This window comes from Pseudoxanthomonas spadix BD-a59 (genome assembly GCF_000233915.3).
GTDB classification, from domain to species: domain Bacteria; phylum Pseudomonadota; class Gammaproteobacteria; order Xanthomonadales; family Xanthomonadaceae; genus Pseudoxanthomonas_A; species Pseudoxanthomonas_A spadix.
Genome location: NC_016147.2, coordinates 3068520 through 3181017 on the forward strand (window position 1 = coordinate 3068520; position 112498 = coordinate 3181017).

Annotated in this window: 105 protein-coding genes, 1 pseudogene and 1 CRISPR repeat array (2 of these 107 only partly in view); of the genes and pseudogenes, 41 read left to right on the forward strand and 65 right to left on the reverse strand. The window is 67.7% G+C overall.

The features are described 5' to 3' along the window. A protein-coding gene (locus DSC_RS13830; protein WP_014161818.1) for an arylesterase crosses the window boundary here: on the forward strand, positions 1 to 48 show its final stretch. The gene continues 621 nt to the left of window position 1, outside the view; the window shows 48 of its 669 coding nt (coding positions 622-669); its start codon lies beyond the left edge, outside the window; the stop codon is at positions 46 to 48. A 141-nt stretch (positions 49 to 189) separates the two neighbouring features. Beyond that, complete coding sequence (locus tag DSC_RS13835; RefSeq protein WP_043291420.1) at positions 190 to 450, forward strand: hypothetical protein; 261 nt, start codon at positions 190 to 192, stop codon at positions 448 to 450. Between the two features lie 19 nt (positions 451 to 469). On the opposite strand, the gene DSC_RS13840 is transcribed toward DSC_RS13835, so the two are convergent. Then, positions 470 to 757, reverse strand: coding sequence for a DUF3247 family protein (locus DSC_RS13840; RefSeq protein ID WP_014161820.1), 288 nt, complete (start codon positions 755 to 757; stop codon positions 470 to 472). Positions 758 to 967: 210 nt separating this feature from the next. Between DSC_RS13840 and DSC_RS13845 the strand changes: the two genes are divergently transcribed. Then, positions 968 to 1180, forward strand: a complete 213-nt coding sequence (locus tag DSC_RS13845; RefSeq protein ID WP_014161821.1) for a hypothetical protein — start codon at positions 968 to 970, stop codon at positions 1178 to 1180. 14 nt (positions 1181 to 1194) lie between these two features. Here DSC_RS13845 and DSC_RS13850 read toward each other — a convergent pair whose 3' ends face one another. The 4 genes from DSC_RS13850 to DSC_RS13865 form a co-directional block, all read right to left on the reverse strand. Continuing rightward, positions 1195 to 1878: a DsbA family oxidoreductase gene (locus DSC_RS13850; protein ID WP_043291423.1), complete on the reverse strand. Its 684-nt coding sequence runs from the start codon at positions 1876 to 1878 to the stop codon at positions 1195 to 1197. Positions 1879 to 2016: 138 nt separating this feature from the next. Next, positions 2017 to 4509 carry a DNA ligase D gene (gene ligD, locus DSC_RS13855; protein ID WP_014161823.1) on the reverse strand — a complete coding sequence of 831 codons (2493 nt, stop codon included), beginning with the start codon at positions 4507 to 4509 and terminating at the stop codon, positions 2017 to 2019. A gap of 3 nt (positions 4510 to 4512) precedes the next feature. Then, a complete protein-coding gene (gene ku / locus DSC_RS13860) occupies positions 4513 to 5475 on the reverse strand; it encodes a non-homologous end joining protein Ku (RefSeq protein ID WP_014161824.1) in 963 nt (320 codons plus the stop codon). 109 nt (positions 5476 to 5584) lie between these two features. After that, complete coding sequence (locus tag DSC_RS13865; RefSeq protein WP_043291426.1) at positions 5585 to 5992, reverse strand: DUF3224 domain-containing protein; 408 nt, start codon at positions 5990 to 5992, stop codon at positions 5585 to 5587. A 257-nt stretch (positions 5993 to 6249) separates the two neighbouring features. On the opposite strand from DSC_RS13865, the gene DSC_RS13870 reads away from it, so the two are divergent. Then, the gene (locus DSC_RS13870) at positions 6250 to 6816 is read left to right on the forward strand and encodes a DUF3016 domain-containing protein (protein WP_014161826.1); all 567 of its coding nucleotides are present in this window, start codon (positions 6250 to 6252) and stop codon (positions 6814 to 6816) included. 91 nt (positions 6817 to 6907) lie between these two features. Next, the gene (gene msrB / locus DSC_RS13875; protein WP_014161827.1) at positions 6908 to 7381 is read left to right on the forward strand and encodes a peptide-methionine (R)-S-oxide reductase MsrB; all 474 of its coding nucleotides are present in this window, start codon (positions 6908 to 6910) and stop codon (positions 7379 to 7381) included. A 9-nt stretch (positions 7382 to 7390) separates the two neighbouring features. On the opposite strand, the gene DSC_RS13880 is transcribed toward msrB, so the two are convergent. Further along, positions 7391 to 7798, reverse strand: coding sequence for an EF-hand domain-containing protein (locus DSC_RS13880; RefSeq protein WP_014161828.1), 408 nt, complete (start codon positions 7796 to 7798; stop codon positions 7391 to 7393). 101 nt (positions 7799 to 7899) lie between these two features. Then, on the reverse strand, positions 7900 to 8313 hold the full coding sequence (locus DSC_RS15790) for an EF-hand domain-containing protein (RefSeq protein WP_014161829.1): 414 nt from the start codon (positions 8311 to 8313) through the stop codon (positions 7900 to 7902). Positions 8314 to 8469: 156 nt separating this feature from the next. Between DSC_RS15790 and DSC_RS13890 the strand changes: the two genes are divergently transcribed. Beyond that, on the forward strand, positions 8470 to 8754 hold the full coding sequence (locus DSC_RS13890; RefSeq protein WP_014161830.1) for a DUF4031 domain-containing protein: 285 nt from the start codon (positions 8470 to 8472) through the stop codon (positions 8752 to 8754). A gap of 13 nt (positions 8755 to 8767) precedes the next feature. Here the strand turns inward: DSC_RS13890 and DSC_RS13895 are convergent, their stop codons facing one another. Then, positions 8768 to 9298 carry a DUF6630 family protein gene (locus DSC_RS13895; protein WP_043291430.1) on the reverse strand — a complete coding sequence of 177 codons (531 nt, stop codon included), beginning with the start codon at positions 9296 to 9298 and terminating at the stop codon, positions 8768 to 8770. A gap of 179 nt (positions 9299 to 9477) precedes the next feature. On the opposite strand from DSC_RS13895, the gene DSC_RS13900 reads away from it, so the two are divergent. Then, positions 9478 to 9726: a DUF3297 family protein gene (locus DSC_RS13900; protein WP_014161832.1), complete on the forward strand. Its 249-nt coding sequence runs from the start codon at positions 9478 to 9480 to the stop codon at positions 9724 to 9726. Positions 9727 to 9779: 53 nt separating this feature from the next. Here the strand turns inward: DSC_RS13900 and DSC_RS13905 are convergent, their stop codons facing one another. Then, positions 9780 to 11420 carry a Na+/H+ antiporter gene (locus tag DSC_RS13905; RefSeq protein WP_014161833.1) on the reverse strand — a complete coding sequence of 547 codons (1641 nt, stop codon included), beginning with the start codon at positions 11418 to 11420 and terminating at the stop codon, positions 9780 to 9782. A gap of 146 nt (positions 11421 to 11566) precedes the next feature. On the opposite strand from DSC_RS13905, the gene DSC_RS13910 reads away from it, so the two are divergent. Then, positions 11567 to 11875 (forward strand): hypothetical protein, encoded by a 309-nt coding sequence (locus tag DSC_RS13910; RefSeq protein WP_014161834.1) that lies wholly within the window; start codon positions 11567 to 11569, stop codon positions 11873 to 11875. Positions 11876 to 12059: 184 nt separating this feature from the next. On the opposite strand, the gene DSC_RS13915 is transcribed toward DSC_RS13910, so the two are convergent. From DSC_RS13915 to DSC_RS13930, 4 genes are all read right to left on the reverse strand, one after another. Then, positions 12060 to 15050 carry a bifunctional diguanylate cyclase/phosphodiesterase gene (locus tag DSC_RS13915; protein WP_014161835.1) on the reverse strand — a complete coding sequence of 997 codons (2991 nt, stop codon included), beginning with the start codon at positions 15048 to 15050 and terminating at the stop codon, positions 12060 to 12062. A gap of 187 nt (positions 15051 to 15237) precedes the next feature. Next, the gene (locus DSC_RS13920; protein WP_014161836.1) at positions 15238 to 16176 is read right to left on the reverse strand and encodes an oxygenase MpaB family protein; all 939 of its coding nucleotides are present in this window, start codon (positions 16174 to 16176) and stop codon (positions 15238 to 15240) included. Positions 16177 to 16325: 149 nt separating this feature from the next. Then, on the reverse strand, positions 16326 to 16619 hold the full coding sequence (locus tag DSC_RS13925) for a hypothetical protein (protein WP_014161837.1): 294 nt from the start codon (positions 16617 to 16619) through the stop codon (positions 16326 to 16328). A gap of 208 nt (positions 16620 to 16827) precedes the next feature. After that, positions 16828 to 17166, reverse strand: a complete 339-nt coding sequence (locus DSC_RS13930) for a hypothetical protein (protein ID WP_014161838.1) — start codon at positions 17164 to 17166, stop codon at positions 16828 to 16830. A 376-nt stretch (positions 17167 to 17542) separates the two neighbouring features. On the opposite strand from DSC_RS13930, the gene DSC_RS13935 reads away from it, so the two are divergent. The 3 genes from DSC_RS13935 (at position 17543) to DSC_RS13945 (ending at position 20340) form a co-directional block, all read left to right on the forward strand. Further along, on the forward strand, positions 17543 to 18124 hold the full coding sequence (locus DSC_RS13935) for a hypothetical protein (protein WP_014161839.1): 582 nt from the start codon (positions 17543 to 17545) through the stop codon (positions 18122 to 18124). A gap of 140 nt (positions 18125 to 18264) precedes the next feature. Then, positions 18265 to 18990 (forward strand): glycosyltransferase, encoded by a 726-nt coding sequence (locus DSC_RS13940; protein ID WP_043291432.1) that lies wholly within the window; start codon positions 18265 to 18267, stop codon positions 18988 to 18990. A 153-nt stretch (positions 18991 to 19143) separates the two neighbouring features. Continuing rightward, the gene (locus DSC_RS13945; RefSeq protein WP_014161841.1) at positions 19144 to 20340 is read left to right on the forward strand and encodes an FAD-dependent oxidoreductase; all 1197 of its coding nucleotides are present in this window, start codon (positions 19144 to 19146) and stop codon (positions 20338 to 20340) included. 132 nt (positions 20341 to 20472) lie between these two features. Here DSC_RS13945 and DSC_RS13950 read toward each other — a convergent pair whose 3' ends face one another. The 6 genes from DSC_RS13950 to DSC_RS16780 form a co-directional block, all read right to left on the reverse strand. Next, on the reverse strand, positions 20473 to 21492 hold the full coding sequence (locus DSC_RS13950) for a hypothetical protein (protein ID WP_238527651.1): 1020 nt from the start codon (positions 21490 to 21492) through the stop codon (positions 20473 to 20475). 131 nt (positions 21493 to 21623) lie between these two features. Continuing rightward, a complete protein-coding gene (locus tag DSC_RS13955) occupies positions 21624 to 22832 on the reverse strand; it encodes an aldose epimerase family protein (protein WP_014161843.1) in 1209 nt (402 codons plus the stop codon). A gap of 78 nt (positions 22833 to 22910) precedes the next feature. Then, positions 22911 to 23780 carry a DNA ligase gene (locus DSC_RS13960; RefSeq protein ID WP_014161844.1) on the reverse strand — a complete coding sequence of 290 codons (870 nt, stop codon included), beginning with the start codon at positions 23778 to 23780 and terminating at the stop codon, positions 22911 to 22913. Positions 23781 to 23986: 206 nt separating this feature from the next. Continuing rightward, positions 23987 to 25633, reverse strand: coding sequence for an alpha,alpha-trehalase TreA (gene treA / locus DSC_RS13965; protein WP_043290733.1), 1647 nt, complete (start codon positions 25631 to 25633; stop codon positions 23987 to 23989). A 352-nt stretch (positions 25634 to 25985) separates the two neighbouring features. Beyond that, complete coding sequence (locus DSC_RS13970; protein WP_014161846.1) at positions 25986 to 26819, reverse strand: alpha/beta fold hydrolase; 834 nt, start codon at positions 26817 to 26819, stop codon at positions 25986 to 25988. 82 nt (positions 26820 to 26901) lie between these two features. Further along, entirely contained in the window at positions 26902 to 27099 is a 198-nt protein-coding gene (locus DSC_RS16780; protein ID WP_148268147.1) for a hypothetical protein, read from the reverse strand. Positions 27100 to 27268: 169 nt separating this feature from the next. Here DSC_RS16780 and DSC_RS13975 point away from each other — a divergent pair, with 169 nt between their 5' ends. Beyond that, complete coding sequence (locus DSC_RS13975; protein WP_083833615.1) at positions 27269 to 27439, forward strand: oxidoreductase-like domain-containing protein; 171 nt, start codon at positions 27269 to 27271, stop codon at positions 27437 to 27439. A 365-nt stretch (positions 27440 to 27804) separates the two neighbouring features. Then, positions 27805 to 28647, forward strand: coding sequence for a class I SAM-dependent methyltransferase (locus DSC_RS13980; RefSeq protein ID WP_043291437.1), 843 nt, complete (start codon positions 27805 to 27807; stop codon positions 28645 to 28647). Positions 28648 to 28838: 191 nt separating this feature from the next. On the opposite strand, the gene DSC_RS13985 is transcribed toward DSC_RS13980, so the two are convergent. Together DSC_RS13985 and DSC_RS15795 are read right to left on the reverse strand one after the other, a co-directional pair. Then, complete coding sequence (locus tag DSC_RS13985) at positions 28839 to 29663, reverse strand: lysophospholipid acyltransferase family protein (protein WP_014161849.1); 825 nt, start codon at positions 29661 to 29663, stop codon at positions 28839 to 28841. Positions 29664 to 30084: 421 nt separating this feature from the next. Continuing rightward, positions 30085 to 30897, reverse strand: a complete 813-nt coding sequence (locus DSC_RS15795; RefSeq protein WP_014161851.1) for a peptidoglycan-binding domain-containing protein — start codon at positions 30895 to 30897, stop codon at positions 30085 to 30087. A 558-nt stretch (positions 30898 to 31455) separates the two neighbouring features. On the opposite strand from DSC_RS15795, the gene DSC_RS14000 reads away from it, so the two are divergent. Both DSC_RS14000 and DSC_RS14005 read left to right on the forward strand, forming a co-directional pair. Then, a complete protein-coding gene (locus DSC_RS14000; RefSeq protein ID WP_014161852.1) occupies positions 31456 to 32082 on the forward strand; it encodes a YiiX/YebB-like N1pC/P60 family cysteine hydrolase in 627 nt (208 codons plus the stop codon). Positions 32083 to 32163: 81 nt separating this feature from the next. Beyond that, entirely contained in the window at positions 32164 to 32388 is a 225-nt protein-coding gene (locus DSC_RS14005; protein ID WP_148268148.1) for a hypothetical protein, read from the forward strand. 195 nt (positions 32389 to 32583) lie between these two features. On the opposite strand, the gene DSC_RS14010 is transcribed toward DSC_RS14005, so the two are convergent. The 4 genes and pseudogenes from DSC_RS14010 to DSC_RS15800 all read right to left on the reverse strand — a co-directional run. Continuing rightward, complete coding sequence (locus DSC_RS14010; RefSeq protein WP_014161854.1) at positions 32584 to 33303, reverse strand: methyltransferase family protein; 720 nt, start codon at positions 33301 to 33303, stop codon at positions 32584 to 32586. A gap of 74 nt (positions 33304 to 33377) precedes the next feature. Next, a complete protein-coding gene (locus tag DSC_RS14015) occupies positions 33378 to 34088 on the reverse strand; it encodes a methyltransferase domain-containing protein (RefSeq protein WP_014161855.1) in 711 nt (236 codons plus the stop codon). Positions 34089 to 34341: 253 nt separating this feature from the next. Next, complete coding sequence (locus DSC_RS14020) at positions 34342 to 36636, reverse strand: NADP-dependent malic enzyme (RefSeq protein WP_014161856.1); 2295 nt, start codon at positions 36634 to 36636, stop codon at positions 34342 to 34344. Between the two features lie 242 nt (positions 36637 to 36878). Beyond that, positions 36879 to 37630 (reverse strand): annotated as a pseudogene (locus DSC_RS15800) (cation:dicarboxylate symporter family transporter); the annotation flags it as partial. A gap of 138 nt (positions 37631 to 37768) precedes the next feature. Here DSC_RS15800 and DSC_RS14030 point away from each other — a divergent pair. Further along, positions 37769 to 39877, forward strand: coding sequence for a phosphoglycerol transferase I (locus tag DSC_RS14030; protein ID WP_014161859.1), 2109 nt, complete (start codon positions 37769 to 37771; stop codon positions 39875 to 39877). Positions 39878 to 40107: 230 nt separating this feature from the next. Here DSC_RS14030 and DSC_RS14035 read toward each other — a convergent pair whose 3' ends face one another. Together DSC_RS14035 and arfB are read right to left on the reverse strand one after the other, a co-directional pair. Continuing rightward, the gene (locus DSC_RS14035) at positions 40108 to 40668 is read right to left on the reverse strand and encodes a lysophospholipid acyltransferase family protein (protein WP_043290734.1); all 561 of its coding nucleotides are present in this window, start codon (positions 40666 to 40668) and stop codon (positions 40108 to 40110) included. 46 nt (positions 40669 to 40714) lie between these two features. Next, positions 40715 to 41146 (reverse strand): alternative ribosome rescue aminoacyl-tRNA hydrolase ArfB, encoded by a 432-nt coding sequence (gene arfB, locus DSC_RS14040; RefSeq protein ID WP_014161861.1) that lies wholly within the window; start codon positions 41144 to 41146, stop codon positions 40715 to 40717. 128 nt (positions 41147 to 41274) lie between these two features. Between arfB and DSC_RS14045 the strand changes: the two genes are divergently transcribed. Then, complete coding sequence (locus DSC_RS14045) at positions 41275 to 41922, forward strand: DUF2059 domain-containing protein (RefSeq protein WP_014161862.1); 648 nt, start codon at positions 41275 to 41277, stop codon at positions 41920 to 41922. A gap of 7 nt (positions 41923 to 41929) precedes the next feature. Here the strand turns inward: DSC_RS14045 and ung are convergent, their stop codons facing one another. Next, positions 41930 to 42640, reverse strand: a complete 711-nt coding sequence (gene ung, locus DSC_RS14050; RefSeq protein WP_014161863.1) for a uracil-DNA glycosylase — start codon at positions 42638 to 42640, stop codon at positions 41930 to 41932. 142 nt (positions 42641 to 42782) lie between these two features. On the opposite strand from ung, the gene DSC_RS14055 reads away from it, so the two are divergent. The 7 genes from DSC_RS14055 to cas2 all read left to right on the forward strand — a co-directional run bounded on the left by DSC_RS14055 (position 42783) and on the right by cas2 (position 50607). Continuing rightward, positions 42783 to 45017: a CRISPR-associated endonuclease Cas3'' gene (locus DSC_RS14055; RefSeq protein ID WP_014161864.1), complete on the forward strand. Its 2235-nt coding sequence runs from the start codon at positions 42783 to 42785 to the stop codon at positions 45015 to 45017. A 197-nt stretch (positions 45018 to 45214) separates the two neighbouring features. Then, entirely contained in the window at positions 45215 to 45889 is a 675-nt protein-coding gene (gene cas5c, locus DSC_RS14060) for a type I-C CRISPR-associated protein Cas5c (protein ID WP_014161865.1), read from the forward strand. Continuing rightward, positions 45886 to 47721: a type I-C CRISPR-associated protein Cas8c/Csd1 gene (gene cas8c, locus DSC_RS14065; RefSeq protein WP_014161866.1), complete on the forward strand. Its 1836-nt coding sequence runs from the start codon at positions 45886 to 45888 to the stop codon at positions 47719 to 47721. The genes cas5c and cas8c overlap by 4 nt, the downstream gene beginning before the upstream one ends. Then, positions 47718 to 48608 carry a type I-C CRISPR-associated protein Cas7/Csd2 gene (gene cas7c, locus DSC_RS14070; RefSeq protein WP_014161867.1) on the forward strand — a complete coding sequence of 297 codons (891 nt, stop codon included), beginning with the start codon at positions 47718 to 47720 and terminating at the stop codon, positions 48606 to 48608. The genes cas8c and cas7c overlap by 4 nt, the downstream gene beginning before the upstream one ends. Before the next feature lie 22 nt (positions 48609 to 48630). Continuing rightward, the gene (gene cas4 / locus DSC_RS14075) at positions 48631 to 49263 is read left to right on the forward strand and encodes a CRISPR-associated protein Cas4 (RefSeq protein WP_014161868.1); all 633 of its coding nucleotides are present in this window, start codon (positions 48631 to 48633) and stop codon (positions 49261 to 49263) included. 2 nt (positions 49264 to 49265) lie between these two features. Continuing rightward, positions 49266 to 50300, forward strand: a complete 1035-nt coding sequence (gene cas1c / locus DSC_RS14080) for a type I-C CRISPR-associated endonuclease Cas1c (protein WP_014161869.1) — start codon at positions 49266 to 49268, stop codon at positions 50298 to 50300. Between the two features lie 16 nt (positions 50301 to 50316). Beyond that, positions 50317 to 50607 carry a CRISPR-associated endonuclease Cas2 gene (gene cas2, locus DSC_RS14085; protein ID WP_014161870.1) on the forward strand — a complete coding sequence of 97 codons (291 nt, stop codon included), beginning with the start codon at positions 50317 to 50319 and terminating at the stop codon, positions 50605 to 50607. Between the two features lie 175 nt (positions 50608 to 50782). Further along, positions 50783 to 54162: a CRISPR direct-repeat array (repeat unit 31 nt; unit sequence GTCGCGCTCTCACGAGCGCGTGGATTGAAAC). 47 nt (positions 54163 to 54209) lie between these two features. Here cas2 and tsaD read toward each other — a convergent pair. Next, on the reverse strand, positions 54210 to 55247 hold the full coding sequence (gene tsaD / locus DSC_RS14090) for a tRNA (adenosine(37)-N6)-threonylcarbamoyltransferase complex transferase subunit TsaD (RefSeq protein WP_014161871.1): 1038 nt from the start codon (positions 55245 to 55247) through the stop codon (positions 54210 to 54212). Positions 55248 to 55397: 150 nt separating this feature from the next. Here tsaD and rpsU point away from each other — a divergent pair, with 150 nt between their 5' ends. From rpsU to DSC_RS14115, 5 genes are all read left to right on the forward strand, one after another. After that, complete coding sequence (rpsU, locus tag DSC_RS14095; protein ID WP_002808376.1) at positions 55398 to 55613, forward strand: 30S ribosomal protein S21; 216 nt, start codon at positions 55398 to 55400, stop codon at positions 55611 to 55613. Positions 55614 to 55792: 179 nt separating this feature from the next. After that, positions 55793 to 56239, forward strand: coding sequence for a GatB/YqeY domain-containing protein (locus tag DSC_RS14100; RefSeq protein ID WP_014161872.1), 447 nt, complete (start codon positions 55793 to 55795; stop codon positions 56237 to 56239). A gap of 180 nt (positions 56240 to 56419) precedes the next feature. Continuing rightward, the gene (locus tag DSC_RS14105; RefSeq protein WP_238527652.1) at positions 56420 to 57409 is read left to right on the forward strand and encodes a YihY/virulence factor BrkB family protein; all 990 of its coding nucleotides are present in this window, start codon (positions 56420 to 56422) and stop codon (positions 57407 to 57409) included. A 52-nt stretch (positions 57410 to 57461) separates the two neighbouring features. Then, entirely contained in the window at positions 57462 to 59186 is a 1725-nt protein-coding gene (gene dnaG / locus DSC_RS14110; protein ID WP_014161874.1) for a DNA primase, read from the forward strand. 269 nt (positions 59187 to 59455) lie between these two features. Beyond that, positions 59456 to 60418: a bile acid:sodium symporter family protein gene (locus tag DSC_RS14115; protein ID WP_014161875.1), complete on the forward strand. Its 963-nt coding sequence runs from the start codon at positions 59456 to 59458 to the stop codon at positions 60416 to 60418. A gap of 146 nt (positions 60419 to 60564) precedes the next feature. On the opposite strand, the gene DSC_RS14120 is transcribed toward DSC_RS14115, so the two are convergent. The 5 genes from DSC_RS14120 to DSC_RS14140 form a co-directional block, all read right to left on the reverse strand. Then, on the reverse strand, positions 60565 to 61614 hold the full coding sequence (locus tag DSC_RS14120; protein WP_014161876.1) for a LacI family DNA-binding transcriptional regulator: 1050 nt from the start codon (positions 61612 to 61614) through the stop codon (positions 60565 to 60567). Positions 61615 to 61746: 132 nt separating this feature from the next. Beyond that, complete coding sequence (cyoE, locus tag DSC_RS14125; RefSeq protein WP_014161877.1) at positions 61747 to 62676, reverse strand: heme o synthase; 930 nt, start codon at positions 62674 to 62676, stop codon at positions 61747 to 61749. After that, positions 62673 to 63854, reverse strand: a complete 1182-nt coding sequence (locus tag DSC_RS14130; RefSeq protein ID WP_014161878.1) for a COX15/CtaA family protein — start codon at positions 63852 to 63854, stop codon at positions 62673 to 62675. Before DSC_RS14130 ends, cyoE begins: the two co-directional genes overlap by 4 nt. Before the next feature lie 18 nt (positions 63855 to 63872). Next, positions 63873 to 64442, reverse strand: coding sequence for a thioredoxin domain-containing protein (locus tag DSC_RS14135; protein WP_014161879.1), 570 nt, complete (start codon positions 64440 to 64442; stop codon positions 63873 to 63875). Then, the gene (locus DSC_RS14140; RefSeq protein ID WP_238527653.1) at positions 64439 to 65179 is read right to left on the reverse strand and encodes an SURF1 family protein; all 741 of its coding nucleotides are present in this window, start codon (positions 65177 to 65179) and stop codon (positions 64439 to 64441) included. The genes DSC_RS14135 and DSC_RS14140 overlap by 4 nt, the downstream gene beginning before the upstream one ends. A gap of 62 nt (positions 65180 to 65241) precedes the next feature. Here DSC_RS14140 and DSC_RS14145 point away from each other — a divergent pair, with 62 nt between their 5' ends. Next, positions 65242 to 65460 carry a twin transmembrane helix small protein gene (locus DSC_RS14145; protein WP_014161881.1) on the forward strand — a complete coding sequence of 73 codons (219 nt, stop codon included), beginning with the start codon at positions 65242 to 65244 and terminating at the stop codon, positions 65458 to 65460. A 21-nt stretch (positions 65461 to 65481) separates the two neighbouring features. Here DSC_RS14145 and DSC_RS14150 read toward each other — a convergent pair whose 3' ends face one another. Genes DSC_RS14150 through DSC_RS17315 form a run of 6 tightly spaced genes read right to left on the reverse strand, consistent with a single transcriptional unit; the run spans position 65482 to position 70239 of the window. Further along, a complete protein-coding gene (locus tag DSC_RS14150) occupies positions 65482 to 66360 on the reverse strand; it encodes a cytochrome c oxidase subunit 3 (protein WP_014161882.1) in 879 nt (292 codons plus the stop codon). 19 nt (positions 66361 to 66379) lie between these two features. Continuing rightward, positions 66380 to 66982, reverse strand: coding sequence for a cytochrome c oxidase assembly protein (locus DSC_RS14155; RefSeq protein ID WP_014161883.1), 603 nt, complete (start codon positions 66980 to 66982; stop codon positions 66380 to 66382). Further along, positions 66979 to 67134: a hypothetical protein gene (locus tag DSC_RS17020; protein WP_014161884.1), complete on the reverse strand. Its 156-nt coding sequence runs from the start codon at positions 67132 to 67134 to the stop codon at positions 66979 to 66981. The genes DSC_RS14155 and DSC_RS17020 overlap by 4 nt, the downstream gene beginning before the upstream one ends. Continuing rightward, positions 67134 to 68750 carry a cytochrome c oxidase subunit I gene (gene ctaD / locus DSC_RS14165; protein ID WP_014161885.1) on the reverse strand — a complete coding sequence of 539 codons (1617 nt, stop codon included), beginning with the start codon at positions 68748 to 68750 and terminating at the stop codon, positions 67134 to 67136. The genes DSC_RS17020 and ctaD overlap by 1 nt, the downstream gene beginning before the upstream one ends. A gap of 40 nt (positions 68751 to 68790) precedes the next feature. Further along, complete coding sequence (gene coxB, locus DSC_RS14170; RefSeq protein ID WP_043290740.1) at positions 68791 to 69738, reverse strand: cytochrome c oxidase subunit II; 948 nt, start codon at positions 69736 to 69738, stop codon at positions 68791 to 68793. A 27-nt stretch (positions 69739 to 69765) separates the two neighbouring features. Beyond that, positions 69766 to 70239, reverse strand: coding sequence for a DUF2244 domain-containing protein (locus DSC_RS17315; protein WP_043290742.1), 474 nt, complete (start codon positions 70237 to 70239; stop codon positions 69766 to 69768). 502 nt (positions 70240 to 70741) lie between these two features. Here DSC_RS17315 and DSC_RS15810 point away from each other — a divergent pair. The 3 genes from DSC_RS15810 to DSC_RS14190 all read left to right on the forward strand — a co-directional run bounded on the left by DSC_RS15810 (position 70742) and on the right by DSC_RS14190 (position 73305). Beyond that, the gene (locus tag DSC_RS15810) at positions 70742 to 71899 is read left to right on the forward strand and encodes a GGDEF domain-containing protein (RefSeq protein WP_158308248.1); all 1158 of its coding nucleotides are present in this window, start codon (positions 70742 to 70744) and stop codon (positions 71897 to 71899) included. A gap of 315 nt (positions 71900 to 72214) precedes the next feature. Further along, on the forward strand, positions 72215 to 72907 hold the full coding sequence (locus tag DSC_RS14185; protein ID WP_014161889.1) for a rhomboid family intramembrane serine protease: 693 nt from the start codon (positions 72215 to 72217) through the stop codon (positions 72905 to 72907). 74 nt (positions 72908 to 72981) lie between these two features. Next, a complete protein-coding gene (locus DSC_RS14190; RefSeq protein ID WP_014161890.1) occupies positions 72982 to 73305 on the forward strand; it encodes a DUF1820 family protein in 324 nt (107 codons plus the stop codon). Positions 73306 to 73357: 52 nt separating this feature from the next. On the opposite strand, the gene DSC_RS14195 is transcribed toward DSC_RS14190, so the two are convergent. From DSC_RS14195 to gpmI, 3 genes are all read right to left on the reverse strand, one after another. Then, complete coding sequence (locus DSC_RS14195; protein WP_014161891.1) at positions 73358 to 74911, reverse strand: S41 family peptidase; 1554 nt, start codon at positions 74909 to 74911, stop codon at positions 73358 to 73360. Positions 74912 to 75000: 89 nt separating this feature from the next. Continuing rightward, positions 75001 to 76308, reverse strand: a complete 1308-nt coding sequence (locus DSC_RS14200; protein WP_014161892.1) for a murein hydrolase activator EnvC family protein — start codon at positions 76306 to 76308, stop codon at positions 75001 to 75003. Next, the gene (gene gpmI / locus DSC_RS14205) at positions 76305 to 77864 is read right to left on the reverse strand and encodes a 2,3-bisphosphoglycerate-independent phosphoglycerate mutase (RefSeq protein ID WP_014161893.1); all 1560 of its coding nucleotides are present in this window, start codon (positions 77862 to 77864) and stop codon (positions 76305 to 76307) included. The genes DSC_RS14200 and gpmI overlap by 4 nt, the downstream gene beginning before the upstream one ends. 326 nt (positions 77865 to 78190) lie before the next feature. On the opposite strand from gpmI, the gene DSC_RS14210 reads away from it, so the two are divergent. Both DSC_RS14210 and DSC_RS14215 read left to right on the forward strand, forming a co-directional pair. Continuing rightward, complete coding sequence (locus DSC_RS14210) at positions 78191 to 79909, forward strand: M28 family metallopeptidase (protein WP_014161894.1); 1719 nt, start codon at positions 78191 to 78193, stop codon at positions 79907 to 79909. 112 nt (positions 79910 to 80021) lie between these two features. Then, positions 80022 to 80420, forward strand: a complete 399-nt coding sequence (locus tag DSC_RS14215; RefSeq protein WP_014161895.1) for an MAPEG family protein — start codon at positions 80022 to 80024, stop codon at positions 80418 to 80420. Positions 80421 to 80430: 10 nt separating this feature from the next. On the opposite strand, the gene DSC_RS14220 is transcribed toward DSC_RS14215, so the two are convergent. From DSC_RS14220 to oleC, 7 genes are all read right to left on the reverse strand, one after another. Then, a complete protein-coding gene (locus DSC_RS14220) occupies positions 80431 to 81141 on the reverse strand; it encodes a pseudouridine synthase (RefSeq protein WP_014161896.1) in 711 nt (236 codons plus the stop codon). A gap of 137 nt (positions 81142 to 81278) precedes the next feature. Continuing rightward, entirely contained in the window at positions 81279 to 82652 is a 1374-nt protein-coding gene (locus DSC_RS14225; protein WP_202944894.1) for an outer membrane protein transport protein, read from the reverse strand. A gap of 427 nt (positions 82653 to 83079) precedes the next feature. Further along, positions 83080 to 84738 (reverse strand): ubiquinone biosynthesis regulatory protein kinase UbiB, encoded by a 1659-nt coding sequence (gene ubiB, locus DSC_RS14230; RefSeq protein ID WP_043291444.1) that lies wholly within the window; start codon positions 84736 to 84738, stop codon positions 83080 to 83082. 20 nt (positions 84739 to 84758) lie between these two features. Continuing rightward, on the reverse strand, positions 84759 to 85406 hold the full coding sequence (locus tag DSC_RS14235) for a ubiquinone biosynthesis accessory factor UbiJ (protein WP_014161899.1): 648 nt from the start codon (positions 85404 to 85406) through the stop codon (positions 84759 to 84761). 189 nt (positions 85407 to 85595) lie between these two features. After that, the gene (locus DSC_RS16330) at positions 85596 to 85751 is read right to left on the reverse strand and encodes a DUF1328 domain-containing protein (RefSeq protein ID WP_014161900.1); all 156 of its coding nucleotides are present in this window, start codon (positions 85749 to 85751) and stop codon (positions 85596 to 85598) included. Positions 85752 to 85827: 76 nt separating this feature from the next. Beyond that, the gene (oleD, locus tag DSC_RS14245) at positions 85828 to 86826 is read right to left on the reverse strand and encodes a 2-alkyl-3-oxoalkanoate reductase (RefSeq protein WP_014161901.1); all 999 of its coding nucleotides are present in this window, start codon (positions 86824 to 86826) and stop codon (positions 85828 to 85830) included. Next, positions 86823 to 88469: an olefin beta-lactone synthetase gene (oleC, locus tag DSC_RS14250; RefSeq protein WP_014161902.1), complete on the reverse strand. Its 1647-nt coding sequence runs from the start codon at positions 88467 to 88469 to the stop codon at positions 86823 to 86825. Before oleC ends, oleD begins: the two co-directional genes overlap by 4 nt. 120 nt (positions 88470 to 88589) lie before the next feature. Here oleC and DSC_RS14255 point away from each other — a divergent pair, with 120 nt between their 5' ends. After that, positions 88590 to 88943: a YkgJ family cysteine cluster protein gene (locus tag DSC_RS14255; protein WP_014161903.1), complete on the forward strand. Its 354-nt coding sequence runs from the start codon at positions 88590 to 88592 to the stop codon at positions 88941 to 88943. Here DSC_RS14255 and DSC_RS14260 read toward each other — a convergent pair. The 8 genes from DSC_RS14260 to DSC_RS14295 all read right to left on the reverse strand — a co-directional run bounded on the left by DSC_RS14260 (position 88940) and on the right by DSC_RS14295 (position 100896). After that, the gene (locus DSC_RS14260; protein ID WP_014161904.1) at positions 88940 to 89530 is read right to left on the reverse strand and encodes a hypothetical protein; all 591 of its coding nucleotides are present in this window, start codon (positions 89528 to 89530) and stop codon (positions 88940 to 88942) included. The two genes, DSC_RS14255 and DSC_RS14260, sit on opposite strands and share 4 nt — an antisense overlap. Then, positions 89530 to 90684, reverse strand: coding sequence for an AAA family ATPase (locus DSC_RS14265; RefSeq protein ID WP_014161905.1), 1155 nt, complete (start codon positions 90682 to 90684; stop codon positions 89530 to 89532). Before DSC_RS14265 ends, DSC_RS14260 begins: the two co-directional genes overlap by 1 nt. A gap of 69 nt (positions 90685 to 90753) precedes the next feature. Further along, complete coding sequence (locus DSC_RS14270; protein ID WP_014161906.1) at positions 90754 to 91683, reverse strand: alpha/beta fold hydrolase; 930 nt, start codon at positions 91681 to 91683, stop codon at positions 90754 to 90756. Further along, positions 91680 to 95075 (reverse strand): DNA methyltransferase, encoded by a 3396-nt coding sequence (locus DSC_RS17320; RefSeq protein WP_014161907.1) that lies wholly within the window; start codon positions 95073 to 95075, stop codon positions 91680 to 91682. Before DSC_RS17320 ends, DSC_RS14270 begins: the two co-directional genes overlap by 4 nt. Positions 95076 to 95088: 13 nt before the next feature. Further along, a complete protein-coding gene (locus tag DSC_RS14280; RefSeq protein ID WP_014161908.1) occupies positions 95089 to 96258 on the reverse strand; it encodes a Fic family protein in 1170 nt (389 codons plus the stop codon). 115 nt (positions 96259 to 96373) lie between these two features. Beyond that, positions 96374 to 97390 carry a 3-oxoacyl-ACP synthase III gene (locus DSC_RS14285; RefSeq protein WP_014161909.1) on the reverse strand — a complete coding sequence of 339 codons (1017 nt, stop codon included), beginning with the start codon at positions 97388 to 97390 and terminating at the stop codon, positions 96374 to 96376. Positions 97391 to 97538: 148 nt separating this feature from the next. Further along, on the reverse strand, positions 97539 to 97847 hold the full coding sequence (locus DSC_RS14290; protein ID WP_014161910.1) for a DUF4156 domain-containing protein: 309 nt from the start codon (positions 97845 to 97847) through the stop codon (positions 97539 to 97541). A gap of 151 nt (positions 97848 to 97998) precedes the next feature. Beyond that, positions 97999 to 100896: a M16 family metallopeptidase gene (locus DSC_RS14295; RefSeq protein ID WP_014161911.1), complete on the reverse strand. Its 2898-nt coding sequence runs from the start codon at positions 100894 to 100896 to the stop codon at positions 97999 to 98001. A 398-nt stretch (positions 100897 to 101294) separates the two neighbouring features. Between DSC_RS14295 and DSC_RS14300 the strand changes: the two genes are divergently transcribed. The 4 genes from DSC_RS14300 to DSC_RS14315 all read left to right on the forward strand — a co-directional run bounded on the left by DSC_RS14300 (position 101295) and on the right by DSC_RS14315 (position 103568). Next, on the forward strand, positions 101295 to 101732 hold the full coding sequence (locus DSC_RS14300; RefSeq protein ID WP_014161912.1) for a hypothetical protein: 438 nt from the start codon (positions 101295 to 101297) through the stop codon (positions 101730 to 101732). A gap of 336 nt (positions 101733 to 102068) precedes the next feature. Continuing rightward, positions 102069 to 102548, forward strand: a complete 480-nt coding sequence (locus DSC_RS14305; RefSeq protein ID WP_014161913.1) for a tRNA (cytidine(34)-2'-O)-methyltransferase — start codon at positions 102069 to 102071, stop codon at positions 102546 to 102548. A 55-nt stretch (positions 102549 to 102603) separates the two neighbouring features. Further along, entirely contained in the window at positions 102604 to 103059 is a 456-nt protein-coding gene (locus tag DSC_RS14310) for a MarR family winged helix-turn-helix transcriptional regulator (protein WP_014161914.1), read from the forward strand. Between the two features lie 83 nt (positions 103060 to 103142). After that, on the forward strand, positions 103143 to 103568 hold the full coding sequence (locus tag DSC_RS14315; RefSeq protein WP_014161915.1) for an organic hydroperoxide resistance protein: 426 nt from the start codon (positions 103143 to 103145) through the stop codon (positions 103566 to 103568). A gap of 223 nt (positions 103569 to 103791) precedes the next feature. Here the strand turns inward: DSC_RS14315 and DSC_RS14320 are convergent, their stop codons facing one another. Next, positions 103792 to 104271, reverse strand: coding sequence for an Lrp/AsnC ligand binding domain-containing protein (locus tag DSC_RS14320; RefSeq protein ID WP_014161916.1), 480 nt, complete (start codon positions 104269 to 104271; stop codon positions 103792 to 103794). Positions 104272 to 104364: 93 nt separating this feature from the next. Here DSC_RS14320 and DSC_RS14325 point away from each other — a divergent pair, with 93 nt between their 5' ends. Next, positions 104365 to 107313 carry an L-glutamate gamma-semialdehyde dehydrogenase gene (locus tag DSC_RS14325; protein WP_014161917.1) on the forward strand — a complete coding sequence of 983 codons (2949 nt, stop codon included), beginning with the start codon at positions 104365 to 104367 and terminating at the stop codon, positions 107311 to 107313. 266 nt (positions 107314 to 107579) lie between these two features. Here the strand turns inward: DSC_RS14325 and DSC_RS16335 are convergent, their stop codons facing one another. The 6 genes from DSC_RS16335 to yegS form a co-directional block, all read right to left on the reverse strand. Then, on the reverse strand, positions 107580 to 107774 hold the full coding sequence (locus DSC_RS16335) for a tautomerase family protein (protein WP_014161918.1): 195 nt from the start codon (positions 107772 to 107774) through the stop codon (positions 107580 to 107582). A 63-nt stretch (positions 107775 to 107837) separates the two neighbouring features. After that, positions 107838 to 108866, reverse strand: coding sequence for an anthranilate phosphoribosyltransferase (gene trpD / locus DSC_RS14330; RefSeq protein ID WP_014161919.1), 1029 nt, complete (start codon positions 108864 to 108866; stop codon positions 107838 to 107840). An 89-nt stretch (positions 108867 to 108955) separates the two neighbouring features. Then, the gene (locus DSC_RS14335; RefSeq protein WP_014161920.1) at positions 108956 to 109534 is read right to left on the reverse strand and encodes an anthranilate synthase component II; all 579 of its coding nucleotides are present in this window, start codon (positions 109532 to 109534) and stop codon (positions 108956 to 108958) included. A gap of 2 nt (positions 109535 to 109536) precedes the next feature. Beyond that, entirely contained in the window at positions 109537 to 110619 is a 1083-nt protein-coding gene (locus tag DSC_RS14340) for a threonine aldolase family protein (RefSeq protein ID WP_014161921.1), read from the reverse strand. Further along, positions 110619 to 112094 (reverse strand): anthranilate synthase component I, encoded by a 1476-nt coding sequence (gene trpE / locus DSC_RS14345; RefSeq protein ID WP_014161922.1) that lies wholly within the window; start codon positions 112092 to 112094, stop codon positions 110619 to 110621. The genes DSC_RS14340 and trpE overlap by 1 nt, the downstream gene beginning before the upstream one ends. 367 nt (positions 112095 to 112461) lie before the next feature. Further along, on the reverse strand, positions 112462 to 112498 hold the end of the coding sequence (gene yegS / locus DSC_RS14350) for a lipid kinase YegS (RefSeq protein WP_014161923.1). It continues 890 nt past the right edge of the window; 37 of the gene's 927 nt are visible here — the last part of the coding sequence; its start codon lies off the right edge, out of view — the gene reads right to left on this strand; the stop codon is at positions 112462 to 112464.

A 112498-nucleotide genomic window follows, 5' to 3' on the forward strand; every position in this document is an offset into this window, starting at 1 on the left:
CAGATCCGCGACTTCGTCTGGCCTGCGCTGGCGCCGTTGCTGAAATAACGCGCTCGATCTGCCAACTGCATCAACGAAAGCCCGCGCCTGTCCACGCGGTCTTTCTGTTTGGGCAAGGCCGGCTTCATGCGTGGAGAACAGGGCGGTCACCATGATCAGGCAGGCCTTCCCACACCGGAGATCGACATGTTGCGTGCCCTGTTCGTTGGCGGCGTCGTGGACAACAGCGAGATGGACCTGGATGGCGCGCAGCCGCCGGTCCACTACCCCGAGAACGGCCATACCGGCCGCCCGCGCTACAAGCTGCATCTGGTGGGCCGTCACGACGGCGAGGTGGTCTATGCGGTCTACGGAGCGCCGGACCTGGCCGATGCGGAAGTGGCGCGGGTCGCCGAGGAGCGCGGCTATGCGCGTCGGTTCCAGGCCGAGGCTGTCAGCGCCGAGCCATAGTGGCATCGAGCATCAGGCATCAGAACGAGCCCAGCGGCGTCACCTTGCGAACCTGGTCCAGCCACAGATGATGCTGGTGGCTGGGATCTGCAAGATCGTCCAGGCGCAGGAGCGCATTGACCCCTTCCTGCTCCTGGGCATCGCGGAAGATCTGAACGGTCGGCTGCACCGGCACGGTGCCGCGCAGCTGCCGGCCATCTTCCAGCAGCAGCGCGACCCTGGCCTCGGAGGGAAGCTGGGTGACCAGCGCTTCGAGCTCGGCGATCTTGTTGCGGTCGGTGTGGACGCGCTCGGCGTATTTGCTCATGGGCTCTGCTCTCGGGCGGAAAGTCGGATGGCGCCATGCTCGCGCCCGGCCATGTAACGCCGCGTCGAGGACGGTGCCCGGACAAGGCGGGCCGCCCCGGAACCGGACTTTTCCTACGGCCCGCCGCGGTGTCGCCCGAGCGCTTTGGCTCGCGCACGCAGGCACGCTTGCCTTCGGGGGGGAGGCCCACATCCACGGGGAAACGCGAGCATGCAACGGGTCCTGTTTACCGTGACCGCACACGAGCGCGGCTGGCAACTCTACGAAGGCGAGCATGGCCGGTTCTGGTTCGACGACCGCGCCGAAGCGCTGCACACCGCCGCGGTGATCGCGGCCAACCTGCATATCCAGCATGGCATCCGCAGCGCGGTGATCATGGACATGGCCGGCCGCGAAGCCGTGCTGGTCTCCCGCCACGGCTGAACGCCCCGCTTCGCTCAGGCGGCCAGTCCCGAGAGCTGGCGCAGCGCCTGCTCGAAGGTCTCCACCGGCTGGCCGCCCTGAACCAGGTGTTGCTGGTTGAACACCACCGATGGCACCGCGCTGATCCCGGCCTGGCGCCAGCGCGCCTGATCGCGCCGCACCGCCTCGGCATGGCGGTCGCTGTCCAGCACGGCCCGGGCTTGGGCGCCATCCAGGCCGGCCTGGGCGGCGACCTGCGCCAGGATGGCGTGATCGGACACATCCAGGCCGTGGGTGAAATACGCCTCCAGCAGCGCCAGCTTGAGCCGCAGCTGGCTGCCGGCATCCTGTTCCTCGGCCCAGTGCAGCAGGCGATGGGCGTCGAAGGTATTGAAGCTGCGCGTGCGCTTGTCCAGGTCGAAGGTGAAACCCAGCGCGGCGCCGCGTTCGCGGATGGCCTGGCCGCTGGCCTCGTACTGGGCCGCGCTCATGCCGTACTTGCGCATCAGCCGCTGGCGCAGGTCCTCGCCGCCCGGCGCCAGCTCCGGGTCCAGTTCGAACGGCTGGACATGCAGCTCCAGCTGCAGGCCATCGATGCGCTGGGCCGCCGCCAGCAGCGACTTCAGGCCGATCGCGCACCAGGGGCACACCACGTCGGAAACGAAATCCACCCGCACCGGCTGGCCGGCGCCGTGCACGGCGGGTTCTGGCTGGGGCATGGCGATGTCCTGGAAGAGGTGGGAATGGCCATTGCAGCGCGCACCTCCCATCGACTCAAGCATGCCGCTGGGATGCACCGTGCCGGCGGCGCCTGCCGGTGATCGGCGCCGGGTTGCGGTGCAAGCTGTCTGCCGCGCTCAGGCGTGCGGCAGCGCCTGGCTGAGCGTGGCGATGTCCTTCCACGGGTCGCCCTTGAGGCGCGCGGCGCGCTGCAGGGCCTTGTCCAGGGTGAACTGGTCGGGTGAGTCGACCTTGCCCAGCTCTTCCCAGCGCAGCGGCATGGCCACGGTGGCGTGTTCGCGTGCACGCAGCGACCAGCTGCACACGCTGGTGCTGCCGCGGCCGTTGCGCAGCCAGTCGATGAAGATCTTCTGCTCGCGCTTGGCCTTGCTCATCGTGGCGATATAGCGCTCGGGCTGCTGCTGGGCCATAGCATTGGCGAAGGCCTCGCAGAACTCCTTGACCGTGTCCCAGCTGGGGCCCGGGTCGATCGGCACCACCACGTGCAGGCCCTTGCCGCCGGACAGGCGCACAAAGCTCTCCAGCCCGGTCTTGCGCAGGTTGGCGCGGACCTGCCGCGCGGCATCCTTGACCTGCGGCCAGGACACGCCCGGGCCTGGATCCAGGTCGAACACCAGCCGGTCCGGCTTTTCCGGCGCAGCCACGGTCGAACCCCACGGGTGCAGCTCCAGGGTATTCATCTGCACCAGCGCCAGCACCCCGTCGATGTCCTCGACGTACAGGTAGTCCTCGGTGCCACTTTTTTGCTTCAGCGGCACCGCGTGCACGGCCTTGCCCAGCGACGGCGCGTAGTGCTTCTGGAAGAAGCATTCACCACCGGCGCCGTTCGGGCAGCGCAGCAGCGACAGCGGCCGACCGGCCAGCTCCGGCAGCAGCAGCGGCGCGACACGGCGGTAGTAGTCGGCCACCTGGCCCTTGGTGATCCCGTCCCCGGGGTACACCACCCGCTCGGGATGGGTGATGGTCACCGTGCCGGCGCCATCGCCGGCATCGGCCTGGAGTGCAGCCATGTCCTTGTCCTCACGCAAGCGCTTGAATGCGGCCTGGCGCAGCAGGCCCTCCTTGCCCCAGCCGCGGAAGGCCACTTCGGCCACCAGCTGCGGCTTGACCCAATGCACGCTGCGCGGCTTGAACGGCACATGCGCGGGCAGCTCCACCGGGGCGCGGTCGCTGTGCAGCGGTTGCAGCCGCGCCAGCAGCGACTTGAGCATGGCATCGTCGTAGCCGGTGCCCACCCGCCCGGCGTACACCAGCACCCCCTTGTCCACGCGCGCCATCAGCAGCGATCCAAAGCCGCTGCGCGTGCCCTTGGGTGCGGTGTAGCCGACCACCACGAATTCATCGGTCTGCTCGTGCTTGACCTTGACCCAGGCCTCCGAACGCCCGCCGGCATAGGCCGAATCCACACGCTTGCTGACGATGCCCTCCAGCCCGGCCCTGGCGCTGGTGGCAAAGACCTCCGGGCCATGGCCCAGCACGTGGTCGCTGAAGGCGATCAGGCCGGGCCCATCGCCCAGCAGCGTCTTGAGCAGCGCCTTGCGTTGCCGCAGCGGCGCGCGGCTGATATCCACCCCGGCCACGCCCGGCAGGTCGAACACCAGGTAGCGCAGCTGCGCCTTGGCGGTGCCGTCGATGGTCCGCTGCAGCGCCGAGAAATCACTGCGGCCCTGAGCATCGACCACCACCAGCTCACCATCCAGGCGCGCATCGCGCACCGGCAGCGCGCGCACCGCGGCGACCACTTCCGGGAACATGGCGTTCCAGTCCAGGCCGTTGCGCGAGCGCAGCCTGACCTCGCCTTGGACCAGGTCGGCCAGCAGCCGATAGCCGTCCCACTTGATCTCGTGCAGCCAGTCATCGCCGGCCGGCGCGAGCGCGCGCAGCTTGCACAGCTGCGGCGGGTAGCCGGGCGGATACGGCGTGTCGCGGGCCCCGTCCAGTTCCAGCGCGCGGCGCTTCCAGGCTGCCTCGCTGTTGCCACGCTTGCGCGGCATGGCCGGCGCCCTGGCTGGCGTCCCGGGTGCGGCCTGTTCGCTGGTCGTGGCCCTGCTGCGCGCAGGCTTCGAACGCGCCGTGGCGGCGGCCGAAGCGGCCGGCGCAGCGACCAGATCGTCTGCTTCCTGGTCGGCGGCGAATTCGTCGTCACGCTTGATCAGCAGCCACTGGCGCTGCTTGCCGCGCAGGTTGGTGCGCACCAGCTTCCAGGCACCGCCGAGCTTCTCGCCGAACAGGATGAAATCCAGCTTGCCGGCGGCGATGGCTTCCAGCGGGTCGCCTTCGCAGGTCCAGTGGCCGTGGTCGAACACCTGCACGTGACCGGCGCCGTAGTGGCCCTGCGGGATGTCGCCTTCAAAACTGGCGTAGTCCAGCGGGTGGTCTTCCACTTCCACCGCCAGGCGTTTTTCGCCAGGGCGCAAGGACGGGCCCTTGGGCACGGCCCAGCTCTTGAGCACGCCATCGGCTTCCAGGCGGAAGTCGTAATGGCGCGAGGAGGCGTGGTGCAACTGCACCACGAAGATCGGGCGACGAGCGTCACGGCCGGCCTGTCCGCCGCGCGGCTCGGGGGTCTGGTCGAAGCGGCGCTTGCGCTCGTATTCGTGCAGCGACACGGTTCACCCTGCCTTGCGCAGCGCAGGCTTCCTGGCGGGCTTGCTGCCGGCGCGCTTCTTGGCCGCGGCTTTCTTGGCTGGCGCCTTGCTCGCGGCCTTCTTGGCCGCCTTCCTGGCGGGCGCCTTCTTGACCACCGCGCTGGTCGCGGTCTTCTTGGCCGGGGTGCGCCTGTTCTCGCCCAGGGATTTCTGCAGCAGCGACATGAAGTCCACCACGTTGGTGGCATCGCCCTGGCGCGCGTGGCCTGGCTCGTCCACCGTGGCGGTGGCGCCGGTGTCCTTGATCCGCCGGGTGATGATCTCCTGCAGGCGCTGGCGAAACTCGTCGTGGTATTCCTCCGGCTGCCAGGTCCCGCTCATGGACTGGATCAGCTTGCGCGCCATCTCCATCTCCCGGGGCGTGACCCGGTAATCGCCGGCGTTGCCGGCCGGCAGCTTGTAGTCGTCCGGTGCCACCAACTCCTGCGGATAGCGCAGCAGCATCAGCACCAGCGCATCGCCCTGCGGCATCACCGCGCACAAGTACTGGCGGGTGCGGATCACCACCCGGGCGATGCCGACCCGGCCGGTGTCGCGCAGGGTCTCGCGCAGCAGCACATAGCCCTTCTCGGCCTTTTTGCCGGGCACCAGGATGTAGGGTTTCTCGTAGTAGCGCACGTCGATCTCGGAGGCATCGACGAAGGTCTCCACCTCCACCGACTCATGGCTGTCCGGGGCGGCCGACTTGATGTCCGCTTCGTCGACCACGACGTAGTTGCCCTTGTCGTACTCGAAGGCCTTGACGATGTCCTTCCACGGCACTTCCTCGCCGGTCTCGGCATTGACCCGCTCAAAGCGGATCGGCGAATTGTCGCGCGAGTCGAGCATGCGAAAGTGCAGGTCCACCTTGCGCTCGCCGGGCATCAGCGACACCGGCACATTGAGCAGGCCGAAGGTCAGGGTTCCGGTCCAGATCGGGCGGGCCATGGCAGGTCCCTTGGCACGTGCCGCGCGGGATGCGCCGCTTGAGGCCCAAAGTGTGCGAAGCCACGGCGTTGACGGGCCGTGACGGGCGCAAGGCGCGTCGGGCGCGCGCTTACGGCGCGGCGGGCAGCGTGTAATCCAGGTCGTAGAAGTGCTTGCCGCCTTCGATGCGGATCTTCAGGCTGCCGGCAATGCCGGCCAATGCACCGGTGCCCGATTCGGGCGAGATCAACACCTCCAGCTGCTGGGTATCGCCGTGCATCACCCCGCGATGGACCAGCACGAAAGTGCCGGCCTTGCCGTCCAGCGCGCCGGTCACCCGCTCGATCGCCACATACGCCGCCGAGCTCGGCACGGACGAACGCGCCGCCAGCATTTCGCCACTGCCGGTGCCCACCAGGTCGCCGCTGAAGGTCTTGTCCAGCGACATGCGCCCCAGGCTGTTGCCATCGCTGCCGGCCGGGCCGACCTCGCCCTGGGGCTGAATTTTTACTTCGAACGTGCCGGTGGCGTGGTGCATGGAGGATTCCTTGGGTGCGGCGCCTGCCTGTGCCGCCAGGCCCAGGCAGGCAATCATCGACAGGACACGACCAAGGCCGTGGGGAAGAGGACGCATCGAAGACGTGTTTGCTTGCACAGATGACACCGCATCCTAGCGCAGACCGGCCGCTTCCCGGCCCGTGGCTATGGCGCTGAAACGCCGCAGCGGCGGGCAGTGGGCGTTCACCGGGGCCGGCGTAGCATCGGCGCCATCCTCCTCAACGACGGGGAACCGCCATGAAGTTCACCACTTTCGCCCTGGCCGCCATCGTGGCGCTGGCCACGCTGCCGGCCATGGCCGCCGCCACCCGCGTCACCGATCCCGACCTGCCACGCGAGCTGCCGGCGCAGGGGCCGGTCTCGGTGTCCTGGGCCGACCCGGCCCAGTTCACCGACATCCGCTACAGCCCCAACAAGTGGGAAGCCGCGCGCGGCACCTGGGTCCGTGACCTGGCCGAGTACCTGCGCAAGGAAGCCAGCAAGGCCCTCCAGCCGGGCCAGACCCTGGACGTGCACATCACCGACATCCAGCGCGCCGGCGAGTACGAGCCCTGGCACGGGCCCTCGGCCGACCACATCCGGGTCATGAAGGACATCTACCCGCCGCGGCTGACCTTCGACTTCACCCTGCGCGATGCCGACGGCCGGGTCATAGACCAGGGCCAGCGCAAGCTGACCGACCTGGGCTACCTGGTGGGCGCCCGGCCGATGGAGCACGATCCGTTGCGCTACGAGAAGAGAATGATCAACCAGTGGATCCACCGCGAGTTCAGCGACAAGCGCGAACTCAGCGCCCATCCGTAATGCCTGCATCCGGGGCACGCCCGGACCGTTGAACCCGGCCTGACGCGCCCCGATCCTTTGTGCATCCCAACTGACCTGCCAGGACGCCGCCATGAGCCAGTTCGACCTTACGCCCCCCGATGCCAGCCAGCGCGCCGCACTGATCGCTGGCCTCAGTGCCGAGGAGCGCCACGTGCTGCTGCAGCACGGCACCGAGGCGCCGTTCTGCGGGGCGTTCCTGGACAACAAGCTGGAGGGCGTCTACACCTGCCGCCTGTGCGGGCTGCCGCTGTTCGCCTCCAGCGCCAAGTTCGAGTCCGGCACCGGCTGGCCGAGCTTCTTCAAGCCGATCGATCCGGCCCACATCAGGACCGTCCGCGACACCAGCTACGGCATGGTCCGCACCGAGATCACCTGCGCCCGCTGCGGCAGCCATCTGGGCCACGTGTTCCCTGACGGCCCGCCGCCGACCTACGAGCGCCACTGCCTGAATTCGGTGTCGCTGGCCTTCACCGAAGCCGGCCAGGCCCTGCCCGACCCGCTGCACCGAGGCGGCGCCGAGGCACAGCTGGCCCAGGCCGCTTAACCATCGCGCTCAGCGCGCCTGGAAATCCTGCCGGGTCAGGCGGCCGTCGCCGTCCTTGTCGTAAGTCTCGATCGACTGGTCGGCGAAGGCGACGTATTCGCCTTCGCTGATCAGGTTGTCATGGTTGAGGTCCATCGCTGCCATGCGCGTGCGCGCCAGCCCGTCGGCGCCAGCGCCGCCGGTATTGGGGTCCAGTGAGGCGCGCATCTCGTACAGTGTGATCCAGCCGTCCCTGTCGCTATCCAGTGGCGCGAATGCGGCACGCGCGCCGGCCTGGTACTCGTTCAGGTCGATGATCCCGTCGCCATTGCCATCCAGCTTGCCGAACTGGTCCAGCCAGCCTGTCTGCGCCGCAGCGGTGGCCGTGCCCAGCACCAGCAGCAAGGCCGGCACGGCACGGCGGCGTGAGAAAGGCATATCCGGGAAACCTGCCGCTCGAAGCGGGAAAGGGACCGCCATGATGGACCACCACCGGCCTGCATGCCGCCGCTGCAAAAGCGCCCTGGCGCGGCCGATGCTCAGCTGGCTGCCGGGCCTGGCGCCTGCCGCATCTCCGCTTCGGTCACAACGCCGTCGTGGTTGGCATCGGCGCGCGCAAACCGCGCCTGGGCCATGGCCCGATGTTCGTCGGCATCGACTTGTCCGTCGCCGTTGTCGTCCATCGTGGCAATGGCCTGGCGCACCTGCCCAGGGCTGGCCGGCTCGTCCATCGCCTGACGTGCCAGGCGCATCTCATCGACGCTGACGCTGCCGTCCAGGTCGGCGTCGAGCTGCTTGAACATGGCCTGCGCGGCAGCCGCATGCTCGCGCGGGTCGAGGCGACCATCGTGGTTGGCGTCCATGCCCTGAAAACGGTCATGCAGCGCATCGGCTTGGGCGACGATCGGGCACAGCAGGCCCAGGGCGATGGCCAGGCAACGAAGCACGTTCATGGGAGATCTCCCGCGGCGCAGAAGCCGCTTGTCATCCCACCATGGCCAGCTGCCGGTTACCCAACCGTCAAGGGTTCGAACGAAGCATGTAAAGGCCTGCGCGCGGCGTCGGGCATGGGCGATACTTCACCTTGGGTGTGCAGTGGAGCGACGGCGATGGCCGTGTACGTTGACGATGCGGTGATGCCCTGGCGCGGCCGGCGCTGGGCCCACCTGATGGCCGATACGCTGGATGAACTGCACGCCTTCGCCGCCCGCCTGGGGCTGCCGCGGCACGCCTTCCAGGACAAGCTCAGCGGCGCGCACTACGACATCGATACGCAGCGTCGTGAACGGGCCATCCTCCTGGGCGCAGTGGCGATCTCGCGCCATCGCGACCGCCTGCGGGTGCGCGCGGTGATCGCCGTGGCCAAGGCCCAGGGCCGCGGCCTGGCGCCCTGACACCGCAGTGGTCTCAGCCGGCCTCGCTGGCCGGGCGCAGTTCGAATTGCAGGACCTGGGCCAGTGCGCGCATGCCATCGTCGTCGCGGCGCAGCGCCATCCAGCCGCCATAACCTTCCGAATCGGCATTCCAGCACCACAGGGTGTAGCCATGCTCGCGCAGCCGGTGGTGGGCCAGCGACAGCAGGCTGGGCACGTCGTGGTCATCCATGAATCCCTCGTCGTCGCGGTCCCCGCCCCAGTCGATGGTCAGGCCGAAGCGCGCTGCCAGTTCATCGATGGCCTCGGTCAGCCCTTGGGTGTCGTCGGGCGCGACGAAGAATCCGGCGGTCCAGTCCACGATGTCGCGCAGCAGCCACGGCAGCGGCGCGTCGGCGCCGCCGGCCAGGCGCTCGCGCAACAGCTCGAACTGGCGCAGCGCGCTGTCCTCATCGCCCGGATTGATCAGCAGCAGCAGGTTCCAGGCCAGGACCTCGGGGGCTTGGGTTTCTTCAGGATCGAACGGGTCGAAGTCGTCTTCGTAATCAGCGGTGTTGTCGGGCAGGGACATGGCAAGGACACGCGGGCGCAGCAGCACGAGCGCCAAGCATGGCCCGCACCGACGCGCTTGCAAAGCCGCCGAGCCGGGCCCGGTTCAGCCCGATTGCGTCGCGGCCGCCGGATGCATCGCGGGCAGACGCCGCTTATCCTGTGCGCCCTCGATTTTCCGGCAGGTCCGTCACCATGCGCGATACCCCTCCCGACCGCCTGGCCGTCGATCCCGGCAGCCGCTTCCATGACCAGGCCGCGCTGGAGCGCGGGGTGGGCGTGCGCTTCAACGGCACCGAGCGCGACAACGTGGAGGAATACAGCGTGTCCGAAGGCTGGATCCGGGTCCAGGTCGGCAAGTCGCTGGACCGTCGCGGCCAGCCGATGACGATGAAGATCAAGGGCCGCGTCGAGCCGTACTTCAAGACCGCACCTGCGGCCTGAGGCAGGGCGGCGGCGCGCACACGCCAGCGTTGTGCGCCGCGCGCGGGCAAGGCTCAGCGCTGGCGCGTTTCCAGCAGATCCAGGTTGCGCACCAGCTTGCGCGAGACCTCCTCGGAGATCTTGTGCTCGCGCGCCAGGCGGAACAGTTCGGCGCGTTCGGCACGCAGGCCGGCCAGGCGCATCTGACGCTCGATCTGTTCGATCCGGCGCGCCCGCTCGGGCGCGATGTCGGCCTCGCCGCCCAGGCGGTCCACATGGCGCTGGTACAGCTGGCTGACCCGCTCGGCGCAAGCGGTGAGCAGTTCGCCATCCTCGACCAGATCTGCGCTTGCCGCCAGCCGCTGGCGCTCGGCTTCCACCGCCGCCAGCGCAGCGTGCGCGGCGGATTTTCGGGCCAGGTCTTCCTGGTGCTGCCGATCCGATTCCTCGGGCACCTGCAGGTTCCTGAGCAGGCGCGGCAACGCGATGGCCGCCACCAGCAGCAAGACCATGATCACCGCCGCGGCCAGGAAGATCGCCAGGTCGCGCGCAGGGAACGGCGTGCCATCGGACAGCGCCAGCGGCAAGGTCAGCACGCCAGCCAGGGTGATCGCGCCGCGCACGCCCGCCAACGAGGTGGCCACGATGATCCGCCAGTGGGGGCTTGCCCGCTGCTGGCCGCGCACGCGCGCGGCCAGGATGCTCCAGCGCAGCGACAGCCACACCCAGATCAAACGCAGCAGCATCAGGCCGATGCTGATCGCCGCCACATACACGGCCAGCCACCATGGGTCCAGGTGGCCGGATTCGACGCTGCGCATCGCGTTGCGCACGATGCCGGGCAGCTGCTCGCCGAGCAGGGTGAAGACGATGCCATTGAGGGTGAACTGGACCATGTCCCACACCGCCGTGCGCTGGATGCGCACGCTGGCCGCGGCCCGGCCGGACAGCTCGAAGTAGCTCATGGTGATGCCGGCCGCGACCGCGGCCAGGATCCCGGAGGCGTGCACGCCTTCGGCCAGCAGGTAGGCCGCGAACGGGATCAGCAGGCTGACCAGGATCGGCGAACCGCCTTCTTCGCCGAAGTGGCGCGCGATCCAGCGCTGCACGATGTTGACCGCATAGGTCACGCCGACCCCGCAGGCCACGCCGGCCAGGGCCAGCCACAGGAAGGTCACCGAGGCATTGGCGATGGAGAAGGTCCCGGTCAGTGCCGCAGCCACGGCGAACTGGAAGCAGACCAGGCCCGAGGCGTCGTTGAGCAGGGATTCGCCTTCCAGGATATGCATCAGGCGCCTGGGGATGGGCGCGCGCGAGGCGATCGAGGACACCGCCATCGGGTCGGTGGGCGAGAGGATCGCCGCCAGCGCGAAGGCCACCGGCAGCGGTACGGCCGGGATCATCCAGTGAATCAGAAAGCCCGCGCCGAACACGGTGAACATCACCAGGCCCAGCGCCAGTTCCAGGATCACGCCCTTGTCGCGGAACAGACCCTGCTTGGGGATGCGCCAGCCGTCCAAGAACAGCAGCGGCGGCAGAAACAGCAGGAAGAACAGCTTCGGGTCCAGTGCCACGCCGCGGTTGAAGCTGGAGATGACCGCGCCCAGGCCGATCTGCACCAGCGGCAGCGGCAACGAGAAGGGCAGGACGCGAACCAGGAAGCCACTGGCGGCCACCGCGAGCAGCATGGCCAGGACGATTTCGATCGAATGCATTCCATGAAACCTAGCAGACCGGCGCGTCGCTGCGGGCGGAAGATCAGGACCTGACCGGTCCGGCGCGCACGGCGTGCTTGACGGCTGCTTCACCCGATCGGCTTCTAGAGTGGGCGCCACAGGGACGAAGATGCAGGGAATCACGCATGAATGCCATCACGCCGACGTCGCAGACCGCCCAGGCGCGTGCCATCGTGGTGGACATCAACCACGAGCTGCGCTGGTGGCGCGAGCACTACGCCCAGTACCCGGTCGGCCGGCCGAGCTATGGCCAGGCCGAACCCACGTTGAAGTTCGCCTACGACACCTACCTGCTGCACCCGCACGCGCACCTGGATGCGCTGTGGCCGGACATCCGCCGCCGCTACGCGCAGCTGCCCCTGCACCAACAACTGGACTGGGCCCGCGCCGGACAGGTCATCGGTGAGGTGTGGCGCCGCATCCTCACCGGCTGAGGGCGCCCCCGGGGCGACACGCTCCACCGCGGATCGATGCGCGCCGGCCTGCAGCCGTCGGTCGCCAGGACCCGGAAGCTGCAGCAGGACATCAGATGGCCGCATCGATCCGCCCGCGCAAACCCGGGCCCAGGACGCCGCGCAACCGGATCGGCAACGCCGTTGCAAAGGTGCATGCGCGGTGTCAGTGCGAGGCCACGCCTCGCACGCGCAGCAAGGCCGATTCCAGCGGCTGCGGGCGGCCCAGCAGGAAGCCCTGCACCTGATCGCAACCATGGCGGCGCAGCCATTCCAGCTCCTCCGGCCGCTCCACGCCCTCGGCGATCATCACCAGTCCCAGGCTGTGGCCCAGCATCAGCAGCGCGCTGCAGATGCTGGCGTTGCGCTCGTCGCGGTCGACGTCGCATATGAAGGCACGATCGAGCTTGATCGAACTCAGCGGCAGGTGGCGCAGGTAGGACATCGACGAAAAGCCGGTGCCGAAATCGTCCAGCGAGATGCACACGCCTGCTTCGCGCAGGCGCTGCATCGCGGCCATGCCCTGCTCGGGGCGGTTCATCACCACGCTTTCGGTCAACTCCATGTGCAGCGCATGTGGGGCGATGCCGGCCTGCAGACAGGCCGCTTCCAGTTCGCCTGGCAGGTCGCCCTGCAGCATCTGGATCGCCGAAACGTTCACCGCCACCGGCAGGTCCTGGCAGCCCTGGCGCTGCAGCCACGCCTGCGCCTGCGCAGCGCGGCGCAGGATCCAGTTGCCCAGCGGCACGATCAGGCCGGTGTCCTCGCACAGCGGGATGAAGTCGCCGGGCGGGATGTAGGTGCCGTCTCGCTGCGGCCAGCGCACCAACGCCTCCAATGCGGCCACGCTGCCGTCGGCCAGGCGCAGGATGGGCTGGAAGTGCAGCTCGAATTCGTCTTGCTCGATCGCCGCACGCAGGCGCGCGGCCATGCGCAGGCGCTCACTGTAGCGGCGCGCCAGGGCGCCGTCGTAGCGCGAGATCTCGAAAGCCGCCGTTTCCAGCGCGTGGGCGGCCAGGGCGGCGTTGTCGATGATGCGCTCGGCGCGCTGGCCACTGCCATCGTCCTGGGCCAGGCCGAAGCGCGCGTCCAGGCGCTGCATCGCGCCATCGCCCTGGCCGATCGGCTCGCGCACCGCTTCGATCGCTGCCTCCAGCGCGGCGCTGGAGCGCTGCGGATGCAGGATGGCCAGGACGAAGTCCTCGTCGGGCTGGTGCGCGGCCAGGCCGAAGTCGTCGGCCCACTGCTGCAGGCGCGCGGCCAGCGTGCGCAGCACGTCGTCGGCGGTCTCCCGTCCCAGCGAATCGCGGATCGGCTGCAGCCCGCGCAGCTGCAGGTACACGACCTGGTAGCCCGGATGCTGGCCCTGGTCCAGGCGATCGCTCAGGGTCTGCACGTTGATCAGGCCGGTGGTCTGGTCGTGGCGCGCGCGATAGGCCAGTTCCTTCTCGTACTCCAGGCGCTCGGAGACGTCCTCGGCCAGCACCAGCCTGGCGTCGCGGCCGCCGAAACGAATCTCGCTGCCATACACGCGCACCTGCAGGGTCGAGCCATCCTTGCGCCGGTGCTGGGACACGTGCGCGGCGTCGAAACCGGCTGCCGGGTCTTCCACCAGGCCACTGGCGTCGGGCAAGCCGCCCGGGCAGAGGTCACCCAGCTCCATGGTCAGCAATTCCTCGCGGCTGAAGCCGTACTGCACGGTGGCGGCACGGTTGACCTCAAGGAAGCGCAGGCTGTGCGCGTCATGCACCCAGAACGGCAACGGGTTGCGGTCGAAGATCAGGCGAAACTGGCGTTCGGCATCGCTCACCCGCGACATGGCTTCCATGCGCTCGCTGATGTCCACCAGGGTGCCGGTCATGCGCTGGCGTCCGGCCTGGTCCTGGACCACGCCGCCGCGTCCGACCACCCAGCGCTCGGTGCCATCGTCGGCCACCAGGCGGAACTCGCTGGAGAACGCGCTGTGACTTCGCCAGGCACTGGCAAAACGGCGCGCCAGCATCCTGCGGTCGTGGGGGTGCACGTGGCGGCCGAACAGCCGCAGCGAGGAACTGTGCGCCTGGCCCAGGCCGAACATGGCGCTGATGTCCCCACCCCAGACCAGTTCGCGGGTGTGCTGCTCCATTGCCCAGGCACCGACCTTGCCGGTGTACTGGGCCAGGCGCAGGTGTTCGGTATTGCGCTGCAGCTGTTCCAGGATGTCGCGCTGAGCACGGTCGACACGGCCGACGGCACGCAGCATCACCAGCAGCAGCGCCCAGTAGAGCAGGTAGAGCATCACTGCGATGGCCACGAACCGGTACCACGGCAGCAGGACCTGGCGGGTCGACAGGCCCGCCCAGGCCTGGAGCGGATAGTGGACCAGCGCATGGCCGGCCACCACTCGGCGCAGGCCATCGACCTGGCTGGCGTGCTGGGCAACTTCCGGCCGCTGGCGCAGTTCCTGCGGCGAAGGCACGGCCACCTGGCGGCCGACCAGTTCGGGCCTGGCAGTCCCGTCCAGGCTGCGCGCCAGCAGGATGTTGCCGGGGCCAATGACGCTAACCACCCCATCGCGCCCGCTGTCCAGGCCAGCGGTCATGGACTGCAGCTCATCGGTAAGGAGACGGGCCAGGATCCAGCGCTGCCCGGCGCCACGGCCGGCGGGCATGGCCAGGGCCAGCGGCAGCACCCAGCGGCCGTCGGCCAGGGCGTACGCGGGCCCGAACTGCAGGCGCGTGTCCGGTCCGTGCGGGGCCCGCCCGATCCAGTCGCCGAAGCCCGGCTCGCCCGGCCCATCGGTCAGTGCCACGCCGTTGGCGGCGACCAGCACGATGCTGTGGATTTCACGATGGCGCGAGACGACCCCGGCGATGGATTCGGAAATCAGCGCCGATGCCTGCTCAGGCACGGTCTCCAGCAGCTGCTGCGCATCGCCGGCAATGCCGTGCATGGCGCGTTCGATGTTGCGCAGTTCGAGGTTGATCACCCGCCCCACGCCGGCCGCCAGCGCCTGGCTCTGGCGCTCGGCAGCGTCCAGGCGGTGGCGACGGTCGCTGACCACCCAGTAGCCCAGGCCGATGGCCAGGGCCAGGGCCAGCAACAGGCCAAAGCCCAGCACCGTGCGGGCCTGCACGACCGGCTGGAGGGGGTGATGGCGTGAATCGGGTCGTTCCATGCAGGCGTGCGCTTGGTCGGGTTTCCTGCTTCCCCCCCTTTGCAAGGAAGCCCAGAAGCCGTGGTGTCCCCGCTGCCCTGCGAGACACCTCGGCCTGCGGGGGAGCATACGCCGATGCAGGCCGGTGCTGGCCACCTCCGGCAGACCGGGCGCAGCGGCGGCGTGACTGGATTACCTGCGCTGCCGGTCAACCCGGTGCGGTGAACGCCGAGGGCACTTCCGCCTGCGTTGGCCATCGATGCAGCTGCTCCAGCGGAACCGGGATCCGCGCACACGCCCGGGCGCAGACGCCATCGGTCAACGCCATGCGGAACAGCGGCGCCATCGTGCGCAGCGCGGCCGATGACACCGCCGCCCGGGCGCGATCGGCACGGCCCAGGGCCAGCAGCGGCGGCGCCCAGTCCGGCAGCAACGCGGCCGCCGCGCCCAGGAACAGGTCGCGCGAAAGCCCGGCCAGCGGCACCGGCAGCCGGATCCGGGCCAGCACCGCCATCACCTCGCGCGAGCGCGCGTCGAAGCGCAGCTGTGGCTGCATCGCCTCGAAATAAGCCTGCACCTGGGCCTGCGAAGCGGGCACCTGGCGCGCACCCAGTGCCTGGGCCACCCGTCGTCCTTCATCGTAGTAGCGGTCTGCCAGCGCTTCGGGCACGGCCTGGCAGTAGTGCCGGTAACCCTGAAGGAAGCCGTGCGCCTCGGTCACGTGGACCCAGGTCAGCAGGTCCGGATCATCGGCCGCGTAGGCCAGTCCGTCGGCGGTGGTGCCGCGCACCTGGTGATGGATGCGACGCACCCGTTCGATCAGGTGCCGGGCCTGGTCGGTTGCTGCATACGTGGTGCCGGCGACGAAGGCCGTGGTCCGGCGCAGACGGCCGACCAGGTCGTGGCGGAAGTTGGAATGGTCATAGACCCCCGCCAGCACCCGCGGGTGCAGCGCCTGCAGCATCAGCGAGGACAGCCCGCCGGCCAGCATTCCCGGGAAATCGGCATGGATGCGCCAGGTGACGCTGTCCGGACCAAACAGGCCGGCATCGCCGGCCGGCTGGTCGTAGTCGACCCCGGACTGGCCGCGCGGAAAGGCGTCCAGAACCCAGCGGCGGATCGGCGATGTGGCGCAGCGGGCAAGCATGCGGCTCAGGGGCATGGCGCATCGTAACGGGACAGGACACGCCTCGTGCAGCCCCTGTCGCCTCTGCGCGCCGGGGGAGCGCCTGGCCGCCGCACGACGACCAGAGGCGTCCAGGCGCCCTTGGCGGTCCAGCCGACCCAGCGCGGGCGTCAGCCCTTGATGCGCTGCCAGACCTCGGCATAGACCGCGCGGGCCTCTTCCAGGCTCAGCCCGCGTGAGCGAACCGCCTGGGAATTGGCATACAGCGCCGAACCGGTGTCTTCGTCGGTGTGGGGATGGTTGAGATACACATCGTAGGCGCTGGACAGCGCCGGCCAGTACAACTCGAAGGAACGATGCTGCGAGGCACGCGGCATGCGCGCGTAGTGCTGTCGCCAGTATTCGCGCTCGCGTTCGATGTCGATGAGGGTGGCGCGGGCGTTCTCTTCGGTCTGATACGTCATTCGCGTCTCCAAGTTTCGGGGAGTGGGGGTCTTGCCCCACCCGCATAGGCTTGCAGCGCGCTTGTTCCAAAAAGGTCAATCAGCCCGTGGATTTTCGGTTAAAGCAGCCCGCGCCCGCGACGGGCGTCACGTTTTCTCCGATAACCTGCGCGACTCGTGGCACACGACGCCTGGCTTCACCTCGGTCCGGGCGCCGTCCGCACGGGCTTCAGGCTTGGACGATGTGCGGATATTCCAGGCGGGTGGTGGCGCGGTGGATACGATCCATCACCCGGCTGAAGATGCGCCCGGCCAGAGTGGACTCCACGGCCTGGGCAACGACTTCCGGCGCGTTGGCATACATCACCGCACCCACATCGCGCCCCACGTTGGGATGACGCAAGTAGATGTCGTAGGCACACGCCAGCAGCGGCCAGCACGCGTCGAATCCAAGGCCCGCCTGGCGGCAGGGCAACTCGGTGTAATGGTTCTTCCAGAAACTGCGTTCGCGATCGATGCTGACGATGATGCAGGCAGTGTCCTGACGCCGTTCGGAGTGAGCATTCATGAGGGAGCTTCCGTGGGGGGATGGAAACAGCTTCGACTTTCGTGGCAGGCGGCTTAGAACGGCGTGAAGGACGCTGCACCGCAGCATTCCCTCCCCTAGCAGTCTGTCGGACTTTGGTCGGCCGGGCTGCGAATCCGCCTGTGCGGTCCATCTTTCCGTCGCTTCTTGGCCCATAGCACCACTATGGGCCGGCGAACCGTCGAAAATCTGACCTCGCACAGCCGAATTCTCGCCTCGACCACCAAAGCCCGACAGGCTGCTAGCCGATTTTCGACTTTCGTCTCACGGCAACTTCGCGCGCGTCAGGCTTATGCTGGCCTTCAGGCAGTCGCCCACTGATCGGCAACGCGAATACTGTCAACCCGAGGACATGCACATGAGCCAACTCTTCAAGGGCCTGAACCTGCTGATTGCGGACAACGAGCTACACCGCAAGCCGCTGGAACAGCAGGCTGCCTATTGGCTGAGCAAGAGCGACCGCGGCATCGAGCACGAGATCCACCTGCTGGACATCGCCAAGGGCCAGTGGCTGGCCGGCTCGGTGATGGTCTGGCTGCTGGCTTCGCTCACGGCGCTGGCGATCATTGCCGACAACCTGTGGGAACACAGTTACAACCCCAGCTTCCCCAAGATCATCTTGGTGCTGCTGATCTGGGTGGGCATGTTGTTCGTGCTGTGGCTGATCGCGCAGGTGTTCGACCAGAAGGCCGGCCTGTCGCGCTGGGTCACCGCCTTTGCCAGCCGCGAACCGATCGGCGGCGAGCACGATTCGCTCGAACAGCTGCAAGAAGCGCTGGAACTGGCCCGCGCCTATCCGGAAGTGCTGGAGTACAAGCAGCGCGTGGTCGCCCGCCGTCCGTTGCGCCACGAGGACATCCGCATCATGCGCCAGATGGGACGCCAGCGACGCCATGCCGAACTGGCACGCGAGCTGACCATGCTGGGCAACGCCGGCTGACGCCGGGCTGCGCCGCCGGCTTGGCAACCACCCCGGGCCAGCCTGGCACGGTGCATTGAGCCGGTCCAGTCAATGAGGTGACGGCACACTGGGGCGGTGGCGCACGCGCCTGCAACCTGGCGCATGCCACGATGCGCGCGATGCTCTCCTTCATCCTGCCCGCGCACGACGAGGCCCGGCTGCTGCCGCAGACCCTGGCCGTGCTCAAGACCGCGGCAAGTGAACTGGCCATCGCCCACGAGATCATCGTGGTCGATGACGCCTCTACCGACGCCACGGCCGCGCTGGCCCACGCAGCCGGCGTCCAGGTGCTGCCGATCCAGGCACGCCACATCGCCGCCGCCCGCAATGCCGGCGCGGCCCATGCGCGCGGCACCCACCTGTGTTTCATCGATGCCGATACGCATGTGGATGCAGCGATCCTGCGTGCGGCGCTGCAGGCGATGGAGGACGGCGCGGCCGGTGGCGGCGCACGGGTGCGGCTGCAGGGCCCGGTCGCATGGCATGCGCGGCTGGGCGAGCCGCTGCTGGGCGGCCTGCTGCGGCTGGCGCGGATCGCGCCCGGCTGCTTTCTGTTCTGCACGCGCCAGGCCTTCGAGCAGGTCGGCGGGTTCGACGCGCGCCTGTATGCCGGTGAAGACGTGGTCATCAGCCGGGCGCTGGCCCGGCAGGGGCGGTTCGTGCTGCTGCGCGGCGTGGTGTGGACCTCACCGCGCAAGCTGCAGACCTTCAGCGTTTGGGAGCACGTGAAGCTGTTGCTCGCCCTGGCCCGACATGGGCGCGGCCTGCTGCATTCGCGCGAGCGGCTGGACTTCTGGTATGGCGCCCGGCGCGGACATGAGGCGGGAAAACGGCCGCCGGGTTGAAGCTGGGCCAGGCCCATCGCCTTCCGCGCCTGCGCGCTGGCCGGGACCGTTACCGGCGGCCCGAGCTCGGCCTGCTCGCCGCCACCGACACCAGCACGCCCAGATGCCCGACCTGGGCCAGGATATGCCTCCCCTCCTTACCAAGGACTGCGCATGCAACGTCGCCATTTCCTGCGCCAAGCCGGCGCGCTGGCCGCGCTCGCCGGTTCCGGCCGGCTGCTGGCGCAGACCCCGCCGCCTTCCCCGCATGCCGCAGCCGCGCCGCTGGGCCAGTTGCCGTTTGCGGCAGCAAAGCCGCTGGCGCCGATCAAGGCACGCGCCGACCGGGTGGTGGCCGTGACCGTGTGCACGCGGCCGTTCCGCGCGCAGGGGCCACGGATCGAGGCCGAACGCATCGGCCGGCGCACGGTGGTGCACCAGTACGGGCACGGCGGCAGTGGCTGGTCGCTGTCCTGGGGCTCGGCGCAGCAGGCCGTGCGCCTGGCCCTGGCCGGCGGCGACAGCGAGATCGCGGTGATCGGCTGCGGCGCGATCGGCATCACCACCGCGCGGGTGGCGCAGGAGGCCGGGCTCAAGGTGCGCATCTATGCCAAGGAGACCCTGCCGGCGAGCCGCTCGTTCCTGGCCACCGGCGTGTGGTCACCCGACTCGCGCATCTGCACCACCGAACACGCCAGCCCGGCCTTCAAGGCGTTGTGGGCGCAGATGGCCACCGCCTCATTCCAGCAATACCAGCGCATGCTCGGGCTTGCCGGGGCGCCGGTGGAATGGCGCGACAGCTACGTGCTGTCCGAGGTGCCGCTGGACCAGCCGGCCGGCGGCGGCGGCGAGGACGACGAGCCGGACTACCCGTCGCTGGAATCGGAGCTGCTCCACGGCCTGCGCCCGCATGGGCTGAAGCTCGATCCGGGCGAACATCCATTCCCGGTGCCGTACGCGGCGCGCTATCCGGGCCTGATCTTCAACATCAGCGCCTACGCCCGGATGCTGATGGAGGACTTCCTGCACGCCGGCGGCAGCTTCCAGGCGCGCGAGTTCGAGAGCCCGCGCCAGTTCGCCGACCTGCGCGAGAAGACCCTGATCAACTGCACCGGCTACGGCGCGCGCGCCTTGCTGGGCGATGAGAGCGTGATCCCGGTGCGCGGCCAGACCGCACGCCTGATCCCGCAGCCGGAAGTGGATTACGGCCTGTACTGGCGCGGCCACAACCTCAACGTGGTGCCGCGCCGCGACGGCATCCTGGTCCAGGCGCAGATGCCGGGCGACTTCAACAACGCCGACACCACCATCGACCGTGCCAGCACCGATGCGGCCGTGGCGCAGCTGGCCAGGCTGTTTCCGGCTGCCTGAAGCCTGCCGTAGGGCGGGTCTTGACCCGCCATGCGCGGTCCACCGGGATTGCAGTGGCGGGTCGAGACCCGCCCTACGGACATCGCGGTGGCGGGTCGAGACCCGCCCTACGGCATCGGGGTCCAGGCGCCCCTACCCGCCGCAGGCCGACAGCCGCCTGTCGGCATACCACAGCGCGCGCCGCGACAGGTCGTAGGCCGCGTCGATGGCCTGCGGCAGGTAGTACTGGGCGCGCTGCACGTCGGCACCGTGGGTCAGCGCGGTTTCGTTGCGCTCCAGCTCGGTCAGGTGCTTGCGCACGTCGGCCAGCCACTTGTCCTTCTGCCGGTCCTTGCACATCAGGGCGCGGCCCTGCAACGCATCGAGCTGGGCGTGGATGGCCTTGCTGGCCTGGCCCGGGGGCTGCGGGGCTTTTTCGAAACCGATCGGCGCGGCCTTGTAGGCATCGCCGGTGGCTTCGCTGCCCAGATCGGCCTGGTTCTGCGCCAGCGCCGGGTTGAAGCCGGTGGCCGGCGGCGGACGGGCCACCGCGCTGCTGCGATCGCTCTTGAACATGTCCTTGATCACGCCGTTGATCTTCTGCGCAGCCGCATCGCCCAGGGTGCCCTTGGCGGCCCAGTCCTTCTCGAAGCGGGTTTCCTGGTAATCGATGGGGTTGGGCTTTTCCAGCACGTTGCGGGCCTTGGCGGCATCGCGCGCGCTGGCCATGCCCGGCGGCGTGCCGGGCGGCGTGGACGGCGGCGCTTCGGCCACGCCCGGCGGCAGGCGCACCTGGCCGTCACGGGTGTAGATGGCGTTGGCGATGGATTCGGGCCTGGCGGGCGGCTTGGTCGGCGTGGTCACCACCAGGGCCCTGGGCGCGGCCGGCTGCGCCGGCTGTGGCTCGGCCTGGGCCGGCGTGGCAGCGGCAGTCCTGGCCGGGGCGCGGGACGCCTCGGGCCGGGCGGTGTCCGGGGGCGGCGCAGGCGTGGGCCGGCTGACCTGGCGCTGCAGGAATTCCAGGCGCATGACGCTGGTTTCGCTGGTGCGCAGCGGCCCCAGCCGCGCGACCGGCGTCTTCAACAGCACCATGGCGAACAGCGCCATCATCAATATCGTCAGCAGCGCCGCAGGAATCTGCAGCCCCAGCTCGTCCCGCCAGCCCTGTCTCACCACTGCCGCCAAGTGTTGCAACCGTTCCGCCACGCCAATGGTCAAGTGTGCGGGAGTCGCTGCGGCCAGTTGCTGCGGTTGCGTGATGCCGGGTGACCGGCGTGTGCAAAGCGTTCAGGAAAGGTCGGCCATTACCTGGCGACGCCGAACCGATACACCGTGGTCTGGGTATAGGTCTGGCCCGGATCCAGGCGAGTGCTGGGGAAGTCCGGGTGGTTGGGGCTGTCGGGGAAGTGCTGGGCTTCCAGTGCCAGCGCGCCCCAGTGCAGGTAGGTCTTGCCGCCCTTGCCGCCTTCGATGCGATCGATCGAGTTGGCGGTGTACAGCTGCATGCCCGGCTCGGTGGTGTAGACCGACATGGTCCGGCCCGAGGTCGGTTCTTCCACTACCACCGCGGGTGTGTCGGCGCCGGCCTTGTCCAGCACCCAGTTGAAGTCATAGCCACCCTGCCTGGGCTCGGCGTACTTGAGCGCCGGATAATCCTGGTGGATGCGCGCACCAAGCGTGGTGGGCGTGCGGAAATCCAACGGCGTGCCTTCCACCGCGACCAGCTCGCCGGTGGGGATCAACTCGGCATCGACCTGCGTGTACTGGCTGGCGTTGATCTGCACGGTGTGGTCAAGCACCGATTCGGCGCCTGCACCAGCCAGGTTGAAATAGGCGTGGCTGGTCAGATTGAGCACGGTCGGCTTGTCGGTGGTGGCCCGGTAGTCCAGCTTCAGGCCGTCGGTCTCCAGGGTGTACACCACGGTCACGTCCAGGTTGCCGGGGAACCCCATCTCGCCATCGACCGAGCGGTAGTGCAGGGCCACCGAAGGGGCGCCGTCGGCGGCCGGCGTGGCCTCCCACAGCCGGGTCGCGAAGCCTTGCGGACCGCCGTGCAGCGCATTGCCGTTGTTGTTGGTTGGAATCCGGTAGGTCTTGCCGTCCAGGCTGAAGGTGCCCTTGGCGATGCGGTTGGCATAACGGCCGATCAGCGCCCCGAAATTGGTATTGATGCTCGCGCCGTCCTTCAGATAATCCTCCAGCGTGTCGTAGCCCAGCACCACGTCATCGCGCTTGCCGTCGCGGTCGGGCACGATCAGCGACTGGATGATGCCGCCGTAGGTGAGGATCACCGCGGTCAGGCCCCGGCCGTTGTCCAGCGTGTACTTCTGCACGGTACGGCCATCAGGCAGCGTGCCGAAATCACTGGCACCCACGCGCGGCGTATCGACCGGTGTGCTGCTTGCCGATGGCGTGGCTGCGGTGTCCGGTGTCGCCGCCTGCGGCGCCTCGGCCGGCTTGCATCCACAGACCGCTGCGGCCAGCACGGCAACCATCACTGCGATGCGCATCATGCTGCGCTCCTCCCGAATCGAAGTGGCAGTGTGGCCGCGCCGGTGCAAAGCGCCGGTCAAGACCGGCCCGCGCCTGGCTCAGCGCTGCGGATCGGGTGGCGGTGGTTCGTCGCGCACATGCAGGAAGCGGGCAAAGCGCGGCAGGCCCTTGCTGGTCAGCCCGTTGTAGCGATAGGTCACCCAGGCGCCCAGCGGCGGCGGCGCGGCGCGCTGGGCATCGGTGAAGCCGCTGCCGATACGGAAGCTTCGCCCATCCGGCAGCTGCACCAGCAGCGCGCCAAGCAGGCCTGCATACTTGCCCTTGCCGCCGAGGTGGGCGACCACCCGCGCCTCGGCATCGTCGTAGGGCTTGTACTTGAGCAGCGCATCGCTGCGCCCGACCAAGTAATGCGCATCACGCCGGTGAAGCATCAGGCCTTCGCCACCAGCGGCCACGACCCGGGCGAACTGCGCATCCAGTGCGGCGACATTGTCGATCCGGCGCTGCTCCACCAAGCGCAGCTGCGCATTGCCGCTGGCCTTGACCAGCGCCTGCATCCGCGCCACGCGCGCTTCGAACGGCCCGGCATCGGCCGGCAGGTCGAACAGCATGAAGTGCAGGTCATGCCATGCCGGATCGTCCGCGTTGCCTGCGCGGACCAGCGCGCTGGCCGCATCGAACCGGCCACGCCCGAGCCACAGCTCGCCATCCAGCGGCTGCGTCGGCCAGCCGCGGGTGAACCAGGCCGGCGCGTCGATCCGTGCGCCCCCACGCGTCCACAGCGCCTGGCCATCCCAACGGCCGCGCACGCCATCGAGCTTTTCGCTGACCAGGTAATCGGCGAGCGCCAAGTGGCCGTGGTACCCGGTGGCCAGCATCAGGCGCGGCGGCTCGGCATGCGCCGGCACGCCCAGCAGCAGACAGTTCAGCAACAGCGACAGCAACAGCGACAGCAACATGACGCGCATCGGCCCGCTCCGTGGACGAGGGACCCTCAGCGTCTTCCACAGGCAGGCCTGCGCCTATCGGGACATGCCGCACTGGCCGGTAGGAAAAGCCTGCATCGGCCTCGCGCACCGGCAGCGCGCGCGAGCCACGGGCACGGCACGGAAGCAGAAGGGACGGCAAAGGCGCCGCAGCCCCCCGCCCCTGCCTTTGGCGGCAGCCGCACGGCTCAGTGCACGGTGGCCGGCGGCGGGTACAGGTCCAGCAACTTGAGGGTGACGCCATTGGTCCAGCCGAAGCCGTCCTGGTTGGGATACTCGCCACCGCCGGCGTTGCCGGTGGCCTCCACGTCGTACTTCTCGGTCAGCTTGTGTCCGGCGGCGAACACCGCCTGCACCCGGCCCAGGAAGCCGCGGCCAATCCTTTCGGCCAGCGCGTCGTGCCGATAGCGGCGCAGGCCGGCAACGGCGACCCACTGCAGCGGCGCCCAGCCATTGGGCGCGTCCCATTGCTGGCCGCTGCGCACCGCCGTCGTCGCGATGCCACCGGGGCGCAGCAGCTGCGCCTCGATGATCTTGGCCGTCTGCGCGGCGCGCGCGGGCGTGGCGATCCCGGCGAACAGCGGGAAGACGGCGGCCGCCGTGACCTGCATGCGCGGCGCGCCGGTGCGCAGGTCGTAGTCGGCGTAATAGCCCTTCGGATTCCACAGATGCCGTTCAATGGCGTGCTTGCGCGACTGTGCGCGGGCGGCATAGTCGATCGTGCACGCCTGCGGCTGCAGCTTGCAGGCATCGGCCAGCGTGGCTTCCAGGTGGTACATCAGGCTGTTGAGATCGACCGGCACGATCTGGGTGGTGTGGATGCTGGACAGCTTTTGCGGGTCATCGAGCCAGCGGCTGGAAAAATCCCAGCCCGATTCGGCGGCCGCGCGCAGGTCGCGATAGACCTCACCGGGGCGCGCGTCGCGCACCTGCGCGGCGGTCCGGACATCGTGCGCCCAGGCTTCCTGGCGCGGGATGTCGCGATCGTCCCAGTAGCGATTGAGCACGCTGCCGTCGGCGAGCCTGACCACCCGCGCGGCCGCATCACCGGGCTTGAGCACCCGGCTGCCGCGCATCCAGTAGGCGTACTCGGCCTGCAGCTGTGGCAGGTACGTTCGATACACCGCCTGGCCGCTGCGCACGGCCTCGTCGCTGACCATCCAGGCAAAGAATGGCGGCTGCGACCGGCTCAGGTAATAGCTGCGCGTGCCGTTGGGGATATGGCCATAGGTGTCGATCTGGTAGGCGAAGTTGTCCAGCATCTGCCGCGCCAGGTCGGTGCGGCCGCTCTGGGCCAGGCCCAGCATGGTGAAGTACGAATCCCAGTAGTACACCTCGCGGAAGCGCCCGCCCGGCACCACCGTCGGCTCGGGCAGCGCCAGCGCGCTGCTGTACGCCGGCACCTCGGTAAAGCTGCGCGTCAGCACCGGCCACAGTTGCTTGATGTGCGTGCGCAGGTCGGTGTCCTGACGGATCGGCGGCACCTGGATCGGCGGGTCTTCGGCGAAGTCCTGCAGCACGAACGCCTTCAGGTCGAAGCCGGACTGGGTCCGTGCGACCAGGTAATCGGCTTCGATCCGGGCCGGCTCACGCCTGGGGATCATGTCCACGAAGTGCTTCTGATCTTCGAATATCTCCTGCATCTGCACCGCCTCGAACAGCTGCGGAAACAGCTGGTCGGGCGTGGCCGGCGATGCGACCGCGCGCATCGGCGATGCAGCGGCAGGCGCTGCCACCGGGGTTTGAACTTGTGGGGTACTGGCGCAGGAGACCAGCAGCGCCGACATCGCCAGCGCAAGAAGCGAGGCGCAAGCGCGAGGATTGGACGGCTTCATGCGACGGGACAGGATCGGCGAGGGGGAAAAAGATGTACGACGCCCCGCGTCGCCCACCCGTGATGGCCGGACCACCCAACACTGGCCTCACCAGCGATAGGCCAGCGACATCTGCTACTGGCGCCCGGCAAACGGCCGGATCGCGCCCTCGACCTTTCAGCCGCCGGCTCGCGAATCGCCAACAGTGGGCAGTCGTCGCCATTGCCCAGCAACGTCTGAAGTCATGGTACGGCGCGACCGCGACGCGCATGCGATGCGATGGAGTCGAACCCCGATGTGGCAGGCCGGTGCAGCGCGCACATGGAGAGACCGGCTTGCGCCGGTCGCCTTTTTCCAACGCGATGGAGCGCGCCTACCTGGCCAGGAAGGTCAGCAATGCCGTGTTGAACGCGTCGGCATGGCTGACGTTGCAGCCATGCGGGGCACCCTTGAGCACCTGAAGCTCGCTGCCGGCAATGGCCTGCCGGGTGCGCCGGCCCGAACCTTCCAGCGGCACCACGCCATCGGCATCGCCATGCAGCACCAGCGTGGGCACGCTGACCTGCCTGAGGTCGCCGCGGAAGTCGGTGGTCGCAAAGGCCTGCATGCAGCCCAGGACCGCGGCCTGGTCGGACTGCCTGCACAGCGCGATGGCCTGCTGGCATTGCGCCTGGCTGACCTTCAGTTCGCCCTGGGCGCTGAAGAAGTCCCGGGTGAAGCCTTCGAAGAAGGCCTCGCGATCGGCTTTCAGGTCCGACGCCATGGCCTGCGCCTTGTCCTGGGTGAGCGGGCCCTCGGGATTGTCCGGCGTCTTGAGCATGTACGGCGTCACCGCGGCGGCGAACACCACGCTGTGCAGGCGACCCTGGCCGTGGCGGCTGATGTAGCGCGCCACCTCGCCGCCGCCCATCGAGAACCCGACCAGCGTGGCATCGCGCAGGTCCAGGTCTTGGATCACACCGGCCAGGTCGTCGGCCAGATGGTCGTAGTCGAACCCGCTGGACGGCTTGTCCGAGCGGCCGAATCCGCGGCGGTCATAGACCACCACGCGGTAGCCGGCATCGCGCAGCGGACCCACCTGCGCCGTCCAGGATTGGCCTGACAGCGGCCAGCCGTGGATGAGCACGACCGGGCGACCCGCGCCGCCACTGTCTTCCACATGCAGGCGGACGCGATCGCTGGATGGTTTTTCGGGTACGGCACTCATGGCAGTTCCTTGGCGCGTGGAAGAGCGCACCATGCTGGCTGCACCCGCACTTGCGCCGGATGAAATCGCCGCTAGCGTGGCGTCAAGGCCGCCTGTTCATCTGCGGCCAACGGGGCCAGCAGCGCAGTGAATGATGCTGAAGGCCTTGAGGTGCGAGCGGTCGTAGTTGGCATTGTCGATGCTCGGCCAATACGGCCAGGATCGGGGCGATGATGCCGATGGCGGTCAGCCAGGCCTGCAGGCTGTTGTCCAGCACGGTGGAGTGAGTCAACCAGTCCATCTGTGCTTCTGTGGAGGTCCATCTGTGCTTCTGTGGAGGTCCATCTGTGCTTCTGTGGAGGTCCATCTGTGCTTCTGTGGAGAAAAGGGATGTGCCTGCGCCGGCGCCGGCCCTGGCCGAGAGCCGCGGCGGTGTGGTCGCCACCGCCGCGTGTGCGGATAATCGCCGCATGCGCGAACATGATGACCCCCGGCCGGTTGCGCCCGAGGCCCCGCTCCCCGGCGACTGCTGCGACAGCGGCTGCGATCGGTGCGTCTATGACCTCTACAACGAGGAAGCGGCGCGCTACCGCCAGCAGCTGGCGGCCTGGCGCGCCCGCCATCCTGACCAGGCCTCCTGAAACCAAACTGATCGGCGCCTGCAGCGCGATACACGCGCGGCCTGGCGCAGGCAGGTCGCGCGATTGTTCGAGGACGCGCCAGTGGCTTGCGCCCACGCAAAAGCAGCGCTGATCAGGACCGCCATGTGCGGGCCGATCACCTGCGGCCGAACGCTTCGGGAATTGATGGTCCACCGCGCCGGAGCCGCATGAATCCCTTGCGCGGCCGAAGGGCGCGACTGGCACGCACGCAGCCGGGTGATCCCACCCGATGCACGATGCGATGTCCCGATCCTCCCTGGATCCGGAAGGACCCGCGCCGCGAGCGGCTCGGCTACGATGCCAGCCCGTCTTCCAACCACCTCGCGCTGCTGGCCGCGCCTCCCGTGCCCCACCCGACTGCGCCGCTGCTGCTCCTGTCCACCGCCCGCGCCATCGTCGCCGCGCGCGAAGCGGGCCTGTCCGAGTGGACCGGCTCGCTGGACCTGGGCCGTTCGACCGGCACGGCGCTGCTGCACGCCGACACCTGGACCTGGCGCGGCCAGGCCTATCCCTATCCGGGCAAGCTGAAGGACCGCACGGTCTATTCCTGGGACGGCGAGGACTTCGCACCGGTGTCGCACTTCGGCGGCGCGTTGATCAAGCTGGTGCCGACCGAGTGGGACGTGCCGACCTTCGAGATCGACGGCATCAAGATGCTGCCCACCTCGAAGGAATCGCCGCTGGACGATGCGCGGCGCAAGGTTGCCCTGGTCGCCCCGCGCGGCAAGGTGGTCCTGGATACCTGCGGCGGGCTGGGCTACTTCGCCGCGTGCTGCCTGGAGGCGGGCGCGGCGCGCGTGATCTCCTTCGAGAAGAACGCCGACGTGCTGTGGCTGCGCACGCTCAACCCATGGTCGCCCGATGCGGACGCGCCCGCCAGCGGCGGACGGCTGGAGCTGACCCACGGCGACGTGTCGCAGGCGATCGCCGGGCTTGGCGATGCCTCGGTCGATGCGATCCTGCACGACCCGCCGCGCTTCGGCATTGCCGGCGAGCTGTATTCGCAGGCCTTTTACGACCAGCTGGCGCGCGTGCTCAAGCGCGGCGGGCGGCTGTTCCACTACACCGGCAGTCCCAACCGGCTCACCAGCGGCCGCGACGTGCCAGGCGAGGTCGCCCGGCGCCTGGAGAAGGCCGGCTTCAGCGCCCGGCTGGCGCTGGATGGGGTGCTGGCCACGCGCCGCTGATGCGCGCTGCAATGCATCGGCAGGCACTGAAGCGCGCTTCAGCAGGCCCGAGGTGCGAAAAACCGCTCCCCGCGCATGCTCGGCAACGGCGGCGATGCCGCGAACGGATCCCCGGATCCACGGCCAGCACCGGGCGTGCCGGTGCCGTCCTTGCGCAGGCCGAGCAGGCCAATTGCGATCAGGCGCGAGGATCAGGCCCCCACCGGTTCGGCATGCGTGGGCAGCGCGCCTGCCACGATGGCATGCAGCCGCAGCGCCAGGGCCTTGCGATCGACCCCGTCGCCGATGGTGACGGGCGGATGGAAGGTCACCCGCACGCGCGCACCCGACAGCCCCAGGAAATGCTTCACGTGCGGGCCGGCCCGCATCGCGCCATGGAAGGCATAGGCCGCGCGATCCCCGCCTGCGTCCAGCGCCACACCATCCACCGACAGCAGTTGCTGGGTGAACGGCTGCAGCGTCCATCCTGGCGCGCCCGCCGGCCGCTGCAGGAACAACGCGAACAGGCTGGACTTGAACGGCGCCACCCGCTCGCCGGAGGAGGTGGTGCCTTCGGGAAACAGCACCAGGTCATGGTCGCCGCGCAGCTGCGCGCCCAGCTGCGCGGCCACCGCGGCCGCATCGCGCTGGCGCCGGCTGATGTACAGCGTCTGCGCCAGCTCGCCGACAAACTTCATGCCCGGCCAGCCTTGCATCTGGTCCTTGGCGATGAAGCGCGCCGGCAGCAGGCTGCCCAGCACCACGATGTCGTAGTGCGAAAGGTGGTTACCGACCAGCAGCGTGCCGCCGCCGGTGCGCGGCGTGCCGATCATCTCCACTTGGATCCCCATCGCCCGGCGCAGGCAACCAAACCACCAGCGCGGCACCACGAACGCATTCGGGCCGCGGGTGAAGCGCATCACCAGCCATTGCAACGGCATCAGCACCACGCTGGCCAGCAGGATCGCGATGATCCTGGCCAGGCGACGGCAGGCCGCGCGCAGCGGACCCGGCGCCTCGGCAACGGCCGCGCGCATTGCAGGCTCAGGCGATGGATCGGGGGTGGCAGGCATGGCGAAGGCGAGAGGACAAGGGAATGCGGCGCGCGGCGCGGCGCGGCGGCCGATGTTCGCATCCCTGCGCGGTGGAATCGAGTGTGTCGCCGGATCATTCCAGCCTGGTCTGCAGGGCAGCATGCGTACTGGCGCCGCGGCTGCGGGGACTCGGTCATTCCCCTCTGCACCAAGCCCCGATCGTGCTGACCTCACTCATGCCGGCACCCCTGCTTTCGAAGCTCACCCGCCCGACCCGGTTTTCCACTTCCACCTGCTTGCGGACAGCGGCACCCCCCGCCTGTAGCTTGGGGCCTTGCAGCTTCTCCGCCGCCAGACCGTGGCGGCTTCTCCGCCGCCAGACCGTGGCCCGGGGTGATCCGATGCCCGACAACATCGGCGAGCGTCAAGGTCTCCTGCGCCTGGCTCGGCGTGCGTACGAGCGACGACCGCGCGGCCGCCGCGGTGCCTGGTCCGCGGCCTTCTGCGCCGCACCCAATGCCTCCAGGGTGTGCTTGCCGGCCTTGCCGTCCACTTCCAATCCGCGGTCACGCTGGAATTGCTCCACTGCCGCCCGCGTGTTCCTGCCGAAATCACCGTCAGCCACCAGCGGCTTGCCATCGGCTCCGAGGTATCCCAGTGCGCCCAGCTTCTCCTGCATTGCCTTGACCGCCTCACCCTGCTCGCCCTGGACCAGCATGCCATCGGCCATGGGGTCGCCGCTGGCTGGGTCTGGAGCGACGGTTTGCGCGGGCTGCGCGTTGATCTGTGCCCAGGCCTGATCGGGTGTCTTTCCCTCGGCGATCGCCTTGCGGTACTGATCGCGCATCTTGTTCAACGCGTTTGCAGTCTCCTCTGCGGTAATCCAGGCATGGTTGGCACCGCCAGGGGCGTCGTAATAGCTCTTGCCCGTGCTCGGGTTGGCGATGCTGGCCCACTCCTGCGACAGCGCCAACTGCGCCAACTGCGCCGACCGCAGCGTCGCGCCTTCTGCACCGGTGATGTAGTTCCGGATGGAGGGCCGCTTGCGGGTGATCAGGTAGTCCGAAAAGATCCGGTCCTGCACCGCATCGGTGAATGCGGCATTGCGGTCCAGGCCCAGGCTGATCACCGCAGCATTCATCGTGCTGGGGATGACCTGGTAGCGCCCGACCGCAAACAGGCGGTTTGCATCACCGCGCGCAAGCGCCTGCTGGTCAAGCACCTGGCCAATGCTCATCGATGAAAAGTCAATGGCGCGATCGGGCCCACGGACATGCTCCTTGCCGTCATCACCGATAGACATGCCGCCGGCAGAGCCAGCCGAAGTGTTACAGGCACGATTGCGACTGCATCACCTGCACCTGGCAGGTGCCTCCAGCGCAGAGCCAGAGCACAAGCAACCCCTCCCCAGCCCTCCCCTGCTGCGCAAGGGAGGGGGGCGGAGCAGTGGCCGTGGAGCCGGCGCCTGGTGAGCCGGTGGCGATCCTGGAAGCGCTCAAGCGCGCCGGCGCCCTGCGCGCGGAGCTGGATCATCCAAGGCTGGGCCTGGCGCAGGCTGCCGGGATTCGGCAAGGCCCTGTCCCTGCAGCATCGAAGCGACCGCTTTTCGCCCCCTCCCTTTTGCGCAGCAAAGGGGAGGGCCGGGGAGGGGTCGCTTTTCGCCGAACTGGCCATCGACCCGTGGCGCGGGTCAGCGCGTCCTTCGGCCGTGGCCGTGCTCCCGCCCGATGCCACCCACCGGCTGCGCCAGGGCCTGGCGATAATGAGGCGTCCTTCCTGGCGCCGCACCCTGCCCATGCGAACGTTCCTGCTCCTGCTCTGTCTGCTGCTGGCTCCGGCCATGCCCGCCTCTGCGGCGGAGCTGCAGGCGCGCGCTGGCGACCTGCTGTTCGTCACCGCCGCCAAGGCCGGCCTGAGCGGCGCCATCGACGATGCCACCGGCAGGCAGGGCCAGGCCAGCTACGACCACGTGGCGCTGGTCGCCCACGACCCGGGCACGGCGATCGTGCTGCATGCCGACGAGGAAGGTTCGCGCCGGCAGACCCTTGCCGCGTTCATGGATGAAGCCAGGGCCCGGCACCGGCAGGTGGTGCTGTACCGCCTCAAGGGCCAAGCGCGTGATGCCATCCCCACTGCGATCCGTCAGGCGCGCACGATGCTCGGCCGGCCGTACAACTTCACCTACGTGCAGGCCGAGGACAGCTACTACTGCTCGGACTTCATCGAACGCGCCTTCCGCGCGCATCACGTGTTCGCGCTGCAGCCAATGAACTTCCAGAATCCGCGGACCGGCCAGATCTCGCCGTACTGGATTGCCTTCTACCGCGACAAGGGCATGGACGTGCCGCAGGACCAGCCCGGCACCAACCCCAACGACATGGCGGCCTCGCCCGCGCTGGAGCGGGTCGGCACGCTGCCCTGAACGCAGGGTGCCGCCATGGTCACGCCTGCCTAACCGCGCCACGCCGATGCTGAAACCCCGACTCAACCCGCGGAGATACAGATGAAACTTTTGCAAATGTTGGCCCTGGGCGCGGCAGGTGTGATCGCCTACAGGCTGTGGAAACAGCGCCAGCCGACGCGTGCGCCAATGACTGACTATGAAATCGACTACGGCGATGCCTCCCCGCCGCACGGCGATGCGCTGCTTGGCACCCGCTCGGCCGAATTCACGCCCGAACCGGTGATCGCCGCCGCGCAATCCAGCCGCGGGTTCGGCGAGACCTGAAGCCGGAGTGAGCCTTCGAAGGGGCGGCCAGGATGACCGCCTCGCAGACGGGCCTGCCCCATCACCGCGTGCTGTTCTGGTTCAGCACCCTGAACGCCTTGCCCCATGCCCAGGAAGGTCGGCGCCGGATTGCAGGCATCGTGGATCAGTCCGACCGATCCGTTCCTTCTGAAATCACTCCTGCAAATCGGATATTCAGACCTTTACCAAGCCGGTTTTCTTCAGCGAACGCACCAGGACATACAGGGCGAGCCACAGCGCCAATCCGGCGATGACAAGTCCGGTGCTTGGCAACGCGCTGGGCCCGGCGACGCGGTACTGGCTCCAGATCTCCGCGGCGGCCAGGGTGACGATAAACACGAAAAACGTGTTGTATTCCTTGAGAAGGACCCGCCGCCAGTTGAAGGTCATTGCTGCCGTTGAGCGTTTCCAGCCTTTCCAGCGCGGCACCCATCGATTCACACGGCGACAATACGCATTGTATTCCTGGCCGAACTTCGCCCCCAAAAAATCCTCCTCTGCCGCCACGATACTGACGTAGGCAAAAATAATGAGCGGGACGAAGATGAGATAGAACGCAAGCGAGTGCATGATCAGCGCCAGGCCCACCGCCATCAGGATGTTGCCGACATAAAGCGGATTGCGACAGTGCGCAAAAACGCCGCCTTCTATCAACTTGTCTGCGTAGACCTGGCGATCCTGGCCGCCCCTTTTGATGTACTCGTAACCGATCGTGACCACACGCAGCGCCTGTCCGCTCAGGCCGACGAGGACGCCGATGATGTCCAGCGCCATGTTCAGGTCAGCGCGGCCCAGCGGATACGAAGGCCGGCCGATGACGGCAGCCAGGATGAACAGCAATGGCGCCAATATGTTCCGATAGCGAAACAGGAATTTTCCGATTTCCTTTGTCATGCGCCATTTCCTCTGCGAGGGTGATCCAGACCTGCCCCCGCAGGCCCTGAAGGGGCGTCGGGGTTGAAGGCTGTTTACTTGATCGCCAGAAAGCCCTCGAAGCACACGTACTTCTGGATCGTCATGATGTCCTGAAATCCCGCCCGCTTGAGCAGGTCGATGTTGCCCTGGGTCGAAAAGGGCTCCATGACGCCCTTGATGCTCCGGGATTTGTTGATGATTTCCGCTTCACTGAACCCGTTATCGATCTTGAATTCAATGTAGACTTGATTGGCATAGTCTTGGAACCTGCCGTCGGGAGCACGCACTTTCTCGAACATGAAAAATGCGCCGCCCCAGTTCAATGCCTGATATATATTTTCAATGATTTTCTGCCTGACTCTTGGTGGCATAAACTGGACGGTGTAATTGGCGACCACCATGTCGCAAGGCTGCAGTTCGATATCGAGCGCGTTTGCATGGACAAAGGAAAGCCGCGGATCATGCTTTGCAAGACTTGCCGCCTTTTCAACCATGTCCTGCACGGTGTCGATGCCGATCAGGTTCAGCCCCTCTTTCTTCGGGTGTTGCTGCGCCAGCCTGAGCAGCATCTGGCCGGTGGAACAGCCGATATCGTAAACGGTGCTGTCCGGCTTCAGAAAGAAGTCGCTGTAGTGACAAATCAGCCGGTGGCCGCTGTCGTACAGGGGGATCGATTTCTGAATATGGGAATCAAAGCTCTCGCTGATGTTCTCGAACGACCATCCTGCATTGTGTTGATTGATGTTTTCGTCAACGGCATTCATTTGGCGGCTTCAAGGTCGAGGCGCAACAGTAGTTAGTGGTGATACCGGTACAGGTGTCGGAAAATTGTAGCTGTGCGTTGTAGACCTCGAGCGGCGATTGGACCTGGTGTCGTGCGCGCGGGCGCGTGTTGAGACTGAGCGCGATCGGGTCCATGACCTTGTCCCAAAAACGTAGCCGTTTGCTGCGCGGACGTCCGATTGTCATTTTTTTGCAAACTGGATATGGAAAGGGCAGCCAATCCTGCAGCGCACCCTACCCGGCGCCCTTCTCCGCCGCCAGCTGCTCGCGGATCTGCGCGTCGACCGCGGCAATGGCGGTCATGTTCAGCACCCGGCGCGGGGTGGCGCTGCTGGTGAGGATGTGGACCGGCTTGGAGATGCCCATCAGGATCGGGCCGATCGCCACGCCCTCGGTGAACACCCGCACCAGGTTGTAGGCGATGTTGGCCGCTTCCAGGTTGGGCAGCACGAACAGGTTGGCGCGCCCCTTCAGGGTGCTGTTGGGCATGATCTGCCGGCGCAGCGCCTCGTCCCAGGCAGTGTCGCCCTGCATCTCGCCGTCGACGTTGAGGTCCGGCTTGCGCTTGAGCAGCAGCTCGCGCACCGCGCGCATCTTCAACGCGTCCCTGGAGTCGTGGCTGCCGAAGTTGGAGTGCGACAGCAGTGCGATGTTCGGCTCGATGCCGAACAGCTTCAGGCGATAGGCCGCCTGCAGCGTGGCTTCGGCCAGCTGCTCGGCCGTGGGATCGTCCTGCACGTGGGTGTCGACGAAGAAGAACGCGCCCTGCTGGTTGATCACCCCGGTCATGGCCGAGGTCGAGGTCAAGCCCTTTTCCAGCGGGATCACGCTGCGCGCATAGCCGAGCTTCTTGTGGAAGCGGCCGACGATGCCAGCGAGCATGGCATCGGCTTCGCCACGGGCCACCATCACCGCGCCGATCAGGGTCGGGCGCGAGCGCATCAGGTTCTTGGCCGCCGCCACGGTGACCCCCTTGCGTTCGGTCAGTGCGTGATAGGTCTGCCAGTACTCGTTGAAGCGCGGATCGTCGTGGATGTTGGTGACTTCGTAATCCTTGCCGGCGGTCAGGCGCAGGCCCATCCGGGCGATGCGCTGGGCGATGATGTCCGGGCGACCGATCAGGATCGGAAAGGCCAGGCCTTCATCGACCACCGTCTGCACCGCGCGCAGCACCACTTCCTCCTCGCCTTCGGCATAGGCCACGCGCTTGCGCTTGCTGCGCGCCCGGTCGTAGACCGGCTTCATCATCAGGCCGGTGCGATAGACGAACTGGCTCAGCCGCTCGCGGTAGGCGCCCATGTCGGCGATCGGGCGCTCGGCGATGCCCGAGTCCATCGCCGCCTGGGCCACGGCCGAGGACAGCTCCACCAGCAGGCGCGGATCGAGCGGGCGCGGGATCAGGTAATCCGGGCCGAAGCTGGGGGTTTCGCCGCCATAGGCCGTGCCCAGGTCGGAGGCCTCGCGCCGGGCCAGGCCGGCGATGGCCTTGACGCAGGCGACCTTCATCGCCTCGTTGATGCCGGTGGCACCGCAGTCCAGCGCGCCGCGGAACAGGTACGGAAAGCACAGCACGTTGTTGATCTGGTTCGGGTAGTCCGAACGGCCGGTGCCGATGATCGCGTCCGGGCGCGCGGCCCTGGCATCCTCGGGCAGGATTTCCGGGTTCGGATTGGCCAGGGCGAAGATGATCGGCCGGGCGGCCATCGTGCGGACCATGTCCTGGGTCAGGATGCCCGGCGCCGACAGGCCCAGGAAGATGTCCGCGCCTTGGACGATCTGCGCCAGGGTGCGCTTGTCGGTGTCGCGCGCGTAGCGCTGCTTTTCCGGGTCCAGGTCGCTGCGCCCGGTGTGGATCACCCCGTCGCGGTCCAGGGCCAGGATGTTCTCCGGTTTCAGGCCCAGCGAAACCAGCATGTTGACGCAGGAAATGCCGGCCGCGCCCATGCCGGTGGTGGCCAGCCTGACCTCCTCGATCTTCTTGCCGGTGACGATCATGGCGTTGAGCACCGCCGCCCCGACGATGATCGCGGTGCCGTGCTGGTCGTCATGGAACACCGGGATGTTCATTTTCTCGCGCAGCGCGCGCTCGACGATGAAGCACTCCGGCGCCTTGATGTCCTCCAGGTTGATCCCGCCGAAGGACGGTTCCAGCGAGGCGATGATCTCGACCAGCCTGTGCGGGTCCCTCTCGTCGATCTCGATGTCGAACACATCGATGCCGGCGAACTTCTGGAATAGCACGCCCTTGCCTTCCATCACCGGCTTGGCCGCCAGCGCGCCGATCTCGCCCAGGCCCAGCACCGCGGTGCCGTTGGTGATCACCGCCACCAGGTTGCCGCGCGCGGTGTACCTGCTGGCGGCCTTGGGATCGGCGGCGATTTCCTCGCAGGCAAAGGCCACCCCCGGCGAATACGCCAGGGCCAGGTCGCGCTGGGTGATCATCGGCTTGGTCGCGGTGACCTTGATCTTTCCCGGCGGATGCTGGCTGTGATAGTCCAGGGCGGCTTGCTTGAGTTCTTCTTTGGACATCGGCGGCGAGGCGTCCTGGAAAGCTGGCGAGGGTCGATTCTAGCCCCGCGTCGCTGACCGAACCGGCAGCGGGGGTGCATCTCCCATTTGGCGGCGCGGCCGACAAAGGCGATGTGGGAGCCGCTTCAGCGGCGATGGAGCCTTCCCGGTGGAGCCCATCGCCGCTGAAGCGGCTCCCACGGACGCGGTATCGGTTCCCACGACCGACCCGCCAGGGCTTGTCGGCTGTGGTCGGCCATGGCTCAGCCCCGGATCGGCAGCCGGTCCGGGTCGCTTTCCAGCTTGCCGTCCGGCGCCGCCTTGAGCCGGTCGCGGTCCAGCGCGTTCTCCCAGCGCGAGACCACGATGGTGGCCGCCGCGTTGCCGGTGAAGTTGGTCAGCGAGCGGCACTCGGACATGAAGCGGTCCACGCCCAGGATCAGCGCCATGCCGGCCACCGGCACTTCCGGCACCACCGACAGGGTGGCCGCCAGGGTAATGAAGTCCGCACCGGTGACGCCGGCGGCGCCCTTGGAGCTGAGCATGGCCACCCGCAGCAGGGTGATCTGCTGGCCCAGGGTCAGCTCGGTGTTGGTCGCCTGGGCGATGAACAGCGCCGCCAGGGTCATGTAGATGTTGGTGCCATCCAGGTTGAACGAGCAGCCGGTCGGCACCACCAGGCCGACCACCGACTTCCTGCAACCGGCCCGTTCCATTTTTTCCATCAGCGAAGGCAGTGCCGACGCGGAGGAGGAGGTGCCCAGCACCAGCAGCAGCTCGGCCTTGAGGTAGCCGACGGGCTGACCAGGGTCTTGGGGATGATGTCCATCAGCAAGCCGGTGACGGTCATCTGGTGGGTCGCGGTGACGTGCTCATCGACCTTGCTCCGGTCCAGGTCGGCCACCTTGACGTTCATTCCCGCCGCTGGCTGGACCACGTGCGCCACCACCATGTCCACGATCAGCGCCAGGGTGGAAAAGAACAGGAAACAGACCATCGCCTTGGCAAACACCCGGTTGCACGCGGCTTTCGGTCACAGCGACCAGGCACTGCGATCCATCGCGTTTTGTCATCACTTGTTCATGGAAAAGTTGTAGGTCGGAACCGTTCGTCGCTACGCTCGGCCTCCCCAAGACCATGGAAGCCGGGCTGCATGCACCCGTTCGTGTTGACGGCCGCGATGTTGATGATGGTGGGCCTGTTGCTGGCGTCGGGCCGCTGGGCGTGGCTGAAGGCCGGCGTGCTGTGCTTGCTGGCGGTGCTGCTGAGCAGCTGGTGGTTCATCGACCGGCTCAGTGGCGATGGCCTCAACGCGGCCACGCTGTATCACCTGAAGGCCGGCATGGGAGGCGCCGGCGTGTCCGACTTCACCGCCGACATCGCCGTCTATGCGGCGCTGTTGCTGCTCTCGCTGTTGGTGCTGGTGCTGGGCCGGATCACGCGTTTCCGCAGGCTGGCGCAGGGACGGACCGTGTTCGCCGGCTTCATGGCCGCGGCGCTGGTGGCGGTGCTGGCCAGCCCGCTTCGAGGCGATGGCCTGCGCCTGTACCGGCAGACCCGTCCGGCCGACGGCAATGCGGTGGCCGCCGAATACCGCGTGCCGCGCGATGCGCTGCCGCACCGCAGGAACATCGTGTGGCTCTACGGCGAAAGCCTGGAGCGCACCTATTTCGATCAGAAGACCTTTCCCGGCCTGCTGCCGCACCTGCGCAAACTGGCCGGCCAAGGCCTGGATTTCCGCGGCATCACCTCGGCCGCCGGCGGTGGCTGGACCATCGCCGGCATGGTCTCCTCGCAATGCGGCGTGCCGCTGACCGCCGCGCCCAGCGATGAAAACAGCTTCGGCCGCATGGCCAGCTTCCTGCCCGAGGCGCAGTGCCTGGGCGACTACCTGCGCAGCCAAGGCTATCGCAACGATTTCATCGGCGGCGCCGACGGCGCGTTCGCGGGCAAGGCCAGCTTCCTGGCCAGCCATGGCTACGACGACGTGCGCGACCTGGCCTGGTTCCGGCAGCAGGACATCGGTCCGGAACATTTCTCCGCCTGGGGCGTGCATGACGATGTGATGCTGGACCAGGTGTGGCACCGGTTCCAGGCGCTGGCCCGCAACGGCCAGCCGTTCATGCTCAGCGCGCTGACCATGGACACCCATCATCCGGCCGGCCACCTGCCGGTGGCGTGCAAGGACACGCACTACCAGGGCGGCGGCTTCAAGCACGTGGCGCTGCTGAGCGCGCTGCACTGTTCGGACCGGTTGATCTCCGAACTGGTGGAGAAGATCCGCAGCAGCCGCTGGGGCGAGGACACCGTGATCGTGGTGTCTTCCGACCACCTGGCCATGCCCAACGAGCTGACCGACGCGCTCGAGCGGATGCCGCGCGAGAACCTGCTGCTGATGCTGGGCAAGGACATCGCACCACGCCAGGTGCAGGCCAGGGGCGGCAGCACGTTGGATTCGGGCGCCACCCTGCTGTCACTGCTGGATCCGAAGCTGAAGGCGATCGGCTTCGGCCGCTCGCTGCTGGACCCCGACAATGCCCCCAGCGCCAGCGCCGCCTACGCGCGCCAGGACGGCGCGGACTATCCGCGCTACCTGGCCTACGCCCGTGGGCTATGGACCGGCCATCAAACCCGCGCGCTCAGGATCCACGACGAGCGCATCGTGGTCGGCGTGCAGGAAGTGCGCCCGCCGGTCCTGCTGGACTACGACGCGCAGTGGAACCTGAAGAACATCACCCTGGAAGACACCCCGCGCCAGTTCCGCAGGGCCAGCCCGGAAAACACCCTGGCCTACGTGGACCGCTGCACGGCGTTCGACAACGATTCGCCCGACAGTGGCTGGTGCGCGCTGCTGGTCAACAACGCACGCGACGCGCGCCTGTACCGCAGCAGCGAGCTGGCCCACGGCGTGCGCGTGGACGCGCCATTGCAGCGCCTGGCCGGCACGCGCCTGGAGCCGCGCCAGCCGGTGATGGTCGGATCGGCCCTGCGCCAGACCGCGCCAGGGCGCTACCAGGTCACCCTCAACACCCGCCATCGCCCCAGCCACGCATTCTGGGTCGAGGCGATGGATGGCCAGGGCAAGGTGCTGGCCCAGCATTGGGCGCTGCCCGATCCGACCGGCCGCATCGAGATGCAGCTGGAGCTTGAGCGGGAAGTGGACGACATCCAGATCCGTGCCTGGCTCGGTTCGCCGGACGACATCTCGGTGGCCGACGGGGTCGCGCTGGTGAAGACCCGTGGCCCGGCGGGGAACTCCTAGCAGCCTGTCGGGCTTTGGCCGGCCGGGGGCTGCACCGGCAGCGGTGGCTTGCTGGCCTTCGCCGCGGCCATGGTGCGGGCATGCGCTGACGAGCTGCACGGCCTGCACCCGGAAATCTACGTGCGCGTGCGCCAGGCGGCAAGGCGCGGAACAAGGCTTGCGCCCTGTTCGTGCACAGCAGCGGAGGGCGCGCCTGCCATGAAGACGCGCAACGCGCGCCGCGCAACCGATCAGGTGCTGCCGCGGTGTTTGCCCATCCACGGGGCATACCAGGCGCGGATCGCGGCCATGTCGGCCTCGGCATCGCCGGTGGGATGGAACAACGGCCCCAGCCCGACGACTTTCTCCGGGTAGTGGAAGTAGGCCAGCAGGATCGGCACCTGGGCGCTGACGGCGATCTTGTAGAAGCCGCTCTTCCACTTCTCCACGCGCTTGCGCGTTCCTTCCGGGGTGACCACGAACCAGATGCGCGGGGCGGCGCGAATGGCGTCCACCGCCTGGCGCACCACGCCACCGGCGTTGGCGCGGTCCACCGGGATCGCGCCCAGCCGGCGCAGCAGCGGTCCCAGCGGCCACCAGAACAGCTGGGCCTTGCCCAGCACCTTGACCTCGAAGCCGCAGGCGATCTTGACCGCCATGCCCCACAGCCCGTCCCAGTTGGACGAGTGCGGCGCCACGATCATCACCAGCTTGGGCACGTCGGGCAGCTCGCCGGCGATGCGCCAGCCGCACAGGCGCAGCAGGCTGCGCCCGCACCAGCGGGTGAAGCGGTTGGGCTTCACCCGGGGCATGTTGGGCGGGGCAACCGGGATCTGGCCGGGCGGCCGTGGCGTGGGCTCAGTCCCAGTCACGGGTGTTCCGGTTGCGCTTGACCTGGCTGCGGGTCTTCTTGGCATCGAGCCGGCGCAGCCTGGAGGCCCGCGTGGGCCGGGTGGCGACCCGCGGCTTGGGCACCGACAGGCCCTGGGCGATGATCTGCGCCAGCCGCTCGCGTGCATCCTGGCGGTTGCGGTCCTGGGTGCGGAAGCGCTGGGCCTCGATCACCAGCACGCCTTCATCGGTGAGCCTGCGGTCGCGCCGGGCCAGCAGGCGGCTGCGCAGCAGCTCGGGCAGCGAGGGCGAGCCGGCCACGTCGAAGCGCAGCTCCACCGCGGTGGCGACCTTGTTGACGTTCTGTCCGCCCGCGCCGCTGGCGCGCACGAAACGCTCGACCAGCTCGTCGTCGGGGATCGTCAAGTGAGGCGTGATCTGCAGGGAGCCGGCGGCCATGGGCCGGCATTGTAGGGGATCGGCGTGGCTACCCACGGCTGACCACTGCGACCATTTAGTGAAATTTTTACACGGCGCACGCGCCACCTCGGCACCATCGCCTGCCTCGCTTCACGCTCGAGCTGCGCATGCCATATCCCCGATTCGCACCTGTCCTGCTGCTGATGTCCCTGATGGCTGCGATCGCCCCGCCCGCGCTGGCCCGCGAACCCACCGACGAGGAGATCGAGCGCCTGCTCACCGCCTCGCGCGCGCAGAGCATGCTGGCGGGCATCCAGCCGCAGGTGGAAGCCATGCAGCGCGAGCAGTTCGCCCAGCTGACCCAGGGCAAGACCCTCAGCCCCGAACAGCAGGCCGAGATCCAGCAGATCCAGCTGAAGACCTCCAACATCGTGCGCCAGGCGCTGGCCTGGGAATCGATGCGCCCGGTGTACCTGGACGTGTATCGCAAGACCTTCGACGACGACGACGTCAAGGCGATGACCAGGTTCTACGAGTCCAGGGCCGGCCAGCACCTGCTCGACCGGACCCCGGTGATGATGCAGACCCTGATGGTGGCCATCCAGCAGAAGATGATCCCGCAGCTGGAAGCCCTGCAGGCCGAGGTCAAGACCGTCTCGGCCGAGCCGCTCCCGGCCCCGCCGGTATCGCCGCCGGAAGCGCGCAAGAAGCCGGCGACCAGCAGCACCAGGAAGAAGTCCACCAGCAGCAAGAAGTCCTCGTCCAGCAAGTCAGGCACGGCCACCAAGACGACCACCCCCCAGAAGGAGCCCTGACCGGCGGTCAGGCTTCCAGCTGCGCGCGCCGCGGCAGCGTCCAGTCCACCGCGCCCAGCCCGTGGCGTTCCAGGTACTGGTTGGCCTGGGAGAAATGCCGGCAGCCCAGGAACCCGCGATGCGCCGACAGCGGCGAGGGATGCGGCGCCTTGAGCAGCCGGTGCCGGGCGGGGTCGATGACCCTGCCCTTGGCCTGCGCATAGCTGCCCCACAACAGGAACACCAGGTGTTCGCGCTCGGCCGCCAGGGCCTGGATCACCTGGTCGGTGAAGCCCTCCCAGCCCTTGCCCCGGTGTGCGCCGGGGCGGCCTTCCTCGACCGTCAGCACCGCGTTGAGCAGCAGCACGCCACGCCGCGCCCACGGGCCCAGGCAGCCGTGGTCGGGTGGCGCAACCCCGACGTCGCTGGCCAGTTCCTTGTAGATGTTCTGCAGCGATGGCGGCACCGGCACGCCCGGCGGCACCGAGAAGCACAGCCCGTGCGCCTGGCCGGCGCCGTGGTAGGGGTCCTGGCCCAGGATCACCACCTTGACCTTGTCGAAGGGCGTGGCCTCGAAGGCCGCGAAGATCTGCGGCCCCGGCGGAAACACGTGCACGCCGGCCGCCTTGCGCTGGCGCAGGAACGCCGACAGCTGCTGCATCTCCGGCCGCAGCAGCCAATCGCCCACCCGCGCCTTCCACGACGGCTCAAGCTGGATGCGGGGTTCGGGATCGGACATGCGGGAGCTCACGGGTCCAGGCGGCCTGCCAGCATGCCCAACCTGGGTCCTGTGGTCACCTCTTCTCACTCCATGAGATCGGGCTAGATAAGCTTGCACATCATCGGGACAGCAGGGTTGGTCCCGCCACAGGGGGAAGGAAATGGAGTTCTACGCGCATTCGACCGACCGGAAAGACTGCTCGGATTGGCAGGGGTTGCGGGCGCATTTGTTGGGCGTTGCGGAGCGGGCCTCGACCAATGCTGCGCCATTCGGCGGACAGGAACTGGGCTGGATCGCGGGTGCACTGCATGATCTGGGCAAGTACACCCGGCGATTCCAGGATCGGCTGAGAGGCGAGGTCCCACGCGTGGACCATGCCACTTGGGGTGCCCGAATCGCGCAGCAGCGCTACAAGGGGCTGGGCACACTGATGGCCTACGCCATCGCGGGCCATCATGCCGGCCTGGCCAACGGCACCCTTGGCGAAGCTCGGTCCTGTCTGCGCGAACGGCTGTCCGAGGACTACCTGCTCCGCGAATTGCCGCCGTTGCTGCCGGAGTGGGAACACGAGCTCGAGCTGCCGCAACGGCTGGCGCTGCCCACCCGGTTCAGTTCGGTGTCGACCAGGCCGGCATTCCAGTTCTCGCTGCTGGCGCGTATGGTCTTCTCCTGCCTGGTGGATGCCGACTTCGTCGATACCGACAACTTCTACCGGCGCATCGAGGGCCGCGATCCCCGCCCAGAGCGCACCGGCCCGTCCCTGGACGTCCTGCGCGCAAAGCTGGATGCCCATCTGGTCAGCCTGCCCCGACAGGGCGGCATCAATCCGCTACGGGCGGATATCCTGAAACACGTCCGCGCCCAGGCCACGCACAAGCCCGGGCTATTCTCGCTGACCGTGCCCACCGGCGGCGGCAAGACCCTGGCCTCGCTCGCCTTCGCCTTGGACCACGCCATCGCCCACGGCCTGCGCCGGGTGATCTACGTGGTGCCGTTCACAAGCATCATCGAGCAGACCGCCGCCGTGTTCCGCAGCGTGTTTGGTGAACTGGGCGAGGATGCCGTACTGGAGCACCACAGCGCTTTCTTCGACGATCCGAAGTCGGAGCTGCAATCGAAGGAAAAACGCCATCTGGCGATGGAGAACTGGGACGCGCCGATCATCGTCACCACCGCCGTGCAGTTCTTCGAAAGCCTGTTCGCCGACCGTCCCGCACGCTGCCGCAAGCTGCACAACATCGCTGCAAGCGTGGTGATCCTGGACGAGGCACAGACCTTGCCGTTGCATCTGCTTCGCCCGTGCATGCAGGCACTGGACGAACTGGCGCTCAACTACCGTGTCAGCATGATGCTCTGCACCGCGACCCAGCCGGCGCTGGGCAAGGCCGATGGCTTCAAGGACGGCCTGGAAGGCGTGCGCGAACTGGCGCCGGATCCACCAGGGCTGTACCGGCAGCTCAAGCGGGTAAGCGTGCAGCACGCCGGCCCGCTGGACGACGCCGCGTTAGCCGGCCACCTGCGCAGCCGGGAGCAGATCCTCTGCATCGTCAACAATCGCCGCCACGCGCGCGCATTGTTCGATGCCATCGCCGACCTTCCAGGTGCATGCCATCTGACCACGCTGATGTACGCGCGCCACCGCAGCCAGGTACTGCAGGACCTGCGGACCCGGTTGAAGGCAGGCCAACCATGCCGGCTGGTGTCGACCAGCCTGATCGAAGCGGGAGTGGACGTTTCGTTCCCGGCCGTGTTGCGCGCCGAGGCCGGCCTGGACTCGATCGCCCAGGCTGCCGGCCGCTGCAATCGCAACATGGAGTGGGCGGTGGAGGACAGCCAGGTCCTGGTGTTCGAAAGCCCGGATTGGGCGCCACCGAAGGAGCTGAAGTTGTTCGCAGAGGCGTTTCGTATGATCGAACGCCGGCACCGTGCCGACCTGTTGTCGCTTGAAGCCGTGACCGACTACTTTCGCGAGCTGTACTGGCGCAGGGACGGCCAGCTTGGCGAGATGCTGCTGCAGTTGTTCGATGGCGCCATCGTCGACGATCTGCCGCTGGAAACCTTGGCAGCCCGGTTCCGGATGATCGAAGCCAACATGCGACCAGTGATCGTGCCCTACGACCCGCAGACCGGCGCGGAAGACCCCTTCGTGGCCAGCGTGCTGCGCGATCTCGAATACGCTCCGGGCGCGGCCCGCAAGCTGCAGCCATTCCTGGTACAGGTGCCCCGGCAAGGCTACGACGCGCTGTGGAATGCCGGTGCGATCCAGCCGGTGGCTCCGGAGCGCTATGGCGAGCAGTTCGTCCGGCTGGTCAACCCGCGCCTGTACCACCCGAAATTCGGACTGCATTGGGACGACAATCCCCAGTTCTTGGCGGCGGAAGGGCTCGTCGGATGATTCGCTCCTCTTTTTTCTTTCCGCACCGGATGCGGAGATGAGACCTCGGCCGCGGCCATGCTCGTGGCAGGTCTGCGAGGCATCAGCGGATTTTCCGATGGGATTGTGTGAGACAACCCAAAAATACGACATGCCCACCTGTCGCAATCCCTGCGACTGTGGCGGGTGAAGATTTCGATGAAACAGGGGGACAAGAGATGAGTTACGGGGTGAAGCTGCACGTCTGGGGCGAACGCGCGCTGTTCACCAGGCCCGAGATGAAGGTCGAGCGCGTCTCCTATGACGTCATTACGCCGTCGGCTGCGCGCGGCATCCTGGAGGCGATCCATTGGAAGCCGGCCATCCGCTGGGTGGTGGACGGCATCCAGGTGCTCAGGCCCGTGCGATTCGAATCGATCCGGCGCAACGAGGTCGGAGGCAAGTTGTCCGCCGCCAGCGTTGGCAGGGCGATCAGGGCTGGACGGACAGACGGACTGGTCAACTACGTCGAGGAGGACCGCCAGCAACGGGCGGCGACCCTGCTGCGCGACGTGGGCTATGTGATCGCCGCGCATTTCGAGCTGACCGCTCGGGCCGGGCCGGAGGACAGCGTCGGCAAGCACCTGGACATCTTCAACCGGAGGGCCCGGCGCGGGCAATGCTTCCAGGCACCGTGCCTGGGTACGCGCGAATTTCCCGCCAGCTTCGCCCTGGTCGAGAACGGCTACGACCTCCCCATCGCGGATGCCTCGCTGCAGGGCGAGCGCGACCTGGGCTGGATGTTGCACGACATCGACTTCGCCGACGGCATGACCCCGCGTTTTTTCCGGGCGCGCATGGTCGATGGTCTGATCCAGGTGCCGCCGCCAGGCGACGAAGGAGTGCACGGATGATCCTGTCCGCGCTCGACGAATACTACCGGCGCCTGTCGGACGACCGCGAGTCCGGCATCGCCGCACCAGGCTACAGCCAAGAGAAGATCGGCTACGCCATCGTGCTGGACGCGGACGGCCGCGTGGTCGATGTGCAGGACCTGCGTGACAGCAGCGGCAAGAAGCCGGCGCCGCGCCTACTTGGCGTGCCTCAGCCTGAAAAACGCACAGTCGCGGTCAAGTCGAACTTCCTCTGGGACAAAACCAGCTATGTGCTTGGGATCGGGAAAAACACGGCACGGACCCAGCAGGACCACGCCGCCTTCAAAACCCTGCACCGGCAGGCACTGGCCGGCAGTGAGGACCCTGGGCTGAAGGCGCTGCTGGCGTTCCTCGATGACTGGACGCCGGCCCAGTTCGCAGACAATCCTCTCTTCTCTCGCCATGGCGAGGCCTTGCTCGATGCCAACCTCGTCTTTCGCTTCGATGACGGCACGCAGCAGTTCCTGCACCAGCGACAAGCCGCGCGCGATGCATGGAACAGGCAGCAGGCACTGGGCGCGGACGGCGTGCGCGGCATGTGTCTCGTCACTGGCCAACAGGCGCCAATGGCCCGCCTGCACCCAGCCATCAAAGGCGTCAATGGCGCGCAGAGCTCCGGTGCCTCCATCGTTTCGTTCAACCTGGATGCGTTCACGTCCTACGGCAAGAGCCAGGGCGAGAACGCACCGGTGTCCGAACAGGCTGCTTTCGCCTATACCACCGCGCTCAACCATCTCCTGCGGCGCACCGAGGACAATCATCAGCGCCTGCAGCTGGGGGACACCACCGTGGTGTTCTGGGCACAGGGTGCAGGCGCCCAGGCTGCCGAGGATTTCGTTGCCACCTTCTTCGGTACACAGCAACCCGACAGCGAAGGGCTGGACGATGCCCAGGCAACCCGGCGATTGGCCCAGGCGCTGGAACAGCTACGGCAGTTGCGGCCCTTGCGCGAACTGGACAGCCGCCTGGACGAGGACACGCGCATTTTCGTGCTTGGCCTGGCGCCGAATGCCTCGCGGCTATCGATCCGATTCTGGGAAACGACATCGCTGTCAAGCTTCGCCAACCGCCTGGCCGACCACTACCGAGACCTCGCGCTGGAACCATCGGCCTGGAGGCGCCCGCCAACGCCGCAGTATCTGGCCCTGCAGACCGCACCGGTCTATGGAGAGAACGGCAGGCCCAAGGCCGAGGACGTGCCGCCGCTTCTGGCCGGCGAACTGACGCGCGCCATCCTCACCGGCATGCGCTACCCGCGCAGCATCCTTGGCGCGATCGTGATGCGCTTCCGCGCCGACGGGCAGATCAGTCCACTGCGCGTGGCACTGTGCAAGGCCGTCCTGGCGCGCGAGGCGCGGCTGGGCATGCACCATGGAACGTCAACCAACAAGGGGGAACCACCCGTGAGTCTTGATACCAGCAATACCGACCCCGGCTACCTGCTGGGGCGGCTGTTCTCGTCGCTTGAAAACCTGCAGCGCGCCGCACTGGGCGCGCAGGTCAACGCGACCATCCGCGACCGTTACTACGGCGCTGCCTCGGCTACGCCTGCAAGCATCTTCCCGGTGCTGCTGCGCAACGCGCAGAACCACTTTGGAAAATTGCGCAAGGACAAGGCCGGGCTCGCGATGAGCCTTGAAAAGGAAATCGGTCAGATCGTCGATTCCTTGCCACCGAGCCTTCCACGTAGCCTGCTGATCGAAGCGCAAGGCCGCTTCGCCATCGGCTATTACCACCAGACCCAGGCGCGTTTCGCCCGCAGCGGCAACCAGGACGCCCCCCTTACCGACTCCGAAGGAGAAACCGCATGAGTGCCATCGCCCACCGCTATGAGTTCGTCTACTTGTTCGATGTCACCAATGGCAACCCCAATGGCGACCCGGACGCCGGCAACCTGCCACGCCTGGACCCGGAGACCAACCGCGGCCTGGTCACCGACGTGGCGCTCAAGCGAAAGATCCGCAATTACGTCGCGCTGGAAAAGGAAAATGAAGCCGGCTATGCGATCTACATGCAGGAAAAGGCAATCCTCAACCAGCAGCATCAGAAATCCTGGGAAGCACTCGGAATTGCGCCCGATGTCAAGGATGGCTTCAAGAAGCTGCCCAAGGACGAAGCCAAAGCACGCGAACTGACCGCATGGATGTGTGGAAACTTTTTTGACGTCCGGACCTTCGGCGCAGTAATGACCACCGGTGTCAATGCCGGCCAGGTGCGCGGCCCGGTGCAGCTCGCCTTTGCAACATCGGTGGAACCGGTATTGCCTCTGGAAGTTTCGATCACACGTGTGGCTGTCACCACCGAGAAGGAATCCGAAGCCCAGAGTGGTGACAATCGCACGATGGGCCGCAAGCACATCATCCCTTACGGCCTTTACCGCGCTCACGGCTTCGTCTCGGCCAAGCTGGCCGAACGCACCGGTTTCTCCGAGGACGATCTGCAGCTGTTGTGGCGCGCACTGACCAATCTGTTCGAACACGACCGGTCGGCGGCACGCGGCGAGATGGCTGCGCGCAAGCTGGTCGCGTTTGAGCATGAGCATCCGATGGGCAACGCGCCGGCGCACGCGCTGTTCGACAAGGTCAAGGTGACGCGTGTGGAAGGCCAGTCCGAAACGCCGGCACGCGGTTTCGCTGATTACCGGGTCCACATTGATCGCGAACTGCCGGTGGGCGTGACCCTGATCGAAGTGTTCTGAAGTGCGGCGCAGAGCGGATGCCATGGACGACGAAGACCTGATCCCGCTCTCCGCCCTCCAGCATTATCTTTACTGTCCGCGCCAGTGTGCACTGATCCATCTGGAGCAGCAGTGGAAAGAGAACCGGCAGACGGCCGAAGGCCGTCTATTGCACGAGCGCGCCGACGTTCCGCAGGCCGAACGTCGGCGCGGCGTGCGCACCGTGACCGCGATGCCCCTGCTGAACCTGCAACTGGGCATCACCGGCAAGGCTGACGTGGTCGAGTTCCACCACACCGAGTCCGGCGAACGCGTCTTTCCCGTCGAGTACAAGCGCGGGCGCCCCAAGTCACATCGAGCCGATGAGGTGCAGCTGTGTGCCCAAGGGTTATGTCTGGAAGCGATGCTGGACACCCACGTCTACGCCGGCGCCCTGTTCTACGGCCAGACCCGGCGCCGCAAGGACGTGACTTTCGACCAGGAACTGCGTGCACTGACGCGGGCCACCATCACCGGCACGCGTGCCATGCTGGCGTTGGGGAAAACGCCCTCGGCCCGCTACGAGGCAAAACGCTGCGACCCCTGCTCGCTGCTCGACCTGTGCCAGCCGCGGCTGCTCGGCCGCCGCAGCGTCCAAGCCTGGCTCCAGCGCCAGCTCGAACACGAGGAAGAATAGCCATGCGCCGCCAGCTCAACACGCTTTACGCCACAACTGACGGTGCCTGGTTGCGCAAGGATGGCGCCAACATCGTGCTGGAAGTTGAGCGCCAAGAGCGCGCGCGCCTACCCGTGCACATGCTGGAGAGCCTGGTCTGCATCGGCCGCGTGGCGGTATCTCCGCAGTTGCTCGGCTTCTGCAGCGCACAGGGCATCAGCATCTGCTACCTGACGCCACAGGGCCGCTTCCTGGCACGGGTCGAGGGGCCAGTATCGGGCAACGTACTGCTTCGGCGTGAGCAGTACCGGCGCAGCGACGACCCCTCCCGCTGCGCCGCCATCGTTCGTAACCTGCTGGCCGGCAAGATCCACAACCAGCGTGCCGTGCTGGCGCGCGGCTGGCGCGACCACGGCGACCGGCTGGCTGACGCACCCGCTTTTCAGCACGCGCTCAAGCGGCTGCGACGCATCCCGCAGCGTCTTCTTCTGGAGAACGACGTGGATATCCTGCGAGGGCTGGAAGGCGAAGCGGCGCAGGCCTACTTCGGCGTGTTCGATCAGCTCGTGCGCGCTGAATCGCCGCTGCTGCGCTTCGGTGGCCGCAACCGCCGCCCTCCGCGCGACGCCTTGAACGCCCTGCTCTCCTTCCTCTACACCTTGCTGACGCACGACTGCCGCTCCGCATTGGAGACCGTTGGCCTGGACCCTGCAGTAGGCTTCCTGCACCGCGACCGACCAGGACGCCCCAGCTTGGCGCTTGACCTGGCCGAAGAATTGAGGCCACTGCTGGGCGAACGCCTGGCGTTGTCCCTGATCAACCGCCGACAACTGAATGAACGCGACTTTCAGGTCTTCGACAATGGCGCAGTGCAACTAAAGGACGAGGCCCGCAAGAACGTGCTGGTGGCCTACCAGGAGCGCAAGCGCGAACAGCTGCAACACGCGTTCCTGGGCGAGAAGGTAGACATTGGACTGCTGCCCTTTGTGCAGGCTCAACTGCTTGCACGCCACCTGCGTGGAGACTTGGACGGTTATCCGCCGTTCCTGTGGCAATGACGCGGAGCCATGCGCGATGATGGTCTTGGTCAGCTATGACGTGAGCACAATCGCCCCCGGCGGAGAAAAGCGACTGCGCCGGGTCGCCAAGGCCTGCCGCGACGTGGGTCAGCGGGTACAGTATTCGGTCTTTGAGATCGAGGTCGAACCTGCGCAGTGGGTCCAGCTGAGGCAGCGACTGTGTGACCTGATCGACCCTGAGTGCGACAGCCTGCGCTTTTATCAGCTGGGCGCGAAGTGGGAGGGCCGCGTTGAACACATCGGCGCCAAGCCCAGCGTGAACTTCAAGGGTCCACTTATCTTCTGATGCGAACCCCAAGCAACCGGAAACAACCGGGCCGGTTCGCGCGCAGCTAAGTCATTGATCCGCATGGATGGGACCCCTGTGGTGGCCCCTGCAACCGATCGAGATGCGCATCCGTCAACTCGGTTCGCATTGTTGAGTCTTTTCCCCTGTCCAGCCAAGCATTTATGCTGAGGGAGTCGCGCTCTCACGAGCGCGTGGATTGAAACACCAGCTCCAGCGTGCTAGCGATTGAGAAGATCACGTCGCGCTCTCACGAGCGCGTGGATTGAAACACCGCCGGTGGCCGGCCCGGCGAGATCGGCCGCGGTCGCGCTCTCACGAGCGCGTGGATTGAAACATCGCCTGGTGCCGCGCCACTGGCCGTGACGTCAAGTCGCGCTCTCACGAGCGCGTGGATTGAAACTCATACGGCAACAGGCTGGGGATGTAGCGGCCATGGTCGCGCTCTCACGAGCGCGTGGATTGAAACACTCCGTGGGCGCGGCAGGCCACGCTGCCTGACTGTCGCGCTCTCACGAGCGCGTGGATTGAAACGGCCTGGCCATGTTCTCTGTGCCGCATGACCAGGCGGTCGCGCTCTCACGAGCGCGTGGATTGAAACCTGTTCAAGTCCTTCTAAGGGGCCCCGCGATGAAGCGTCGCGCTCTCACGAGCGCGTGGATTGAAACCCGCATGCGGCCCGGCTGACGGCCAAGGGCGCGGGTCGCGCTCTCACGAGCGCGTGGATTGAAACTGTGCTATGCCGCTGGGCGGCGGATGGGGATGTGGCGTCGCGCTCTCACGAGCGCGTGGATTGAAACTGCCGCGGCGGCACGCGCCGGTTCTTCGCCGCCCGTCGCGCTCTCACGAGCGCGTGGATTGAAACATACTATGCCCGATTCCCCGCGCAGATTGTGCGTGGTCGCGCTCTCACGAGCGCGTGGATTGAAACTTCATCATGCGGCCGTCTGCGCCGCCGTCGGTCTGGTCGCGCTCTCACGAGCGCGTGGATTGAAACGCAATGCCGCGCTTGAGCTTGCCCACGTGTATCGCGTCGCGCTCTCACGAGCGCGTGGATTGAAACACCTTTCCAGCCGTCGGCCAGTACGACATCCGCGGTCGCGCTCTCACGAGCGCGTGGATTGAAACGCCGAAGCTGGTCCAACGCTTGCCGGCATCGTCGGTCGCGCTCTCACGAGCGCGTGGATTGAAACGCATTCAGCACGGCGGCTGCGACCCAGCAGGCCAGTCGCGCTCTCACGAGCGCGTGGATTGAAACACGACGCTCTCGGTCACCTTTGACGTGGACGGCGACGTCGCGCTCTCACGAGCGCGTGGATTGAAACCGACAAGCAGCCGAAGCACGACTACACGCAGCGAAAGTCGCGCTCTCACGAGCGCGTGGATTGAAACTCGACTGTCATGCCGGCATCGCCGGTGCGCAGAGCGTCGCGCTCTCACGAGCGCGTGGATTGAAACTCCTTGGCCAGGCTGCGCAAGGCCTGGCGCACGCGTCGCGCTCTCACGAGCGCGTGGATTGAAACTCGCCGATCTGGGTCGATGGCCAGCGGCATCCGCGTCGCGCTCTCACGAGCGCGTGGATTGAAACGCGTCCAGGTCGTAGAACCGCACGCCAGCCTGCGTCGCGCTCTCACGAGCGCGTGGATTGAAACTTCCACGGGTAGGTGATCGGCCCCAGGATGTCGTGTCGCGCTCTCACGAGCGCGTGGATTGAAACATCGTCGGCTACCGGGGCATGATCGACCTTGCGCGGTCGCGCTCTCACGAGCGCGTGGATTGAAACTCCCCGAATCCCTCGCCCAGCTCGCCCACCAGCGCCGTCGCGCTCTCACGAGCGCGTGGATTGAAACGTGATCTTCTGACCGGTCTCGAACGGCGGCCAGGTCGCGCTCTCACGAGCGCGTGGATTGAAACCTGCAACGGCCAGGACGTAGCTTGCATCCACCGGTCGCGCTCTCACGAGCGCGTGGATTGAAACTACGACGATGCAGCGGCATCTGACATCACAGAGGGGTCGCGCTCTCACGAGCGCGTGGATTGAAACTTCGTATCCGGCAGCCTGGCCGACTTGCCGACCAGGTCGCGCTCTCACGAGCGCGTGGATTGAAACAATTTCCCGCCACCTCAGCACTCGCGGTTGCGCCCAGGTCGCGCTCTCACGAGCGCGTGGATTGAAACCGCTTCGTCGGCACGACGATGGCGTTCGAGGACCGTCGCGCTCTCACGAGCGCGTGGATTGAAACCACGCTCGTTACACGGCCGTCCAGTGCCTGGACAAGTCGCGCTCTCACGAGCGCGTGGATTGAGACATTGTGTGCCCATCTGCCTGGCCCAGGCATCGGCGGTCGCGCTCTCACGAGCGCGTGGATTGAAACGGTTCCTGGCCCGCCGGCCAAGCGAGTTGCCGTGTCGCGCTCTCACGAGCGCGTGGATTGAAACTTCGGTTGATCGAAGGCGGGCGAGGGTGGGGCGGTGTCGCGCTCTCACGAGCGCGTGGATTGAAACGCCAGCAGCTTCGCCGTGGCGATGCGCAAGCGGTTGGTCGCGCTCTCACGAGCGCGTGGATTGAAACATCCCATTGCCCTCATGTCACGCCTCCACCGCATGTCGCGCTCTCACGAGCGCGTGGATTGAAACAGGTGCGGTTTGAGGTCGACGGCGACGGCAACGTGTCGCGCTCTCACGAGCGCGTGGATTGAAACTGCCAGCAGGCCGGGATCAGCCCTCGCCCCACAGGTCGCGCTCTCACGAGCGCGTGGATTGAAACACCGCCGGCGGCCACGTGCTGCTGATCGGATCCAGTCGCGCTCTCACGAGCGCGTGGATTGAAACGTCCTGCCCAAGGCCTCGGCCACGGTCATCGCCGGTCGCGCTCTCACGAGCGCGTGGATTGAAACCGCACGCGCGGCACCTCCGCGCACCAGCAGAACATGTCGCGCTCTCACGAGCGCGTGGATTGAAACAAGCGCAGCGTGTTCGACGACATCTGCGCTTTCGTCCCGCTCTCACGAGCGCGTGGATTGAAACAGTGGCGTATTGACTGCAACATGCGTGCCGATGCAAGTCGCGCTCTCACGAGCGCGTGGATTGAAACATCGTGTGAACCTCGGCCGACTTGTACGCACCAAGTCGCGCTCTCACGAGCGCGTGGATTGAAACTACAACTGGCGCTGTGCGATGCATCGTGACGGTCAGGTCGCGCTCTCACGAGCGCGTGGATTGAAACCTGCACAGCGCTTTGGAAGGTGACTTTGTGGACTGTCGCGCTCTCACGAGCGCGTGGATTGAAACCAACGCGAGAATAGGTTCTCGGGCCGGCCCGTAAACGTCGCGCTCTCACGAGCGCGTGGATTGAAACTCATCAGATGCTCCGGGAGTTTTGGTGTCTGGGAGTCGCGCTCTCACGAGCGCGTTGATTGAAACCATGCGCTTTCCCGCGCAGTGATCCGCGCGGCGCGCGTCGCGCTCTCACGAGCGCGTGGATTGAAACTCGACTGTCATGCCGGCATCGCCGGTGCGCAGAGGTCGCGCTCTCACGAGCGCGTCGCTTGCCCTGGTAGAGCCTGTCGCCGATCGCCCCCCCCCCCCCCGGAGCAGCTCACTCACGCCGCCGGCGCGAGCGCCTGCAGCGTGGCCATGTCCCAGCGCGGGGTGACCTTGACCTGGGCGTCGTCGTGCTGGCCGGCTTGCAGGCGCAGGGCGCCGGCGAAGGCGATCATCGCGCCGTTGTCGGTGCACAGCGCCGGGCGCGGGAAGCACACCCGGCCGCCGTGGCGCGCGGCCGATTCGTGCAGCCTGGCGCGCAGGCGCTGGTTGGCACCGACGCCGCCGGCCACCACCAGCACCTTGCTGCCGGCCGCCTCCAGCGCGCGCTGGCACTTGATCACCAGGGTGTCCACCACCGCATCCTCGAAGCCACGGGCGATGTCGCGGCGGGTCGCATCGGACTGGTCGCTGTCGCGCCAGGCCAGCAGCACCTGGGTCTTGAGCCCGGAAAAGCTGAAATCCAGCCCCGGCCGGTCGGTCATGGGGCGGGCGAACCTGTACCGGCCCGGCGTGCCCTGCTCGGCCAGCGATGCCAGCTGCGGACCGCCCGGATACGGCAGGCCCATCATCTTGGCGGTCTTGTCGAAGGCTTCGCCGGCCGCATCGTCCAGGGTCTGGCCCAGCAGCCGGTAGCGGCCGATCTGCTCGACGGCCACCAGCTGGGTGTGGCCGCCGGACACCAGCAGCGCCACGAACGGCGCCTGCGGCGGGTCGTCCTCCATCAGCGGCGCCAGCAGGTGGCCTTCCATGTGGTGCACGCCCAGCGCCGGCAGGTCCAGCGCCCAGGCCAGCGCCCGCGCCACGCCTGCGCCGACCAGCAGCGCCCCGACCAGGCCGGGACCTGCGGTGTAGGCCACCCCGTCCAGATCGCGCGCGTGCAGACCGGCCTGGTCCAGGGTCTGGCGGATCAACGGCAGCAGCTTGCGCACGTGGTCGCGACTGGCCAGTTCCGGCACCACCCCGCCGTAGCGGGCGTGCAGGGCGATCTGGCTGTACACCGCGTGGGCGCGCAGCCCGGCCGCGCCGGCCAGGGCCGTGTCGTAGACGGCCACGCCGGTTTCGTCGCAGGAGGTTTCGATGCCGAGCACGCGCATAAAGCTTAAGGAACGAGTGGGGGGGAGAAGTGAGAACCGAGGGGGCAGGAGCAAAGGCCGGGCCGAAGCAGGCTTGCATGTGGGGCGGGAGGCTGGCTATCATACGCGGCTCACCGGGTCGAAGCCCGGTCTTTTGTGTCCGGAGAATCCATGCCCAGCGTCAAAGTCCGCGAAAACGAGCCTTTTGAATTTGCGCTCCGTCGCTTCAAGCGCACCTGCGAGAAGGCCGGTGTCCTGGCCGAAACCCGCAAGCGCGAGTTTTACGAAAAGCCGACCCAGGAACGCAAGCGCAAGGCCGCCGCCGCGGTGAAGCGCCAGCTGCGTCGCTCCTCGCGCGACGTCACCAAGCGCCAGCGCCTGTACTGAGCGCAGGCAGGTCGCCCCACCGGTAGCTGCGCTGCGCAGCAAGCAGGTGGGGGCTGCGACCAGGAGCCGGCACGCGCGAGCGTCGCCGGCTTTTTGTCGTTCCTCATGTTCCTGGAAATTGTTCCCCGCACTCCCACGCACGGCGCGCACGCGCGGTGCATTTTCTATCCGGAAAGCCCATGAGCCTCAAAGCACGCCTCACCGATGACATGAAGATCGCCATGAAGGCCGGCGAGAAACAGCGCCTGGGCGTGATCCGCCTGATCAATGCGGCCATCAAGCAGCGCGAGGTGGATGAGCGCACCGAGCTGGACGATGCGGCCGTGCTGGCGGTGCTGGAGAAGATGGTCAAGCAGCGCAAGGACTCGGTCAGCCAGTATGCAGCAGCCGGCCGCGAGGACCTGGCCGCCATCGAACGCGCCGAGATCGAGGTGATCCAGACCTACCTGCCGGCTCAGCTGGACCAGGCCGCGATCGAGACGGCCATCGAGACGGCCATCGCCCAGACCGGCGCCAGCAGCCCGGCCGACATCGGCAAGCTGATGGCCGTGCTCAAGCCGCAGCTGGCCGGCCAGGCCGACATGGGCCTGGTGTCCAGGCTGATCAAGCAGAAGCTGGCCGGCTGACACCTCGCCGCGGGCCGACGCGCTGCTGCTGGCGGCAGCAAGCACGGCACGCGCGTTTCCAAGGCAACAGCGCATGGTCGCAGGGTGCAGGCGGCAACACGCAATCTGAACTTCGCGCTCACTGCATGGTGACGCCGCACCGGGGCATGCTCGGGCGTGTTCTCCATCGATGGCGCATCCGTGCAGCTGCCTTCCGCCGACAAATTGCAGCGACGCCTCAACAGCCTGCAGCAGAGCCTGCCGGTGGCGATGGCCAGGCGTTTTTCCGATAGCGACCTGATGACCCAGGCTGCCGCGCTGGCGTTCTATGCCCTGTTGTCGCTGGCGCCGCTGCTGGTGCTGCTGCTGTGGCTGACTGCTTCGGCCTACCCTTCGGCGCAGGAGGCACTGATGAAGCAGATCGGTGCGCTGGCGGGCAATGAGGCGCGCGGCGTGGCCCAGGCGGTGCTGGACAACGCCAAGGCGCGGCCCAGCCTCGGCTCGCTGGCCGGGATCTGGAGCACGCTGCTGCTGTTCTTCGGCGCCACGGCGGTGTTCGCGCGGCTGCAGGCGGCGCTGAACCTGATCTTTTCCACCGATGCCCAGGAGCTGGGCGGCGGCCTGCTGGCCTGGCTGAAGAAGCGCGTGTTTTCCTTTGGCGTGGTGCTGGCGCTGGGTTTCGTGCTGCTGGTGTCGATGCTGGCCAGCACCGCGGTGCAGGTGCTCTTCGCCAACGTGCCCTCGCTGCTGCCGGTCCTGGGCAACGCGGTGACGTTGGCGCTGTACATCTTGGCCTTCGGCTTCCTGTACCGATATCTGCCCGATCGCACCGTGGAATGGCGCCAGGCGTTGCTGGGCGGGGCGATCACCGCCGGGCTGTTCATCCTGGGCCGCTATGCGATTGGCCTGTACCTGGTCCGGACCGAACCCGGCAGCGCGTACGGCTCGATGGGCGCGCTGGTGATCATGCTGGTGTGGATCTACTACGCCACGGTGGTGTTCTTTGTCGGCGCGCTGATCACCGCGGTGATCGACGAGCGCGTCGATGCCCACGCCGCACGCAAGCAGGCCCGGCTGGCCGCAGAGCGCGGGCAGCACGAAGGCCCGCCGGCCGCGTTGGATCCGGATCGGGACGACCTGCCGGCGCAAGGCATGCCCGCGCAGCAGCACGATCCCGCGCCGCGCACCTGAAGTCCCTGGGCCCATGCGTGGCTTGACCGGCATGGCATCCTAGCTGCCTGCCATGGCCCGCATCCCCGACGCATTCATCGATGACCTGCTTGCCCGCACCGACATCGTCGAGGTGGTCGGCGCGCGCGTGCCGTTGAAAAAACAGGGCAAGGAATACGCGGCGCGCTGCCCATTCCACGACGAGCGTTCGGCTTCGTTCACCGTCTCGCCGACCAAGCAGTTCTATCACTGCTTCGGCTGCGGCGCGCATGGCACGGCGATCAGCTTCCTGATCAATTACGACCGCCTGGAGTTCCTGGACGCGGTCGATGAACTGGCCAGGCGCGCCGGCATGGAGGTGCCGCGCGAAGCGGTCCAACATCAGCAGAATCAGGACAGCCGCGACCTGTATGCGGTCCTTGACGCCAGCGCCAGATTCTTTCAGCGCCAACTCGCCGGCAGCGACAAGGCCAGGGCCTACCTGGAGGCGCGCGGCGTGGATGAAGCCACCCGCACGCTGTTCGGCATCGGCTACGCGCCCGACGGCTATTCGGCGCTGAAGGATGCGCTGGGGTCCGATGCCCGCCGCATCCAGCTGCTCGAGCGCGGCGGCATGTTCTCCAGGAACGAGCGCGGCCATGTCTATGACAAGTTCCGCGACCGGGTGATGTTCCCGATCGCCGACCGGCGCGGGCGCACGATCGCCTTCGGCGGCCGCGTGCTGGACAAGCAAGACGGCCCCAAGTACCTCAACAGCCCCGAGACCCCCCTGTTCCACAAGGGCCGCGAGCTGTACGGCCTGTGGCAGGTGCGCCAGGTCAACCAGAAGATCGACAGGCTGGTGGTGGTGGAGGGCTACATGGATGTGGTCAGCCTGTTCCAGTTCGGCGTCACCTGTGCGGTGGCCACCCTGGGCACGGCGACCACGCCGGATCATGCCGAATTGCTGTTCCGCAATGCCGCCGATGTGTACTTCTGCTTCGATGGCGACGCGGCCGGCCAGCGCGCCGGCTGGCGGGCGCTGGAATCGGTGCTGCCGCGGATGAAGGACGGGCGCCAGGCGTTGTTCCTGTTCCTGCCCAACGGCGAGGACCCGGACAGCATCGTGCGCAAGGAAGGCGCCGAAGGTTTCGCCGCGCGCCTGGCCCAGGCCACGCCGCTGTCGCAGTTCTTCTTCGACGAACTGTCCAAGGAGATCAACCTGGGCACGCTGGACGGCAAGGCGCGCCTGGCGGAAAAGGCCAAGCCGTTGCTGGCGCAGATTCCCGACGGGGCGTTCGGCGATCTGATGCGCGCGCAGCTGACCCGGATCACCGGGGTGGGCGCCAACCCGCCGCCGGCGCCGCGCCGCGTGCCACCGCGCAGCACCGCCCGTGGCCCGCAGCAGCGGCCCAGCCTGGTGCGCAGCGCGATCGTGCGCGTGCTGCATGCGCCGTCGCTGGCGCTGGACGTGCCCACGCCCTACACCTTCGCCGGCCTGCGCCAGCCCGGGGTGGAACTGCTGATCGAGCTGCTGGACATCATCCGCACGCGCCCGGACATCACCCCCGGCGCGCTGCTGGAGCACTTCGCCGAGCGCGAGGAACTGCCTGCGCTGCAGCAGCTGATGATCCAGGACCTGCCCGGCGAGGAACCGGCCTGGCGCCAGGAGCTGCACGATGCGGTGATCCAGTTGGAGAAGCAGACCCTGCAGCAGCGCCTGGACCAATTGCTGGCCAAGCAGCGCGCCCAGGGCCTGGACGAAACCGACAAGTACGAGCTGCGCGAGCTGCTGAAGATTCGCGCCGGCGGGCATTGAGCATGATGGTGACGACGCTTCCCTTCTCCCCTCGGGAGAAGGTGCCCCGTAGGGGCGGATGAGGGTCCGGCGAAACCAACGACGTTTGCACCTGCACGGACTCCGTCAGACCCTCACCCCAACCCCTCTCCCGGTGGGAGAGGGGCTCAAGCGACCGCGGTGCCCAGGGAGCTCAAGACGCGCGCCATACATGGCCTATGCCACCAGACAAGGCGCATTCGGCGGCGCCCCGTTAAGCTGCACTTCCTGCATCTGCAACGCGATCTGCCGTGAACCTGCTCAAGCGCCTGCGCATCGATCCTTTCACCCTGACCCTGCTGGGCACCGTGCTGCTGGCTTCGCTGCTGCCGGTCCATGGCACCGCGGCGGTGTGGATGGACCACATCACCGACATCGCCATCGCCGCGCTGTTCTTCCTGCATGGTGCGCGGCTGTCGCGCGAGGCGGTGCTGGCCGGGGCGCTGCACTGGCGCCTGCACGTGACGATCCTGGCGTGCACCTTCGTGCTGTTTCCGCTGCTGGGCCTGGCCCTGCATCCGCTGGCCAGCCACCTGCTCACGCCGGGACTGGCGCTGGGATTGCTGTTCCTGTGTGCGCTGCCTTCCACGGTGCAGTCCTCGATCGCCTTCACGTCCATGGCCGGCGGCAACGTGCCGGCGGCGGTGGTCTCGGCCTCGGCCTCGAGCCTGCTGGGCGTGTTCCTGACCCCGGTGATCCTGGCCCTGATCGCCGGTGGCCAGGGCCCGATGGGCAGCCCGCTGGAATCGATCGGCAAGATCCTGCTGCAACTGCTGGTGCCGTTCGTGGCCGGTCACCTGCTGCGGCCGTGGATCGGCGGCTGGGTGGCGCGGCGGCGCGCGATCCTGCGCTACACCGACCAGGGCACCATCCTGCTGGTGGTCTACACCGCCTTCAGCGCGGCGGTGAGCGAAGGCCTGTGGCGCGACACGCCGCTGCGGTCGCTGCTGGCCGTGGTGGTGCTGGCGGCGCTGCTGCTGGGCGTGGCGATGACGCTGGTCGCCTTCCTGGCCCGGCGCCTGGGCTTCGAGCGCGCCGACCAGATCGCCATCGTGTTCTGCGGCTCCAAGAAGAGCCTGGCCACCGGCGTGCCGATGGCCAAGGTGATGTTCGCCAGCAGTGCGCTGGGCGCGATCGTGCTGCCGGTGATGATCTATCACCAGCTCCAGCTGATCGTGTGCGCGGTGGTCGCCCAGCGCTACGCGCGCCAGTAGGGCGGGTCTTGACCCGCCACCGCGATGCCCGTTGAACCATGCCTGGCGGGTCTTGACCCGCCACCGCGATGCCGCCGAACCACCAGCGGCGGGTCAAGACCCGCCCTACGCTCCTAAACGAAGAGCCTGGCGGGTCAAGACCCGCCCTACGCGAACAGTTCGAACTGGCCCAGGTTTTCCGGTGTGATCAGGCGGAACCGGGTGCGGCCTTCCGGCGCCTGCTCCAGCTCCTCGTTGGCATGCAGCAGGTGCTGCAGGCCGGACAGCACCTGGCCTTCCGGGTCCTGGTCCAGGGTGGCGGCCATGTCGCCGGCACGCAGCAGGTCGGCGTGCTCGCGGGTGGCCTCGTGGCCGATCCACACCGGCGAGGTGGCCAGCGGATGCCGGCGCAGCGCGCGGCGGATGCCGGCCGAGGCCGAACCGGTGTTGTAGATGGCCACGATGTCGTGGTGGTGGCGCAGCGCATCGTGCAGCTGGGCGTAGGCGCGTTCGACATCGTCGAACATCTCCACCGGCGGCAGCGGGTCCAGGTGCGGGAACTGCTCGGTCACGATCTGGGTGAAGCCTTCCACCCGCTCGATGTGGGCGCGGAATTCCATCGAGCTCACCGCGATCCAGACCTTGCCGGCGCTGCGGGTGAAGCGCCCGGCCAGGTAGCCGGCGGTGCGTCCGGCCAGGGTGTTGTCGATGCCCACGTAGGCCAGCCGCTGGACCCCGGTGATGTCCGAGGACAGGGTCACCACCGGCGTGCCGGCCGCGTTGACCACGTGCAGGGCCTGGCGGATGCGCTCGCTGTCGCGGGCCACGATCAGCAGGCCGTGGCGCGGATACGGCGGTTGTTCCAGGAACTGCGCCAGGCGCTCGTCGTCGCGCTCGCCCCAGGCGCTGCGATGCACGGTCACGCGCGGACCGATCAGGCCCGAATAGCGCTCCAGCGCGTTGTTGATGCGGCGGAAATGGGCCACCTCGCTGTGCACCAGGACCACGTCGAAATGCAGCACGCCGTGGCGCACGTCCGGCAGCAGCCGGTTGGTGCCCAGGCGCTTGGCCGCCTCGACCACCCTGCGGCGCAGGCTCTCGGACACGCTGCCGCGCTCGTTGAGCACGCGATCCACGGTGCTGGGGCTGACCCCGGCCTCGAGCGCGATCTCGGTGAAACGGGGGCTGCGTTTGGTGCGGCGGCGCTCTGCGCTCATGGCAACGGGATCGGCGGAAAGGAAGGTCCTGCAGTGGCCCGGCGCGGCGCTGCCCGGCACATCGCCCGGTGCCGCAGCCGCGATGCAACGTGCATGCGCCGCGGCGGGCCTGGTGCAGGGCCGGTGGCGATACTAGCCCAGCCTGCGCCCGGCGATGCCGGGCAGCAGCGGCCCGAGCCAGTGATCCACCAGCAGGAAGGCAAACAGCGCCATCAGGTAGACGATGGAATAGCGAAAGGTGCGCATGGCGAAAAACTCGTCCGGCGGGTCCAGCAGCTTCCATGCGTACCACAGGAAGCGCGCGCCCAGCACCAGCGCCCCGCCCAGGTAGAACAGCCCGCTCAGCCCGAACAGCACCGGCAGCAGGGTCGCCTCCACCAGCAGCACGGTGTAGAACAGGATCTGCCAGCGCGTGTAGACCACCCCGTGGGTGACCGGCAGCATCGGGATCAGCGCCTTGGCGTAGTCCTCGCGGCGGAAGATCGCCAGCGCCCAGAAATGCGGCGGCGTCCAGACGAAGATGATCAGCACCAGCAGCAGGCTGTGGCCCCAGTCCCACGGGCCCTGCATGCCGGTCACCGCCGCCCAGCCCAGCAGCGGCGGGGTGGCGCCGGCCAGGCCGCCGATGACGATGTTCTGCGGCGTGGCGCGCTTGAGGTACACCGTGTAGATCACCGCATAGCCGATCAGCGAGCAGAAGGTCAGCACCGCGGTGACCACGTTGACCCACAGCACCAGGATCGCCATCGAGGCCGCGGTCAGCACCAGCGCGAACACCAGCACCTGCCACGGCTTGACCTTGCCCACCACCAGCGGCCGCCACGCGGTGCGCGCCATCTGCGCATCGATGCGCGCATCGAGCAGCTGGTTGATCGCCGCCGCGGCCGAGGCCGCCAGCCAGATCCCCAGAAAGCCCAGCAGCCCATGCCGCAGCTGGGTGGCATCGGGCAGGCCCGGGATGGCCAGGATCATGCCCACGAACGCGGTGAACACGATCAGCGCCACCACCCGCGGCTTGGTCAGGTCCCAGTAGTCGCGAAACGAGAAACGCCAGGCGCTCATGCCGGCCCCTTCAGCCGCGCCAGCAGCGACACCAGCAGGAAGGTCAGCAGCACCGCGCCGGCGTTGTGCAGCACCGCCACTGTCAGCGGCAGGGCCAGCTTGACGTTGAGCACGCCCAGCGCCACCTGGGCCAGCAGCGCCAGCACCAGGCCCACCGCCCAGCCGCGCATGCTCGGCACGCGCCACAGGCGCAGGCTGCAGGCCAGCAGCCAGCAGAACACCACGACCGCCATCAGCCGGTGCGCCATCTGGATGGCGATGCGCGAAGCGCCATCGAGCACGCCGCCTTCGTAATCCACGCCGATGCCGCGCCACAGGGTGAAACCTTCGCGGAAGTCGTGCGGCGGCCACCACTGGCCCACGCACTGCGGGAAGTTCTCCATCCGCCAGCTGCCGCCCCCACAGGCCAGCGCCGCGTAGTTGGAACTGACCCAGCCGCCGAGCGCGATCTGCGCCACCAGCAAGCCAAGCCCGATCCCCAGCCAGCGCTTGAGCAGGTCGGCCTCGCCCAGCCGGATCGGCAGTTGGGTCGCGCGCCAGGCCATCCACACCAGCAGCGCGAAGGTCGCCAGCCCGCCCAGCAGATGGCCCATCACCACGATGGGTTTAAGCAGCCAGGTCACCGTCCACATGCCCAGCAGCGCCTGCAAGATGATCATCGCCAGGGTCAGCACGGCTACCCGGGACAGATCGCCCCCACCGCCCGGTGCAGAGGCCGAGGACCAGCGCCAGGCCGCGACCAGCAGCAGGCCCTCGCCGGCCAGCGCCACCGCACTGGCCGCCACGTGCAGGCCTTTCATGTACAGCGGGATCGCCGCGGCCACCAGCACCGCCGCCACGATCACCCCGGCCACGCCGAGCCGGCGACGGCGCACCGCCATCAGCGCCAGGCCGAAGATCTCGATGCTGAGCATGCCGGCCAGGAAGCGGTGCACCTGCTCGCGCCAGGCCTTGTGCGTCTCCAGCGGGCGGATCCTGGTGGCGGCGTGGTCGACCACCTCCGACGGCGCCTGCGGCCAGGCGGCGCGGCCATAGCAGGTGGGCCAGTCCGGGCAGCTCAGGCCGGCATCGGACAGGCGCACGAAGCCACCGAACACGATCGTGCTGGCGGTCATCAGCACGGCCAGCCAGGCGATGCGGTGGAAATGCCGGAACGGCAGGCGTAGGGAGGCAGGCATTACGGTGGGGTTCGCAAGTCAGATGAGCTTCAGCAGCTTGGCCAGGTCGGCGCGCAGCTCGGCCGGATCGAACCCCGGCGCGAAGCGCATCACCACGAAGCCATTGGGATCGATCACGTACACCGGCACGCCGGCCGGGTCGTCCACCCGTGGCAGCGCGGCCAGCAGCGCCGGGTCGCGCGCCAGCACCCGCAGCGAGGACGGCTGCGCCGCGCCCGGCGGCGGCGTGCCGATCCACAGGATGTGCACCTGGTCGGCGTTGTGGCCGAACAGCCGCCATACCGTGTCCAGCTGCCGCGACAGGGCCACGCAGTCCGCCACGCAGGCGACCGGCGGCGCCAGCGCGATGCGCCAGGTGCGCTGCGGCTGCTGCCAGCGGTAGGTGCCGCCATCGGCCAGGGCCGGGTTCAGTGCGCGCACGTCGCCGGGTGGATGCAGCAGCTGGCCATGGTTCTTCATCCCGTCCGGCTGCCAGCCGGAGAAGCGCAGCACGCCCGCGCCCAGCACGCTGCCGAAGAACAGCACGAACAGGCCGAGCAGGATCAGTCGGCCGCGGCCGCGGCCAGGAGGAACATCAAGGAGCGTCATGCCCCCATTTTCTCACGCGCAGCGCCCCGGCGCCGCCGCGTGAGCACCGCCGCGGTGGCCAGCACCGCCAGCGCCAGCCCGAACCACTGCACCGCATAGCCCAGGTGCCGCTCCGGCGGCAGGGTGTTGGGCAGGACGTCCAGGTCGCGCGGATAGCCGATCGGCAGCGCCGGATCCAGCTTCAACACCCGTGGCGCAAGGCCTGGCAGCTTCAACGGCGCCGCCAGCGCAGCCGGCTGCAGCGCGACGGCGAGCAGATCGCCATCGGCCTGCATGGCCGGCGCGGCGCGGATCAGGCCAGGTGAAGGCGGCGGCGCCAGCAGCCCGGCAACGCGGTGCGATCCCGGCAAAGGGGCAACCACCGGCAGCGTGCGATCGCCTCGCAACGGCTGCCAGCCCAGTTCGACCAGCAGCGCCGGACCGCCATCGGCGGGAAGGAACGGACGATAGACGCGCACGCCGGGCTGGCCATCGCGGACCTGGTTGTCCAGCAGCACCGCCGCCCCGGCCGCGAAGCGGCCGCGTCCGGCCGACCAGTCGAAGGTCTGCGCGCGCTCGTGCTGCGCCGCGGCAGCCAGCGGCAGCGGCTGGCGTTCGCGCAGCACCTGCGCAACGTGGGCCAGCATCGCGCGCTTGTGCTGCGCGCGCCCGAGCTGCCAGCTTCCCAGTGCGCAGAACCCGGCCGCCACCGCGATCGCCAGCACCCAACCGATCGAGGTCGGCAGCCGCCGACTCACGCCGGCCCCGCGCACGACTGCGATAATCGCCTCATGCGGCCCCGTGCCGCGCGGAGGCCTGCATGAACGATTCGCTCAAAACGCTGTTGATCGTCGCCTTCATGATCATGATCGTGTGGAACCTCGGCGCCGGCCTGTATTACCTGCTCATCGACCGTGGCCAGACCAAGCGCACCGTGCGCGCGCTGAGCTGGCGCATCGGCCTGTCGGTGACCTTGTTCGCACTGATCGTGCTGGGCATCTGGAGCGGCGTGATCAAGCCGCATGGAATCACCCCGTGACCCAACCGGCCCGACAGGCTGCTAGATCACGTAGACGAACAGGAACAGCGCCAGCCACACCACATCCACGAAGTGCCAGTACCAGGCAGCCGCCTCGAAGCCGAAGTGGTTGTCCCTGGTGAAATGCCCCTTGAGCGTGCGCAGCCACATGATCGCCAGCATCAGCGTGCCCAGGAACACGTGCGCGCCGTGGAAGCCGGTGAGCATGAAGAACGTCGAGCCGTAGATGCCCGAACCCAGAGTCAGATTGAGTTCGCGGTAGGCATGCACGTACTCGGTGACTTGAAAGTAGAGGAAGGTCGCGCCCAGGACCACGGTCAGACCCAGCCACAGCAGCACCGCGCCGCGGCGGGCGGCCTTGAGCGCGTGATGGGCGATGGTCAGGGTCACGCCCGAGGTCAGCAGGATCAGGGTGTTGAGCAGCGGCAGGCCCCAGGCCGGGATGGTCTGGAACTGACCGCCGATTGCCGCCGGCCCATTGGTCGGCCAGCCGGCCGAATAGCCTTCCCACAGCAGCGCATTGGTCATCGCGCCATCGCCGATGCCGCTCAGCCAGGGCAGGGCCAGCGTGCGGGTGTAGAACAGCGCAGCGAAGAACGCGCCAAAGAACATCACTTCGGAAAAGATGAACCACACCATGCCCATGCGGAAGGACACGTCGACCTGCTTGTTGTAGCGGCCGGCCACCGACTCGCGGATCACATCGCCAAACCACATGAACAAGGTTGCCGCCAGCATCGCAATGCCGGCGAAGAAGGTCCACCTGCCCCAGGCCGCATCGTTGAGCCAGCTGGCCACACCGACCATCAGCACCAGCATCGCGACGGAGCCGACGAAAGGCCACTTGCTCTGCTGCGGCACGAAATAGACATCGGTCTCGGGGGAGTGGGTCTGCGCCATCACGCGTTCCTTGGGTCACTTAAGGCGCAGAGCGCGCCGTGGAGTTGCCCGCGCTGCCGTTGAGCCGCGCGGTCAGGGCATCGTTCTTGAAGAAGGTGTAGGACAGGGTCACGGTGGACACGTCCGCCGGCAGGTCCGGGTCGAGCATGAAGCGCACCGGCATGTCGCGACTCTCGCCGGCATCCAGGGTCTGGGCGGTGAAGCAGAAGCATTCGGTCTTGATGAAATACTGCGAGGCGCGCGCCGGTGCCACCGACGGCACCGCGCTGCCGACGATCGCACGCTTGCCCTCGTTGCGCGCGAAGAACTGCGCATCATAGAGCTTGCCGGGCGTGACCTGCATGCGCTGGACCTGCGGATGGAAGGCCCACGGCAGCTTGGAATTGACCCCGCCGTCGAACTCCACCGTCACCAGCCGCGCACTGGCCGGCGCGCCGGAGAGCTGCGACTGCGCCGGCCGGTTGTCCAGGCGGATGCCGAACACCTTCTCGCACGCCAACCGGTACAGCGGCACCAGCGAGAAGGTCAGGATGAACACCGCCACCACCACGCCGATCAGCCGCGGCAGGCCGGCGGTCCGGCTGTCGGTCTGCGGCGTGTGGTCTGCCGAATGCGGGGTCATGTGCGCAACACGCCGGACAGGATGAAGGCCACATAGATCGCCACCGCGATCGCGCCCACCACCAGTGCGGTGATGCGCGTGGCCCGGCGGCGGCGCTGCTGTTGCTCAGCGCTCAGCGGAGCGGCATCGATGGGAGCGCGCGGCGCGGGCATCAGTGACCAATGTCCTCATGGGCCAGGTCACCGGGCTTGAGCACCGGCGGGGTGGTGAAGGTATGCGCCGGTGCCGGCGAGGGCACGGTCCACTCCAGGCCCTTGGCACCCTCCCACGAACGATCCTCGGCGCGCGCGCCCTTGCGCAGCGACCAGCCCAGGATCGCGGCCATCATGAAGGGGGTGGCGAACATGCCGAACGCGCCGATGGAACTGACGAAGTTCCAGTCGGCAAACACCACGTTGTAATCGGGGATGCGGCGCGGCATCCCGGCCAGGCCCAGGAAGTGCTGCGGGAAGAACAGCACGTTGACGAACACCACCGTCCACCAGAAATGGAACTTGCTCCAGAACTGGCTGTACATGCGCCCGGTCCACTTGGGCCACCAGTAATAGGTGGCCGCGATGATCGAGAACAGCGCGCCGGTGACCAGCACGTAGTGGAAATGGGCCACCACGAAATAGGTGTCGTGGTACTGGAAGTCGGCCGGCACGATCGCCAGCATCAGCCCGGAAAAGCCGCCGATGGTGAACAGGAGCACGAAGGCCACCGCCCACAGCATCGGCGTCTCGAAGCTCAGCGAGCCCTTCCACATCGTGGAGACCCAGTTGAACACCTTCACCCCGGTCGGGATGGCGATGAGCATCGTGGCGTACATGAAGTACAACTCTCCGCCCAGCGGCATGCCCACGGCGAACATGTGGTGCGCCCACACGATGAAGGACAGGAAGGCGATCGAGGCGGTCGCGTAGACCATCGCCTGGTAGCCGAACAGCGGCTTGCGGCTGAAGGTCGGGATGATCTCGCTGGCCACGCCGAAGGCCGGCAGGATCATGATGTACACCTCCGGATGCCCGAAGAACCAGAAGATGTGCTGGTACATCACCGGGTCGCCACCGCCGGCCGCGTTGAAGAAGCTGGTGCCGAAGAAGCGGTCGGTCAGCAGCATGGTCACCGCGCCGGCCAGCACCGGCATCACCGCGATCAACAGGAAGGCGGTGATCAGCCAGGTCCAGGTGAAGATCGGCATCTTCAGCAGGTCCAGGCCGGGCGCGCGCATGTTGAGGATGGTGGCGATGATGTTGATCGCCCCCATGATCGAACTGATCCCGGCCACGTGGATGGCAAATACGGAAAACGCCACGCTGGCCCCGCCCTGGAGCGAGAGCGGCGGGTACAGCGTCCAGCCGCCGGCCGGCGCGCCGCCGGGCAGGAACAGGGTCAGCAGCAACATGGTGAAGGCCACCGGCAGCAGCCAGAACGACCAGTTGTTCATGCGCGGCAGGGCCATGTCCGGCGCGCCGATCTGCAGCGGGATCATCCAGTTGCCCAGGCCGACGAAGGCCGGCATCACCCCGCCGAAGATCATCACCAGCGCATGCACGGTGGTCATCTGGTTGAAGAACTCTGGCTTGACGAACTGCAGCCCCGGCTCCATCAGCTCGGCGCGGATGACCACGCTCATCGCCGCGCCGATCACGAACATGATGAAGCTGAAGATCAGGTAGAGCGTGCCGATGTCCTTGTGGTTGGTCGAAAAGAACCAGCGCTCGACGAACCCCTGCCTGTGGGCGCCGGGGTGATCGTTGTGGTGCTCTGCGGCGGAGTGGGCCATGGGCGTGTTCCTCGAAAGCAGCGAATGTGGCGAAGAAGGATCAGGCCTGCGGGGCAGGCGCAGCTTGCGTGGCGTCGGACCGGGCGCTGGCACTGGTCGCGGCCGGCGCGGCCTGCTCCGGGGTGATGTCCGGCGCGGGTGAGCCCTCGGCCGGCGCCGGGGGCACCGGCGCGGCCGGCTTGCGTGCGGCCAGCCACTGCTGGAACTCGGCCTTGGGCAGTGCACGCACCACGATCGGCATGAAGCCGTGGTCCTTGCCGCACAGTTCGGCGCACTGGCCGCGATAGACGCCGGGCTGCTCGATGTTGGTCCAGGCCTCGTTGATCAGGCCGGGAATCGCGTCCTGCTTCCAGCCCAGGGCCGGCACCCACCACGAGTGAATGACGTCATCGGCGGTGATCACGAAGCGGATCTTGGTGTCCACCGGCAACACCAGCGGATGATCCACGTCCAGCAGGTAGTGCGGGTTTGATGCGGCGGTGGGGACCTGGCCCGACTGGCGCATCTGGTCCGAGCCGCGGTCCAGGCGACTGGTGAACTCCACGCCCTGGCCCAGGTACTCGTACTTCCACATCCACTGGTAGCCGGTGACCTTGATGGTCATCTCCGAATCACGGGTGTCGTACATGGCGATCAGCTTGGCCGTGGCCGGCCAGGCCATCACGACCAGGATGATCACCGGCACGATGGTCCAGATCAGTTCGGCGGTGGTGTTGTGGCTGAACTGGGCGGCGACCGCGCCCTTGGACTTGCGGAACTTGAACATCGCATAGCCCATCGCGCCGAACACGATGACGCCGATGACCACGCACACCCACAGCACCACCATGTGCGCCTCGTAGGCCATCCGGGCGGTCTGGGTCACGCCCTTGCCCATGTTGAGCTGCCATTGCTTGGGATCGGCCTGCTGTGCCAGGGCCATCCCGGGAAGTGCCACCAGCGCCAGCAGCATGCCCGCGTGCCTGCACCAAGCTTTCAGTTGCGTCATTGCCTAGACCCCACCCAGTGCCATCGGTCACGGCCGCAGCGCGGCCGCCAGTAAAGCGCGTAACTGTGTTGCCAACTCCATTCGCTCGGCCGGCCCCAGAAGCGCTCCCACTTCCACGTACCTGCCACTGGAAGAGAGCGTGACCCGTTCACCGTCCCTGCCCACACCCAGCCGCACCCAGTAGGGATGGGCCCGGAACGCGGGTACAGGCTGGGTCGAGCGCCGCACCTCCACCAGCTCCGGGCCGATCGCGATCACTTCATCGCGTTGCCCGGACTTCCACACCGCCCGCAGCGCCAGCCCGACCAGCAGGCTGTGCAGGACCGCGAACAGGGGAGCGAACACGTTGCCGGCCCACCACCCCATCGCCGCCGCCGCCCACATCAGGGCCGTGCAGGCCAGAAACAGCCACATGAACTGGGCGGCAGTCAGGGCGCGGGGCGGTCGCAGCGTCAGCCGCGCGTCCCGTCCCTGCGAACCCTGTGTCGCCACTTCGATCACGGCCCTGGCCCTGCGCGCTGCGGAAAACGTCTGAATGGTAGCCCCGCAGGACCCCTTGGGCAACCAAGCCGGCGTTTGTGCGAACGCACATGAGCGCCCCCCAAAAACGCCGGCAATCCGATGCCAGATTCTGCCTGCGCCGGAGCGTTTTCCCGCGCCGCATGGGCCTGGCGCGCTTCCGCTGCCGACGAAGTCCGCCGGTTTCACAGGGGCTTGGGCCAACGCCGGTGACGGAAAATCGCGCGGCGCCATTGCACCAATGGACCAGACCGGGCGTGCATCCAGGCCTGCCCGAGGTGACCGATCGTGGCCGGAACAGTCCTGACCGCCCGCCCCAGGACAAAGCTGGCCGCCATCGCCCCGTCGTTGACGGCCCAAACGTGTATGCCCCCGGCCGGGCGAACGAAGATGAACAGGCTGGCACGGTCTTTGCTGGATGTGCTGTCACAGCAACGCGGCCCGACCCATGCCGCGCGGCGCTGTCCGCAACGGGGGCACGACCATGGCCAACTCGGTGTTCTTCAGCCTGATCAACGACTGCGCGCTGTCGCTGGCGTTGTTCTTCCTGTTTCTTTACGTGAGCCGGATCTCGCGCACGCTGCATGGCGTGGGCACCTGGGGCGCGGCGCACCTGGCCTACACCCTGGGCGCGGCCTTGATGGACCTGGGCACCGAAGCGCTGCGCGCACGTGGCCATCCCGTGGGCGCCAGCCTGACGACCAACCTGAGTGGCATCGCCGCCTGCGCCGGCATGACCGGGCTGGCCTGGGCGGTGGTGCAGTTCGTCCAGCAGCGGCGCCTGCGCCGCGGCGAACTGATATGGATGCCGCTGGCGCTGCTGCTGCCGGTGGCGGCCTGGTGCAGCGCCGGCACGCAGGCCTCGCAAGGCGTGGCGCTGACCGTGGTCGAGGTGCTCGCCCTGACGGTGATGATCTGGCAGCTGCGCACCCTGCGTGAGTCGCCCGACCGGGTACCGGCGCGCCTGATGATGGCCTCGTGCGCGCTGTTGATCGGCATCTACGCCAGCGTGGTGCCGGGCTGGTTCCGCGGCCGGTTCGGCATCGACGACATCTGGGTCAGCACCGACCTGGCGCTGTGGTTCATGCTCAACTTCTGCATGTTGACCCTGACCAGCTTCCATGCGGCCGAAGCGCTGCGCCGCAGCGCGCTGATCGATCCGCTGACCGGCGCACTCAACCGACGCGGCCTGAGCCGCGGGCTGGACCAGCGCCGCGCACCGGATGCGGCCGGCCTGCGCGAAGTCCTGGCCGTGCTGGCCCTGGACCTGGATCGCTTCAAGGCGATCAACGACGAGCACGGCCATCAGGCCGGCGACCAGGTGCTGCAGGCGTTTTCCGACGCAGTGCGCCGCTGCATCCGCCAGCAAGACCTGTTCGCGCGCACGGGAGGCGAGGAATTCATCGTGGTCAGCGCCGGACTGGACTGCGACCAGGCCGGCCAGCTGGCCGAGCGCATCCGCGCAGCCACCGAGCAGCTGCAGCTGCCGCAGCACCGGAGCCTGCAGGTCGGAGTCAGCGTCGGGGTGGCCTGCAGCGGACGGAACATGCCGGTCTCGGACCTGATGGCCCTGGCGGACCAGGCGCTGTATGCGGCCAAGCACGGCGGCCGCAACCGCGTGGAACTGCGCCAGGCGGCCTGAGCGACGCGCAGGCGGCAGACAGGGGAAACCCCGCGGCAGGCGGGGTTGTTTCGCATCGACCGACCCGCCGGGCCGACGGTCGTGTCGTGATCGTTGACGGGCCGGGTGTTGTCCGGCTGGACCGAACCCAGGGTCGATGGTGAGCCAGGCGCCCGGTGCATGCGGCTGAGGCACCTTGCTTGACGGAAGCCCCTCCCGACATGCGACGCGGTGTGCCAGTATGCCGGCTCGAGTTAACCCAACCGCAAGGTTCAGACAGATTCAGCCGGGTTCAGGCCTGGAATGGCACGCCCGTCCCCTGGACCGCCCCGACCCGTGTTCATCGCCACCCCTTCCCGCCGCAAGCCCTCCGTGCGCTGGGCCACCCCCGTGCTGTTCGCGCTGCTGTGGCTGGCGTTCCTGTGGGCGGTCACCCGCCCGGCCGGCCTGTACGGCAACCTGCTGCTGAAGTGGGGCGCGCTGACCAGTGGGCTGGAAACCCCGCGCGACTGGCTGCAGGGCCTGACCGATGGCTCGGTGCTGCGCCTGTTCACCGCGCTGTTCCTGCACGCCGACTGGGCCCACCTGCTGGGCAACCTGGTGTTCCTGCTGATTTTCGGGCTGCCGGCCGAGCGGGCGATGGGCCCGTGGCGGTTCCTGCTGCTGTTCCTGCTGGGCGGGGCGTTGTCCAACCTGGCCGCAGTGCTGGTGATCGGCGCGCCGGACCGGGTGATCATCGGCGCCAGCGGCGCGGTGTCGGCAGTGATCGGCGCATACCTGGCGCTGTTTCCCAATGCCAAGCTCGGGGTGGTGGTGCCGCTGGGCCTGTTCCTGCAGTTCGTCAGGGCCCCGGCCTCGGTCCTGATCGGGGTGTGGGCGCTGCTGCAGGTGCTGTTTGCCTACATCGGGCCGGCCTTTGGCGCGGTGGCCTGGTCGGCGCACCTGGCCGGATTCGTGTTCGGCGTGGTGTTCGCACTGTTTGTACGTGCGGCCATTGCCCGGCGGATGCGCCGACGCCACGGCTACTGACCGCGCCGGTGGAAAAGCGGCGTGAGCACCTCCATGTTGTGCGGCATCCTTTTGCCTTTTCGCAGATCCAGGCCATGTCCAAGCCCCTCTACAAGGTGACCTTCCTCAACCACGGCAAGGTGTACGAGCTCTACGCGCACCGGGTGGCCTCCTCCAACGCGCTGTGGGGCTTCACCGAGGTTGGCGAACTGGTGTTCGACGTGCACGAGGGCCTGGTCATCGACCCGACCGAGGAGCGCCTGCGCGAAGAGTTCGGCAACACCCGCGTGCTGCACCTGCCGATGCAGAGCATCGTGCGGGTGGAGGAAGTGGAGAAGAAGGGCGCCAGCGCGATCCGCGACGCGGCCAGCGGCGAGAAGGTCGTCACCCCGTTTCCGATGCCCGCACGACCGCGCTGACCGATGCTGGTCGTCATTGCCGACGACGAGCAGTGAACGCGGCGCGCCGGGATCACCGCTTGCCGTTGGTGCCTGCAGGTGGCGGGGCGGGGGTGGCCGGCGCAGGGACCGGCGTCGGCGCCACCTGGGTGGCCGGCGCGGTTGGCCTGGCGGCTGCAGGCCTGGCGGGTACCGCGGCTGGGTTGGGCGCCGGCTTGGGCGCTGGCTTGGGCTTGGCTGCGGCGGCCTTCATCGCTGCGGCCACCGAGCCCGGCTGCTTCAACTCGGCCAGGGCCTGGTCGACCGGCTTGTCGCCGTTGAGCACCTCGCCGGCGGTGTAGCCCTCGCTGCCTTCCTGATCACCCTGCAGGTGACCGGGAAGTGCGGCTTCGCTGTAGTCGGCCAGCGCGGCGGGGAGGTCCTGGTCAGCCGGTTGGTCGGGCTTGAGCACCACGTCGGGCCCGATGCCGGTGGCCTGGATCGACTTGCCGCTGGGCGTGAAGTAACGCGCGGTGGTCAGCTTGACCGAGTCGCCGTTGTCCAGCGGCAGCACCGTCTGCACCGAGCCCTTGCCGAAGGTCCGCGAACCGATGATGCGCACGCGGCCGTTGTCGCGCAGCGCGCCGGCCAGCACCTCGGCCGCACTGGCCGAACCGGCATCGACCAGCACCACCATCGGCACGCCCCTGAGGCGATCGCCAGGGGTGGCGTCGAACCTGGTGTCGCTGATCGCGATACGGCCGCGGGTGGTGACGATGGTGCCCTTGTCCAGCAGGTCGTCGGCAACCTGCACCGCCGAGGTCAGCAGGCCGCCGGGATTGCTGCGCAGGTCCAGCACCACGCCCTTGAGGGGGCCCTTGGCCTTGAGCCCATCGACGGCCTTCTGGAAATCGGCGCCGGTATCGGCCTGGAAGGCGCTGATGCGGATGTAGCCATAGCCCGGCTCGAGCAGGCGCGAGCGCACGCTGGCCACGCGGATGGTCTCGCGGGTCAGGGTCTTGTCGAACGGCCTGGCGGTCTTGTCGCGGACGATGGTCAGGGTGACCTTGCTGCCGGGCGCACCACGCAACGGACCCATCGAATCTTCCCCACTGCCCAGCGGCTTGCCGTCGATGGCGATGATCACATCGCCGGACTGGATGCCGGCGCGCGCGGCCGGGGTGCCATCGATCGGGGCGACCACCTTCAAGGTGCCGTCCGGCTGGGCCAGCAGTTCCACGCCGATGCCGTCGTAGGCGCCATTGGCCTGCTCATCGAAGCTCTGCGCGTCCTCCTTGTCCAGGTAGGCGCTGTGCGGGTCCAGGTCCAACAGCAGGCCGCGGATGGCCGAGTGCATGAGTTTCTTGTCGTCGACCGGCTCGACGTAGGCCTGCCGGACCGCGTTGAACACCGCCACGAAGCGGCGGATCTCCTCCAGCGGGACCTCCGAGGGCGTGGATTCGGCCGCTGAAGGGTCGTCGCTGGAACCGACCTGCCCGGTCTGGTCCTCATCGTCCTCCTGGGCCTGGGCCGGCCGCGCGGGGGCCTGCTGTTGCGGGGTGTCCTGCGCTGCGGGCACGACCTCCTGGGCCAGGGCCACCGGCGCCAGCGCCAGCAGCAGGGAGGTCAGCAACAGGGACACGCGCATGCGGCAACTCCGGCGGATCATGGGGGGAGGTTAAAAGCGGTCTGGATTATGCGCCAAGCCGCGCCCACGGCTCGTTTCGGCCGCCCTGCTCAGCGCCGCTGCAGCCACGAGGACGGATCCACCGGCGCGCCGCCCTTGCGCAGTTCGAAATACAGCGCCGGGCTGCCCCAGCCGCCGGAGCGGCCGACCCTGGCGATGGCATCGCCCTTGCTGACCGTGTCGCCGGCATCGCGCAGCAGCGACTCGTTGTGCGCGTACAGGCTCATGTAGCCGTTGCCGTGGTCGATGATCAGGATCAGGCCGTAGCCGGTCATCCACTCGGCAAAGACCACCGTGCCGTCGGCCACGGCGGTGACAGGGCTGCCCAGCGGCGCGCCGATCAGCACGCCCTGGCTGGCATGGCCGTCGGGCAGCTGGCCGCCGAAGCGGGCCAGCAGGTTGCCCGAGGCCGGCCAACCCAGGCCGCCGACCTTGAGCGCCGGTGCGCTGGCGACCCTGGCCGGCGGCGGAGGTGGCGGGGTTTTACGCGGCGGTGGGGCGGGACGGCCCTGGGCCAGGGCAGTGTCGCGTTCCCTCTGTGCCTGTTCGCGGGCACTGGCCTCGCGCGCGGCCTGTTCACGGCGCGCCCGTTCGGCCGCAGCACGGCGCTCGGCCTCGGCGCGTGCGGCGGCGGCGCGCAAGTTGGCCAGCAGGGTTTCCAGCGCCTTGGCATCGCGGCCCAGGGCCTGGACGCGGTCGCTGCGGTCTTCGTAGCGCTGGTCAAGCTGGCTGACCAGCCTGGCCTGCTCGCTGCGATCACGCTCGAGCTGGGCGAGCTGGCGCTGTTGTTCCTGGTGCGCCGCCTGCAGCGCGGCGCGGCGGGTCTGGATGTCCTGTTCCAGCGTGCGCAGCGCTTCCAGCTGGGCGGTAAGCGCGTCGATGCGCCGGGCGACATCGGCCTGCACGTAGCGGTGGTAGACCAGCGCGCGGTTTGCCTCGGCAACCGTGTCCTGCGACAGCAGCACCTTCAGCGGCGCGTTGGCGCCGGTCATGTAGGCCGCGCGCACCAGCTGCGACAGCGCGGCGCGCTCGCCGGACAGCTGCTGCTGCATGCTGTCACGCCTGGCCTGCAGCTGCGCCAGGGCGGCTTCTTCCTTCTTCAGCGCGGACCGGGTTTCAGCCAGCTCGCGGCTGCTGGTGCCGACCTGCTCGTCGGCCGCGCGCATCTGGCGCGAGGCCTGGCCACGCTGGCCCTCCAGCTCGCGGCGTTCGGCGGCCACGCGCTTGAGTTCCTTGCGGATGCCTTCGAGCTTCTTCTGCGCCTCGGTCTGGCTCTGCGCCAGGGCGAGGCCACAGCCGGCCGTGGCCAGCGCGAGCAGCAGCCCCAGCCGTCCAAAGCGCAGCGATGCCTGCTTCATCCGGCGATCAGGCTCTCGCCGGTCATCTCGGCCGGCTTGGGCAGGCCGAGCAGCTCCAGGAGGGTCGGGGCGACATCGCGCAGCGCACCGCCTTGGCGCAGGCGCACATCGGTGCGCTCGCCCACGTACACCAGCGGCACCGGCGCGGCGGTGTGGGCGGTGTGCGGCTGGCCGGTCTTGGGGTCGGCCATCATTTCCAGGTTGCCGTGGTCGGCGGTGATCACCAGCGCGCCGTGGGCGGCCCGCACGGCGGCCTCGATCTTGCCGATGGCCACGTCCACCGCTTCGGCGGCCTTGATGGCCGCCTGCAGGATGCCGCTGTGGCCGACCATGTCCGGGTTGGCCAGGTTGCAGATGATCACATCGAAGCTGTCGGCCGCGATCGCCGCGACCAGCCTGTCGGTGACTTCCGGGGCGCTCATCTCCGGCTGCAGGTCATAGGTGGCCACCTTTGGACTGGGCACCAGGATGCGCTGCTCGCCGGGGTACGGGTCCTCGCGCCCGCCGCTGAAAAAGAAGGTCACATGCGCGTATTTTTCGGTCTCGGCAATGCGCAGCTGGGTCAGGCCATGGGCGGCCACCACCTCGCCCAGCGTGTTGCGCAGGTCGTCGGGGCCAAAGGCCACCGCCGCCGGCAGCCTGGCGTCGTATTCGGTCATGCACACAAAGCGCGCCAGCCTGGGCCTGCGCACCTGGAAGCCCTCGAACTGCGGCAGCACGAACGCGCCGGTCAGCTGGCGGGCGCGGTCGGCGCGGTAGTTGAAGAAGATCACCGCATCGCCATCGGCCATCGGCCCGGTGCCTGACCGGTGGCCGTCGCCGACGATCACCGTCGGCAGCACGAACTCGTCGTTCTCCCCGCGCGCATAGGCTGCTTCCAGCGCCTCAACGCCGGTGGCAGCGGTGAACTGGCCCTTGGCCTCCACGATCGCATCCCAGGCCTTGCGCAGCCGGTCCCAGCGCTTGTCGCGGTCCATGGCGAAATAGCGCCCGCACACCGAGGCCACATGGGCGTTGCCCACCTCATCGCACTTGGCCTGCAGCTTCTCCAGGCTGGCCTTGGCCGAACGCGGCGGCATGTCGCGCCCGTCCAGGAAGGCATGCACGGCGACCCGGGCCACGCCACGCTGCCTGGCCAGGTCCAGCAGTGCCCACAGGTGCCGTTCGTGGCTATGCACGCCGCCAGGGGAGAGCAGGCCCATCAGGTGCAAGGTGCCGCCGTCGGCCTTGACCGCCTCGCATGCCGCATTCAGCTGCGCATTCTGAAAGAAACTGCCGTCCTCGATGGCCGCATCGATCCGGGTCAGGTCCTGATAGACGATCCGGCCGGCGCCCAGGTTCATGTGGCCCACTTCCGAATTGCCCATCTGCCCGTCCGGCAGGCCGACATAGCGGCCCTCGCTGTGGATCAGGGTGGTGGGGCAGGTCTTGAGCAGCCGTCGCCAGTTGGGCAGCGTGGCCTGGGCCACGGCGTTGTCGGTGGGGTCTTCGCGGTAACCCCAGCCGTCCAGGATCAGCAGGACGACGGGCTTGGGGCGCTGGACGGACTCGGACACGGCGGGGATTTCCTTGCGGTGACAGGGCGCCGATTGTAGCGGCGCCCGCTGCAACGCCCCGTCTCGATGCAGGACCCGGCTTTGAACCTTCCGTGCACAGGCTGCATCCCGTCCCGGCAAGCACGAAAGGAAATCTCCACCATGGCCGGCCGCACCGGCCAGCTGCCCTGCGCCGCCCTCGGCCTGGCCTTGGCCCTGGCCAACGGCAGCGACCCGCCCCGGGCCAATGACCGCACCGTGTCGGCCCGGACAGGCGGGCCCGGCGCTGCCGGCGCCCGCATCGGGCTAGAATCCCCCGTTCCTGACGTCACCTGCAAGGAACCTGCATGTCCCGCACGTTGCTGCTGGGCCTGGCCGCGCTGACCGCGCTGTCGGCCTGCAAGAAACCCGATCCGGCGCCCGCCGCCTCCACGCCGCCGGTCCAGACCGCCGCCGCGCCGGACGCGCCGCATGCCTTCTCCCCGCAGATCACCGCCGCAGATTTCGCCGAACGGGTCAAGACCCTGTCCTCCGATGCCTTCCAGGGCCGCGCCCCAGGTTCGCCCGGCGAGGACATGACCGTGGCCTACATTGCCGCCCAGATGCAGCGCATCGGCCTGAAGCCCGGCAACGGCGACAGTTGGAGCCAGGATGTGCCGATGGTGGAAACCACGGCCGATCCGTCCACCACGCTGACCGTGACCCAGGCCGACGGCAGCACCCAGACGCTGAGCTTCGGCGACCAGATGGTGATCGGCACGCGCAGCGGCAAGCCGCAGGTCAGCATCAGGGACAGCGAGCTGGTGTTCGTCGGCTACGGCGTGGATGCGCCGGAGCAGAAGTGGAACGACTACGGCAGCGCCAAGCGCTGGGAGGGCAAGACCGTGGTGATGCTGGTCAACGACCCCGGCTTCCACACCGATGATGCGGCGCTGTTCGACGGCAAGAAGATGACCTACTACGGCCGCTGGACCTACAAGTTCGAAGAGGCCGCGCGCAAGGGCGCCGATGCGGCGATCATCATCCACGACCCGCTCGGCGCCAGCTATGGCTGGGACGTGGTGAAGAATTCCTGGGCCGGCGCGCAGTACGACCTGCCGGCCCGCGACGATCCGGAGCCGCGTCTGCCGGCGCAGGGCTGGATCACCCAGGACGTGGCGCGCGCACTGTTCGCCAAGGCCGGGCTGGACCTGGACCAGGCCTACAAGGATGCCTCCAGGCGCGGCTTCAAGCCGGTGCCGCTCAAGGCCAGGCTGTCCTTGGACCTCAACAGCACCATCGCCGAAAAACAATCGCGCAACGTGATCGGCGTGCTGCCCGGCAGCGAGCAGCCGGACCAGGCCGTGCTGTACATGGCCCACTGGGACCACCTGGGCAAGCACGAGGGCGAGGACGGCGACAACATCTACAACGGCGCGGTCGACAACGCGACCGGCGTGGCCGGCATCCTGGAAGTGGCCGAAGCGTTCGCCCACCAGGATCCCAAGCCGAAGCGTTCGGTGGTGTTTCTGGCGGTGACCCTGGAGGAATCGGGCCTGCTCGGTTCCAAGTACTACGTGGCCCATCCGACCTTCCCGCTCGACAGGATCGCCGGAGTGATCAACCTCGATGCGATGTCGGTGGCGGGCAAGGCGCGCGATGTGACCGTGACCGGCTACGGCGCCTCGCAGCTGGAGGACATCCTCAAGCCGCTGGCCGAGATGCAGGGCCGGACCCTGCATGCCGAATCCTCGCCGCAGAGCGGTTTCTACTTTCGCTCCGACCACTTCAATTTCGCCAAGGCCGGCGTGCCGGCGCTGTACACCGATGGCGGCGATGACCTGGTCGAAGGCGGCAAGGCCGCCGGCGAGGCCTATGCCAAGGACTATGGCGAACACCGCTACCACTCCCCGGCCGACGAATACGACCCGGCGAGCTGGAAACTGGACGGCACCGTGCAGGACCTGGAGCTGGTCTACGGCGTGGGCAAGTCGCTGGCCAGCGACGGCCAGTGGCCCAACTGGTACGAGGGCAACCCGTTCAAGGCCGCGCGCGACAGGATGATGAAGGCGCCGGCAGGAAAATAACCTGCCGGCTTGGACGCAGAAATCGGAAAGGCGCCGCCAGGCGCCTTTCCTTTTGCTTCATCGATCGGCGCAGGCGCTAAGCTGCGCGCGCCCTTTCGCTGGAACTCTTTCCATGTCCTACGCCGTCGCCTACTGGTGCGTGCTGATCGTCGCGCTGCTGCCCTACCTGTGGACCAGCGTGGCCAAGGCCAGCGCCGGCGCCCGCTACGACAACCGCAATCCGCGCGCCTGGCAGGCCCGGCAGGACAACCCGCGCTCGCAATGGGCGCACGCGGCGCAGCTCAACGGCTTCGAGGCCTTCCCGATGTTTGCCGCTGGCGTGCTGATGGCCCAGGCCGCCCATGTCGGCGCCCACACCGTGGCAACACTGGCCCTGGTGATCCTGGCCGCGCGCGTCGCCCACGGCCTGGCCTATATCGCCGGTCACGCCGGCCTGCGCAGCCTGGTGTGGTTTGTCGGTTTCGGCTGCACCCTGGCGCTGTTGGTGATGGCCGCACTGCGCGTGGCGTAAGCCTGCACGCCTAACGCAGCCGGTGGTCCCAGCCGAACAGGTCCAGTGCCCTGGCGAACTCGGCATCCAGCGGCGCCAGCGCCTCGATCCGCACGCCGGTGGCCGGATGCAGGAACGACAGCCGCCGCGCATGCAGCAGCATGCGCTGTACGCCGCGCATGCGGAACGCGCGGTTGTGCCGGCCCTCGCCGTGGCTGGTATCGCCGATCAGGTGATGGAAGGCATGCTTGAGATGCCGACGGATCTGGCGGAAGCGCCCGGTGTGCGGGCGGCAGCGCAGCAACGCATAGCGCGAGGTCTCAAAGCCGCCTGAGGGGATGTCCAGCTCGCCGGTGGCCAGGCGCACGAAACCGGTGATGGCCTGCTTCCTGGCCGGCCTGCCGGGCCCACCATCCAGGTCGTGGTCGATGGTGAACTGCTGCTCCGGCCAGCCGCGGCAGACGGCCAGGTAATCCTTCTCAACGGCGCGCGACATGAAGGCCTTGCCCAGCGCCGAGGCCGTGTCGCGGTCGAAGGCCACCAGCAGGCAACCGCTGGTGCCGCGGTCCAGCCGATGGATCAGTAAGATCGGCTTGCCCAGCTGCGCGCGCAGGTGCTCGGCCAGGAACTGGTCCTGGCCACGCGCCAGGCCACTGTCATGGACCATCAGCCCGGCCGGCTTGTCGACCACGGCAAGCAGATCGTCCTGATAAAGGATGGCAATCGAGGTCAATTCGGGCATTGGGTCACGGCAGGGTTCGCAGCCGCGATTATCCATCCCCGTGGTCACCGCAACGTCCATACCGGCCAGCCCAAAAAAAACTGGCGGCCAAGGGGGCGCCAGCAGGTGCGGTCAGGATCGGCGCTTGTGCGCGAGCCTTAGAAATTCAGGCCGAACTTCACACCGCCCGCTATCGCATTGTTGTTCTCGAAATCACCCGCGTAGCTGTGGGCACCGGTCTGGGCCTCGGCATCGCCAAGCCAGAAATACTTGATGCCGGCGGAAATCTCGACCTTGGGCGTGGGGTTGTAGCGAAGCGCAAGCCCCACATTCCAATAGCCTTCGGTCGGCCCCAGCGTGGTCACCGGGTTGCCGGCACCACTGTCCCAACCCACCGAGAACGAGCCGCCGAGCTGTTCGCCGAGCTTGCGCCCCAGGCCCAGGTTGGCCGACCACTGGTCCTTGGAGTAGTCCACCAGATTGAATCCATTCGGCTGGCCGATCAGGGGACCAAGAGCCTCGGCGAGCTGACCAAACTGCGCAGGACGAATGGCGAATGTGGACCACTGCACCCAGCGGACGTTACCGAAGGCGATCGTGTCGGCCATGATCCCGCTCTGGAAATCGAGATTGACCGACTGCGGCGAGGTGATGTCGGTGGTGCCTCCTGGCAAGCCACCGCTGAGCCCGTTCAGCATGCCGATGATGGCCTGGCCGTTCTGCGCGGGAATGCTTCCTGCCGCGACCAGCCCCTGCACCAGGCCACCGAGCTGTGCACTGTTGGCGCCCAGCGCATCGGCCAGCGGCAGCGATTCCTTTGCATCGAACTCGTAATCGATCTCGGATCGATAGGTGAGCGAGACCTTCAGCGCAATCTCGGGAATCTCGTACGCAACGCCAGCCAGCCAGCCCCACTCGCGCTCGGTGCTCAGCTCAGCGCCATAGCCGTTGAATGCCGAATAGGTCGAGCCATGCAGCTGCACGTTCCCTTCAAGCTCCTGATAGACGCCACCGCCATAAAGGGTCAACCGTTCCATGGGCTTGAACCCAACGATCGCCGAGAGACTTTTGGTGGTCACCGAGACATCGGTATTGCCGGTGAGATCGGTATTCAGGCCGAATGCAGCCAGCTGGCCATTACTGACAATGCTTGGCCCGGTGACGACCGGCAAGCCGGCCAATACCACGTCCGTCGGCCTGGAGACAAAATCGTTGTTGCCCCGGTACCCGGCAGAGGCCCCAAAAGGTTCGTCATAGATAAACCCGAAAGAGAATCGCTCGGTGGGCTGGAACTTTATCGCTGCACCGATGAAGTTATAGCTACCAGCCATGTCTCCCGTGGGATTGCCACTCTTGTCCTTGCCCTCCACGGCGGGATTGAGGAACGAGCCACCGTACTCCGCATAATTACCCGGCCTGAGAAATGCTGCAATGGACTGTCCGGAGCGATCCAGCGCCGCAGCAAATCCACTCCCGCTCACGGCCGCACAGACGGCACCCACAGCCACCGCCAACACATTTTTGCTCGTCAACATGATGTTCCCTCGCCTTTATCAATCACTGCCAATATTTGAATAAGAAAAAAGCCTTCCATTTTTTGGCCTGCGCATCATTTCAGCTGCAAACCCAGCGCCGCGGCCTCCATGCGCAGCAGTACGGACCCATTCTCCATGAGCGCGACGGTCCCCGCCACTGACGTGCACAACCCATTCCTTAAATTTTCGTTGTACTTTAGTCTAACCACGCGTGAGGCTCCCCTGTTCATTAAGGTCGGCCCGCTGATCTGCGCCTCAGCGGGCATGACGGCGCCTGCGCGCTTTTCCCGCCCTGGGCGAGGTTTTCGGCACGAAATCACGAACCCCGCGGGCCACTGACGATCGAGCCGGGCCGCTTGAAGCAGCTTGGACAACCGATCTTCGGACAAATTCTCCCGAGGGGAGAAGGAAGGAAGCACACCGTTCAGCGCCGCCACCACGCCGACAGCAGCGCGATCGCGCCCAGGCCGCCGCTCAACCAGGTCCACAGCGGCACATGGAACAACACCGGGCCGCCCACGCCGAAGGCGTGCAGCACCGCAGCGGCGCCCAACAGACCGGCACCGGCGATCGCGGTGACCACGCGCCGCTGCAGGCGCTGCAATGTCAGGTTGAGCGCAGCCAGGTCCTTCGAACGCATGGCCAGTTCGTGCTTGCCCTCCACCTGCTGCTTGAGCCAGCTGTGCACCAGGCGCGGCATGTCCGGGGCGTGGGTCAGGATTTCCGGCAGCCGCTTGCGCAGTTCCTCGAGCGCACGCCTGGGGCTGTAGCGCTCGACCAGGATGCGCTCCAGCACGGGCTTGGCCACCGCCCAGATGTCCAGCTGCGGATCGAGCTGGCGGCCGACGCCTTCGATGTTGAGCAGGGTCTTCTGCAGCAGGATCAACTGCGGCTGCAGGGTCAGCTCGTACTTCTGCGCGGTGCGGAACAGCTTGATCAGCACCTGCGCCAGCGAGATCTCGCTCAGCGGCCGGGTGAAGTACGGCTCGCACACCGCCCGTGCCGCGGCCTCCAGCTCGTCGATGCGCACCGTGGCCGGCATCCAGCCCGCTTCCACGTGCAGCTCGGCGATGCGCCGGTAATCCTTGTTGAAGATGGCCATGAAGTTCTCGGCCAGGTAGTACTGGTCCTGCTGCGAGAGCTGGCCGACGATGCCGAAATCCAGCGCGATGAACCGCGGGTTGGCCTTGCGCGCCGGGTCGGTGTCGACCCAGATGTTGCCGGCATGGGCATCGGCATGGAAGAAGTTGTCGCGGAACACCTGGGTGTAGAACACGCGCACGCCCTTGGCCGCCAGCGCCTTGCGGTCGATGCCGGCCGCATCCAGGGCGGCGATGTCGTCGGAGGGAATGCCGTCGACGCGCTCCATGGTCAGCGCGCGCTCGGCGGTGTGACTCCAGATGATCTCCGGCACGTACAGGTCCGGCGAATCGGCCCAGAACCGGCGCATCACGCTGGCGTTGGCGCCTTCGCGTTGCAGGTCCAGTTCGGCGGCCAGGGTGCCTTCGATCTCGGCGACGATTTCCTTCGGCCGGATCTTGTCGGCCGACGGGTGTGCGTAGTCGAGCAGGGCCGCGCCGGACTTGAGCAGGGCGATGTCGCCGGCGATCTGCACCTCGATGTCCGGACGCAGCACCTTGACCACCACCTGGCGGCCGTCATGCAACGTGGCCGCATGCACCTGGGCGATCGAGGCCGAGGCCAGCGGCGTGGTGTCGAACGAGGCAAACGCCACCTCGATCGGAATGCCCAGTGCTTTTTCGACGATGCGCAGCGCGGTGTCGCCGTCGAATGGCTTGACCCGGTCCTGCAGCAGGGTCAGTTCCTCGGCCACGTCCGGCGGCATCAGGTCGCGGCGGGTGGACAGGATCTGGCCGAACTTGACGAAGATCGGCCCCAGTTCCTGCAGGACCATGCGCAGGCGCGCGCCGCGGCTCAGCGCGGCGATGTCCTCGCGCGCGCGTGGCACGAACGGCCGCGCCAGCTTCAGCCACGGCTCGGCCGGGGTGCCGTCCAGCAGCGCATCCAGGCGATAGCGGATCAACACGCGGCCGATCCTGTTGGCGCGCAGCGCCGCGCGCACGCTCTTCATGCCCGGCAGCATCATGCGCGGGCAGCCAGGCGGCTCAGGCGCGCAGCCAGGCGCTCGAGATCATCGCGCAGGACATCGACGTCGTCGTGGAAGGCTTCCAGCTCGGCGCGGGCGACCACGTCGCGCGACTCCTCGGTGACGTATTCGGCCGCGCTGGTGGCCAGCTCGCTGCCCGTTTCGTGCAGCCTGAGCAGTGCGGCGCGCACGCCCTGGGCGATCTGCACGCCCAGCACTTCGCCAAACAGCGTCACCAACGGCTGCTGCCAGTCCGGATCGAAGCGCATGGCCAGGGTCTGCAGGCGACGCGCCAGATCGGCATCGCCGGACACGTGCAACTTGCCCACCGGCGCAGGCGCGTCATCCCTGCGGAACGCGCTGCCCAACAGACCCGGCAGCTGGCCCAGCAGGCCGCCCACGGTGCTGCGCACGGCCAGATCAGGCTCCTCGCCGGCCCCGACCGGACCGACATGCAGGCGCTGGGCCTCGACCGCAATCTCCAGGGCCAGCGGCGGCGAGTCCACGGTGATCTGGATACGGCGGCCGGCCAACGGCGCCAGCGCGTCGCGGGTGTCCGGGTCCAGCGCGATGGCGCGGTTGAGGGCAGCCTCCAGCGCGCGGCCGGCCAGCGGTTTGAGGGCGTCAAAGGGGGTCGGCGGCATGGCCGGCATTCTAACCGGGGGCCGAGCGCAGCCGCCGGGCAGACCAGCGCCCAGCTCCAGGCGCAGGACGCGGCGCCAATCCCCTGCCGAGCGCGATCGACTTCCACGGCTTCGCCCAGCAGTGCCAAACGTGGCCTGCCCACGGCGGGCCGGTTGGCGGTGCCGCCTGCCCACACAAAAGCCTTGGCGTCAGACCTTTTTGCGGAAGAACGAGACCACCGCCAGGATCAGGAACACCACGAACAGGATCCAGGCGATATTGGAGGCAGTGCCGGCGATCCCGCTGAAACCCAGCACCCCGGCGATCAGGGCGATGACCAGGAAGACGATGGCGTAGTGCAGCATGTCGGTGGTCCCTTGAGGTACGCGCGGATCGGCGTGCGCGCAGCCTGTCGTCTGTGACATCGCGGCGGCGTGAGGATCAGCGCGGCTGTTTCCACGCGGTTTTCAGGCGCACCAGGCCTTCGGCCATCGACACGCGCGGGACGTAGCCGAAATCACGCCGCGCCGGTTCCATCGAGTACCAGTGCGGGGTGCACAGCTGTTCGGCCAGAAAACGCGTCAGCGGCGGCTCACCCTTGAGTGGCAGCAGCTGCCAGGCCGCCTCGCAGACCGCGCCGAGGCGGTAGGCGGCCCTGAACGAGAGGGTCTTGTGCACCGGCGGCGTGCCGGTCGCCGCCAGCAGCGCATTGAGCACCTCGCGCATCGGCCAGGGCTCGCCGTTGGAAATGAAGTACGCCTTGCCCGCGCAGGCCGCGCCCGGCGCCAGATGATCGAACGCATCCAGGTGCGCCTGCGCGGCGTTGTCGATATACGTGGTGTCCACCTTGTTGCTGCCGTCGCCCACCAGGCGCAGCCGCCCGCTGCGCGCGCGCTCGACCAGGCGCGGCAGGATCTGCTGGTCACCCGGGCCCCAGATCAGGCGCGGACGCAGCGCGATGGTGGCCAGCTGCGCATCGTTGGCGGCCAGCACCGACTTTTCCGCGATGGCCTTGGTTGCCGCATACGGCGCCTGCAAGTTTTCGCCGTAGGGCACTTCATCGGCGCCCAGGCCTTCGACCGGATGGGTGGCGCGGTGGGTCACGCTGGGCGTGGAGGTGTAGACCAGCCGGGTCACGCCGCTGGCGCGACAGGCCGCGATCACGTTGTCGGTGCCGGTGACATTGGCGCTGTGATAGCTGGCGTAGCTGCCCCAGGCGCCGGCCTTGGCGGCGTTGTGGAACACCGCATCGACGCCGGACACCGCGCCGGTCACCGCATGCGCATCGGCCAGGTCGCCCTGGAGCTGGTCCACGCCCAGCGCAGCCAGCGCCGGCGAATGACTGCGCTGGAAGCTGATGACCGCATGTCCGCGTTCGACCAGCCCACGGCACAGCGCCTGGCCCAAAAACCCACCGCCGCCGGTGACCAGGATCCTCATGCGCTGCGCTCCAGTTGTCGGGCCGCCCAGACGGCCAGCTTCTCGCGGCCGATCTTGGCGTTGTGGCGGATGTCCACCGGGAAGCGCGGATGGCACAGAAAGGTGTCGATGCCGCGCAGCGCCTGGTGCCGGCCGGCGATGGCACGCAGCTCGGCTTCGACGGCCGGGCGCTGCATCCTCGGCACGCCCGGCCGCAGTTCGAAACACAGCACCGGACGCTGCGCCCCTGCCGCGCCCACGCCCACCAGCGCGGTGCGCCGCACCTGGCCATGGACATTGAACACCGGCTCGACCTGCTCGGTGTACAGCGGGCCATGCGCGGTTTCCACGCGCTGGGTCTTGCGCCCACAGAACCACAGCCGCCCGGCCGCATCGAAATAGCCGACATCGCCCATGCGATGGACGATGCGGGTGCTGCCATCGGCCAGCGTCTGGCGGATCTTGGCGAGTCTGGCCGCCGAGTCGCGGTTGAAGTAGCTGTCGGTCGCGGTCGGTCCGGCCACGGTGATTTCGCCGACCACGCCCGGCGGCACTTCGCGCGTGCCGGACCAGTCCTCGATGGCGGCATCGTCGATGGCGATGATGCGCACTTCATTCGGCGCCACCGCATGGCCGACGCAGGTGCCGGCGCCGGCTTCGGTGGCCGCGCGCGTGGCTTCCAGTTCGCGGCCCTCGATCACCGCCACCGGCAGGCATTCGGTGGCGCCGTAGGGCGTCCAGAACTGGCCGTCGTCGGGCAGCAGGCTACGGATCTTCTCCACGATCTCCGGCGGCACCGGCGCCCCGGCCGAGGTCACCTGCTTCACTGTCGGCAGTGGATGGCCGTATTCGGCCAGCACCCGCATCAGCGCCGGTGAACCGAACAGCTGGGTCACCCCGAAGCGCTTGATCGCCGCATGCAGCTTGGCCGGATCGGCATTCGCCGGGCGGGTGGGATCCATGTCCGGGATCACGCTGGTCAGGCCCAGGGCCGGATCGAACAAGGCAAACGGCGGGAAGGTCGGCAGGTCCACCCCGCCGGGCACCATGCCGAAGGCATTGCGCAGCAGTTCGATCTGGCCTGCGAAATGGCGATGCCGGTAGACCACCCCCTTGGGCACGCCGGTCGAGCCGCTGGTGAACAGGATCGCGGCGAGGTCCTCGCCACCGGTGGCGGCCAGTTGCGGACCGGCGCCGGTGCCGATGCGCTCGATCCGTGCCAGCGTGGTGCCGCCCCAACCGAGTCTGGCGCCGGCCGTGACGATCTTCTTCGCGCTGCGCGCCCAGCCCAGCGCCAGGCGCGCCACCTGCGCCAACGGGATGCCGATGAAGGCCTCAGGCTGCGCCTCATCCAGGCACTGCTTCAGCGCGCGCCGATCGATGCCCGGATCGACCAGCACCGGTACCGCGCCGGCCTTGAACAGCGCGAACATCAGCAGGAAGAATTCCGGCGAGGGCCGCACCATCACCACGCTGCGGGTGCCGCGGCCAATGCCGTACTGGCCCAGGCCCGCGGCAATGGCATCGCTGCGCGCGTCCAGCTGTGCGTAGCTCAGCTGGATGTCGTAGGCGCCCTTGCGCCCCGGGCAGCGCAGCGCGATCTGGTCGGGGCGTTCGCGGGCCAGCTCCGGCAAACGGGCGGCGATGTTGCAGACGGTGGTCATCGGCCTATTGTCGCCGCTGGGCCGGCGGCGCGGCCAATGGCTTGCGCGCGGGCCGGCTTCGGGCATGATCGGCGCCGCGATCCCTTTGCTTCCACCGTCCACCGCTTCGTCCTTGCCCACATGCATCCCTGCCTGCGCTGCGGCGCCTGCTGCGCCACCTTCCGCGTCAGCCTGCATTGGTCCGAAGCCGATCCGGAGCTGGGTGGCAGCGTCCCGGAGGCGCTGACCGAAAGGCTCGACGCCCACCGCCTGGCCATGCGCGGCACCTGGGAACGCCAGCCGCGTTGCATCGCGCTGGATGCCGACATCGGCACCCGCTCGCGCTGCACCATCCATCCGCTGCGGCCCAGCGTCTGCCGCGAAGTGGATGCGTCCTGGGAACACGGCGTGGCCAGCGCCCAATGCGACAAGGCCCGCACCGCCCACGGCCTGCCGCTGCTGACGCCCGAAGACTGGTCGACATTACTGCGCTAACGCTGCCTCAAATGTTCCAAGCGCTGCACCGCACGGGCAAGGCTGGGAGAATTGGGCAGGGAGCGTTCAGGGTCCCAGTGGCGCGCGACGAAGTCGCAAAGATGAAGGTTGTAGCCAGCACCCTGCTTGGTCTGGTCGCTGGGCGAGACCATTTCTTGCCTGAAGATGCGCCGCTTCGAGCGAAGTGCGATCTTCAACACTTCGCGCTTCGGGTCTATCAGTGCGTCCGGCCGGGGCGGGACCTTGGCCTGTGCGACCCCGAAAAAAATCGACACCCCTTCCCTGTCTGCAAGCAGCCAGCTTTCTGCCTCTGGAATCGCCAGTCTCAGAAAAAACCCCGAAGGCGGCTTGGCCGGAAGCCATCGTTGCAGCAGCTGTACCGCGCAGCCACCATCGGTGTCTGCAATGCACAGGACCGGCGCCAGGTTGACCAGGCCAAAGTAACGGTGAAGATTGGATTGCAGTTTGGTCACACCACCGGTGTCGATCGCCGGCTGAGCCAGGCGCATTCCAAGCACCTTTGTGACCAGACAGGCACCCAGCGCGCAACTGACCGCGTCCTCGCCAATCACATACATCTGGTCCATCAGAACAAGCCCATTTGCTCGATACGCGCTGGGCGAGTCTTCGGAAGCAGGACCTCGGCAGGGTTCAGGCCATTCTCCATGGCTGCAAGCTCCTCCTCGTTCGGCGCACGTGCCGTGGTGCCGTTTTGGCCCGGCTCCAAAAGAAGAACAGCGCTCGGATCACTGACCGCGGCAATCAGGTTATCGCTGTGCGTCGTGACCAGGACCTGTCGTTCACCCTTTTTTCGGCTGCGCAGCACACGCTCGATCATCAATGGAATGTATTCAACAATCGCATCATTGAGAGAAAGCTCAGGCTCTTCCAAAAGAAGCAATCCGTCGCCCTCCTGGAGCGCCCAGAGCAGGCCGATCAATCGCAGTGTGCCATCCGAAAGCTGCTCTTCTCTTTGCCAGGCGCCATGTTCGCGCCAGTGGGTAAAACGCGCCTCCAGATGTGGCGCCCCGGTGACATCATCCTTCTTGAACTGCAACTCCGAAAACAGCGGAACAGCGACAGCGAGCGCCTGAGCGATCCTCTTCAGTCGCGCCGCCTGGGTCTTCTGCGGTGTCCGCGCAATCCTCTGCAGGAGCCCCTGTCCGAAAGGATCACTTTCCAGCACCCTGCCGCTGATTTCATCGCTGAACTTCAGCAACTGGGGGACAAGATGCAGATACGTAGTCGCGGAAAAAAAGTCGGCCAGTTGCCGGAAACTGGCGTTGTTATTGATTTGTTCGAGATGGGTCTGGGTCAGCCTCACCTCATCCTCCAAATCAACCTTTTCCGGGCGATTCAGGATTTCCAAGCCGTTGTGGGACACCACTTCCCGTGTGATCAGAACACGCTGTGCACCCTTGCCTTCAGCCTTGAAGGACAAGGCATAGGTCCACCTGGCAGCGTCCTCATCCGAGGACTCACTCAACTCGACCTCGATGCTGATCTCGGGGTCCTTGCGGGCGTGAAGGCTGCGAAGCTTGCTGATGCCGCCCCGCTCCTTGAGTGCCTTCTGCAAGCCACCGCCATCGATTTGGGCCACGGTGCGCAGGAAACGAAAGACATCCAAAAGGTTGGATTTACCCGATGCGTTGGCGCCAATCACGAAGGCATGCAGCTCAAGCGGCGCATCGAATTCCCGGAAATTGCGCCAGTTCTTCAGCCTGAGTCGAGTGATCAGCATCTACCTGTTCTCCACAATCCCGACACATCGTCGGTGAGGCACGCCTGGCGCCGGTTCATCTTAGCCAGATCACAGCGGATGGGCATCCAGAAACCTGCGGATCGCAGGGACCAGTTCCGCTGCCTTGTCTTCCAGCACGTAGTGGCCGGCATCGTCGAAGGCGCTGACCTGGGCGGCGGGCAGCGCGCGGCGGAAGCCATCCAGGAAGTGCCTGTCGAACACGAAGTCCTTCAGGCCCCAGCCGATGAACGCTGGGCGATCGGCGAACGCCGGCAGCGCCCGGCCCGCCGCTTCCAGCAACGCCCAGGCACGGTCGGCGGGCGAGAGCGGAATGTCCTGCATGAAGCGCACCGTGGAGATCCGGTGCGCCCAGCTGTCGTAGGGTGCGACGTAGGCGCGGCGCACATCGGCCGGCAGCTTCTTCGCCACGCCCAGGTACGAGGCGCCGCCGGAAAAGGCATTGAACGCGCGGATGATGAAGGACCCGAACAGCGAATCACGACCCAGCGCGATCTGCCAGGGCATCGGCTTGGCCGCCGGCAGCGGAAAGGCCGCGGTGTTGGTGATCACCAGCCGCTTGACCTGTGATGCGTGCGACAGCGCCCAGCCGAAGCCGATCATGCCGCCCCAGTCGTGCACCGCCAGGGTCACCGGCGTGGTGTCGTCAATCCCGGCATGGCGCAGCAGCGCCTGCAGGTCCTCCACCCGACAGGCCAGCGTGTAGTCGTAGGCCGGCGCGGCGCGGCCGTGCGGATGGGCCAGCCCGCCGCCATCGTCGGGCTTGTCCGACAGGCCCATGCCCACGTGGTCGGGCACGATGCAGCGATACCGGTCGGACAGGCCGCTGACCAGCTTGCGCCAGTAGTAACTCCACGACGGATTGCCGTGCAGCATCACCACCACCTCGCCTTCGCGCGGACCTTGGTCCAGGTAGGACATGGCAATGCCCGGACGCACCTCGAAGCGCTTGGGGGTGAAGGGGTAACCGGGAAGATTCATGGCGTTGTTCGGGATGCGCGCCTGGGTGGCGCGGAGCGGGGCTTGACGGCAGGCAACAGACTGGTCAGGGCCTGGTAGCGTTCAAACAGGAATGCCACCCGCTCGGCGTCGCTGCCCAGTTTCGGCGGCTTGCGGCCAGCGGCTTTTTCGGCGGCCAGGTAAGCTGCGTCCACCGCCCTGTCCAGTTTCTGGTGCGCCTTGACCAAGGCCGGCGGCATGGTCAGCGGGTCGTAGAGATCGGCCAGCGTGGCATCCGGAAACTGCGCACGGGCATCGAGCACGGCCTGCGCAGCCGCCTCGATGGCAACGCGATATTTGCCGTCCCCTTTTCCCCCCGGCATAAGCCCGCTGCTCCCTTCTCCCCCCGGCATAAGCCCGCTGTTCCCTTCTCTCCCCGGGAGAAGCCCGCTGTTCCCTTCTCCCCCCGGGAGAAGGTGCCCCGAAGGGGCGGATGAGGGATGCCCTTCTCCTCCCGGGGGAAAGTGCCCCGCAGCGCCGGATGAGGGCAGCTCTTCATGCAACGCATCCCACACCACACCCAGCACGCTCTCGGTCTCGCGCAGGACCGCATCGTTCCAGAACCGCAGCACCCGCAGGCCGCGCGCTTGCAGGGAGGCATCGCGCCGTGCGTCGCGCGCCGCATCGTCCGCATGCTGGCCGCCGTCGAGTTCGATGCACAACCGGGCGGCATCGCAATAGAAATCCACCGTGTAAGGAGGAAAGGGCTGCTGGCGGCGGAACTTGAACCCGCCCAGGCGGCGGTCGCGCAACAGCTGCCACATGCGCTGTTCGGCATTGGTGGCGTCGCGGCGCAGGCCGCGGGCGAAGGCAATGGTTTCGGCCGGAAGTGGGCGCTTGCGGGTGGGCAAAGCGCCCTCATCCGCCCCTTTGGGGCACCTTCTCCCGGAGGGAGAAGGGCTGGCCAGCTCGGGCCACGGGAAGTTGTTGTAGACGATGGTGTTTGAATAACTGAAGTCGCTTTTTAGACGGCCACAAACGGCGCGGACCCAAGCCATGTGCATGGCGCAGCTCAATATGCCGAAGTGGAATAACGTCGCATCTGGAACGAACTGGATCTTGTTGCTGCAAATCACATCCTTCGACAGGAACGCGATGGGAATGTACGTGCGCCGCTCCGAAGAGACTTCCGGGATGGCAAGATAATCAGAATCGGGCTGCGAGATCTGCCGGAACCGGGTGGGATAGCGGGCATAATCGCGCGTCGATGCCGCCTTGCTTTCAAGCCGGCTGCGCTTCACCGCTTCCACTCGCTTCATCACTTCCGGCAGCGCCTTCAGCTCCTGGGGCGTGGCATCTTTCAGCCACAGGCAATAGCGCTGCTCCCCATTGATGAAGTCGCCACCGCTCATGTAGGTGCGCACGAACTTGCCGGCGTTTGGCTCCTTCTCCAGCAACCGATCTTTTTCGTCCGGTGACAGGATGAAATGACCGCCATCTGTGGGCTTGTTTCCCCACGACATGCGCGGCGCATCGCTGATCGGATCGCTGCGATTGGCCAAGACCACATCTGGCGCATCGACCAGATATGGATTGATGTTCGCCGCTGAAAGCTCGTGCGGCTCGCCGCGGATATCGGAATAATCAAAGATCCGCTTGTTGGCAGGATCGCGCAATCCGAACCCGATGATGACGCAGTGCACGGCTGCGATGCCCCGAGCTTCGTTGTTCCACTGGAAAGTGCGATGCGCGAACTGGATGTGCACCCCCTTCGACAACAGCAACGGCCACAGCAGCCCGACCTGTTCGCCCTGGGTGATTGAATTGGTCGAAACGAACGCACAACGGATCGCTGGATTGGCCTGTATGTAATCGGCCGCCTTGATGTACCAGTTCGCCACGAAATCCAGGACCCCGTGCGCACGGATTTCCCACATCACATGGGCCTGGTCGCCCTTCTGCGCATCGCTCTGGTAATGATGGCCCACAAACGGCGGATTCCCCAGCAGGTAGGCCAGCTTCCCGGCAGGCACGACCTCGTTCCAGTCCATCCGCAACGCATTGCCGTGCACGATGGTGGCCGACTTCTTCAGTGGCAGGCGCACCACGTTTTCGCCGAACTGCTCGGCCACGCGCAGGTTCATCTGGTGGTCCATCAGCCACATCGCCACCTGGGCGATCTGGGCCGGGAATTCCTCGATCTCGATGCCGTGGAACTGGTCCACGTCCACCAGCACGTGGTCCTGCACGTGCGCCAGCACCGATTGCTGGCGGGCAAACTGGCGCTTGAGCAGCTCCAGTTCCAGCGCGCGCAGTTCGCGGTAGGCAATCACCAGGAAGTTGCCGCAGCCGCAGGCCGGGTCCAGGAAGGTCAGCGTGGCCAGGGTGCGGTGCAGCTGCGCGAGCTTCTTCTCGTCGTGCCCGGCCTTGGCCAGCTCGTCCTTCAGGCCATCCAGGAACAGCGGTCCGATCAGCTTGAGGATGTTCTTTTCGCTGGTGTAGTGCGCGCCCAGGTTGCGGCGGGCCTTGGCATCCATTACCGACTGGAACATCGAGCCAAAGATGGCCGGGCTGATCCGGCTCCAGTCCAGGGCGCTGGCATCCAGCAGCAGGCCGCGCATGGCGGCATCGAAGTCGGCCAGCGGCAGGGCTTCGGCAAACAGCTTGCCGTTGACGTAGGGCAGCTCGGCCAGTTGTGCGTCCAGGGTGCGCTGGCGCTTTTCCGGCGGCGTGTCCAGGACCTGGAACAGGCGGCCGAGCCACAGACCCAGGTCGGCGCCGTCGGCACTGGTGCGTTGCCAGATCAGGTCGTGAAAGGCCTGCCGCGCGAAGATGCCGGTGTCGTCGGCGAACAGGCAGAACAGCAGCCGCACCAGCAGCAATTCCAGCGCGTGGCCGTCATAGCCGGCGGCCTTGAGCGCGTCGTGCAGCCGGCCCATGCGCTCGGCGGCCTGCACGTTGACCGGATCTTCTTCCTTGTAGCTGCGGGTCTGATAGCCGCTGATGAACCCGAACCGGCCGATGTGCCGGTGCAGCTCGGCCAGGGGAAACTCCACCGGCACCGCATCGCCTTCCAGGTCGTGCAGGCGGAAACGGGCGAAATCGCTGACCAGCACGTACTGCGGCTTTTCGGCCTCAGAAAGGCCGGCGAAGTAATCGGTGGCCTGGTCGAAGGCCGCGTCCAGATCGACTCCGGCGCTCTTGTGCTCGGCCAGCATGACCCCGGGCCAGAACACGTCGATGCGGCCGTGCTGGCTGCCGGTGAAGCGCCTGGCCTTCTGTTCGTAGATCGCCACGCTGCGACGCCTGATGCCGAAGACGTTGAAGAAGTCGTTCCAGAAGCTTTGCGCCTCGGCGCGTTCGCTGGTTTCACCCGACCATTCAGTGGCGAACGCACGCGCGCGGTCGCGGATTTCATTGAGGCTCAACGGCATGCGGAAGTCCTTTTCACAGTGGCTGCGCGCCTTCGCTGAGGATGTCGAGGTAGGCCTGGTAGGCGAACACGCGGTGGCGCTGCTGGCCGGTGAGTTCGTTGACGATTTCCAGCGTTTCCAGGGTGCGCACCGCGGCGCGGATGGTGGGTGCGCTCAGCGCCAGATGTGGGGCGATCTGCGGCACCGTCAGCACCACGCGCCGGGCGAACTGTTCGAACACCAGGCCAACGTTGCCGGCACGCTGGCCCAGGGCCGCGATGCGGGCGCGGTCGCGGGCCAACAGCGACAACAGGCGCTGTGCGGTGTCCACCGCCTGCTGCGCGGTTTCGGCCACCCCATCCAGGAAAAAGCCCAGCCACCCTTCCCAGTCACCGCTCACCCGGACTGCATCGAGGCGCTCGTAGTAGTCGGCGCGGCGGCGCTTGAAGTAGAGACTCAGATACAGGCTGGGCTCGCGCAGCACGCCTTCGTTGCACAGGATCAAGGTGATCAGCAAACGCCCCAGCCGGCCATTGCCGTCGCTGAAAGGATGGAGGGTCTCAAACTGCACGTGGGCCAGCGCAGCCTTGACCAGGGACGGCATCTGGCCAGGCGGCATGTGCAGGAATTGCTCGAGTGCAGACAGTGCGGCAGGCAGGGCATCGGGCGGCGGCGGCACGAAGTGCGCCAGCGCCGGCGATGCGCCGCCAACCCACACCTGGCCCTTGCGGAATTGCCCCGGCTGCCTGCTGGCTCCGCGCCCGCCCTGCAGGAGCAGGGCATGCATCTCGCGGATCAGGCGCAACGACAGCGGGAAGTCGTCCTGGCGCATCCGGCGCAGGCCATGGTTGAGCGCTGCGACGTAGTTGGACACTTCCTCGACATCGTCGATGGGCACCCCTGGCGCGGCGTCCATCTCGAACAGCAGCAGATCCGAGAGCGAGGACTGGGTGCCTTCGATCTGCGAGGACAGCAAGGCTTCCTTGCGCACGTACTGGTAAAGAAACAGCTCCGGGTCGGGCAGCATCAGGGTGATGCCATCCAGGCGGCCCAAGGCCTGGTCGGCGCGCTCCTTGCGCGAGAGCAGCTCGGCCATGGTGAAATCCAGGGGCGGCCGGGGCGGCAGTGGATCGGGGATGAAGGCCCGGTAGCGGCTTCCGGCAAGGGAGCCGGAGACGTAATGCCCAGTGGTCTGGCGGGACATCGAATGTTCCTTACGGTCCGCAATTGCGCCTGTAAGGAAATTTATACATCATCTTTTTCTTAAAGGGCGATTGAGTCGGCGCAAGGAAAATCCGGCGCCGATTCAAGCAGACCGCTCACCACACCACCTCGGCCATCGAGCAGTTCAGGCCCGAGCCAATGCCCAGCAGGGCGATGCGGTCGCCCTTCTTCAGGCGGCCCAGTTCCTTGAGCTTGCTCAGCACGATCGGCACCGAGGCCGGGCCGATGTTGCCGTGCTCGCCGAAGATGGTCATGACCTTCTTCGGGTCGATGCCGAAGGACTTCACGAACGCGGCGGTGTGCGGCAGGCTGACCTGGTGGATCACGAACTGGTCCAGCTCGTCCACCGCCCAGCCCATGGCCTGCCTGGCGGCCACGAAGGTCTTCTGCGCCAGCTTGATGCCCTCGATCAGCAGCAGCTTGGTATCGGTGACCATGCGGTCCAGGTTGCCGCGGCACAGCTTGTTCCACTCGGTGGCCGAGCGGGTCACGCCGCCCTTGTAGACCGGCGCGTTGGGCACCAGCTCGCGGCGCGCCATCACCATCGCCGCCGCGCCACAGCCCAAGGTCAGGGCGGCCAGCTCGCCGCGGAACTCGGCCTCGGTCACGGTGGGCGAGGTCATGCGCTCCAGGGTCTTTTCGTACACCAGGTTGGCGGTCTCGCCATCGACCACCAGGGCGTAGTCGATCTCGCCGTGCTCGAGCATGCGCGCGGCAATGTCCATGCCATTGATGAAGGCCAGGCACGCATTGGCCACGTCGAAGGCCACGCAGTGGTCGCTCACGCCCAGGTTGCCCGAGACGATCGAGGCGGTGGACGGCTCCAGGAAGTCGCGGCTGACCGAGGTGTTGATCAGCAGGCCGATCTTGTCGATGGTGATGCCGGCATCGTCCAGCGCCTTGCGCGCGGCCATGGTGGCCGCATCCGAAGCCTGGGTCTCGTCGTCCCACAGGCGACGGGCATGGATGCCGGCGACGTCATTGAGCACGTCGGTCTTGATTCCCAGCCGGTCGAAGGTCGGCTGCAGGCGGACGTTGATTTCGGTGGAGGTCAGCGTGTGCGGCGCATCGACATGCGCCAGTCCCGCGATGGAGACGTTCTGGAAAAGCATTGGACGGGTGCCCAGGTTCAGGCGAAGGGGCACCAAGGTTAGCCGTTTCCGGGGGTCGCCGCATCTTTGACGCGGCGCGCAACGCCGGCCTGGTCGCCGGCTACGTCGCGCTACGGGCCAGCATCGTGACCAAATGCGGCCAACCGGCTCAGCGGCAGCGGTAGGCGCCGAAGCGTTGTTCGCCGTCCACCGGCTCGCCCATGGGCTGGATCGTGTCGGCCTGCAGGGTCAGCGCCTCGTTGCGGGCCAGGGTTTCCAGCTCGTCGCGCACCTTGACGTCGTTGCGCTGGTAGAAGGCCACCCTGTCCTTCACCGAGACCGCCACTTCGCCCAGTTTCTGGCAGCTGCTGGGGCGGCCGGCCGGAACGACCTTGATCGCGTTGGCCTGCGGAGACAGTTCCACCCAGGTGCAGGCGGACAGGACGGGCAGCAGGGCGGCAAGGACGATCAGGCGCATGAAAGGCTCCGGTGCAGGGGATGCGGCGGGAAGGCCCGCATGGTGCCGCAGTGCCGATGAACGAGGAAGGCCCCCTCACGCGGGTCGGTCCATGAAAAAGCCCCGGCACGCGCGCGGCGGGCCGGGGCCTTCAGTTGCGGCGGCGGGAAGGCTATTTGGCTGGCCTGGCACCGGTGGCGGCCGCGGCGACCGGCTTGCCATCGGCGTCGATCACCTTCACCTGCCCCAGTTTCAACGCTTCGATCGGGGCCTGGATCCTGGACAGGTCGCCCACCACCACCCAGGTCAGCGCGTTGGGGTCGATGCTCCTGGCGGCGGCGTTGGCCTGTTCGGGGGTGAAGGCCTCGACCTGCGCGTTGCGGACCTGCACCCAGTTGTCCGGGCGGCCGTAGCGCACGATGTCGCCGATGGTGCTCATCACCGCCGCGGCGGTTTCATAGGCGCCGGGCTGGCTGCGCAGTTCGTTGGCCACGACCTTGTCGATCTCGGCCTGGGTGGCCGGCTTCCTGCCGCTGGCGTAGTCGCCGATCTCGCGCTGCATCTCGGCCACCGATTCGGCGGTCTTGTCGATCTGGACCGGGGCCACCGACAGGAACGGACGCTGGCCCAGCGCGCCGGTGAGCAGCGTACGGGCGCCATAGGACCAGTGCTTGTCCTCGCGCAGGTTCATGTTCATGCGCGAGGTGAACGAGCCGCCCAGCACCTCGTTGCTCATCTCCAGCTGGACCGCGCCCGGGTCCTTGCTGGAAGGCACCAGCTGGCCGGCATAGATGTTGGCCTGCACCGCGCCGGGCTGGTCGATCAGGAACACCCGCGGCGCGGCCGGGCGCCTGGCCTCGGGGATCGCCACGCCGGCCTTGGCCTGGCCCTGGCCCTTCCAGTCACCGAAGTACTTGTCCAGCACCGGCACGACCTGGGACAGGGTGGTGTCGCCGACCACGATCACCGTGGCTTGCTCCGGACGCAGCCACTGGCGCTGGTAGTTCAGCAGGTCCTGGCGATCCAGCGAGCCGATCGCCTGCTCGGTGCCGGTGCCGGTGAAGGGAATGCCGTAGGGATGGGCTTGGCCATACAGCAGCGGCGGCAGCACGCGCAGCGCGGCGGTCTGCGGACGCGCCTTCTCCTGGGCGATGCCGGCGATCCACTGCGCCTTGACCCGGTTGATCTCCGCAGGCTCGAAGCGCGGCGCGCGCAGCATGGTCGAGAACAGGCCAACGGATGCATCCAGGTTTTCCTTCAACGCCGACAGCGAGGCGGTGGCGCCGTCCAGCGAGGCGCCGGCCTCCAGCGCCGCGCCCAGTTCCTCGGCGCGCGACTTGAAGGCCAGCGAGCCCAGCTCGCCGGCCCCTTCGTCGAGCATGGCGTTGGCAAAACCGGCCGTGCCCAGCTTGCCGCCGTGGTCGCTGGCGTAGCCGCCGTCGAAGGCGTAGCTGATGTTCACCACCGGGATCTCGTGGCGCTCGGCCAGGATCACGGTGCTGCCGTTCTTCAGCGTGGCCCGCTGCAGGGCCGGGAACTTCAGGTCCGGGAAGGTCTCGACCCTGGGAACACCGGCCTTGCGATCCACGGTACTGGCCAGGGTGGTGTACCTGGGGTCGGGCTTGGGCGGGTTGAACGCAGCCGGCTCGACCGAAGGCTCTTCGGCCAGCGGCTGGCGCACGCCGGGCTTGACCACGAAGGTGTGGCTGGGGTTGCCCAGCCACTTGGCCGCCGCCTCGCGCACCTGGGCGACGGTGGCGCCCTCGACGTTGGCCAGCGACTGGCGGAAGCAGCCCGGATCGCCGGTGAAGGTCGCACACGAGGCCAGCACATCGGCCTTGCCACCGAAGCCGCCGATGCGTTCGATGCCGCGGATGAAGCCGGCCCGGTAGTTGGTCTTGGCCCGTTCCAGTTCCTCGGCGGTCGGGCCGTCGGTGATCAGGCGAGCCAGTTCCTCATTGATGACTGCCTCGACCCGGGCCTGGTCCACGCCCTGCTTGACCATGGCCCGGATCGAGAAGCTGCCACTGAGCTGCGCGTTGTAGTTGGCGGTGCTGACGCTGTCGACCAGCTGGTCCTGATGGACCAGGCGCGCGTCCAGGCGCGAGCTGGCGCTGCCGCCGAGCACGTCGGACACCAGATCCAGCAGGTCGGCGTCGCGGGTCCCGGCCTGCGGCACGTTCCACAGGCGCTGGACCAGCACCTGCGGGACCTTGTCTTGCAGTTCGGTGCGGCCGTCCTGCTTGAGCACGGCGATGTCGACCTTGGGCTGGGCCATGGTCGGGGTGGCCGGGATATCGCCGAAGTACCGGGTGACCTTGTCCCTGGCCGTGGCCAGGTCGATGTCGCCGGCCAGCACCAGCACCGTGTTGTTGGGGCCGTACCAGGTCTTGAACCAGGTCTTGACGTCGTCCAGCGAGGCGGCATCGAGATCGTTCATCGAGCCGATCGTGGTGTGGTGGTAGGGGTGGCCCACCGGGTACATGGTGCGCGCGATCACTTGGCGCAGCTGGCCGTAGGGCTGGTTCTCGCCCTGGCGCTTTTCGTTCTGGACCACCCCGCGCTGCTCGTCCAGGGTCTTCTGGTCGATCGCCCCGAGCAGGTGGCCCATGCGGTCCGATTCCATCCACAGCGCCATGTCCAGCGCGGTGGTGGGGATGTTCGCGAAATAGTTGGTGCGGTCGGTGTTGGTGGTGCCGTTCATGTCGGTCGCACCGGCCTGCTCGAACGGGGCGAAGAACTCGCCCGGCGCGTTCTCGCTGCCGTTGAACATCAGGTGCTCGAACAGGTGCGCAAAGCCGCTGCGGCCGGCCGGCTCGTCCTTGCTGCCCACGTGGTACCACAGGTTGACCGCCACGATCGGCGCCTTGCGGTCGGTGTGCACGAGCACGCGCAGGCCGTTGGGCAGGGTGAACTGCTCGTAGGGAATGTCGACCCTGGCCGGGGCGGTGGCTGGCGCGGCGGCGGCCGTGGGCGCCTGGGCCGCGGCGGTGGACGCCACGCCACCGAGCAGGGCGGTGGACAGGGCAAGAGCAAGCAGGCGGATCTGGGGACGCGGCGAAGTGCGCATTGAAGCTCCTTGTTTTTTACGGTGTCCGTGCGGCGCATGCCGCGGCGGGTGAAGGGACGACCCGGCGATGCTAGGCCCCGGCCGGCCGATTTTCACTAGGCCACAAGCCATGGCCGGGCACTTGCGGTCGGTCTCGTCATGCAAAACGGGCGATTGAGGCGGGCAAGGCGGGGTTTTGGTCCCTTGCTGGTGTCGGCTTCAAGCCTTCTTAGTAAAAACAGGGCGTTGCGATAGACACGCGCCCCGCATGAGGGGGGGACAAGCCCCGTCCCACCAATCCATACGTTGAACAAACGCTGAACGCAAGCGGATGACCCGCAAGCCGTGCTTGACCGCTCATGATTTGGTGTTATACGTTACTACAACACCGCACAACGACATCACTACGGATAAAAGCCATGAACCGCAGCGTCCTGCTTTCCCTGACCGCCGCCACGCTTGTTGTCGTGTGCGCCGGGCTCCTGTCCCGCCATGCCCGCACGCAGACTGGCGTGGCCCAGGCGCCGACCGTCAACCACGTGGTCGGCCTGGCCACCGTCAGCGTCCGTCCCGATCCGGCCGACCTGGCCCATTTCCACGCCACCCAGGCACAGCGCGTGGTGGACCTGCCGGCGGTGAAGGTAGCCCCGGACATGGCAGACCTGGTCTACTTTCAGGCGGCACGCGCTGCCGAGCGCATCGTCGACCTGGCCACCGTCAGCGTCCGGCCGGCCGCCGGCGACCTGGCCTGGTACCTGTCGCAACAGGCCGGCCAGATCGCGGTCCAGGCCCAGCGGATGGATGCACGGCTCGCCGCCGGTGCCGGGTCCCTGGTCGGCGACGTCGCCGCCCGCTAGGAGTCTGTCGGGCTTTGGCGGTCGAGGCGAAAATTCGGCTGCGCGAGGACAGATTTTCGGCGATTCGCCGCCCCATCGTGGTTCTATGGGGCAAGAAGCGACGGAAATATGGACCGCACAGCCGGTTTTGCAGCCCGGCCGGCCAAAGTCCGACAGGCTCCTAGGACCATGTCGCACGCGGGCACGGCATGCGCCGCCCCACCGCGCCGCGGCCGCCAACGGAACAGGAGCGGCCAGGCCTCTAGACTTGCCGGGCCCAGGACCTGCCTTCGCCCACATGCACCCGCACCGTTCCCCCGCACTGCGCGCCGCCACCGCCAGCGAAGCCTGCGCCGCATGAGTGCGCCGTTCCAGCTGGATGTGCTGCTCTACCAGCCCCAGATCCCGCCCAACACCGGCAACGTGATCCGGCTGTGCGCCAACACCGGCGCGCGCCTGCACCTGATCGGCCCGCTCGGGTTCCAGCTCGAAGACCGCCAGCTGCGGCGCGCCGGGCTGGACTACCACGAGTACGCCGCCGTGCAGGTCCACGACGACCTGCCCGCGGCCCTGGCCGCGATCGCGCCCATCCGGTTGTTTGCGCTGAGCACGCGCGGCACCCGCCGCTACGACGCGGTCCAATACGCTCCGGGCGACGCCTTGCTGTTCGGCCCGGAAACCCGCGGCCTGCCGGCCGAGGTGCTCGAGTCAGTGGCGCCGGCGCAGCGCCTGCGCCTGCCGATGCGGCCGGACAACCGCAGCCTCAACCTGTCCAACACGGTGGCGATCATGGTGTTCGAGGCCTGGCGCCAGCAGGGCTTTGCTGGTGGCGCCTGAACGCTGCTGACACGATCGCTTGCAATTACATCGCGTGCGATTTAAATTGCTGCCCATGCCCGACCAAGACGCCCCGGCCCGCGACCTGCTGCACCTGGACCAGCAGCTGTGCTTCGCCCTGTATTCGGCCAACCTGGCATTGACCCGCGCCTACCGCGGCCTGCTGGCCGGGCTGGGCCTGACCTATCCGCAGTATCTGGTGATGCTGGTGCTGTGGGAGCAGGAAGGCCAGACCGTGTCGGCCATCGGCCAGAAGCTGTTCCTGGACTCGGCCACCCTGACCCCGCTGCTCAAGCGCCTGCAGGCCGCTGGTCTGGTGACCCGCACCCGCGCCACCGGTGACGAGCGCCAGGTGGAGATCGGCCTGACCGAGGCTGGCCGGGCGCTGCGTGGCCGCGCCAGCGCCGTGCCGCAGGCCCTGTCCTGCGCCCTGGCCTGTCCGCCGGAGGCGTTGCTGCAGCTCAAGTCGCAGCTGGAAGACCTGCGCGACCACCTGGGCCGCGTCGCCTGAGCCACCCCCTGCACTTCCCCACCTCGCGCCACGTCATAAAAATCGTGCGCGATTCAATCGCTGACAAACCAAGGAGCCATGAGATGCAACCTGACAAGATCCTCTATACCGCCACCGCCATCGCCAAGGGCGGCCGCGACGGCCGCGGCATCACCCCGGGCGGTCCGCTGGACCTGCAGCTGTCCACGCCCAAGGAACTGGGCGGCGCCGGCGGCCCGGGCACCAATCCCGAGCAGCTGTTCGCGATCGGCTATGCGGCCTGCTTCATCGGCGCGATGCGCGCCGTCGGTGCGCGCGAGAACATCAAGGTGCCCGACGATGTGGCCATCGAGAGCCACGTCGGGATCGGCCCGGCCGGCAGCGCCTTCACCATCGCCGTCGAACTGAAGATCGAACTGCCCGGCATGGACCGCGAAACCGCCCAGAAGCTGGTCGACACCGCCCACCAGGTCTGCCCGTACTCCAACGCCACCCGCGGCAATGTCGATGTGGTGCTGACCCTGGTCTGATCCAGGCAGTCGCGCCAGGCACCACAACGGCGTTCTTGGTGGGAGCCGCCATGGCGGCGAAGGGCTTTCCCGTCGAGGCCCATCGCCGCTGTAGCGGCTCCCACGGCCATGGCGGCGCAGGGCTTTCCCGTCGAGGCCCATCGCCGCTGTAGCGGCTCCCACGGCCATGGCGGCCAAGGGCCTCGCCGTCAAGCCCCATCGCCGCTGTAGCGGCTCCCACCGGTCACACGCCCAGGTACAGGTCGGCGCTGTTCTTGACCTCTTCCATGACTGCATAGGTGCGGGTCTCGCGCACGCCGGGCAGCTGCCACAGGATCCTGCCGGCCAGCGCGCGGTAGTCGGCCATGTCGGCCGCGCGCAGCTTGATCAGGTAGTCGAAGCCGCCGGCCACCAGGTGGCATTCCATGACTTCCGGCTGGCCCCGGATCGCGGCCTGGAATTGCTCCAGGATGTTGGGCGTGGTCCGGTCCAGCAGGATCTCCACGAACACCAGCATCCCGGCGCCAAGCTTCTGCGGATCGAGCCGGGCGCGGTAGCCAAGGATGTAGCCCTCGGCGGTCAGCCGCTTGACCCGCTCCAGGGTGGCGGTGGGCGACAGGTGCACCGCCTCGGCCAGCTTGAGGTTGGTGATCCGGCCGTCGCGTTGCAGCAGGGCGAGGATTCTGCGGTCGGTGCGGTCCAGGGCGGCGGGGAGTTGGCTCATATCCCGATCATAGGCCCGTGAACGGATAAAAATCCGGCGCGCGCGGGATGAGAATGGCATATCTCCCGTGCATGCAGCGCCAGGTGGTCATTGATGCGGTTGCCAATCCCTTACCGTCCGGAGGCCGAGGTGCTCGCGCCCCTGCTGCAGCGGTTGCACGGCCTGGACTGGGCCCTGGCCAGCATCGATGCGATCGGCTGGATCGACCAGGTCCGCGCCGGCAAGCCCTCGGCGTTCGCCATGGAAACCCTGCTGCGCGAATTCCCCCTGTCCAGCGCCGAAGGCCTGGCCCTGATGCGCCTGGCCGAGGCGCTGCTGCGCGTGCCCGACGCCGACACCGCCATGGCCCTGACTGCCGACCAGCTGAGCCGCGCCGATTTTTCCGGCGCCTCGCAGTCGTGGCTGGCCACCCTGTCCAACCAGGCCATCAGCCTGTCCAAGAAGATGCTGGGCGAGGACGGCCACAAGGCCGGGTTCTTCGCGCGCGTGGGCGCCAAGGCCGTGGTCGCTGCGACCGTGCGCGCGGTGCAGCTGATGGGCAGGCAGTTCGTCATGGGCCAGACCCTGGATGAGGCGCTGGATGACGCGCGCAAGCAGCGCAAGGCGCGCGACGGTCTGCGTTTTTCCTACGACATGCTGGGCGAAGGTGCGCGCACCGAGGCCGACGCGCTCCAGTACATGCACAGGTACCAGGCGGCCATCGCCGCGCTGGCCGCCGCGCGCGAGCGCAGCGTGCCGGTGGAACAGGCCGACGGCATCTCGATCAAGCTCTCGGCCATCGATGCGCGCTACGAAGCGGTGCAGCACGACCAGGTGATGGCGCACCTGGTGCCGCGGGTGTGCGCACTGGCCGAAGCTGCCGCCCAGGCCGACCTCAACCTGACCATCGATGCCGAGGAAAGCGAGCGCCTGGAGCTGTCGCTGGACGTGCTGGAAGCGGTGGCCGCGCGCACCGCCGCCAAGTACCCGCAGTGGAACGGCTTCGGCCTGGCGGTGCAGGCCTACCAGACCCGCGCCCTGGAGACGATCGAGGAAGTGGCGCGCATCGCCCGGTCATTGAAGGTCCGCTTCATGGTGCGCCTGGTCAAGGGCGCCTACTGGGATTACGAGATCAAGCGCGCCCAGGAGCTGGGCCTGGCCGCGTTTCCGGTGTTCACCCACAGGCACCACACCGACCTGTCCTATCTGGCCTGCGTGCAGGCGATGCTGGCCATGCCCGATGCGATCTACCCGCAGATCGCCGGCCACAACGCCGCAACGATCGCCGCGGCGCTGCACCTGGCGCGCGCGGCCGGGGTGCCGTTCGAACTGCAGCGCCTGCACGGCATGGGCGAGGCGGTGCATGAAGCCGTGCATCGGCAGTATCCGCAGGTGGGCCTGCGCGTGTACGCGCCGGTGGGTCCGCACAGGGATCTGCTGGCCTACCTGGTGCGGCGGCTGCTGGAGAACGGGGCCAATTCCTCCTTCGTCCACCAGCTGGCCGACCCATCGGTGCCGGCCAGCGCGCTGCTGCGCTCGCCGCTGCACATCGAACCGGTCAGCGCGGTGACCCTGCCGCTGGACATCCTGGGCGAGCGCCGCAACACCGCCGGCACCGATCTCGCCTGCGAGCCGATGGCCCAGCTGCTGCTGGCGGCCTATCCGGCCACCGCACTGCCCACCCCGGCGCTGACACCGGCCGCGCAGATCGATGCGCTCGTGCGGACCCTGGCGCGCGGCCAGAAGGCCTGGAATGCCACTGCGGTCCAGACCCGCGCCGCCGCGCTGGAGCAGGCCGCCGCCGTGCTCGAACGCGACCTGGCCCAGTGGTGCGCGCTGATCGTGCGCGAAGGCCATCGCACCTGGAGCGACGCGGTGTCCGAAGTGCGCGAGGCGGCCGACTTCTGCCGCTACTACGCCCTGCAGGCGCGCGACCTGATGCGCCCACAGCTGCTGCCGGGCGTGACCGGCGAGCGCAACACCTATGCGCTGGGCGGCCGCGGCGTGTGGGCGTGCATTTCGCCCTGGAACTTCCCGCTGGCCATCTTCACCGGCCAGCTCGTCGCCGCGCTGGTCACCGGCAATGCCGTGGCCGCCAAGCCGGCCGAACAGACCCCGGGCGTGGCCGCGGCGATGATCGCCCTGCTGCACCAGTGCGGGGTGCCCACCGATGCCCTGATCGGCGTCTACGGCGCCGGCGACACCGGCGCGGCGCTGGTCGCGCATCCAAGGATCGCCGGGGTCGCCTTCACCGGTTCGACCGCGGTGGCCAAGGCGATTTCGCGCACGCTGGCCGACAAGGACGGTCCGATCGTGCCGCTGATCGCCGAGACCGGCGGCCTCAACGCCATGATCGTCGACTCCACCGCCCTGCCCGAGCAGGTCGTCGATGCGGTGGTGCAGAGCACCTTCCGCAGCGCCGGCCAGCGCTGCTCGGCCCTGCGCGTGCTGTGCGTGCACGAGCAGATCGCCGAGACGCTGATGCAGATGCTGTCCGGGGCGATGGCGCTGCTGGACCTCGGCGATCCGGCGCTGCTGGCCAGTGACCTGGGCCCGGTGATCGACACCCAGGCCTTCGAAACCCTGCAGGGCCAGATCAGGGCGCTGGAAGGCCGCGCGCGCCTGATCGCCCGCACGCCCTTGCCGGGCGATGCGCCGGCCAACAGCATCGCACCGGTGGCCTTCGAGGTGGCCTCGCTGGATGAGGTGCGCGAGGAAGTGTTCGGCCCGGTGCTGCAGGTGCTGCGCTGGAAGGGCGAGGTCGAGGCCCTGGTCGAGCAGATCAACGCGCTCGGCTATGGCCTCACGCTCGGCGTGCAGACCCGGATCGACAGCCGCGCCCAGGCCATCGCCGCCCAGGCCGAGGTCGGCAACGTCTACGTCAACCGCAACATGATCGGCGCGGTGGTCGGCGTCCAGCCCTTCGGTGGCCACGGCCTGTCCGGCACCGGTCCCAAGGCCGGCGGCCCGAACTACCTGCCGCGCTTCTGCAGCGAAACCTGCGTGACGGTCAACACCACTGCGGCCGGCGGCGACATCGAGCTGCTGATGGGCGCGCACTGAACCGCGGCACGGCGCCGTGCCGACAGGGATTGACCCATGGCGGACACGCGCTCTTGAGCTCCCGGACTGCCACCTGAATTAATAAACCGTTAAGTACAATATTCACGCGTGATTACGACGGGCGGGCGGACACTCAACCCGTACTCGCTGGAGATCTTCCGCGAATACAGCCGACGAAGCGCCTCTCTCCCGCATCGCCGCGCGTGAAGCCCGGCCTCTCCCCAGGTCGGGCTTTTTTTTGGTGCTCCTCAATCGAGCCTGGCTCGTCAGTCTCCTGGCGGATCGCTCTTGAGCCGTTCTCCGACAGCAAATCGGGTTGGCGGGACCTCAGTCACCATCACCCGTACGGTGTGTATTGGCGCGTCGAGGGTTTCCGAAGCGACCCGCGCCACTTGGCGGATGAACTGCTGAATCTTTTCTTCGGCCCGCCCTTCGACGAGTGTGACCTGGATGATGGGCATGACAGTCCTCAGGTGAGCTCAACGCCGCGTGTTTCCGGCAGGAACAGCAGCGGGGGCCCACGCTCATGCCAGCGCGCGGGTGAAATCCACGTACTGGCGCAGCCTGGCCGCGGCGCTGCCGTCGGCGATCACCGCCCGCGCGCGTGCGATGCCGGCGGCGATCGAGTCGCTGATGCCGGCCACGTACAGCGCGGCGCCGGCATTGAAGACGACGATATCCAGCGCAGGGCCTGGCTGGCCGGCCAGCACCGCGTGCAGGATCGCGATGGATTGCGCGGGGCTTTCGACCTTGAGGTTGCGGCTGGCCGACATGGCGATGCCGAAATCCTCCGGATGCAGTTCGTATTCGCGGACCTGGCCGTCGCGCAGTTCGCCGACCAGGGTGCCGGCGCCCAGTGACAGCTCGTCCATGCCATCGCGGCCCCAGACCACCAGCGCCCGCTGCGCGCCGAGTTCGTGCAGCACCCGCGCCTGGATGCCGACCAGGTCCGGATGGAACACGCCCATCAGGATGTTCGGCGAACCGGCCGGATTGGTCAGCGGCCCGAGGATGTTGAAGAGGGTGCGCACGCCCATCTCGCGCCGCACCGGCGCGACCACCTTCATCGCCGGGTGGTGGAGCGGGGCGAACATGAAGCCGATGCCGGTGCTGGCCAGGGCCGCGGCCACCTGTTCGGGCTGCAGCTCGATCTTCGCGCCCAGGGCTTCCAAGGCATCGGCGCTGCCGGATCTGGACGAGACGCTGCGGTTGCCGTGCTTGGCCACCTTCGCCCCGGCCGCGGCGGCCACGAACATCGCGCAGGTGGAGATGTTGAAGGTCTGCGACCCATCGCCACCGGTGCCGACGATGTCGACCATGTGGGTGCGATCGGCCACCTCCACCGGGCGCGAGAACTCGCGCATCACCTTGGCCGCGCCGGCGATCTCGCCGACGGTTTCCTTCTTGACCCGCAGCCCGGTGAGGATGGCCGCGGTCATGACCGGAGAAATCTCGCCGCGCATGATCTGGCGCATCAGCTCGACCATCTCGTCGTGGAAGATCTCGCGGTGTTCGATGGTGCGCTGCAGGGCTTGTTGTGGGGTGATGGACACGTTCTGGGCCTTCTCGTAGGAGCGTCCCGGGGGCGCGCGCCTTTGATGCTTCGGGTGAAAGTTCGCGCCCGTCGGGCGCTGCTGCGGAATTATTTTTCCAGGAAGTTCTTCAGCAACGCATGGCCGTGCTGGGTGAGGATGGATTCGGGATGGAACTGCACGCCTTCCACCGGAAATTCGCGGTGGCGCAGGCCCATGATCGCTTCCATCGAGCCGTCCTCGTGCTCGGTCCAGGCGGTGACTTCCAATGCATCGGGCAGGCTGGCCTTGTCCACCACCAGCGAGTGGTAGCGCGTGGCTTCGTAGCGGTCCGGCAGGCCGGCGAACACACCGCGGCCTTGATGCCGGATCGGCGAGACCTTGCCGTGCATGATGCGGCCGGCGCGGATCACCTGGCCGCCATAGACCTGGCCGATGCTCTGGTGGCCCAGGCACACGCCCAGGATCGGCGTGGTCGCGCCCAGGCGCTGGATCAGTTCCAGCGACACGCCGGCCTCGTTGGGCGTGCACGGACCGGGCGAGATCACGATGCGCTGCGGCGCCTTCTGCGCGATCTCATCCACGCTCAGCGCATCGTTGCGCACCACCTCGACCTCGGCCCCCAGCGCCTGCAGGTACTGCACGAGGTTGTAGGTGAAGCTGTCGTAGTTATCGATCATCAGCAGCATGGTCAGGATCCTGTTGCCGATCGCGGCGGGTCGTGGCGGAAAAGCCCGGTGATGCAGGACAGCAACCCGTCCACCGCCTCCTGGCCGGTGGCCCACGAGCACACCAGGCGGATCACCGCAGCGCTGTCGTCGTAAGGCGACCAGCGCTCGAAGCTGGTGAAACCGGCCAAGGCCTGGATCTGGGCGTGGGTCAGGATCGGGAACACCTGGTTGCTCGGCGAGTCGATCAGCAGCGGCACCCCGGCCGCCTTGAGCCCGTCCTGCAGGCGCTGGGCCATGGCATTGGCATGGGCGGCCAGTTCGAAGAAAAGCTCATCCTCGAACAACGCCTCGAACTGTGCACCGACCACCATGCCCTTGGCCAGCATCGCCCCGCGCTGCTTGATCAGGTAACGCAGGTCCGGCTGCAGCGATCGTTCCACGACCACCAGCGCCTCGCCCAGCAGCGCGCCGTTCTTGGTCCCGCCGATGTAGAAGGCATGGGTCAGCGCGGCGATATCGGCCAGGCTCAGGTCGTTGCCGGCGGCGGTCAGCGCGCAGCCGATGCGCGCCCCGTCCAGGTACAGCAGCAGGCCGGCCTGGTCGCACAGCGCGCGCAGGGCCTGCAGTTCGGCCTTGCGGTAGATGGTGCCCAGCTCGGTGGTGTTGGACACGTACACCAGGCGCGGCTTGACCATGTGTTCGCTGGTGTTTTCGGCCAGCAGCGCACGCACGCCATCGGGGGTGAGCTTGCCATCCACGTGCGGGGTGACCAGCACCTTGTGCCCGGTGGCCTCGATGGCGCCGGTCTCGTGGGTGGCGATATGGCCGCTGTTGGCCGCGATCACCGCCTCGTGGGGACGCAGGAAGGCGCTGATCGCCAGCAGGTTGGTCTGGGTTCCGCCGGCCAGCAGATGCACCTGCGCCTGCGGCTGGCCGCAGCGCGCCAGGATCAATTCGGCCGCGCGCACGCTGTGCGCGTCCAGGCCGTAGCCGGTGTGCTGCGCGGCACTGGCCCGCACCAGCGCCTGCAGCAGGCGCGGATGCGCGCCTTCGCTGTAGTCGTTGCGGAAGGAGGCCAGGGCCTGCATCGGAGCGGCGCCCATCACAGGCCCCTGGCCGCCTGGGCCACGGCGCGGAACAGGGCGCGGCCCTTGTTCATGGTTTCCTCCCACTCCGCGTCCGGATCCGAATCGTAGACCACGCCGCCGCCGGCCTGCACGTACAGGTAGCCACCCTGGATCACCGCGGTGCGGATGGCGATGGCGGTATCGGCATCGCCATGCCAGCCGATGTAGCCCACCGCCCCGGAATACACGTTGCGCCGCACCGGCTCCAGCTCGCCGATGATCTCCAGCGCGCGGATCTTGGGCGCGCCGCTGACCGTGCCGGCCGGGAAGGTGGCACGCAGCACGTCGGCATAGCTCAGCCCGGCCTTGAGCCTGCCGGTGACCTCGCTGACGATGTGCATGACGTGGCTGTAGCGCTCGATCACGAACTGCTCGCCCACTTCGACCGTGCCCGGCTCGGCCACCCGGCCCACGTCGTTGCGGCCCAGGTCGATCAGCATCACGTGCTCGGCCCGTTCCTTGGGATCGGCCAGCAATTCGGCTTCCAGGGCCAGGTCTTCCTCCGGGGTGGCGCCGCGGCGGCGGGTGCCGGCGATCGGGCGCACGGTGACCACCCCGCCCTGCAGGCGCGCCAGGATCTCCGGCGAGGAACCCACCACCTGGGTGCCGCCGACATCGACGAAGTACATGTATGGCGAGGGATTGAGCGCCCGCAGCGCGCGGTATACATCGATCGGTCGGGCCCGGAACGGCACCCGCAGGCGCTGGCTGGGCACGACCTGGAAGATGTCGCCGGCGCGCACGTATTCCTGCGCCTTGCGCACCACCGCGTGGTACTGCTCACGGGTGAAGGACGAATGGAAATCGGCCTCGTCGATGGCATCGGACACCTGCGCCTGCGGGTAGCCCACCCCGCCCTGGCGCAGGCGGTGGGCCAGCTCGTCCAGGCGCCGGTTGGCACGGGCCCAGGCCTGCGGCTGCGCGGGATCGGCATGCACGATCAGGTACAGCCGGCCCTTGAGGTTGTCGAACACCGCCAGCTCTTCGGACAGCATCAGCAGGATGTCCGGCGTGCCCAGTTCGTCGGGCTTGTCGCCGGCGGCCAGGCGCGGCTCGATGTAGCCGATGCACTCGAAGCCGAACCAGCCCACCAGCCCGCCGGTGAACCCGGGCAGCCCCTCGAAGCGGGGCACCGAATAGCTGGCACGCAGGCGTTCGACCTCGGCCAGCGGGTCCTCCAGCTGGCGCGTTTGCACCACCTGACCGTACTCGCACACCTCCAGGGTATGGCCGCGCACGCTGTAGATGCGCCGCGCCGGCAGGCCGATGATGGAATAGCGGCCGAAGCGTTCGCCGCCTTCGACTGATTCGAACAGGTAGGTGTAGGGACCGTCGGCGAGCTTCAGGTAGACCGACAGCGGCGTGTCCAGGTCGGACAGCACTTCACGGACGACGGGGATGCGGGTGTGGCCTTCAGCGGCGTGGCGCTGGAACTGCTCTGCGGTGATCAAGACGGCTTCCCTTGCGGAACTCGGTGGCGGCGGTTTGGACGACGGCGGCAGGCCACCATCGCCACGCGCGGCGAGCGGAAAGGGAGCTAAGCGGGGTCGTCGGGACGGGCACGGCCGGTACTTTACCGCAACCCGACAGGGGCGCAACGACGGCCCCTGGGGCGGGCGCGCCGGAAGCAAGCAGGCCGCGCGTGGCGCGCGAGCGGCCGCCTCCATGCCCGACCGGCACGTTTCGATCGATTGACCATGACCTGGCTGGACACGGCCGACGACGAGCGCGCGCAGCGTGGTGGGCACTGCAGGGCCACCGCCCCACGGCGCCCCTGGCCGCCGTGGGCCACGGCCAGCGGCAGGCCGCCGAGTCGATTCAACCCAACAGCGGGCAGCCGGGCGGCAGGTGCATG

What these genes read in the sequence shown, in the direction of transcription:
- coxB (WP_043290740.1), bottom strand. Translation starts at nt 69,738, where the DNA reads ATGACGCAACTGAAAGCTTGGTGCAGGCACGCGGGCATGCTGCTGGCG.
- DSC_RS14190 (WP_014161890.1), top strand. Translation starts at nt 72,982, where the DNA reads ATGTCCAAGCCCCTCTACAAGGTGACCTTCCTCAACCACGGCAAGGTG.
- DSC_RS13970 (WP_014161846.1), bottom strand. Translation starts at nt 26,819, where the DNA reads ATGAGTGCCGTACCCGAAAAACCATCCAGCGATCGCGTCCGCCTGCAT.
- DSC_RS13925 (WP_014161837.1), bottom strand. Translation starts at nt 16,619, where the DNA reads ATGACGTATCAGACCGAAGAGAACGCCCGCGCCACCCTCATCGACATC.
- DSC_RS14310 (WP_014161914.1), top strand. Translation starts at nt 102,604, where the DNA reads ATGCCCGACCAAGACGCCCCGGCCCGCGACCTGCTGCACCTGGACCAG.
- DSC_RS13900 (WP_014161832.1), top strand. Translation starts at nt 9,478, where the DNA reads ATGCGCGATACCCCTCCCGACCGCCTGGCCGTCGATCCCGGCAGCCGC.
- DSC_RS16780 (WP_148268147.1), bottom strand. Translation starts at nt 27,099, where the DNA reads ATGGACTGGTTGACTCACTCCACCGTGCTGGACAACAGCCTGCAGGCC.
- DSC_RS13845 (WP_014161821.1), top strand. Translation starts at nt 968, where the DNA reads ATGCAACGGGTCCTGTTTACCGTGACCGCACACGAGCGCGGCTGGCAA.
- DSC_RS14150 (WP_014161882.1), bottom strand. Translation starts at nt 66,360, where the DNA reads ATGGCGCAGACCCACTCCCCCGAGACCGATGTCTATTTCGTGCCGCAG.
- DSC_RS14290 (WP_014161910.1), bottom strand. Translation starts at nt 97,847, where the DNA reads ATGCGCCTGATCGTCCTTGCCGCCCTGCTGCCCGTCCTGTCCGCCTGC.
- oleD (WP_014161901.1), bottom strand. Translation starts at nt 86,826, where the DNA reads ATGAGGATCCTGGTCACCGGCGGCGGTGGGTTTTTGGGCCAGGCGCTG.
- DSC_RS14325 (WP_014161917.1), top strand. Translation starts at nt 104,365, where the DNA reads ATGCGGTTGCCAATCCCTTACCGTCCGGAGGCCGAGGTGCTCGCGCCC.
- DSC_RS14215 (WP_014161895.1), top strand. Translation starts at nt 80,022, where the DNA reads ATGTCCTACGCCGTCGCCTACTGGTGCGTGCTGATCGTCGCGCTGCTG.
- DSC_RS14315 (WP_014161915.1), top strand. Translation starts at nt 103,143, where the DNA reads ATGCAACCTGACAAGATCCTCTATACCGCCACCGCCATCGCCAAGGGC.
- DSC_RS17320 (WP_014161907.1), bottom strand. Translation starts at nt 95,075, where the DNA reads ATGCCGTTGAGCCTCAATGAAATCCGCGACCGCGCGCGTGCGTTCGCC.
- DSC_RS14220 (WP_014161896.1), bottom strand. Translation starts at nt 81,141, where the DNA reads ATGCCCGAATTGACCTCGATTGCCATCCTTTATCAGGACGATCTGCTT.
- DSC_RS14055 (WP_014161864.1), top strand. Translation starts at nt 42,783, where the DNA reads ATGGAGTTCTACGCGCATTCGACCGACCGGAAAGACTGCTCGGATTGG.
- DSC_RS13850 (WP_043291423.1), bottom strand. Translation starts at nt 1,878, where the DNA reads ATGCCCCAGCCAGAACCCGCCGTGCACGGCGCCGGCCAGCCGGTGCGG.
- DSC_RS13935 (WP_014161839.1), top strand. Translation starts at nt 17,543, where the DNA reads ATGAGCCAACTCTTCAAGGGCCTGAACCTGCTGATTGCGGACAACGAG.
- DSC_RS14270 (WP_014161906.1), bottom strand. Translation starts at nt 91,683, where the DNA reads ATGAATCTTCCCGGTTACCCCTTCACCCCCAAGCGCTTCGAGGTGCGT.
- cyoE (WP_014161877.1), bottom strand. Translation starts at nt 62,676, where the DNA reads ATGAGCGCCTGGCGTTTCTCGTTTCGCGACTACTGGGACCTGACCAAG.
- DSC_RS13945 (WP_014161841.1), top strand. Translation starts at nt 19,144, where the DNA reads ATGCAACGTCGCCATTTCCTGCGCCAAGCCGGCGCGCTGGCCGCGCTC.
- cas7c (WP_014161867.1), top strand. Translation starts at nt 47,718, where the DNA reads ATGAGTGCCATCGCCCACCGCTATGAGTTCGTCTACTTGTTCGATGTC.
- DSC_RS15790 (WP_014161829.1), bottom strand. Translation starts at nt 8,313, where the DNA reads ATGAACGTGCTTCGTTGCCTGGCCATCGCCCTGGGCCTGCTGTGCCCG.
- DSC_RS14130 (WP_014161878.1), bottom strand. Translation starts at nt 63,854, where the DNA reads ATGCCTGCCTCCCTACGCCTGCCGTTCCGGCATTTCCACCGCATCGCC.
- DSC_RS14045 (WP_014161862.1), top strand. Translation starts at nt 41,275, where the DNA reads ATGCCATATCCCCGATTCGCACCTGTCCTGCTGCTGATGTCCCTGATG.
- DSC_RS14210 (WP_014161894.1), top strand. Translation starts at nt 78,191, where the DNA reads ATGTCCCGCACGTTGCTGCTGGGCCTGGCCGCGCTGACCGCGCTGTCG.
- DSC_RS14255 (WP_014161903.1), top strand. Translation starts at nt 88,590, where the DNA reads ATGCATCCCTGCCTGCGCTGCGGCGCCTGCTGCGCCACCTTCCGCGTC.
- cas2 (WP_014161870.1), top strand. Translation starts at nt 50,317, where the DNA reads ATGATGGTCTTGGTCAGCTATGACGTGAGCACAATCGCCCCCGGCGGA.
- DSC_RS14030 (WP_014161859.1), top strand. Translation starts at nt 37,769, where the DNA reads ATGCACCCGTTCGTGTTGACGGCCGCGATGTTGATGATGGTGGGCCTG.
- DSC_RS14300 (WP_014161912.1), top strand. Translation starts at nt 101,295, where the DNA reads ATGAACCGCAGCGTCCTGCTTTCCCTGACCGCCGCCACGCTTGTTGTC.
- DSC_RS13930 (WP_014161838.1), bottom strand. Translation starts at nt 17,166, where the DNA reads ATGAATGCTCACTCCGAACGGCGTCAGGACACTGCCTGCATCATCGTC.
- DSC_RS14000 (WP_014161852.1), top strand. Translation starts at nt 31,456, where the DNA reads ATGCGAACGTTCCTGCTCCTGCTCTGTCTGCTGCTGGCTCCGGCCATG.
- DSC_RS16330 (WP_014161900.1), bottom strand. Translation starts at nt 85,751, where the DNA reads ATGCTGCACTACGCCATCGTCTTCCTGGTCATCGCCCTGATCGCCGGG.
- DSC_RS13870 (WP_014161826.1), top strand. Translation starts at nt 6,250, where the DNA reads ATGAAGTTCACCACTTTCGCCCTGGCCGCCATCGTGGCGCTGGCCACG.
- DSC_RS13975 (WP_083833615.1), top strand. Translation starts at nt 27,269, where the DNA reads ATGCGCGAACATGATGACCCCCGGCCGGTTGCGCCCGAGGCCCCGCTC.
- DSC_RS14265 (WP_014161905.1), bottom strand. Translation starts at nt 90,684, where the DNA reads ATGCTGATCACTCGACTCAGGCTGAAGAACTGGCGCAATTTCCGGGAA.
- DSC_RS13955 (WP_014161843.1), bottom strand. Translation starts at nt 22,832, where the DNA reads ATGATGCGCATCGCAGTGATGGTTGCCGTGCTGGCCGCAGCGGTCTGT.
- DSC_RS14285 (WP_014161909.1), bottom strand. Translation starts at nt 97,390, where the DNA reads ATGCTTTTCCAGAACGTCTCCATCGCGGGACTGGCGCATGTCGATGCG.
- ung (WP_014161863.1), bottom strand. Translation starts at nt 42,640, where the DNA reads ATGTCCGATCCCGAACCCCGCATCCAGCTTGAGCCGTCGTGGAAGGCG.
- cas1c (WP_014161869.1), top strand. Translation starts at nt 49,266, where the DNA reads ATGCGCCGCCAGCTCAACACGCTTTACGCCACAACTGACGGTGCCTGG.
- ctaD (WP_014161885.1), bottom strand. Translation starts at nt 68,750, where the DNA reads ATGGCCCACTCCGCCGCAGAGCACCACAACGATCACCCCGGCGCCCAC.
- DSC_RS15810 (WP_158308248.1), top strand. Translation starts at nt 70,742, where the DNA reads ATGGCCAACTCGGTGTTCTTCAGCCTGATCAACGACTGCGCGCTGTCG.
- DSC_RS17020 (WP_014161884.1), bottom strand. Translation starts at nt 67,134, where the DNA reads ATGCCCGCGCCGCGCGCTCCCATCGATGCCGCTCCGCTGAGCGCTGAG.
- DSC_RS14135 (WP_014161879.1), bottom strand. Translation starts at nt 64,442, where the DNA reads ATGACGCTCCTTGATGTTCCTCCTGGCCGCGGCCGCGGCCGACTGATC.
- treA (WP_043290733.1), bottom strand. Translation starts at nt 25,633, where the DNA reads ATGAAGCCGTCCAATCCTCGCGCTTGCGCCTCGCTTCTTGCGCTGGCG.
- DSC_RS13920 (WP_014161836.1), bottom strand. Translation starts at nt 16,176, where the DNA reads ATGCTTGCCCGCTGCGCCACATCGCCGATCCGCCGCTGGGTTCTGGAC.
- DSC_RS14005 (WP_148268148.1), top strand. Translation starts at nt 32,164, where the DNA reads ATGAAACTTTTGCAAATGTTGGCCCTGGGCGCGGCAGGTGTGATCGCC.
- DSC_RS14335 (WP_014161920.1), bottom strand. Translation starts at nt 109,534, where the DNA reads ATGCTGCTGATGATCGATAACTACGACAGCTTCACCTACAACCTCGTG.
- DSC_RS13940 (WP_043291432.1), top strand. Translation starts at nt 18,265, where the DNA reads ATGCTCTCCTTCATCCTGCCCGCGCACGACGAGGCCCGGCTGCTGCCG.
- cas4 (WP_014161868.1), top strand. Translation starts at nt 48,631, where the DNA reads ATGGACGACGAAGACCTGATCCCGCTCTCCGCCCTCCAGCATTATCTT.
- DSC_RS14100 (WP_014161872.1), top strand. Translation starts at nt 55,793, where the DNA reads ATGAGCCTCAAAGCACGCCTCACCGATGACATGAAGATCGCCATGAAG.
- DSC_RS14120 (WP_014161876.1), bottom strand. Translation starts at nt 61,614, where the DNA reads ATGAGCGCAGAGCGCCGCCGCACCAAACGCAGCCCCCGTTTCACCGAG.
- DSC_RS13890 (WP_014161830.1), top strand. Translation starts at nt 8,470, where the DNA reads ATGGCCGTGTACGTTGACGATGCGGTGATGCCCTGGCGCGGCCGGCGC.
- dnaG (WP_014161874.1), top strand. Translation starts at nt 57,462, where the DNA reads ATGGCCCGCATCCCCGACGCATTCATCGATGACCTGCTTGCCCGCACC.
- DSC_RS14015 (WP_014161855.1), bottom strand. Translation starts at nt 34,088, where the DNA reads ATGAATGCCGTTGACGAAAACATCAATCAACACAATGCAGGATGGTCG.
- DSC_RS14010 (WP_014161854.1), bottom strand. Translation starts at nt 33,303, where the DNA reads ATGACAAAGGAAATCGGAAAATTCCTGTTTCGCTATCGGAACATATTG.
- arfB (WP_014161861.1), bottom strand. Translation starts at nt 41,146, where the DNA reads ATGGCCGCCGGCTCCCTGCAGATCACGCCTCACTTGACGATCCCCGAC.
- DSC_RS14155 (WP_014161883.1), bottom strand. Translation starts at nt 66,982, where the DNA reads ATGACCCCGCATTCGGCAGACCACACGCCGCAGACCGACAGCCGGACC.
- DSC_RS14320 (WP_014161916.1), bottom strand. Translation starts at nt 104,271, where the DNA reads ATGAGCCAACTCCCCGCCGCCCTGGACCGCACCGACCGCAGAATCCTC.
- tsaD (WP_014161871.1), bottom strand. Translation starts at nt 55,247, where the DNA reads ATGCGCGTGCTCGGCATCGAAACCTCCTGCGACGAAACCGGCGTGGCC.
- DSC_RS14035 (WP_043290734.1), bottom strand. Translation starts at nt 40,668, where the DNA reads ATGCCCCGGGTGAAGCCCAACCGCTTCACCCGCTGGTGCGGGCGCAGC.
- DSC_RS14020 (WP_014161856.1), bottom strand. Translation starts at nt 36,636, where the DNA reads ATGTCCAAAGAAGAACTCAAGCAAGCCGCCCTGGACTATCACAGCCAG.
- DSC_RS13985 (WP_014161849.1), bottom strand. Translation starts at nt 29,663, where the DNA reads ATGCGCGCGGCCGTTGCCGAGGCGCCGGGTCCGCTGCGCGCGGCCTGC.
- DSC_RS14145 (WP_014161881.1), top strand. Translation starts at nt 65,242, where the DNA reads ATGAACGATTCGCTCAAAACGCTGTTGATCGTCGCCTTCATGATCATG.
- DSC_RS13865 (WP_043291426.1), bottom strand. Translation starts at nt 5,992, where the DNA reads ATGCACCACGCCACCGGCACGTTCGAAGTAAAAATTCAGCCCCAGGGC.
- DSC_RS14260 (WP_014161904.1), bottom strand. Translation starts at nt 89,530, where the DNA reads ATGGACCAGATGTATGTGATTGGCGAGGACGCGGTCAGTTGCGCGCTG.
- DSC_RS14235 (WP_014161899.1), bottom strand. Translation starts at nt 85,406, where the DNA reads ATGCCGCCGACCCCCTTTGACGCCCTCAAACCGCTGGCCGGCCGCGCG.
- cas5c (WP_014161865.1), top strand. Translation starts at nt 45,215, where the DNA reads ATGAGTTACGGGGTGAAGCTGCACGTCTGGGGCGAACGCGCGCTGTTC.
- DSC_RS13960 (WP_014161844.1), bottom strand. Translation starts at nt 23,780, where the DNA reads ATGCGCGTCATGTTGCTGTCGCTGTTGCTGTCGCTGTTGCTGAACTGT.
- DSC_RS14295 (WP_014161911.1), bottom strand. Translation starts at nt 100,896, where the DNA reads ATGCGCACTTCGCCGCGTCCCCAGATCCGCCTGCTTGCTCTTGCCCTG.
- DSC_RS14340 (WP_014161921.1), bottom strand. Translation starts at nt 110,619, where the DNA reads ATGGGCGCCGCTCCGATGCAGGCCCTGGCCTCCTTCCGCAACGACTAC.
- DSC_RS15795 (WP_014161851.1), bottom strand. Translation starts at nt 30,897, where the DNA reads ATGAGCATTGGCCAGGTGCTTGACCAGCAGGCGCTTGCGCGCGGTGAT.
- DSC_RS13840 (WP_014161820.1), bottom strand. Translation starts at nt 757, where the DNA reads ATGAGCAAATACGCCGAGCGCGTCCACACCGACCGCAACAAGATCGCC.
- DSC_RS13910 (WP_014161834.1), top strand. Translation starts at nt 11,567, where the DNA reads ATGAATGCCATCACGCCGACGTCGCAGACCGCCCAGGCGCGTGCCATC.
- ku (WP_014161824.1), bottom strand. Translation starts at nt 5,475, where the DNA reads ATGGCCCGCCCGATCTGGACCGGAACCCTGACCTTCGGCCTGCTCAAT.
- DSC_RS14195 (WP_014161891.1), bottom strand. Translation starts at nt 74,911, where the DNA reads ATGCGCGTGTCCCTGTTGCTGACCTCCCTGCTGCTGGCGCTGGCGCCG.
- DSC_RS13905 (WP_014161833.1), bottom strand. Translation starts at nt 11,420, where the DNA reads ATGCATTCGATCGAAATCGTCCTGGCCATGCTGCTCGCGGTGGCCGCC.
- DSC_RS14280 (WP_014161908.1), bottom strand. Translation starts at nt 96,258, where the DNA reads ATGTCCCGCCAGACCACTGGGCATTACGTCTCCGGCTCCCTTGCCGGA.
- DSC_RS13880 (WP_014161828.1), bottom strand. Translation starts at nt 7,798, where the DNA reads ATGCCTTTCTCACGCCGCCGTGCCGTGCCGGCCTTGCTGCTGGTGCTG.
- DSC_RS13915 (WP_014161835.1), bottom strand. Translation starts at nt 15,050, where the DNA reads ATGGAACGACCCGATTCACGCCATCACCCCCTCCAGCCGGTCGTGCAG.
- msrB (WP_014161827.1), top strand. Translation starts at nt 6,908, where the DNA reads ATGAGCCAGTTCGACCTTACGCCCCCCGATGCCAGCCAGCGCGCCGCA.
- rpsU (WP_002808376.1), top strand. Translation starts at nt 55,398, where the DNA reads ATGCCCAGCGTCAAAGTCCGCGAAAACGAGCCTTTTGAATTTGCGCTC.
- oleC (WP_014161902.1), bottom strand. Translation starts at nt 88,469, where the DNA reads ATGACCACCGTCTGCAACATCGCCGCCCGTTTGCCGGAGCTGGCCCGC.
- cas8c (WP_014161866.1), top strand. Translation starts at nt 45,886, where the DNA reads ATGATCCTGTCCGCGCTCGACGAATACTACCGGCGCCTGTCGGACGAC.
- DSC_RS14200 (WP_014161892.1), bottom strand. Translation starts at nt 76,308, where the DNA reads ATGAAGCAGGCATCGCTGCGCTTTGGACGGCTGGGGCTGCTGCTCGCG.
- DSC_RS16335 (WP_014161918.1), bottom strand. Translation starts at nt 107,774, where the DNA reads ATGCCCATCATCCAGGTCACACTCGTCGAAGGGCGGGCCGAAGAAAAG.
- DSC_RS14305 (WP_014161913.1), top strand. Translation starts at nt 102,069, where the DNA reads ATGAGTGCGCCGTTCCAGCTGGATGTGCTGCTCTACCAGCCCCAGATC.